This window comes from Acinetobacter sp. GW821-FHT01E09 (assembly GCF_059422385.1).
On record NZ_JBWKWU010000001.1, the window covers coordinates 980,415 to 1,095,757 of the forward strand.

The window sequence follows — 115,343 nt, forward strand, 5'->3', positions numbered from 1 at the left end:
CTTACAGAATTTAAAATTAAGGTAGCACAAATTGAATGCTTAAATCAGCTGTCAGGCCTTAATCACTTAATATGATCTGTATTTTTTATAAAAATTCTTAAAAATTTTTCACTATCTTTTAATTTCAACTGTTTCATGCAGCAGAATATAGACAGTTTTTTTCTCAAACATTCATTTAGATTTTTAATCAATCAAGCTTATTTTGCATTGGGATCAACTTGGACTAATCCAAAGGTATTATGATCTGCATCTAAAAAATAACCTTGCCAACATTTATTGGGAATAGCAAATTTCTCCATTGCTACTTGCCCACCCAAAGCTAAAATCTTTTCAGCAGTTGTATCAAAATCTTCAACTTCAAAGGAACAGGTAAAAGCATTGGTTCCGCAATGGGTGGGTGGTGTTTGAGCTGGACGCTCCAATAAGCCACCATGTATGTTGGCTGTTTCAATTTGAAAATATTGAATGGGTAGACCTTCAACTTTACTAAATTTCCAACCGAAAACTTCATGATAAAATTTAACTTCACGTTCAGGGTTTGAAGACTGAATTTCAAAGTAGCTTAGTGCGTTCATTGTTATTGTCCAATTTTAAATGTTTTGATTAAGATAATAGAATTTGCAAAGTTGTGATGTATAAATATTGAAAATAAAAGAATGAGGCAATTAAAAGTGGTGTGTTATGGATAAAGAAAAATTGCATGAATTACGCACAAAAATTACCATTTCAATCGCAGATGCTTGTGCTTTATTAAAACAATATGATGCAATAGAACATTGCATACAAGTTTATCATCAGCAGAATATTGAAAAAATTTGTGCAGCAACAGATTGTGAGGCAGAGCTTGCTCAAGAGTATTATGATGATCCGAGATATCATCACAATCTTGAAAAAATCATTCAAAAAATTAATGAATTTAATCAACGCACAATCAAATTGAGCATAGATGAAAATCTAAAATATGTTGATAAAGTGGGTTTCTTTATTTGGGCAGAAGATGAAAACTTAGAGAGGATACAAAATAAAGGCAATAGAACTTATTTTATTCCGCAAGATGATTTTGCTTATGTCATTAAAATATTTAGATCTTTATTTCCGTTGTTTAGCCCACTGAGAAATGAATTTGAGTGTAGTTTTGATCCTTGTTCAGATAACTATTTTGATCAAAATGCCATACAAGACATTATCTTAAAAATTAAAGATCTGCATTTTAACGAGAGCAAAGTGATGAGTTTTTTAGAAAAACTGGTTTGTTGTTTAGAGGAAAAAATAAAAATAGGAACTTATGTCGTTATTTTTGGAAATCAATAAATGAAATTGAAACGGCAGTTAGAAGTCGATGTGAAGTGATTTAGTGATGTCGATAAGTTAAGACAAAGCTTTTAAGCTTATTTAAAATTTTATAACCAATAAAATCGTTAAAATTTGGATATTTAATTCGATAATACTCATTCCAATAGCTGACAATTCTACTTTGAGTCGTTTGGTCATATTTTGGATTTTGCAGCATAAATGCTGCAAAAAGTCCTTGATTATTTGTATCTAGAATCGGTTCAATGGCCTCTAAAATTTCTTGAACATATTCACCCAATAACTGAAAAATGAAAGGGATCATAAAACTTGTAAGGTCAGTTTTAAGGAGTCTTTCGAGCGCTCTTTGCCGAACAAAACCATTGTGATGGCGAGTAAGAATACACCATAGAATTTGACGTTGTGTTAAAGAAAAATTATGAAACTCAATACATTGTAACTGAGTTATATAGATCCTTGATGGTACAACGATATGTTCGTGATGAATCAACACTTCGCATTGAGAGCTTTCATGAATTTTTATTTTTTTACTTTCTAAGTATTTTGATATTACTAAAACATCATCTAATAGAGCTTTAGGAAAAGCTCGGATTAACTTTAGATGATTGCTCACGGATTTGCTGCTCTCAGTTATTTTAAAGTCGGTGCAAAATGAAAATCATAACTTTCAGAAATAGGAATAATTTTTTTATCCACTTGTTCGATATCCTTACCTTCTTTGGTAAATAACATGGGCATAAAACTAAAGACTTGGTTGCCATTGAGACTTTGAAGATCTGTCTGCCAGTTTTGCCAACGGAATACTTGATAAAACTGAGCAATATCTCCATTGAATGCCCAAGTCAAAAATTCTGAATAGCTCACATCAAGATTTTCCCATACCAATGTATCTGGGGCAAAATAGTAAATCTTTCCAATTGCTTCACCTAATTTTCCATTATTGATAGCAAAGTAACCCCCTAAAACATCATCAGCAATCAGTAGATAGGTTAGCTCCTGATCAGATTGATGAAACGTTTTATGATGATTCCATTCAGTAATACCACGATCTAATTTTGGATGTCCTGAAGCTAAAATTCTCAACCATCCATGATCAATCAGTATTCCACCTGTTTCATAAATAATTGAACCCATAGGTGAACGTGTTGTGACTTGAATGTTCAGTAACTCTTGTTCAGCTCTTAATTTGTTCTTGGGTAAAACTTCAATATGGTTGGTGGCTTGAGTCATCCATTCTTGTACCAATATCCAGCCTGAATCTTCAATATTGATTAATTGTTCTAAAGTTTTCATTGTTTGCTGTTATCCAAATAATACAAAGGGCTTAAGTGGTTTCCCTCGGGTACTCTAAAATTCGAGGAAAATGGAAATCATAACTTTCTAGCGCAAACTTATACAATTGAGCAGGACGTTTGCCCGCAATTTTAGTTTGGTTTGTTTCCTCAACTGCGCCAGCTTCAATCATACGCCGTCTAAATGACTTCTTTTCTAAGCTTTGTCCCAAAATAATTTCATAAATCTGCTGTAACTCAGTCAAAGTAAACAGTTTAGGCATCAAACTGACCGGTAAGGCTGTATAACGTGCTTTACTACTTAAACGGTCAACAGCTATATCTAAAAGCTGTAAATGATCAAAAGCCAAGTCTAATTTTTTTGCCTCAGCAATTGAAACCCACTCGCTATATTCATTTTGTTCAGAGGCAATCTGTTGAAACGCTTTGAAATCAATCAGGGCAAAATATAAAGCTGTTACAGCCCACCCACGAGGATCACGTGTTGCATTGCCAACCGTCGCAACTTGTTCCAAATGCGGTGATTGAAGTCCAGTTTTTTCAACCAATTTACGATGTGCAGTTGCCATCAAATCTTGATCTTTAGACAAATTGACAAAACCACCTGGGAGTGCCCATTTATCTTTTTGTGGGAAATTAGAACGTTTAATCAATAAAACCTGTAGTTGACCCGCATCAACAGAAAAAATCGCCATATCCACTGTAAGTAATGGGGATTCATAGTCCTTTTTATTATAGTTAGAGAGAAATTCCTGTTCAGAGTTAAAGGTCACTGTAAGGCTCACTTGCTTTTATGAAGTCAAAGGTAAATAGAATTATTGCAGGGTGGAAGAGATTCGCCAAGTAGAAAATATGTTTAGTAAAAATGAGATGGATAATGGCGTACTCTAAGCGTAGAAACCTTGCTATAAAAGCAAGGTTTCTACAAATAGCTGTTATAACTGATTTGCCAAGCGTTCCCGAATTTCATTCAAACGACACGCTCGAATCAATTGCCCATTTTCAAACACCGTTTTTAACTCACCTTGTTGCTCTTGTTCCATGGTTTGCTGATCAAATAACACAAATCCATCTTCAGTTTTTTCTACACGAAGTAAACCTTTGGCAGATTTCTTTATACCAGAATCAGTGATCGGATCTTTAAATAATTCACGTGGAACACCGTTGACTTGTCCCCAAGTGGCTTTAACTGCAAAACCAAATGTGTCACGCGTTAAATAGTTATAAGTATAACTACCGATGCCAAAGACCAGATTATTTGAAGCAAAGCCCTTCGCTTCCAGCCCTTGAACAATATTTAAAGCGCGTTCCAAAGTAATCGAGTCACCATAAATCAAACCAACACGCTCATTTAAAACTTTATAGCCTTGATCTGTTTCGGTTCCACCAAAGATTTCCCATAAACATTGCACAGCGCCTTTATAAGCTGGACTGCCCATTTCAGCCTCTGGGTCACCGCAAATGATTTTTACAGGATCACCAGAGTCAGGACGGAAAACCAATTTAGCCAAACCTAAGGCATTTGGCTGGCGAGCTAGAATTTCGTCTTTTAACTCCACAGTAAATTCTGTAATCACTCGCCAAAAATCCCAAGTATCCGATACGATACTGACCACACCTGATGGATAAAGCTCAGTGATTAAACGTCTAAAAGTTTCAATTTCGTTGTCTTCACTGCCCATACACATCACACTATGTTCAGTTGCTGGAACCGAAACACCTACAATGCCGTCTGCATCGTAATATTCTTCTGCATAATCAATCGCTGAAACCGCGTCTGTACCGATAAAGCTGGTTAAATGTCCTACACCATTTTGTGTGGCATCATAAATCCCACTCATGCCGCGACTACTAAAATCATGGCCTTGTACAGCAACGAAGTCTAAAGGTGCACCTGTTTTAATCGCATATGCTGTCAGTAAGCGTTTGTATTCAAATGCAATCGTTGCTGTCGTACAACTTTTCCATAATTCAGCACTGAGTACTGTTTCTAAGTAGTTGGTTAACCAAAAGAACTCAGGCAGGGTATTTACAATCGTGAGTACAGGTACTTTTATATTGACACGGCTGCCTTCTTCTAGCGCCTTGATTCGGATTGGTAAATAGCCTAAGTCATATAAAGCTTCGATATGATCGACTGGTACTGCACCGTCACCCAATGCGTTATCCATTCTACGTTTATATCTAGCAATGACTTTTGCCTTATCTTGTTGGAAAAAACCTTCATTCCAAGTCTCAATCAAAAAGTGTTTGATAAAGCCTTGTAAGCCAAAGAACACGATTTTATCGTCGAAGTCAGGCAACATTTTTGCTAAACGAGAAGAACGTGGCGTGAAATTGGCATAAACATATTCTGTGCCAACAGGGTACTGGCGTCTGTGATCTGCTTTATAAAAGTCAATTGCATTCAGTGGATTGATTTTTAAGCTCATTCTTATTCTCCAAAATAATTAAAATGAATTGAAACGACTAAATGAAATGACGTTTAGATTTGGGTGTTCAGTTTGTGGAAAGCTCGTCGTGGTAAAAATTTGGTCAACCAAGCCTTCAAATACGTGCATACCTTTACTAAAGATCCCGTGAGTCACATACAAAATCACATGTTGGCAATTTAATTTTTTTAACTCTTGTGCAATACCAATAAAAGTTGCACCACCATCACAAATATCGTCCGTGATCACAGCTGTTTTGCCCGTTAAATCAGTTGCATTGACTTGAGCATTCTGAATTTTTCCTGTGATGGCATCACGTTTTTTTTCACAGTAGACCATTTCGATTTCGTGATCTCTTAAGCTATTGATGACTTTGGCAATCGTTTTGGTCCGTTGTTTTGCACCTGCATCTGGACAGATTAAAACGGTGTCTTGAGCAATTAAAATGTCTTGTAACTTTGAATTTTGCAGAATGATTTCACTTGGTTGAACATTCTCAATCTCAAAAAAATGGGTGTTTTCATTTAAAAGTTTTTCAGTAACACAACTATGTGCATCCCAAACTTTGATTGATTTACGTTGTTGTGGAAATTGCTCAGTATTGATATTTAATAATTTTGTCATCAGTTCTAATGAGAATGCCTGTCCCATCGCACAGATTCGATCTTGGCGTGCGTATGGAAAATAGGGGATTTCTAAATCAATTTCTAAACCTTGATTGAGTAATACATTTTCAATTAACAAGTAATCCATCAAATTTTGCGTGTTACTGATTTTGGCTTGAATCTGAATTTGCCCTTTCAACGTTTTTAACGTATCTGCTGAAATTTGAACATGTCGTTCACCACCCGCAAACTGGATATTTTGAATAGGGATAATATTGTTGTTTGAATCTTTGACTTGGATAGACATGTTGCTTATACCTATAAAGGTGGCTTATTGCCAATACATATATAGTGTCATAAAGCCTATTTAATTATCAATATTACTTTACAAAAGATTACAAACCTGAGTCTTAGATGTTTTTTGATTGGGTTTTTATTTAAGTTATTGTTTTATTTTGTAATATTTAGTGCGTGAGAGCGTGCTGATTTTTTAATGCTGTCTATTATTCGAGATTTAACAGTTTTAATCCCTAGACATTTATTATGTAAGAAACAGCAGGGGATCGCTAAAAGACGATAGCTATATAAAGACAGCTACGATAAAAAGCCCTTACTATAAGAAAACATGCACTTTAACAAGGCAGGGGGGATGATTCATTCGTTGAAATATTCATGTTCAACTGATACAGAACAATAGATCTTTTAAAAATCAAAAAATGCTCCTGTGGATTAAATCATATTGGTATTGAAAGTTCCTTCTCCACCTTTCGAGAAGGTTAGAATGAGGAACTTTTATGTTGAACTCAGTTTTAAAAAGGGCTTTTGAAAGAAGCCGAATAAAAATATTTTAAAATGACTTAAATTATTGAAGGCAGTTAAATAAAGTCGTTCTAATCCAAGAACACGGTAAAGCTTTCAACAGGTTCACGCGGGGTAATAAATGTATTTACAATATGATCTGGATCGGCATAGCCCAATACAACCGCACAGACTAACTCCTCATCATCAGGCGCATTGAGTACCTCTAAGACAATACGATGAAAATGATTCCATGCAGCTTGAGGACAACTGTCTATACCTCGTGCTTTGGCTGCAATCATGACGTTTTGCACCATCATGGAAATGTCCATTTTAGCGCCAGTTCCCATGATTTTATTTACAGTAAAATACAGCACAACAGGTGCATCAAAAAGCTGATAATTTCTTAAATGTTGTGCCGCCATTTTTTCTTTTTCGCTTTTTTGAATCGCCAAAAGTCCATACAGCCCCCAACCATTTTCACGACGACGATCAATAAATGGAGAAATCCAAGTGGTTGGGTAGTATGAAAAGCTCGCAGTATGCTGTTCGGCAAGTTCTGGTCGGGTAAATAATTCGATTTGAGCAGCACATACACGGTCAATCATTTCTTGCCGTTTGTTACCAGTGACGACATATACTTTCCACGGCTGGGTATTTGCTCCTGATGGCGCACGACAGGCAACTTTTAAAATATCTTTAATAATAGATAAATCGATAGGTTTATCCAAAAATGCACGTACTGAATGACGGCTTGTAATTGCTTGATCTATCACTTGAACCTGTTCTAAAAACATAAAAGTCCTTTATTGGTCTAATTTTTCATCAAATAGACTATATACGATAGTCGTAGAGGCGTAATATTCATTTTTTGAAACTTTAGCTAAGCCCTAGATTATATAATGATTATAGAAATACTAATCTGAAAAAAGAATTGAAATTAAAGTATTATTCGATAAAACTGATTTAATAAAGGGGTTGAGTTACGCTAGATTACAAAGGTGTAAGAATTATACACAAATTGTTACTTTTGGGTTTTAACTTAGTTTCAACGCTTTCATAATTTAATAGCAAGCATATATGTGCAAAGTTTTTTTTATGTGGTGTTTGAGAAACTACTGAAGAAAACAAGAAAAATTGATTTTTTAGCAAAGTATTGGGGTTAAAAGATCAAATTGTACGGATGCACATCATAAATAAGGCTAGGAGTATTTCATGAGTCTATTCACAAATCGTAAGTCATTGATCGTCAAAAGTTTAGCGTTAACAGTAACAGCTTTGATGGTAAATACAGCTCAAGCTGCTACTGACAGTCAAGAGATTCAACAATTACGCAATGAAGTTCAAGAATTAAAAGCACTTCTTCAACAGCAACAGCAGCAAGTAAGATTAGTTGAATCTAAAGTTCAAGCAGCGCCATCTTCTTCTTCAGTTGGCTTAAAGTCTAAGTCTGGTGCAGATATCAATATTTATGGTTTTGTTCGTGGTGATGCGAACTATATCATTGAAGGCGGTGATGACGACTTCAACAAAATCAGTTCAACCAATGGCGAAGCGAAAGATAAACTCCGTGCTACAGCAAAAACAACACGTATCGGTTTAGATTTTAATACACCAGTAGGCGATGCTAAAGTTGGTGGTAAAGTTGAAGTTGACTTTGCTGGTAATGGTGTAAATGAAAACCTTCGTATTCGTCATGCTTATTTAACCTATAACAACTGGTTATTTGGTCAAACAACATCTAACTTCCTATCTAGCCATGCGCCAGAAATGATTGACTTTGCAACTAACGCAGGTGGCGGTACTACACGTATTCCACAAGTACGTTATGCATACAATTTGGCACCGACTACAAAATTATTAGTTGCTGCTGAAGAGGGTAATAGTACTGGAGTTACAGGTACAGCAGTTAAATATAGTCTTCCTGTGTTAACAGGTAAAATTACACAATCATATGCTGATGGCAACGGTAATGCATCTGCACGTGTTTTAGTGGAAAACTATAAAGATAACAATGTTGGCAAAGATAAGACTGGTTGGGGTGTTGCAGTTGGTACAGACTTTAAAGTTGCTGATCCTTTAAAACTTTTTGCTGATGCATCTTATGTGGTTGGTAATAGCAACTACTTATACGGAAGTAACAATGCATATTCTGTGGTAAATGGTGATATTGAACAGAATGAATTCACTGCGCTTCAAGTGGGTGGGACATATAAAATCTTACCTAACTTACGTTCAACTTTAGCGTATGGTGCATTGTTTGCTGACAACGGTACAGATTTTGCCAAAGCAAACCAAACTGCAAATGAAAAAATTCAACAAGCTTGGTTAAACGTGATCTATTCTCCAGCGAAACCGATTGATTTAGGTATCGAGTATATCAACGGTAAGCGTGAAACTTTCGCGGGTCAATCTTATAAAGATAACCGTGTAGGTTTAATGGCGAAATACAATTTCTAATTCCAACTTAGAAATTTATTGATCCAAAAGGCCGAGGAATGATCCTCGGTTTTTTAATGCTTGAGTATTCATGTCAAAAATAATCATCAAATCAATATCATTTCAAATAATGAATAATATTGTAAAAACATAAGACATTTGCTTAAAAAAATGCATAATTAACCCACTTTTTTTCTATGTTCATATTATCGTATAGATAAATGACCTGTTTTGGCCTGTTCTTGTAAAGCGAATGACTTATGAGGACTGTATTTCTCATTGTTTGATGAAATGATCTTTTATCAATAATAGGAGTAACATCATGACCATTTTCTTTTCTAAATTTTTGCAGCATTGCAATTCTGTTTATATCTAATCGCTAATGTATTTATCGCGATAAGCCTTTTTGATTTTCAATGTTGAAAATCTGCGTTTTATTTTAATTTTTTGTTGTATATATCAGGCAATTAGGTAATCACTAAATCTGAGTGATTTTAAGTCTGCTACTATGGAATAGCATTTCTATATCTATACAACAAAAAATCTAGCCAAAGAATGGACAATTACTTATGGAATTTTCTTTTAATGCCTTCTATACGTTGATTGCAGCGGTCATCGTATTGTTATTGGGTCGTTTCCTGGTCAATAAGATTGATTTTCTCCGTAAATATAATATTCCAGAACCTGTTGCTGGGGGACTTGTTGCCGCAATTTTATCTTTACTCATTCATAATTTCTGGGGCTATAGCATTACCACAAGTAGTGAATTGCAAACCAGTTTCATGTTGGTATTTTTCGCTTCGATTGGTTTAAGTGCAAACTTTGCAAAATTAAAAGAAGGCGGTTTTGGTTTAGTCGTTTTTTTAATTTGTGTTGCCTCATTTATTGTCGTACAAGACTTTGTTGGGATTGGGTTGGCAACGGCCATGGGTCTAGACCCGCTGATTGGTTTGATTGCGGGTTCAATTACCCTCACAGGTGGACATGGTACAGCAGGTGCTTGGGGTGAGATTTTAGAAACCCAGCATGGTATTCAAGGTGCATTAGCATTGGGTATGGCAAGTGCAACCTTTGGTTTAATTATTGGTGGAATCATCGGTGGTCCATTGGCCAAGCTACTGATTAACCGTTATCAGTTATCTAATCCAAAGACACAAAAAGAAGTGGATGAGACCAATCAGCAAGCCGTTTCTGATCTTGGTGAATATGTTCCCTTTGAATATCCACATCAAGTCCGTTTGATTACTGCAGATAATGCGATTACTACATTGGGACTTTTTGCAGCATGTTTGGCTTTTGCTGAATTTATGACAGGTTACAGTAAAGGACAATGGTTTGAGCTGCCAACATTTGTTTGGGCGCTCGCTGGCGGTGTTATTCTTCGAAATGTGCTTGAAGGCATTTTAAGAGTTAAAATGTTTGATCGTGCGATCGATGTGTTTGGTAATGCAGCACTGTCACTTTATCTAGCGATGGCTTTACTTTCATTAAAACTTTGGCAGTTAGCAGATTTAGCAGGGCCATTGGTGATTATTCTGAGTGCACAAACATTAACGATGGCTTTATATGCTGCTTTCGTGACATTCCGTGTAATGGGGAAAAATTACGATGCAGCGGTATTGGCTGCAGGGCATTGTGGTTTTGGTATGGGTGCAACACCAACAGCTGTTGCAAATATGCAGGCCATTACCAATATGTACGGTCCTTCACATAAAGCATTTTTGATTGTTCCGCTTTGTGGTGCTTTTTTTGTCGACTTAATTAATGCAACAGTGATTCAATTAATTCTAAAATTTATCGCTTAATCTTTAGATTTAAAAAGCCAGTGATATCACTGGCTTTTTAAATGAAATTCAGCAAAGCATAATGAATAAATAAAAGACTAGGAATACTGATAAAAATTGAAATTTTAAGTTTTAAACTCAATAGCATTAAACAGGCTGTGAGGATATCTAATGGACTGCCCATGGTTTTTTGTAGCATGGGGACGATCACAGACAGGATAAATCCAACAACTGCGGCATTGATGAGCATTACAGAATTTTCAATATAACGGTTTTCAAGTTGCTTAGACCAGTAAGGCAAAGCTAAAAAAACAAAGAAAAAAGAAGGTAGAAAGATCAACAGTGTTGTTATGGCCGCATTAACAATGGGAAAAGCTGTAAGGGGCAAATATGCACCAAGATAACTGGCAAAGCTAAACAGTGGTCCTGGCATAAATTGCGCAAGTGTGTAGCCTAATTCAAAATCTTGTTTACTGATTAGCCCTGTATTGACAAGGTCTTGGTGCAGCATAGGAAGAACCACATGGCCACCACCAAAGACCAAAGCGCCTGTTTTATAAAAACTAAAACTGGCTTGAAAGAACAGCTTGTTGGAAAAAAGCATTGCCAAGCACAAGGCGAAAAAGATTAAAATAAAGCCAATCAACCAGATTGAGTGAAGACGATGAGCGGTTGGTAATGTATTAAAATTTATATGTTGTTTTTCGATAGCAAGATTATTTGAATCCTTTTGAATATATGCAAATCGCGTCATTAAAACGGCTAAACAACCAGTACCGAGAATAATCACAAGTTGTATCCAAGCATTGGAAAACAGCAGGAGCAACCCAGTACTAACAAGCATTAAGGCAAAATGTAGTTTGGTTTTACAATAGTTTTTAAACATCTGTAAAAAAGCAAAGACAATAATTGCCAAGATGATCGAGTGGATTGTTGAAAATAAGGCTAAATTAAAAGCTGAATGCTGCTGAATGAATCGTGCTAAGCCAAACATTAGCAATGCTGAAGGAAGGGTAAACCCAATCCAAGCCATAATTGCACCTAAATGTCGATGTTGTAAATAGCCGATAGCCATACCCATTTGACTACTACTTGGGCCTGGGAGTAGTTGGGTAAGTGCAAGCAGTTGAGCATATTGCTGCTCATTTAACCAATGCTTTTTCTCTACAAAAGCCTGTTTAAAGTACACTAAATGTGCGGCTGGACCACCAAAGCTGCTACAGCCTAATTTTAAAAAAATCCAAAAAATTTCAAAAAGTGTGGGCATATTTTTAGGATTATTTTAGATACTGATTTTTATAATCTAATCGAAAATCATGACAGAATAAATAAATACAACAGCAAATCATTGCAAATTATGCTTAGATACATGCGAATTTAGATTGTGCCATGATCTGAGAGTATATGTCATTGTTAAATAAAACCTTAGCTGCTTTGTTTTGTGGTTTATTGCTAACTGCATGCGCACATTCACCCGAAAAAAAATCTCAAGCCAGTAGCTTAGCAACCCAACAGGTTTTAGAAGCTACTTCACGATTGGACAATACTTTTTATCAATACAAACAATTGTCAAAGAAAAAGCCTGTGATTGCTTTGGTTTTAGGCAGTGGGGGCGCGCGTGGTTATGCCCACATTGGTGTAATCGAAGTGCTGGAACAACATGGTATTAAGCCTGATTTTATTGTTGGAACAAGTGCGGGAAGTATCGTTGGTTCAATTTATGCCAGTGGGAAATCGCCTGAACAATTACGTCAAATTGCACTCAATATGAAAGTGGGTGATGTACGCGATTTTAAAATTGGGATGAAAGGTTTTTTTGACGGGCAAAAAGTTGAGGATTATGTCAATAAGCAAATCGATCAAATGCCTTTGGAAAAGATGAAGATCCCGATGTATGTGGTTGCTACAGAATTACAAAATGGTGAAAAAACAATTTTTAATTATGGCAATACTGGGCAAGCTGTAAGAGCTTCTGTATCTATTCCAAGTATGTTTATTCCCACAAAAATTAAAGGTAAGGAATATGTTGACGGTGGCTTGGTTAGCCCCGTACCCGTGAATATCGCCAAAGAATTAGGTGCAGATATCGTGATTGCAGTGGATATATTGGCACAACCTGTTAATACTGAAACCACGAATGTCTGGGGGCTGTTTAACCAAAATATCAATATCATGCAAAATCGATTAGCAGCAGAAGAATTAAAAAATGCAGATATTGTGATTCAGCCAGATTTACGCGAAAAAGCGCATATTTTTGATGTAAAAGGCCGTCAGGATACCATGCAAGCTGGAATTGATGCAGCCAATCAACGTATGCATGATCTAGATGTGGTTATTGCCAGTAAGAAAAGTCTTGAAACTGCTCAGCAGCAATATCAAGTTCAAAACTAAGATCAATCGTAATAGATCCATTTAAAAATATTATACTTTTATCACTGTATGATTATTTGAATAAGCATGATGTGCTATAGCGGTCATCTGTTTATTTAAATCTATGATGATTAAATTTGTTATGGGTAAAAAGTAAGAATTGTGACACTATCCCATACTATTCTTGAAATCATCCATATAAACGGTGATCATTGTTATCAAATTCAACACCAATTATCGGATCGGCAAAGACTTAGATATGGCAAGATTGCAGCGCGAATATTGTAAAAAATAGAAAATGATTGATAAACCAATAAGATATACCTCAAATAAATGACTATAGTCATAATCATAAATTGAGAGAATGGTCAATTGCCGAATTAAACATGTTTTTTAGCTGAAAAGATATATAATAATAGACTTAAATCTCCTGCCAAAATAGAGTCTAGAATACGATGTCTCCATTAGATCAAATGATCCCAGCTACAGATGACCAGTCAGAATTAACCATGTCCGTTTTGATGACCCCAGATATGGCAAACTTTTCAGGTAATGTACACGGTGGAACCATCCTTAAGTTGCTTGATCAAGTCGCTTATGCATGTGCAAGTCGTTATTCAGGTAGCTATGTTGTGACACTTTCAGTCGATAAAGTGAATTTCAAAGAACCAATTCATGTGGGTGAAATGGTCAGCTTCCTTGCCAGTGTCAACCATGTTGGTCGTACCTCCATGGAAATCGGGATTCGTGTTGAAGCACAAAATATCCAAAAACGTACAGTACGCCATACCAACAGTTGCTATTTCACCATGGTGGCCGTAGATGAAAATGGTAAGCCACAGCAAATTCCAGCTTTAAATCTGGATAATGATTGGAAACGCTGTCGTTTTGAAGCGGCTGAGCAACGTAAAGTGGCACGTTTACAAGAAAATCATCATCCTTCTTGCAGTATTTATAAAAAAGCTTCAAATGGTTAATTAATTGCATTGCCCCCTCGTTACCAATGAGGGGGAGTTTTAGATATTAATATTAGATAGTCTCAAAATTTAAATGAAATGTGGTTAGCGTGATACGACCTTTTTGACAGCACTAAGCTTAAGGTATAGACGCTTAAACATAAATTCAAACGATAAAAATTTGATAAAGACAGAGCAGTACTTTTAATTGACTTTGTTAAGAACACGTCCATCTACAGTCATGCTCCATGTCCCATTGGCAGTTTGTTGCGGTGCTTGAGAAACTTTAAACTCAGTTGAAAGTGGTCCAATGCCAGCACTAAAGCTATTGCCTTCAAATTTAGAAATTGGGGCAGATACAGATGAACTTGAATTAGGTTGTTTATTGCTATATTCAACGCGGCCTTCAGGTGTAATCATCAAATTTACACTGCCATCCTCACTTTGCCACGTGCCTGAGTAGTTTTGCTTATCTGTCGGTAACGGTTTGCTACATGCAACAAGTAGGGTGCTGATGACGCCTAAACCGATCAGTTTTTTTAACATTTTAAATTCCTCGTTAGTCTTGATATGTCAGGTTTTAATTATAAATTTATCAATTTTACAAACTGATTTAAGTGCAAAATAGTATAGCTGAATTATTCAATAATTCGAATTAGAAAAGCATTCAGGGGGCATAATGGGTGTATGTACGAGTTATCTTAAAGATTAAAGATCAGAAAAATGAAGTTATTGGGTGACTTTAAATTTTTTTAAAAGTGCAATTTATATAAAAAATATTCTAAATTATTGGTTTGGATCAATCGCGATACTGTGGGTAAACTACATTTAATCTTTTCTGTAGTTTAGAGCCTTTATGAAAGGATGGAATTTATTTTTTTAGAAAGGAAGTACTTTGCTTTTGCATATAAATTAATCAAACTTAGCGATATTTTGATTATACTCAAAGCACGATAAAAATGGATTTAAAAACAATGAAACTTTATACCAATGCTCATTCTCGTGGAAATACCATTTTACCTTTATTAAAAGAATTAGATATCGAAGATCAAGTCGAAATTATTCAAGTGGATTATAAAGACTTGAATCAGCCTGAATATTTGGTACTGAATCCGATGGCTAAGATTCCTTTTTTAGTGGATCAAGGTTCTGTCATTTCTGAGACGCCTGCAATCTTTGCGTATTTAGCAGACAAATATATTGAGAAAGGTTTCGCACCCGCATTGAATGATCCTAAGCGTGGAGAATATTTAAAATGGTTATTCTTTTGCCACGGACCTTTGACTGAGTTTATGGATATTAAAAGCTTAGGTATTTCAACAGAACAAATTCAGGAACGGAGAAGAAGTCTAGGCTTTGGTACAGAAGAAGCAATTTATAACTTTATTAAAGTTGGGCTAAAGCAAGCAAATCCTTATTTGCTGGGGCATCAAATCTCTGCGGCAGATTTGTTTTTAGCATATTGGCTGATCTTCGCCATCTCTTTTAAAATTGTGCCATATCTAGACGAATTTAAGCCGTTTATTCAGTTGATTCAACAGCGTGATGCCGTAAAAGGTGTCGCTTGGATTCAGGCAGTTTAGCGGAGTTTGTTCAAGGATGAATATGGTTTAAAAAATGGATTTTAAATTTATCTGGATGATTCCGAATAGTGACAATTTAAATATTATTGGTTGCTTTACAGATAAAGTAGCTGCTGAAAAATACATTTATGATCATCAGCTTAAGTGCATAACATCAGAAAAATAAAAAGACTAAATCGCAGCATGATCTAGTCTTTTTATTCAGATCGTCTTTTCAGACAACCCAATTGCTAACTCGGGAGGAGTATTAAATCTTATTGACCTGCTTGAGGAGCAGAAGTCGCTGGAGCTTCAGCAGCGCTTTCAGTCGCAGGTTGAGCTGTAGGTTGACCAGCAGCTTGAGTATCTTCAGCTGCAGCTGGTTGTTCTTGAGTTGATACAACAACTTGTTCAGCTTCAGTTGCAGCTGTATCAGTAGCAGCAAAAGTTGAGAAAGCAGTGAAAGCAAGTGTAGTAGCTAAAAGTGTTTTAACGAGTTTCATTTTTTGGCATCCTTAATTCATTGAATTGATCGTATAACGACCTGTGAGAGCGTCAGTTGTTAAATGCGTTGCTGATCACAGGGAGTAGTGTCATGCTAAGTGCAGATGAAAAAATGGGCAACCTAAGCAACAAAGCGTAACAGACAGGTTTACATGTTTAAAACAAATCATTGTATTATGTTGCTTTTTTGTGACTCATTGACTTTTACCAATAGGTAAAAATGTATGTAAATATGAAAAGTTGATTAAAAAATACACTACACTGTTACTTACAATTAACATTCACGATGCAATCTTTATGAATGGTGTATTGGAGTTTTGGATTGTTTTTGTAATTTTAATTTAAAAAATAGATTTAAAACCTGAAATTATTGGCACATTTTCAGTAATAATAAGAAGCGTTGCGATAACCATCAATTTCTTTCATTTAATCTGCTGAGTCGATCCTTTGAAGATTTTAAGCCAAAAAACAGTCAAAACTCATATTATTTCTGGTTTTTTAGGGGCTGGAAAGACCACCTTATTACAGCATTTGCTTCAACAGAAGCCAGAAAATGAAACGTGGGCGGTTCTGATGAATGAGTTTGGACAGATTGGTGTAGATCAGCAATTGTTACCACAAGATTCAGGCTATGAAGTAAAAGAATTACTCGGTGGCTGTTTATGTTGCGCAGGACAATTGCCTATGCAAATTGCCTTGTCTCGATTGATTTATGATAAACAACCCGATCGACTATTTATAGAACCCACAGGCTTAGGTCATCCCGCTCAACTTTTGACACAATTGACTGAACCTCAATGGCGAGCGCAAATTGATATGCGTGCATTGGTGACAGTAATTGATGGGAGTCGCTTACATGATTCTGAATGGGTGAATCAAGAGCTTTATCAAGATCAGTTAAAAGCTGCACAAATTGTTGTGGTTTCACATGCAGATACTATGTCTGCGTCTGATCATGAGGTATTAAACCAGTTTAAAAATGATTACTTTGCTTATATTCAAACTTGGGTATTGGCAGAGCAGGGTAATCTTGATATTCAACAGCTGGATCTATCCCATCAAGGGGTTGAGAGAAAAGTTGTACCGCTGATCCAAGTGCAAAAGCAATTTAACCCCGATGAAGTACTGCCTGTGGTTAAACAATTGCCTTATCACTATGTTGAAACGGCTAATGGATATACTGTGGCAGGTTGGAAATTTTCAAAGCGTTGGCTATTCGATTTTTATGACTTGTTAGATGTCTTGTGTGAGCAAAAAGACTGGTTGCGGATCAAAGGGATATTCAATACCAATCAAGGTTGGATGACATTTAATTTTAATCCCGAAAATTTGAATTATAAATCGGGTGAAGAAAGCTTGGATAATCGGATTGAACTCATTAGCCAGCACAATCGTGATTGGGAAAGTTTAGAAACGGCTTTGTTGAATTGTCGAATTGATCAGGCGGAAAAAACGCAGTAATCCTTTTGAAAATCTTATAGACTGTGCGCCATATTTAAGAACTTTTTGGAACTTTCATGGCATTAAAAGCAACAATTTATAAGGCTGATCTCAATATTGCCAATATGGATGTGCATCAATATGGTGATTATCAATTCACGATGGCATTACATCCGTCTGAAACGATTGAACGCTTAATGGTGCGTGTATTGGCATATGCTCGTTTTGCAGATGAACGTTTGGAATTTACCAAAGATTTATTTGAAACTGATGAACCTGCTTTATGGGAAAAGGATTTAACCGGACAGTTGATTAAATGGATTGAAGTTGGTTTGCCTGACGAAGACAAAGTTAAAAAAGCGGCAGCGCGTTGTAAAGAAGTGGCTGTCATCGCCTATGGTTCAGCCGTTGCAGAATGGTATAAAAGAAGTTCTAAACTCAAAACCTTGTCAAATGTTCAGGTATGGCAATTGTCTGAGGCGACGACAACTGCAATTCAAGCTTTATGTCAACGCACCATGCAATTGCAATTAAATGTTATGGATGGTGAGTGGACCTTGATTGGTGATGATGCTCAAGCTGTGATTGAATGGACTCAGTTACAGTAATCATTGTTGCTCAATAAAAATTGACAAGAAAAGCAAGCGAATCGCTTGCTTTTTTTTGCTCAAATTTCGTATACCTAGAGTGATAAAAATAGTTATGTAGAAAATCAATGAATAATGACATCTACCATTTACTGATGGCTTTGGCGATTGGTGCGATTATTGGTGCAGAGCGTGAGTATCGCAGTAAGTCCGCAGGGTTACGTACCATGATTATGGTAAGTTTAGCATCCTGCTTATTCACCATACTTTCAATTAAAATTGGGGTACAAAATCCTGATCGTTTGGCAGCAAATATTCTGACGGGTTTGGGGTTTTTAGGTGCTGGGGTTATTTTTAAAGATGATAACCGAATTTCAGGGATTACCACTGCAACAACAATTTGGATGGTGGCTGCATTAGGTATGGCCGCTGGTGCAGGTTATGAATATTTAGCATTTGTTGGAACGCTACTGGTACTGGTTGTTTTAGTATTTCTCGTCTATTTTCAAGAAAAAATTGAAGCGATTCATCAAGCGCGTAATTACAGGATTTTATGTGATTATCAGCAAGAGACCTTAGATAAATATGAAGAATTGTTTAAGCAATACAATATGAAAATTTTACGTGGTGTACAAAATAAAACTGAAAAACAGATTGTTGGGCGCTGGGTGTTAATTGGATCTGCACAAAATCATAAAAAACTCACAAACTATTTGCTTTTAGATCAAGAGATTAAAGAGTTAAGTTTCTAAAACAAGAAAAAAGTGTGGTTGATTTATTCAATCTTTTATTCATCAAATTTTCAGCTTAGCGATTTAATCTAAGCAATTGTATAAAGTATTGGAGTAAACCGATGCGAGATCCTTATGAACGTGTTATCCATTTTAATCAGTCGCGAGATGAGCGATTTCTAGCAATTAAATATAAATTAATGGCGAGTAGTGCTTTCCGTTTTTTCCGTGGTTCATGTCATTTATATTATGAAGATTTGGCAAGCCAGCAAACATGGAAAGATCAAACCATCACTTGGATTTGTGGTGATTTGCATGTCGAAAATTTTGGCAGTTATCGTAGTCGACATCAGGTGGTTTATTTTGATTTAAATGATTTTGACGAGGCGATTTTGGCCCATCCAACGTGGGATGTGTCGCGTTTTATTTGTAGTATATTTTTAGCTGGTAAAGAGCTGAATATCGGCGACGATGATTTAAAAACGATTGCAGCACAACTGCTAGATGAGTATTTAAATGCACTTCGTATAGGGAAAGCTTATGCAGTAGAAAAAGAAACCGTCGATGGTATTTTAAAGAAATATATTGCAACCGTTTCTGAACGTGATCCTGTGGCATTTATTGAAGCGCGTTGTTCTTTAGATAAAACAAGTGATCGACGCTATTTGGTGATTGATCAGAAAAAATATTTTAAAATAGAATCAAAAAGCTTATATACGGGGCTGATAAAAACATTTTCTGAGAATTTACAAAAACTCAATACGAAAAATCAATCAAATTTTCAAGTATTAGATGTCGCAGTACGCATTGCGGGAACAGGAAGTATCGGTTTAAATCGCTATGTATTTTTAGTTTATGATCGTGAAAATAAAACCTATACGTTATTCGATATGAAACAGGCCCAAGCTTGCTCTCTAAGCTTGTCTCCATTTCTAAAAATAGAGCAACCAGAATGGGATGATCAAGCGCAACGCATTCAATTCATCCAAACACTCATGCAGTACCAAATCCCGGCTCAGTTATCACGGCTAGACTTTCAAGGACAAGCGTATATTGTCAAAGCATTACAACCCGAACAAGATAAAATTGATTTTAAACAGTGTGTAGATAAACCTAAAAAATTTACCGATGCCTGCTATAACATGGCCCGATTAATTGCTTATGCTCAATTGCGTTCGGCAGGGCGTAAAGGTTCTTCAACAGCAGATGAATTAATCAATTTTGCAGAACAAGCAGAACTTTGGAAAACGCAATTGTTGAAATACACGTATAATTACGCCCAACAAGTTGAGCAAGATTATCAAAGTTTTTGTAAAAGTTATGCTGAATATCGTACTGAACAAAAGACAGTGATGAGTAAAGCTTTGCACAAACCCGAATGATGAATAGGAATAATGTATGTCAAATGAATTAGAAATTATCGACTTAAAAGTTGGTGAAGGTAAAGAAGCGGTAAAAGGTGCTTTGATTACAACTCATTATACTGGCTGGTTGGAAGACGGAACCAAATTCGATTCTTCAATTGATCGTGGCAATTACTTTGAAACAGTGATTGGAACAGGGCGTGTAATCAAGGGCTGGGATCAAGGCATTATGGGGATGAAGGTGGGCGGTAAACGTAAATTGATCGTTCCTGCACACTTGGCGTATGGCGAGCGTAAAATGGGCAAAATTATTCCAGCAAATTCTAATCTGATTTTTGAAATTGAACTTTTTGATGTCAAAACCCGTGATTAAATCTGCGAAATGTCTGAGCTAATTTAGCCCTCAACATGGACGCAAAAATAGAGATCAATTGATCTCTATTTTTTATGTCTAATGAAGCATCTATTGACTACACTGTCTTGTGTTAGTGATGTTGAGAGAGTCTTCTTGATTTCTGTATATATTACTCAGATAAAAGTATCATTCGAATCCGACTTTATGCGCTTATTATTTAGCTAATAGTGTGATTTTAAACACAATCGTTTTATTTTTTTGTTTATTATTTGCTCAATACTTAACAATCATCTACAATACTTTTGTCTTAAAAGTGTTTAAATGTCATAAATAAATAATTCTGCTCAGAGTTATTTTTTAAGGTTCGTTTCAGTTTTATTCTTTTAAATCATCGTTGTAAAACCTCTGGCTCAATTCGTCTTGAAAAAGGATTTTAGTATTTCAATATTGATGTACTACGGACGGATTCAGATTTAAAACAATGATGATCGAGTATTTAAATATATGCTAAGCCGTTACTTTTCTCCTTCAGCGATGATATGCGTAACACTATTGTTTTCGTCCTTTTATAATAGTGCAATGGCAGAAGTAGACCAAGTTGCTACTGAAACTCCAATCGAGCATGAATTACCTAAAATTGATTTAAATACGCTGACGATTATTGGTTATCATGAAATTACGCCGAACCATGATGCAGTGATTCCAGACTATGCTGTGACCACGAAACAGTTTGAGCTGCATTTAGATTGGCTACAAAAAAATGGCTATAATTTTGTCAATGTAGACCAGATTATTAAAGCCAACGAAGGTAAATATAAACTACCCACCAAACCTGTATTGTTGACTGTAGATGATGGTTATCAATCTTTTTATCAATATGCATATCCGGTCATTAAACAACGTAAAATTCCTGTTGTACTCGCTGTCGTTGGCTCATGGTTAGAACCTAAAGCCAACGAAATGGTCCAATTTGGAGATGAAAAATTAGCACGTAAAAAACTTTTGACTTGGGATGAACTTAAAACCATGCAAAAGAGTGGCTATGTAGAAATTGGTAGCCACAGTTATAATTTACATCGTGGTATTTTAGGCAATCCTCAGGGCAACTCTGAGCCTGCCGCTGTCACACGCGAATACGATCCAAAAAGTAAAACCTATGAATCTGACAAAGTCTATGCAGATCGTATTTTTAGTGATTTGAAAAAAAATAATAAATTATTGCAATCGCATGGTTTGAAAGCACCACGTGTGATGGTGTGGCCATATGGTCGTTATAATATGGAAGCAGTTGCTTTGGCTAAAAAAGTCGGTATGCCGATTACCATTAGCTTAGATGATGGTCCAGACCATATTGAAAAATCCTTAGGTCATTTGAACCGTATTCTTGTCGAAGGCAATATGACCACGGATTCATTGGCACAAGAAATTCAAAGCCGTCAGATGAACTTTACTGACAATAACCGCCCACAAAAAGTCATGCATGTGGATTTAGACTATATCTATGATCCAGATGAAGCACAGCAAGAGAAAAACTTAGGTCATCTGTTAGACCGTATTCGTGAAATGAATGTCACCACGGTATTCTTACAGGCGTTCGCTGATCCTGATGCCAATGGTTCTGCTGATATGGTGTATTTCCCAAATCGTTATCTGCCAATGCGTGCAGATTTGTTTAACCGTGTTGCATGGCAGATTCAAACGCGTACTCATGTGAGTCGTTTATATGCGTGGATGCCTTTGTTGGCTTGGGACTTACCTGCTTCAAATCCTGCGTCTAAAGATGTGGTGGTGACCCAGCAAGCCAAAGACAGCGATCATTTAAATATGGGATATCATCGTTTAAGCCCATATTCACCAGAAGCACGTAAAGTAATTGAAGGCCTATATCAGGATTTAGCAAAATCGACGACGTTTGATGGTATCTTGTTCCATGATGATGCAACACTTTCAGATTATGAAGATGCTAGTCCAGAAGCGATTAAAGCCTATCAAAAAATTGGTTTACCAGCCGATTTAGAAGAAATTCGTAATGATGATGCAAAATTGCAAAAATGGACTGATTTTAAAACCAAGACCATTGATAATTTTGCAATGGATTTGGCGCAAAAAGCACGTTATTACCAACCATTCTTACTGACTGCACGTAACTTATATGCTCAAGTTGCACTTTCAGCATATTCGGAAAACTGGTATGCCCAGTCTTTAGAACAATCGATTAAAAATTATGACTTTACTGCAATTATGGCAATGCCGTATATGGAACAGGCGCCAGATGCAACTAAGTTTTATAAAGATTTAGTACAAAACGTGAAGAAACAACCCAATGGGATTAAAAAGACGATTTTTGAGTTACAAGCAGTGAACTGGCGTAATAATCAAAAGATTCCAACCTCGGAAATTGCTCAAACAATTCAGTCTTTGTATCAACAAGGTGTGATGCATGTGGGTTACTACCCAGATGATCCAATAGAAGATCATCCAAATACTGCTGAAATGCGTAAAGTATTTGATTCTAAACCACAACGATTGGTTCCTTAAGGTCTGATATGAGTGCATTTCAACACCTGTGGCAATCCGTATTAAACTTTATCTTCTATTATCCATTATTTATGTCGTATCTATGGATGATAGGCGCTTTAATTTTCTATTGGAAAGAACGTAAAGAGCCGCCATATACTCAACCGCCAACATTGGAAGAATATCCTTTAGTTGCTGTGCTTGTGCCGTGTTTTAACGAACAAGACAATGCGGATGAGACCATTAGTCATGCATTGAAGTTGAATTATCCAAACTTTGAAGTCATTGCGATTAATGATGGGAGTTCTGACAATACTGCAGAAATCTTAAATGCGTTGGCATTGAAGTATGACAAGCTTCGCGTTGTACATTTGGCTGAAAACCAAGGTAAAGCCATGGCTTTACAAGCGGGTAGTTTGCTTACCGATGCTGAGTTTTTAATTGGTATTGACGGTGATGCGTTACTTGATCCATATGCTGCACAGTGGATGATTCGTCATTTTCTCAATAATCCTACCGTTGCAGCTGTGACAGGAAATCCACGTATTCGTACTCGTTCGACTTTGCTTGGACGGATTCAAGTTGGCGAATTTTCTTCAATTGTCGGTATGATTAAACGTGCACAACGTACTTTTGGTCGTTTATTTACAGTTTCTGGTGTGATCACTGCATTTCGTAAAAGTGCTGTACATGAGGTGGGCTATTGGTCACCAAACATGTTGACAGAAGATATCGATATTACTTGGAAATTGCATCGCGCGGGTTGGGAAGTAAAGTTTGAACCGAATGCCTTGGTTTGGATTTTAATGCCTGAAACCTTTGATGGTCTATGGAAACAACGCTTACGTTGGGCTATGGGTGGCGCTCAAGTTTTAATTAAGAATTTTGATGTATTATTTAAACCGAAGCTGAATTTTCTATGGCCTTTGATTATTGAGCTGATCCTCACCTTAGTCTGGTCATATTTAATGCTGATTATGGTGATTTTCTGGATTTTGCATTTGCTGCTACCGTATGCAGGATTCCCTGCAATGAGTTCTCCATTATTACCGATGGGAACAGGTATTTTACTCGGTACAACTTGTTTACTGCAGTTCGCAATCAGTAAGTGGATGGATAGTCGTTACGAATCGAGTTTAGTGAAAAACTACTATTGGATGATTTGGTATCCCTTTGTATTTTGGTTGATTACAGTAACGGCAAGTATTGTTGCATTTCCAAAAGTTCTTTTACGTGGAGAAAGTAAAAGAGCACGTTGGGTTAGCCCAGATCGTGGTATGCGACATGATGACTAACATTTTAGTCAGAATAAGTTTTGAGATACGAATATGAAAACAAACTCTTTAATTATTGATGTACGTAAGCAGTTACCGTGGCATCGTCGTTATTTCTCCACGACAATGACGGCTATGCTGTGGGCATTTTGGTTACTGCTTTGGAGACCTATTGTCATCTTAGTGGGATATCTTTCACTTGAGAAACCGCAACTGGTACATTATTTCTTTAATGCTTTTGCAAAAGCCTTAGAAAGCGGATTATTTGCGTTGATTGCTTGTGCGATTTCTTTGTGGTTATGGAGTAACTTTGTTCCAGCGAAGACCAAAAAGGAAGCAGAAGCTAAATCTACACAAGAATATGCCGAGCATTTCAACCTGAATGTGGATGATCTTATACATTCTCGTCAGCAAAAAATTGCTACAGTTCATCATGATGCTGATGGTCGCATCACATATATTGACTAATGGCTTAGTCAGCAAAAGTCCCACAGGTTGGGGCTTTTGTTTTCACAGGGAAACATAGATGTCCGCAAAAATAAACTCGGCAGAAAGTATTCGAGGTTTAGCTTGTTTAGCTGTCGTATTTTCTCATCTTGCAATGAGTTTTTTTCCATTTTTACATCATTTTGATCCTAATGAGAAAACAGATTTGGCTTGGGTGTATGCCATACATCATTTGCCTTTTGGTTTTCTCTACTCAGGTGATGCTGCTGTTTTTGTATTTTTTGTTTTAAGTGGCTTTGTGCTCAGTTATGCGATCTTAAAAAGCCCTCAACAATTTCATGCAAAAATTAACAATATGATGATTAAACGCTATCCGCGTTTAATGATTCCAGCGCTGACTTCATGTGTCATCATTTGGTTGGTCCTTAAAGTCATCCATATTGATAGTAGTCATGTGGGGGCTTGGTTACATGCATTTGCGATACAAGATTTTAGTTTTAAACATGCAGTATATGAAGGAACTATAGGCGCATTTTTATTCTCAGAAAGTGATATAAACTGGGTGTTATGGACGATGACGATTGAGCTTATGGGCTCATTTGCATTATTTTTTCTACTCTATTTGTATCATTATAAACATATTGCTTTTTGGCTAGGCTCACTTTTAATTCCTTGTCTTGCATTTCTTTGGCGAGGGCAAGGCTTTAGTTTTGGGATTTCCAGTTTTATTATTGGTATCTATATTTATCTGTATGCTAAACCACTTTCAAATGTGGTAGCTATTCCTATGCTATTGATTGGCCTATATTTGGCGGGTGCACATAATACCAGTGCAGCCTATAGCTGGGTTCATCATATTTTAGGGGAGAATACTTATGATTATAGTAATTTCATCGCTGGGATTTTAATTGTTTATAGTGTGTTGATGAGTCCATTACTGTCTAAAGGCTTAGATCACCCGATTTTAGTCTGGTTAGGAAAGTTATCTTTTTCTATTTATCTATTACATCTAATGATGCTGTATTTAATCTGTATTCCACTATTTAACTTATTTTTAAGTTGGCATTGGAGTTATTCTCTTGCGGTAATCTGCTCAGGGTTAACTGCGATTGCAGTCACTTTGATTGCTGCAAATTTTTATAGTGATTATGTCGATCAGTTGGCTATTAAGGTCAGTAATAAAATTGCCGACAAGGTTTTAAATTAGTCCTTCAAAGACTAGGGTCTGCTGACATTTCATAAAAAGCTTGCGTTGTTGGCTAAAATTGAGCATGAGATGTATATCTCATAAAGCATGAATAAGAATAGAGATATTATTTTTGAGTTTTATAATACAGACTTAGATAATTTTAGCCACAACCCTTGGGGACTTGAGTATTTTTTGTTGCTACGTCGTTACGAACTACTCATTTAGAATGACTAAATTTCGTATTTCGTGCCTAGTATCACCTAAAAATACTCGTCGTCGCAACCATAGACGAATTATCAGCAGACCCGAATACAATTTGCAAATATTATTTACAATTTAAGATGTATTGAGTTGTTTTTTAGACATTAAAAAATTGATAAATATCGTGATTTAATCAAGTATGGGCGACTCATTTTTAGCATGGATCGCTTATATGCATCTGTTCAAATCCATTGTTATTTCATTGATCACAATGAGCTTTCAATTTACTCAAGCAGCCCCATTAAATGCTCAGCAAGCATTGACTGATGCACCGCCAATGAGTTTGTTTGAATCGTGGAATACACCCATTGAGCCCTTTAAAATTTTTAATCATGTCTATTATGTCGGTACTGAAAATTTATCTTCGGTACTGTTTGATACGGGTGATGGTTTGGTTTTAATTGATAGTGGGATTGATCAGTCGGCAGTGCAGATTAAAGCCAATATTGAAAAATTGGGGTTTAAAATCACAGATGTAAAATACCTACTTAATAGTCATGCGCGTCTAGATCAAGCTGGTGGTTTTGCCAAATTAAAACAATGGAGTGGTGCTCAATTGGTCGCAAGTGCTGCCAATGCCGAAATGCTAGAAAATGGCGGCGTGACTGATTTCGCTTTAGGTAAGCAATTGCCTTTTCCATCTGTAGCTGTAGATATCATCATCAAAGATGGGCAACAGTTAAAGCTCGGTCGTCAAATTTTTACAGCACATGCGACGCCAGGCCATTTACCAGGTGCAACCTCTTGGACAACAGATATCCGTTATCACTTTAAAAATTATAAAGTTATCTATGCCGACAGTTTATTTACGGGCGGTTATTATTTGTTAAACAATAACAATTATCCAAATCTAGTTTCAGACATACGTCACACATTTAAAACTTTGGATGCAATCCATGCAGATATTTTTCTTGCCAATAAAGCGGATCGTTTCCATATGAAGCAGAAATTAGCCAAATTGAATGCAGGTGATAAAAAAGCATTTATTGATCAGACGGGTTTACAAAATTATGTAGCGAAGGGGAGAGTTGAATTTGAACAACAATTACAGCAGCAACAACGCTTAGCGCAGTTTAAAACATTGCAATAATAAATTTAAAATAAAACATGCTATATGCGTTATATAGCGTGTTTTATTTTATATATTGCTATAATTCAGATAAAACTGATCATTTATTTTTAAATGATATATAACAGATAACGGCTTATCCTAAAATATAGAAAATTGAAATGAAAATACAATATATCAAACAGTTATTATTCATTTGTAGTGTCGTGATCACGTCATCTATATATGCACAAGAATTTCAACAACTCAATATTCAAACGCAGCTTGCAAAACAATGCCATCAAGATGATGAAGACATATTTTCACCTCAAACTTATCAATTGCGCTCGACAAAAGTCGTATTAAAAACTTATTCCTGTACCAGTAAAAAGCAAGATCGAGAACAATATTATTCGGCCTATGGGATACAATTGAGCGCTAAAAAATCATTATATTTAGTCGATCAACAGGTGGATGCAAGTGGTTATGTTGGTGTTAAATCTGAGCAAGTGGATGCAGATACCATTGTATTTGACAGTATGTATGAACGTGGCGGTGATTTAGTGATTGTGTGGATGCCAGATTTACAACAAATCTATCATGTGAAAGTTCATTATATGGCTTCAGATGAAGGTGGGGTAAAGCTGTATCGTAAAAATGATCAGATTTTTATTCAGAAAATTGCTTTAAAAGCGCTTAAAGATGATCAACCGATATATATAAATATAGGAAAACCCGTAATACTCAAAAAGGTGCTAGGCAAAGGGATCGTATTTGCTTCAGGTGATCTAAAAGCATTACAAAATTAAAATAAGAGATCTGGTTGATCTATATAAAGAAAACAATTGTTACGTTTAAGCTGGGTATCTCTAGTGAGATAGTTATACAATTTACTGGGTAAACTATTAAAAAAACAATCAAAATACTCAGCTTTAAACTTAGCTCATGAGTCTGAACTGGGGCGTATTATATGCTTGAGATTACGCTATGTTGAAATTTATTCTGGTGCTATTATTTTTGATCACGCTATATGTGCTATGGCGATGGGTTGCTAAACAAAAAATTAATGCAGCTTTTGAAGAACAACGACAAGCATTATCTCAATTGGTTCAAAATCCTCAAGAAGAGCATGAACTGCCCGAAAAAACTAAGCTGATTAAACAGATGATTGCAGAAGAGCGACAAAAGGCGGGTTCAGCCCCAGTAAAAGAGGCAATAAGCACTACAGTTCAAGTAGAGCAGCCGACCGTACTTGAGGAGCAACATAGCCCCGCCAAGCCGGTCACTGATGAAGACCAACGTTTATTTGATGCAGCGGCGCAACTGTTTTTTGAACAAGCTTTACAGATCAAAGATTTTTCTCAAGCAGGGCATATTCAACATGATGTACTTAGTAAAATGCCAATGAATACCCAAAGTCAGATCGGTTCTTTTGATTTTGGCGAATGGTCTATTTTTTGGAGCTATCATGAACAATCACTTGAATACTATGTCGGACGTTATGGGGTGTTCTATGCGCATGTTGATCATCAAGGCATAGAACATAAAGCCGAATTTAAAGATCGTTATTGATTTTCAATTAGACTGCTTAACTCTTTTAGTCGAAATGTTGTGGAATTGATTTCACAATCTAAATGTGCAAATCCTGATGCCAATCCCAAAGCACCATAAGTAAGACTTCCCATGAGTTCATTACATTGAGCATCACGATAATTAAGCCAAGCTTTTTGTGATTTTTCTAGTAATAACTTGTTGTTATCATCGTATTGCAGATAAATGCGTTGATATAGCTTATTCATTTTCGCTTTATCTGTTTTTAATTGCTGTTGCATACATTGATAAGCTTGTCGTTGATCTTGTTGATTGCATTGTGCATAAGCGGTATTGAATAGACTCACAAAAAGCAAAGCTAAAAAACTATATTTGATCTTTTTTATCATTTAATGTTCACCAAGAAATTGCAAATCAGTCAAGTATTATAGGGCGAGTTGTTGAGAAATTCGCGCTTTGACTTGATTTAAATAGAACAGGTCATTATTCAGTCGATACATTAAAATCGCACCCTCATAATCGGCCACACTTATTTTTGCCAAAATTTGTGCATCGGCTTGATCCATTTTTTGTTGAAATAATTGATACAAGGCATTTTGCCAATCTTGGAAAATTTCACGGATTTTTTCCAAGACTTCTAAAGAAATATGGCTTGCCTCTAAGGACAGTATCCCAACTAAACAGCCTTTTATTTCATAACTAAAAAAATGAACAGCTTTATCATGGATGATTTGAAATTGTTGACTTGCATCCAAGACAGCAAAATCTTCGAGTTTAAACAAGGATTGATTTAAATAAAGATGAGTGTGCGCTAAGATCTGCATAAGTAAGGCTTGTTTGTTGGGATAATAATAATAAAACGATGCTTTACTGAGTCCACATGCTTTTGCCAACATCTCCATACTTGTCCCTGCATAACCATGTGCTTTAAATTGCAAAGCGCAGGTATTTAACATATGTTCAGGCGTAAGTTTTTGTGGGCGCATAGATGACCTTGCTGCTTATGGAGTTAAAATTAATCGTGGATGAATGTCTCGAAAGTATTTAACATTTTATCCCAAATTGGCTCCGAACCTTGACGAAAATAGCCCATATGTCCAATCTGTTTTAAACCAAATTCGTCGGCAGATATGTTGATAAAGTGCATGGGCGCATTTTTATAATGTTGCATAAAAGCATAACGAGAATTTGGCAATGCCCAATCATCATCTAAAGCGGCCACTGCATAAATCGGCGTTTTAATCTGGGCATATTGTTCATGCAAATTTTGTTGCTCAGGATCTGCAAAAAAGTAAGTGGGATTTTTACACCATCTACGCCATTGCTGGTAGACCCCTTTAGGTAAATCTGCACCCATATTGAGTTTACTCCAAGGTAAGTAACCTGTAATCGCTACCATAGGTGGAAAGATAATGTTCCAAATTACCTGAACTTTAATTTTTTCTTTCAATGGCATATAGCCATGCCAGCCAGCACCTGTGCCAAAACAATACATTGCACTTACCTTGTCGTGATTCGGTGTCAACCCTAAAGCTTGTCCGCCGTAAGAATGTCCAACTAAAAATAGGGGCATATCTTGTTTAAAACTGTAGTCAATTGCACCTGCTAAATCTAATCTTCCCCAATCCAGATATGACATTTTAAAACCTTTTAATTGCCGTGGCGCAGATTTGGCCACGCCACGATAATCAAAAGTGAGTACTTGATAACCCAATTGTGCGGCATATTCAGAGAAGCGGCGATAAAATGCTTGTGGGACACCTGTTGCACTGGAGACAACTATAGTTGCTTTGATTGTATTGACTGGCGTGTAAAGTACGCCAGCCAATACATAACCATCCAGTGCCTTAAAGCTGATGGCTTGGCTGGTAAAACTTTTGCCATTCAAGTGTTGGACTTCAGTTGAGTACTTTAAATTTTGCATGATTGTTCCCACAGTTATTAGATTATCGCCGTATATCGCTATGATTGGTTTATTTGCCTTTAAACTGTGGTGCTCGACGTTCAATCATTGCTCTTACACCTTCTTGTGCATCTTCTGAGGCAAGTAAAGGGCTAAGTAGATTTTGTAGATTTGCAAATGCGACTTCAGGACTTTGTAAAAAGGCTTGATGTGCCGAATGCAGTGCCGCTTGGACGGCAAGTGGTGCAGCATTGGCAATACGTTCAGCCAGCTCTATGGCACGTGCTAACTGTTGGTTATCCTCAACAACCTCAGTGACTAAGTTCATTTCATAGGCTGTTTGTGCATAAAATAAATCACCAGTTAACACATATTTCATGGCTTTTGCCCAGCCAGCGGCTTGGACGAAACGTACTGTTGCACCACCAAACGGTAAGATGCCGCGCTGTACTTCAATTTGGGTAAATTGAGTATTTTCATTGGCGACAACGATGTCAGAATTCAACATCAATTCAATACCAGCGGTATAACAATAGCCTTGTACTGCGGTTACCAATGGTTTAGTTCTTTGACGTCCAACAGTTCCCCAAGGATTCACAATATCATCGCTAAAATTAAAAACACCATCGGCTAATTTTGGTTGTAACTCAACCAAGTCCAATCCTGCGGTAAAATGATCGCCATGTGCAAAGACCACCGCACAGCGTAGTTCTGGATTATTTTCATATTCAGTTAAAGCCAGTGATAGGTCGTGAATCATATGACTATCAAAAGCATTGCGTTTATCTGCACGATCTAAGCCAATTAAAAAAATATGACCACGAATTTCACGACTGACTTTTCCTTGTAGATTTGACATTTGTTGTTCTCTCATTGGTTGTTTTATAAGTTTTTAAACGATCGTTAGAAAACTGTCAATCATTTTAGAATGACTGAACCGTTTACATTGGTATAGCATATTTAAGGCATTAAAGGATCGCTGCATTGTGTATGTTATTTGGCGCCATGGGGGAACGCTTATGCTTTTTATTATGAATTTAATAAGATTTAAAAATGTGCTCGTACACTTAAATGCCCAGCTAAATTTATCACTGGGCATTTAATTTAAAGGGATTTAAACCTGAAGAATTACTTTTTAAACTTGGTTAAAAGCTTTTGCATCGGTAATTTATCACTGGCATATCCATAAATTGCAGCAAAAGGTAAGGCTGTGCGAGCAAGATAGGCGACACGCCATAAACCACCATGATTAGCGCCTTCCATCATTAATTCTAATGGATGACCCATCTCAGTTTCTGGATTTGCAACAGACTTCGGATTTCTTAAGTCATGAATCCAAAGCGCTGCCATAATTGAATTGGTGGTTTCAGGGCGGAATGCTTCTACATCAAACAAACTTGCACCGTTAAACGCAGCTTTAAGCAACGGATTCTTGATGACCGAATGTGTCGTCGTGGATGGTGCAATATTGATACTGACATGTTGCCCTTGATGTCGTGCTAAAGTTGCACGCCACTGTTGGATACGTTTTGCCAAGGCATAATTAGGGCCTTGTTCAACCACCAGACAATCAGCAATCCCATAGAATTTACCATTGTCAGAGCGAATCAATTGTTGATCATGGTGCTTAAAGAATTGCTTTAAGGAAAGGGTTGCAATCCCTTTGCTGAGTACAGTTTCAAATTTTGATCTATGTTTGAACTTTTTGTTTGAACCTTCAATCACTTCTTCAGGTACTGCATAAACATCTGTAGGCGTACACATATACATCAGTGATGAATCATTCTTGTGTTCACTGACATGGCTCATAATCGTGTCCATTGCCATCGACACACGCACATGTTTTTCACCATCCAAATAAGCAATTGAGGCCAAATCTAACTTGTGTGGATTATCACAAAGCCATTGTGTAATTTCTGGAATTTGGGTCAGTAAATTTGCACCAAGTTTGCTTTTTAATTCGTCAATATCATGGATGTTGAGGATTTTTTGAAAACTAGGTGCATACAGTGTGGCATTGCCATTTTCAATGATTTTAAGAATTCTCTCCCAAACGCGTTCATTGGGTAGATCAACAGCAACAATATTGGCTTTCCATTTCGATAACCATGTTAATGGGCCTGCCTCTGAAGCTGCGCCAAATAAAACTAAGGTACGATCCGATAAATCAAACCATTCGGGATGAGCAATCACTTCTCTGAGCGCATCTGCATGGCTGGCTTCAATAATGCCAGTATCTTGCCACTTTTGAATTTGCTGATATAGCGCTTCGCCTTGTAGTTTTTGCCCGTGATAGGGTACAAACCATTCAACGTCATCATTTGAATGACCTTTAAAACTAACACTTTGAATCTTGTCTAGTACTGGAACTGTACCAATATCTTTTAAAGAATAGCGTTGCCCATCTCTAAAGAAATCAAAGCTGTGTTGGGCTTTGTGCAAGCCTTGTTTGGCAATAGTGATGGCGTTATGACTTGAACGAATCCCATGTTCGACCAATGCCTTAAAATAAACTGGATAGTTTTTACGCCAGTTTTTTTCATCTAAAGCTTGCTCTGCGCTGAGATGATCAACCAAGGAAAGTGCTTCCGCAATGATTTCTTTACCGACTTGCGAGTTGCTACTTTTTTGAGTCTTTGGATGAACTGGAAACTGTAAACCGTCAATTGAACTGGACATGCAAAATATCTCGTTTTATTTCATCATTAATATACAGATGTATACATTATCCATGCCATATTCAATATTTGGGTGGCATTTTCTGACAAAATTTAGATAAATTGGTCGTATAAATTGAATAAATCAGTGCTAAAAATGTCTTAAATTATGCTTAGTATTTCATTTATAAAAAGTTTCATTGGTATCATTTTGTGGGTTTTAAAGCGCGATTTGTTGATAAGCTAAAATGCAGTAAATATCAATTTGTGTATGATTTATATTCATTTATTACGCGAATATTTTATGTTGAAATTTGCGTAGATTATATTTTTTACATCTTTTTAAGTTAATTCCGACAATTTTAGTTGATTTTCACTCATTCAGCCTCATCTTCAGTTAAAATACCGACTTCAGCTTGAGGATAGAGTTATGTCGACTGAGAACACCAATACTGCGGTTGCAGAAGAAATTCCAAATTTATTGATTACTCCCAATGCGCAAGAGTATTTAAAAGATCTTTTGGAGAAGCAAAATACTCCAGGAATTGGCGTTCGTGTATTTGTTGAAAATCCAGGTACTCCACGTGCTGAATGTTGTATGGCATACAGCGCACCTGATGAAATTGCTCCAACAGATTACAAACAAGATTATCCTGATTTTCCAGCATTTATTGATACACCGTCGATTCCATATTTGAAAGATGCGGTAATTGATTACAACAAAGACCGTTTTGGTGGACAGCTTACTTTCCGTGCACCTAACTCGAAAGTACCACGTGTTGGTCCAGATGCGTCTATGGAAGAACGAATTACTTATATTCTTCAGGCAGAGATCAATCCTGGATTAGCAGGGCATGGCGGAAACTGTGCACTGGTAGAAGTGGTCGAAGATGAAGAACATGGTTTAACTGCGGTATTAAAATTCGGTGGTGGCTGTCAAGGCTGTTCTGCAATTGATGTAACGTTAAAACAAGGTGTAGAAACTACACTTAAAGAGCATATTCCTGAACTCGGACGTGTGGTCGATCAGACTGACCATAGTCAAGCAGAAGGTGCTTACTTCAAATAATCTGTATATCAATGTAGATATTTGACTGTTCTTTAAAACCTCCGAATTTCGGAGGTTTTTTTATGGATATCGTATAACTAAACGTAAATTTATATTTTAAATCTTAATAAGCTTAAATTAAGCTTAAAAAATAGAATAAAAACTTAAAGATAGGCCTAAAAATGACTAAATATTAAACGAATGGTTAATAAAAATGAGAATAATTCTTAATATTGTTTATAATGCTGTGGTGTTTTTATTACACATTGTATCTAAATCTTCATTGTCTATTCATTCTTAGCCTCTTTGGAATACCTTATGTCAACTAACCGTATCATCCAATCTGCGTTATCTCTCTCCATTATCACCGTTATGATGGGAACTGCCTATGCCGCAGAATCACCAGAAAACTCGAATAAAACCAATCCACAGTCTACAGAGTCAACCAAATTAGAGACGATTGTTGTCACTGCAAGTGGCTTTGAGCAAGAGGTGAAACAAGCAGCAGCATCTATTTCAGTTTTAACGCAAGAAGACATTAATAAAAAAGCATATAGAGATATAACGGATGCACTTAAAGATGTTCCTGGGGTCGTCGTCACAGGTGGTGGAAGTTCAAGTGATATTAGTATCCGTGGTATGGGAAGTGCTTATACAGTTTTTTTGATTGATGGCAAGAAGGTGAATACACGTTCAGTTCGACCAAATAGTGATAACTCGGGTATTGAGCAAGGTTGGATGCCAAGTATTGAAAGTATTGAACGTATCGAAGTGATTCGTGGTCCAATGTCTGGTTTATATGGTTCAGATGCCATGGGCGGTGTGATTAATATTATTACCAAAAAAGTCGCAGATACTTGGACAAGCTCGGTTAAATTGGATACGACACTACAAGAAAATAGAGATTCTGGGGATATCCATCAAGCAAACTTATATGTTTCTGGTCCTTTAATCCGTAATTTACTTGGCTTAAAGGCGAATGGAACATTCTCACAACGCAATGAAGATGACATTATTGGTGGCTATAATAAGCAACGTATACGTGCAGGTGGCGCAACACTGAGCTTGACGCCAAGTTCTGAACATACCATTGATTTAGAATATCAGCGATCTATTCAAAACCGTGATCAAACGGTAGGTAAAACAATCGCCAATGTACCAGGGCGAAATGGTAAGCTCCCAACAGACTCATATACAGATTATTATCGTACCGAATATAGTTTGACTCATCGTGGTGAAATTGGCGATTTAAAGACACATTCTTATATTCAACGTGAGGAAAATGAAAATCCATCCCGTAGTATGGAAGCAATCAATACAACGTTTAATACTTTAAACCAAATCAATCTGGGTTCTCATGCTTTGAGCTTCGGCGGAAGTTATTTAAAAGAAGAGCTTGAGGATTTTGGCAATCAGTTAGTTATTGGTGGATCAAAATTAACCAACTTAGATCGCTATAGCTGGGCATTATTTGCTGAGGATGCGTGGAATATTGTAGAGCCATTCACGGTAACGGCTTCATTACGCTATGATAAAGATGAAAAATTTGGTGACCATTTTAGCCCGAAAGTCTATGGTGTTTGGACCTTGAATGATAACTGGATTGTTAAAGGTGGGGTATCAACAGGTTATAAAACTCCGGCATTACGTGCCACTGTTGCAGGGTGGGGACAGGCAACAGGTGGTGGTCAGTCGAGTGGTATGATTGTGGGTAATCCAGATTTAAAACCAGAAACAAGTATCAATTATGAAGCATCGATTAACTGGGATAATAATGACAATTTAGATGCAGGTTTTACCGTATTTAATAGTGAGTTTAAAGATAAAATTACTGAAATTCGCACCTGTCAAGGAGACTCTGGAACTATGGGATGTCCTTGGTTAGGTCAACAATTCGATTTTGTCAGTCAACGTATCAATGTCGATAAAGCAAATATGCGTGGTATAGAGGCGACTCTGGGTTGGGCAATCACGCCAGATGTTCGTTGGGCAACAAATTATACATTTACGGATACTGAACAAAAGAGTGGAGCATTTAAAGGTAAGCCATTGAATGAAATGCCGAAACATATGTTTAATACTACTTTAGATTGGCAAACAAATGATCAAGTTGGAATGTGGAGCCGCTTAAATGTAAGAAGTAAAACTTCTGACTATTTAAGCCGTACATCGATGGGGGAAGGTAGACCAGCGTATGCAATGATTGATGTTGGTCTAAACTATAAACCTTCCAATGTGTTGCAGTTCAATGCTGGTATTTATAACTTATTTGATAAAAGCATAGATACTGCGACTTATAATTATGTACTGGATGGCCGCCGTTACAATTTGGGTTTAATTTATAAGTTTTAAAGCTCAATTAAATTGCATTAGATCTGTTTAGTCATGAAAAAGGCGCTTTATGCGCCTTTTTCAATATTGAGAATCTTTAAAGTGTCATCTGAATAATAAAATTTTTCCAGATAAATCCGTGCACGGTTTTTTAAGTGTTGAGAAGCAATCATCTGTTGAATAACAGGTTCAAGTAACTGTTGTAATTCATTTTGAATCAATGCTTCATCAATATTGATATCACTTAAAATTAAATCAAAAGGGCGTTCTTCATTACGCACATACCAAGTCAGTACACCATCATGCACTTGTTTCTTTAAATAATCTGTTTGGCGAATATGTTCCCATATTTCATGACCCATAGCTACAGTTTTAGGTAGGTCGTTAATTTCAACATAATTACGCAACACAGCAATCGGTATTTTTTTAATTTTATGCCATAAATTGGCTTGAAAATGATAAAGCTTATTGTCATCAAACTGTTGGTTAATGACTTGTTCACTCAATTGACTAATTTTAATAATATTTTTTTGCAGATAATGCTTAACTGTATCGTCTAAATTCGTATCGGTAACCGATTCTAAAACTGATTTTCCCATCTTCATAAAACGTCCCACACCGGGGACTTTTTTATTCATGACCGAATTATCAATATAGTCTTGAATCGAGTGATGGATCAATTGGGTTAACATGCTTGAAAAGGCAGGATTATTGACAACACGTTTGATCAAAGCTTGGCGATGCCCCGATTTACTTGCGACATATTGGGCGATTTTATCAATCGTGGTAACTGGAATAATATCTTCAATTAACGTTTCATCATTACTTGGGTGAATTAAAGCAAAACGAATATGTTCAGCGATTTGCTCAATGAGAAAGTTGTATGCAGGTGTTGCTAAAATTTGCTTTGACAATAAATCATGAATTTGTGCAAAAGACCAAATTTGTTTTAACGGCTGTTTTCTAAACCAGTGATAAAATTCAGTAAACTCAATTTTAATCGTATCAGCCTGTGAAAATTCTTGATCTAAAAAGCCAAGTTGGGCTTCGATCAATTGTTCAATAAGTTGATTTTTCATTTTTTGAACTCAATTTGTCCATGTGTTTGATCAGACAGTGGGTTTTGCAAAGGTTGTACTTTGTTTAAAAAGCTTAAATAGTAATCCGCAACTCGTTCAGGTGCTTCAAGTAATGGCATATGCCCAACACGTTGTAGAATAATCGGTGTTTCAGGGCGTTTTAATACCGATTTTAATTCATTTGCAACATCCGCATTTACAATCTGATCTTGTTCTCCCCAAAGGATCAGGGTGGGTGCTTCAATGTTTTTTAACATCGTGGTAAAAGTTGAAGGGGTATAGAGTCGATTGAGTGCATCAATTTGATTGATGATTTTGGCTGTGTCTTGAGATTTAGCAATGAATAATTTTTCTTGTTCATCTTTAATCACACGAGCAGTAAAAGGCGGATTAAACATCACCTTTTTCATAACAAAATCTAAATCACCTTTTTGTGTGATTAATAATTGTTTGAGATAGATCGGATTTCTTAAATAATTGGTATTTGTTGATTTAAAAATACCCCCAGTGCTCATTAGAAATAAGCTTTTCGTATCAAATGGATATTGTGAGGCATAAAACATTGCGATGGTTCCACCCAATGAATGCCCTGCAATATTTAAATTATCTTGGATATGTGCAGCTTCAATAAAGCGTCTAAGTTGTTCAGTTACATTGGGTACAGATAAATCAAAATTGGCTGGAACCTGAGTACTTCCTGCTGAAGGCAAGTCTGGAATAATCACATGGTAATATGGGGTCAATGACTGCGCGATATCATTCCATGTATCACGGCTGCTGGCTAAACCATGAATCAGTAAAACAGTTGGCTTATCTTTAGAACCGCCTTCACTATAAGACCAAATAACATCACCCACACGCAATGTTTTAGACGTTAATCCTGCCCAAGCACGTTCTTCTTGTACAATTTTTAAATAATCCACATATTCTGGTGTGGCAGCAGTTGCATTGTTGTGACTACCTAAAAATAATACACCGATCGCAGTCAAACTTAACAATATGCTGTTTAAAAAATGAAGAATTTTTTTATGGGCCAGTTCAGACATGCATAGGGTTCCGAGTAAAAGACTAGGCATTATATAAAGTAAAAATATTATTCATGATCATAATTTTTTCAACATTTGCCGATAAAGTCTTATTTGTAAGTTTTTTGCCATAGTTTCAGTGTTCAACTCAACTAATATAGAGATTATTTTGTATTTTAGTTAAACAATTTTAATTAAACTGTGAATTATATCTATGTATTTTTAAAAATTAGGCCCTTAACCGCTCCATAACAAAAATTGTAACAGAGTTTATTTTTAGTCAGTGACTTTCACATTTTGCGGCATTAAAATAATCACACTCTCCACACAATGGAACAAAGGACATGCTAACTGCTCAAGAAGCTTTAGAACGATTAAAACAGGGTAATGAACGTTTTGCACATGGTGAAACCAATCTGACTAAATTTTTGACGCATCAGCAACGATCTGAAATGATGGACAGCCAAGAGCCATTTGCAATTATTTTAGGTTGTTCAGACTCTCGTGTTCCAGCAGAAATGGTTTTTGACCAAGGTTTCGGTGATTTATTTGTGATTCGTGTTGCAGGTAATATTGTTGCGCCGTCGCAAGTGGGCAGTGTGGAATTTGCCGCAGATAGTTTTGGCTGTCCCTTGGTTGTCGTTTTAGGGCATAGCCATTGTGGTGCGATTCATTCAACGATTGAAGCGTTGAAGAACCCGAATACACCACCTTCTGCAAATCTTATGTCAATTGTAAACCGTGTTCGTCCTTCAGTTGAAATTTTAATGCAAACTGAGTTGAAAGATGACTTAGAAAAGCTATCAATGCATGCAGTAAAATCAAATGTTTTTGCTTCAGTTAATCAATTACGCCATGGTTCAGCCGTATTAGAAAACTTAATTGCCAAAGGTAAATTAAAAGTTGTTGGTGCTGAATATTCTTTGGAAACGGGCGAAGTTTCTTTTTATGATTTTTAATGTTTGAAATTGTCATCATAAAAAAATCCCACTTTAAGTGGGATTTTTTTATCGGTATAGACTCTTAGAATCTATAACCAATTTTTAAACCATAAGCGATTGCATTGTTATCTTTAAACTCTGCAACATAAGTATCGCCACCTGATTGAGCACCTGTTTGTGCTTTTGCATCACCTAACCAGAAGTATTTAACACCACCAGCGATGAACGTTGCAGGCGTAGGGCTATATTGAACACCTAAGCCCACATTCCAATAACCTTCTGTAGGGCCTAAAGTTGAAACAGGATTACCCGCGCCAGAGTCCCAGCCTACTGCAACAGTTCCTGACCATAGGTCATTGATTTTACGACCAACACCCGCCGTCACTGTATATTGATCATCAGAATATTCAACTAAGTTAAAACCATTTGGACGGTTAACTAGACCACCGATTGCTTGAGAAACTTTACCAAATTTTAACGGTTGGATTGAGAAGTCTTTCCAATTTACCCAACGTAGGTTTGCAAAAGCAATGGTATTTGCCATGATCCCTGTTTGTAAATCGATGTTAACAGACTGTGGTGTGGTAATTGTCGTTTTACCGTTGGCAGCAGCAATTGCTTTTGCCGCAGCAGTACCAGTATCACCAAGTAATGCTAATGCACCAAGTGTAGGAATCGATTCATTGATATTTACATCATGATCAATTTCAGAACGATAAGTTACCGATGCTTTTAATGCAATATCTGGAATCTGATACGCAGCACCCGCTAACCAACCCACACCGCCAGTTTCTTTAATATTTGCATCATAGCCATTATATAAGCTATATGCTTGACCACGCAGACTAACATTCCCTTTAATGGTTTGGTAAACACCACCACCATAGAAGTTTAAGTTAGCAATGGGTTGAAAACCAAAAATCATTGAAATATTTTGGGTATCGACTTTAACTTTGGTGTTGCCCTTACCGAGTGTACTATTCGCTCCTGCAATGCCTTGATCAATTCTACCTGTAACAACATTTTTTACTGCAGCATCAACACCCGCTTTATATGTAGCGTCAGTACCATATCTAGTCAATGAGTCTCGAAGTGCCTGTTGACCATTTGCCGTGGTTAAGTCAACACCTTGACCTTGTAGGAATCCACCAACACGTTGTTGTGCAGTCATTGCATTAAATGTGGAGTCAATCGTACTGTTGCGCAGTGCAGTTAACCGATCTTGAGGTAATACAGTATCGTGATCAGATGAAACGAAAGCATTTTCACCAGAATAGGCAGCATCTGCACCAAATGGTTTGTCATATAAAAGACCAAATGAAACTTGATCTGTTAGTTGTAATTTAATCGCTGCTGATGGAAAGTAATAATCATCTCCCATATCATTGATTTCACGATATGGTTTAGGCGTATCTCCCGCTTCTCGACCTTCAACAGTTGGGTCTAAAACTGAAATACCAGCTTCAAAATAATTATTAGGTTGAAGGAATGCCGAAATAGATTGGCCTGAGCGATCCATTGCTGCGGCAAAAACACCAGTCATTGGCAAACTTGCAGCAATTATCGCGATTGATAAATGTTTTAATTTCATTTTAATTTTTCCCTAATATAATAAAATGAATACTTTGAAGTACTTAAGTTTTGAATGAGAAATAATTTTGATACTTAAATATACAACTCAAAGTTACTTCTATTTACAAAATAACATATAAAAAATAAGAGTAAATACTCTAGGGTGTGAATTAGTGAAAAAAAAATGAACTATGTAGTTTAGTTTGCAGAGAGGGAATATAGAAAAAAATATAAAGATGAGATTATTTATAGAGATATTGAAAAAAATTAAACTGAAAATAATAAAATATAGATATTTTGGGACTTGATGGGCTGCGTAAAATATAACCAGATGGTCAAAATAAAGCTGATTTTATTCGGCAATATAAAGTGGTCAAGATTAAATCTTTGTAAAGATAAAAACTCACTTTTTATTCTTGTTCAATTGTGCGCCCTGTGTGATTTGAATTATTGATTTATATATTTGAAAAATAATAAAAATATTTGTATTTCAAATTGATTTTAGTGCAAATTAAATCTTAAAAATAAAAGTACTGTTTTTATAATAGGATATTGATTTGATAGCGAGTATTGCGTCCACCACCGTCCAATTTGATTATACATCCTTTTTCTAACAGGTCGGATAAATGTCGAGTAGCTGTTGCTTTACTGACTTTAGCAACTTTTTGATATTGCGAGGCACTGATACCATGTTCAAAGCCATTTTCACCACCATCTAATAAGCGATTCAATATCTTGCGTTGTCCTTCATGAAGATCTAAATTTGAATATTTATACCAAAACTGACGCTTAAATACCGTTCGATTGATTTGCTTTAATGTTGTTTCAAGGCTGTCATTTAAGGTATCTAAAAACCAAACAAGCCAATCTGTGATATTGGAATCATTTTTTTGGCTTTGTTCTAAGATTTCATAGTAACTTTTGCGTTTGTTTAAAATAGCAGGGGACATCGCATACAAGCGAATACTCTGCTTATCCATTTGTGCTAGGGCCAGGTCTGTTAGTGTACGGGTAATACGCCCGTTACCATCATCAAAAGGATGCAGTGTGATAAACCATAAGTGAGCAATACCCGCACGGAGTAGGGGATCAAGCAAAGTATTGGCTAAGCTATGATTAAACCAAGTTATAAAGGCGTCTAAACGTTCTTCTAGTCCATCTCTAGGTGGTGCTTCAAAATGAACTGTTGGATAATCCAATCGACCAGAAACAACCTGCATCGGTTCTGAACCTCTGAGTTGACCAATGCGTAAGCGCTGCATCGTCCAATCAGGCTCATTAAAAAGCCATTGGTGCCATTGCATAAGGCGTTCAACAGTAAGTGGTTGCTCCACATTGTTTAGTGCATCTAGCATGATATTGGCCAAACCTTCAGATCTGTCTGAACTTGGATAAGGTTGGTCAAGCGTAACGCCCAAACGACGTGCAAGTGAGGAACGTAATGAGTACACATTTAAGGTCTCATTTTCGATTGCTGAGGATGCAATAAGATTGGCAAGTAGAGTGTCTAATGTGAATTGTTGTTTGGCTAAATCATGTTGACTTTGCCCAAGTAGAATTCCAATTTTTTGATGAATCTGTCTGGTTTTGGGTAAGATGATTTCATCATCCCATGTGAAGTTTGTCCAGTTGTTGGTTTGCCAAATCCACTCTTGCATCTTAAACCTCCACTTAGAATTTTTCTAAGATGAGCTAAATATAGCATATATTCGGCTCACTGTATGAGTTGAATAAGCTGTTTAATTAGCTCCTTTATATCGATTTAGATCCATAACTATAATTTTGTATACTTGGTTTTTTCTAATACATGAGTGCAAGTAATCTAATCTTTAGCTTTTATCATCAGTATTAGACATGATTAAAATTACCGTTCGAAAACTTTTAAAATTTTGTAAGACTTACTTTTATTGTTTTAATTTTGGTAAAGAGAAATTCATTTTTTATTCTTGTTCAATTGTGCGCCCTGCGGGACTTGAACCCACGTCTGTCGCTTAGGAGGCAACTGCTCTATCCAGTTAAGCTAAGGGCACAATAAGCAAATAATTTACCGTATATGCATATGAAAAAAAAGCTATTATCGAAATAATAGCTTTGTGTTAGATTTATTTGTCTTCAGTCTTTATTTCATTTGGATTTAAAATATCAAACAGGACTAACATCAGGGTAATCCATACAGGAATCATCAATACGGACTCTTTAAATCCTTGATCCCACATGATATATAAAACGATACCAATAAAAATAATCACCACAAAATTACTAACAGGTGCCCAAAGTGCAGGGTATTTACTGGTTTGATTGGTCAAACGTAGAGCACGCTTAAACTTCAAATGCGTGAGTGTAATCATTAACCAGTTTAAAACTAAAGCACCAACCACCACATACATCAAATGACTTAAGGCATCTTCTGGTAAATAATAATTTAAAGGTACACAACCCAAAATTAAAAATGCAGAAAGTAATACGGATGGAATTGGTACACCATGCTTATTGGTTTTGGTAAAAATTTTAGGTGCATTGCCCTGTTTTGCTAAACCATAAAGCATACGGCTATTGGCATACATTCCACTGTTATAAACAGATAATGCAGCAGTTAAGATAATAAAGTTAACCAGATGAGCTGCCCATGCAATCCCAATCATACTAAAGACCATAACGAATGGACTTTTATCTAAACCACCAAAATTTAACTGGTTCCAAGGCACCAAAGATAACAGAATAATCATCGAACCTACGTAAAAGATAAGGATACGTGGCACAACTTGATTAATCGCTTTAGGAATAGTTTTTTCTGGGTCTTTGGCTTCGGCCGCAGCCATACCAACTAATTCAATACCGCCAAAACCAAACATAAGGAAAGCCAGCATATAGAATAAGCCGTCAAATCCATTTGGAAAAAAGCCACCATGAGACCATAAGTTTGAAAAAGCGATCCCTGAACTTACATCTGCGGTCAGAACCAAATAAATACCAAATACAATCATTGCAACAATAGCAGTGACTTTAATGATGGATAACCAAAATTCGGATTCACCGTAAAACTTCACATTTCCTAAGTTGACCAGTGTAATCACAACGAAGAAAAACAGTACAGACACCCAGTTTGGAATTTCAGGCCACCAATAATTGATGTATTTACCGACCGCAGTTAATTCTGTCATTGCAACTAGGATGTACAGCATCCAATAGTTCCAACCAGTTAAAAAACCAGGAAATTTACCCCAATATTTATTGGCAAAATGGCTAAAAGAACCAGCAACGGGTTCATGTACTATCATTTCCCCAAGCTGACGCATAATTAAAAAAACGATCAAACCACCAATGGCATAACCCAAAATAATGGATGGCCCAGCTTTTTCGATCACATGTGCTGAACCTAAGAATAATCCTGTACCAATTGCACCGCCCATGGCAATCAATTGGATATGACGATTCTTAAGTCCACGCTGTAATTGTGTAGACTCGTTGCTCAATGTGTACAACTCTATTTATGCGAATTTAATTATTGTAATAGATTGGTTACTTTTAGCCTAGTATGCGATAGATGTATGGAAAGGAACTGTGAAGTCAAAAAATAATATATTGAATTTTTTTATTCATTTTCAATGAAATAAGATTAATTGTAAATTTTCAAAGCAAACTAAATCTGTTTAATATTTAAGCTTTATGCCAAGATTTATTTAAGACTTAAGTCAATCTGTCAGTATTTTACTCAAAAAAAGGGTAGTATAAAACTGAATGAAGATTCATTATTTGAGACAACAAAGAGAATTGAAAGGAATACGATAAAATGAGCGCTGCACCACAAATCAAAATCCCAGCAACCTATATGCGTGGTGGTACCAGTAAAGGTGTCTTCTTTAAACTCGATGATTTGCCTGAACGTGCACAAATAGCGGGGCAATCCCGTGATCAGTTATTACTCCGTGTGATTGGTAGTCCAGATCCATATGGAAAACAGATTGATGGGATGGGCGGGGCGACTTCAAGTACCAGTAAAACAGTTATTTTAGCCAAGAGTTCACAAGCAAATCATGATGTTGATTATCTGTTTGGGCAAGTGTCTATTGATAAAGCATTTGTAGATTGGAGTGGCAACTGCGGTAATTTAACCGCTGCTGTCGGTTCATTTGCCATCAGTAATGGTTTGGTTGCAGCTGATCGAATTCCAGAAAATGGTATTTGTACAGTTCGTATTTGGCAAGCCAATATTCATAAAACAATTATTGCCCATGTGCCTATTACTCAGGGACAAGTTCAAGAAACGGGTGATTTTGAATTGGATGGTGTCACTTTTCCAGCGGCAGAAGTCCAAATTGAATTTTTAGATCCTGCTGATGACGGGGAAGATGGTGGAGCAATGTTCCCTACGGGAAATGTTGTAGACAGCTTAGAGGTTCCTGAAATTGGTACATTTCAAGCAACTTTGATCAATGCAGGTATTCCTACAATTTTCTTAAATGCCGAAGAGCTTGGATACAAAGGAACTGAATTACAAGACGATATTAACAGTGATGTAGCAGCATTAGCGCGCTTTGAAAAAATCCGTGCTTATGGTGCGGTAAAAATGGGTTTAATCCAAGACATCAGTGAAGCGGTTAATCGTCAACATACTCCGAAAGTGGCATTTGTATCGCAACCTAAAAGCTATACCGCGTCTAGTGGTAAACAGGTGAGTGAAACCGATACAGATTTATTGGTGCGTGCATTATCGATGGGTAAATTACATCATGCCATGATGGGAACGGCTGCGGTCGCGATTGGAACAGCTGCAGCAATTCCAAATACCTTGGTGAATTTGGCTGCCGGAGGCGGTGAACGGGAAGCAGTACGCTTTGGACATCCTTCTGGAACACTTCGCGTGGGTGCTCAAGCTCTAAATGAAAAAGGGCAATGGGTTGTTAAGAAAGCCATCATGAGTCGTAGTGCACGCGTATTGATGGAGGGTTGGGTTCGAGTGCCAGTAGATAGTTTTTAATCTTTTTGATGTGCTTTCAAATAGCATTTAAGTGATTTGATCGTTGAAATTTTTAGAACCTTGCATCTGCAAGGTTTATTTTTTGTGATTTACATCAATAAAAGTACTAATTTTGTATTGTGTGTGGCAAAATAGTTGCAGTATTTTATCATACTTACTTTATGTGATAGCAATTCTGATGATTTGCTGTTGTAAAAAATTAATACATTAAATGCTGATTTCAATAGATTAAAAATTTATTGGCTTCGAGGTGGCGTATGGAACAAGAGTCTAAAAAACTACGAGATAGCCTTGAAGACATCAAAGTTTTTGAATATTTACAAGATATTGATAAATTGCATCTGGTTTCTTTTATTTCACAAATTCCTTTACCCATCGCTTTATTTGATCAGGAAGCGCGGTTTTTAGGGGTAAATCAAAAATTTGCTGATATTTATGAAAGTGACGCGTTGTACTTGTTTGATAAGTTACTCAATACATTTTCGACCGTTGTTTATGCACATTTTAATGAGGCAATGCGTTATTTCTCAAAAAATAAAAATTATTTTGAACAAGAATTCTACGTCAAAGGAAAATTTTATCTTTCTTATTTTAAAGCAATACGTAACCAATATGATGAGATTGAAACAGTGGTAGTCGTATGTTCGGATATAACGCGTTTGAAGCGCCGTGAAAATGTACTGTTGCAAAATAATAAAAAATTGCACGATCATCTCTATTTAGATTTTGTCACAGGCTTACAGAATGCTTTTGCTTTTGAGCATTATTTAAATAAAGTCTGGCAAAAAAGTCGTGACTCGCATTTGTCTTTTCTTAAAATTGATTTGGATAATTTTAAACGATTTAATCAACTCAATAGTTATACTGCAGGTGATGAGGTTCTAATACAGCTCGGTTCTGTATTAAATGAAGCGATTGCTCAAACTGAAGAAGCAGAAATTTTTCGCTTAAATTCAGCAAGCTTTGTTGTTGTGATTGAACATCTGACCGAGTGGGCAGTGGTGACGCTTGCGGAACGGCTTAAATTTGCAGTCACCAATGAAAAGATATTGTTTGGTAGTAATAATGAATATCTTACTGCATCTATCGGAATCTATCATTTAGATCCACACAATCAGCCAACTGAGGTGGATGTCTTACAAAAATTAGAGTTTGCAGTACGTTCTGCCAAAGAAAAAGGCCGAAACTCACTGTTTTTATTAAAAAATGAAATATAGATGCCTTGCACTTATTCAAATGATTGCGTTGGAATTAAAGGATGAGAATTATAGTGACTCATAGTAGAATGTGCTGACTCACCCAATTTACCAATGTATCTAAAACTACTGATTTTAGTTTTAGCGATTCGTACAAACCGAGGCAGATGTGACTTCTATTCCCAATGTTAATGCAGAAATTTTAAAACGAGCGCAAGTGCAAATTCAGCAAGATTTACAAGCTGCTTTAGATGCTTTTTCATTGCCAGAGCCATTAAAATCTGCAGTGCATCATACGGTGATGTTAGGTGGAAAACGAGTTAGACCTGCTTTAAGTTATGCAACTGCACAATTAAAACAAAATAATCCGAATTTTGCAGCCGTGCGTAGAGCTGCGGTTGCGATTGAGTTTATTCATTGCTATTCATTGGCACATGATGACTTACCATGTATGGATAATGACTTGTTACGTCGCGGACAGCCAACCTGTCATGTGGCTTTTGGTGAAGATACAGCGCTATTAGCTGGTGATATTTTGCAATCGATGGCATTTGAGGTATTAGGAAGCCGTCTATTCGATCAAGGTCAAGCTGTTGAACAGGGTATTATTCTTAAACAAATGCAAATCTTAGCCACAGCAAGTTCAAAAATGGTATGTGGTCAAGTTTTAGATTTACAGGCTGAAGGCAAACATGTTGATCAAGCACAGTTAGAAAATATCCATCGCAATAAAACAGGGGCTTTAATCCAAGCTGCAATTATGCTGTCTGCCGTGACAGTTTTTTCAGGTACAGATCAAGCCATTCCACAATTGCGTCAATATGGTCAAGCGATTGGTTTAGCATTTCAAGTACAAGATGATATTTTAGATGTGGTGTCTGACACTGAATCTTTGGGCAAAACTGCGGGCAAAGATCAACAAGTAGATAAGTCGACCTATCCTGCCTTAATGGGCTTAGAAAATGCCAAAATTTATGCGCAACAATTACATGACCAGGCATTTAAAGCTTTAGCGTATTTTGGTGAGGATGCACAGGAATTGAACCAAATTTCGCAATTTTTGTTGGCAAGAAAAAGCTAATTTAATTGAGATCAAATATTTTTTTCATGATGGATGTCACTGAGTCAATTTCTGTCTCGGGAATATAAATTTCAACATCACTGGAATTATTCCATCTGAACGAATTAACCAACAGCTTTAGGGTTAATCGTCCGTTTTCAAATGAATATTCGATGTCTCTGGTTTTAAATCCATATATTTGATCAGTATACTCAATATAAATACTGCTTGGACATTCTAATTCATCCCGACATAGGGTTATATATCTTGGTGAGTCATCCTCGAACCAAAAGGTAATAGAGCAAAGTCCATCATCTTCAAACTCTTCATCTTTCTGTATTTTATATAATTTCATTTTAATATCGATCTTTAAATCTCGAATGCAGATGCAAAGAGAGGATTTTTAGTAGCGTGAAATTTAACTATAGATGACGGAAAAAAGGATCAATTGTTCAATCTTAAAACTTAAGCGGCATTTTTAAAAATAAAAAATAGGCAACCCATCGGCTGCCTATTTTTGAACGTTTTTAAAATTGCTAAATTAGTTTCTACCCATCACACCGCGAATAGTATTCATAATATCTGCTGGGAGCACAACAGTTTTGGCATTATTTGATTTGGCCATGTCTTGCATTGCTTTGACATATTGCTCACCGAGTAAGTAGGCAACAGGGATTTCTTTATCACCCACAGCAGAGGTCACCATTTCAATGGCACGCTGTGAAGATTCAGCCAATACAACCTGAGCTTCCGCATCACGGCGAGAGGCTTCTAAACGCCCATCCGCTTCTAAAATAGCGGCCTGTTTTTCACCATCTGCTTTGGTCACAGTTGCACGACGTTGACGTTCCGCAGCAGCTTGGGCTTCCATCGCTGATTGCATGGTGTGTGATGGTTGAATATCTTGAATTTCCACGGTTTTTAGTGTGATACCCCAGTCTGAGATATCATCAGAAATCGCCGCTTTTAATTTCGCTTTGATATGATCACGTGATGACAATGCATCATCTAGATCCATTTCACCGACGATTGAACGGAGTGAAGTTTGTACCAAATTTTGAATTGCCCAAGTGTAGTTTTCAATACCATACACCGCTTTTTCTGGTGTGGTTAAATTGATATAAGCCACAGCATTCATCACCAATACCGCGTTATCACGGGTGATGACTTCTTGTGATGGGATATCTAAAACAATATCTTTAGTGGTGACTTTATAAGCCACTTCATCCACATACGGAATGACAAAGTTTAAACCTGGACTTAGTGTGGTGTGATATTTACCTAAACGTTGTACGATCCATTTATAACCCTGAGGAACAATACGCACGCCTTTGAAAATGGTCACAGCCACAAACAGAAATAAGACTAAAACAACAATAGAACCAAAACCCATTTAATTTTCCTCTTTATTCTTCATTATTAAGATGATGAATGTAGTTGTACCACTAAATCATTACCTAAAATATCAGTCACACGTACACGGTCACCTACTTGTACAGGCGATAAAGTACGGCAATTCCATTCATCAGAACCCAAAACAGGCATTGGAAAACGAACACGAATTTGATCATGGCTAAGCCCAATTTGAATGACCATACCCGTTTGACCAATGGTTGCTTCACGAGAAAGCCCAGCTTTGGTTTTATCTACAGATAGAGGTTTAATGAATTTAAACCACGCCACAGTACAAATGATGGATAAGATAATCCAGCATACGACTTGCAGGGTGAAACTCATACTTGGAAATAACCACAACAAAATACTGACCACAACTGCAGCGATACCAAACCATAAAGCAGCAAACGCTGGTAACACCAGTTCAGATAGAATCAGCAATATGCCAAGTACAAACCAATGCCACGGTTCAAAAATAAAGTTCATACATCTACTCTAGTGATTATCATTGATATAGATGACGGATCATCTATATCAATGTAGCAGATCATTTAAGTGATGCATATAAAAACGTGATTATTCTCGTTTTCAATCATGCTTGATGATATGAACCCTTTTGCGCTATTAAAATTTTGCTCGCGGTGCAGGTTTTAATGCAGCAGGTGTTTTCTTAAAGTTATTGATTGCCGTTTGAATGGCGATGATTTTGCCTTGGGCTGCTTTTTCACCTTCTAAAATCGCTTGGTTACTGGACTTAAGATCGAGTGTGCCTAAGTGGCCAACTTTAGGTTGAATCACGATATTGGCCTGAGCCAACTCATTGTTAATACTTTGTTGTCCCATGATATTAATGGTTTGATCCAATAAGCCCCACATATTCATCGGTTGGCTACCACTTGGACGTGCAGAAATATCGACCGCAATCACGATATCTGCCCCCATATCACGTGCAGTTTGGACCGGAATTGGACTAACTAAACCGCCATCAACATATTTGGTATTGCCAATGGTTGCGGGAACAAAAACATTGGGAATACTGCAAGAAGCACGAACTGCTTGGCCTGCATTCCCTTTAATAAATTCTGCTTTTTTGCCATTGTCTAAGCGTGTAGCAACTGCTGCAAAACGGATTGGAAATTGTTCAATCGGTTTATTGGCAACATTACGATTGACATAATCTTGTAGTTTTTGACCAAGAACAATACCTTGGCTATTTAAGGTTAAATCACGCAAATCAGATTCTTTCAATTGCTGTGCAATTTGCTGCATTTGATAGGGTGTTTTACCGCTGGCATAGATACTGCCGACAAAACTTCCAGCACTGGTTCCAGTCACAATTTTAGGTTTGATCCCATGAGATTCTAAAACCTTGAGCACACCAATATGAGCGAAACCTTTTGCACCGCCGCCACCTAAAGCAATCGCAATAACAGGCTCACGTGCTTTAATTGCCGTGGTCTGAGTTGGTGTTTTGGTGGTTTTGTCACAGCCAACAAGGGCTAGACCCAATAAGCCTATAAAACCGAGTTGTTTAAAACGCATGGGGGTATTACTTTTGATCAAAATATATGTTGCACATCTGAACAGATTGTCTCTGTTTTTTCTAGCCATTTTTCAATAGTTTTTGTAAAGGAATCGATAATAATTTAGGTCTTTTAGGTGAAAAGTTACCTTTAAAACGTGATAAAATTTCTGCTAAATCTTGCTCATAATCTCCAGTAGGTTGCAATGTACCCAAACAGTGAATTCGCTTTTTCTCGTAATCGAGCGAAAAAATTGCAATCGGTATATTGGCGCCCATTGCAATATGATAAAAACCACTTTTAATTTTTTCCGCTTTTTTCCGGGTACCTTCAGGTGCGATTGCAATCCAAATTTTATCTTGTTGTTGTATAACCTTAACAATCTGTTGAGTGAGCCCATGCGGTGAATCTCGATGCACAGGAATCACGCCAATCCATTCAAAAAGTGCTTTGAGTGGTGGTTTAAACAAGCTATCTTTGCCAAAAATTGTGACTTTAACACCAATACCTAACATGGCGAGGAAAGCATATAAACCATCGTAATTTGAAGTGTGTGGTGCAATAAATACCACTGCTTTGAGTAAGTTGGGAAATTCACCTTCAATTCCCCAGCCTTGAACTAAGTAAAGGTTTTTAAAGATGTTACGACTGGTGCTTGTACCACGTTGGGGTACTTGATCTGGTATGATCGGAAAGTTTTGTGACATTGTGTTTTTATATGACTGCTCTTGTATTGATTTTAGTTTTTTGCTTAATAGTAACTATCTGCAAAATGCAAATATTACAAAATTCGTAGATTAAAGCAATACATACAAGATCTAATTAGGCCCATTTATATTGACATCGTTCGAGCTTAGATTACATGCGAAACACCTATTTGTTGTTATTTTCACTGTATTGGGCGCAAGGTTTACCTGTAGGTTTTATGACCCATGCTTTACCAGTGATTTTACGTTCACAAGGGGTGTCTTTGGCACATATCGGTGGCTTTGGATTACTCATGGCGCCTTGGGCAATTAAAATTTTATGGGCGCCTTTTGTGGATAGCTTTGGACATCGTTCCAAAGGGCATTATCGAAGTTGGATTATTCCAACCCAAGTTTTAACCATTGCTATCCTGAGCATTTTATCTTTTTTACCGATTCAATCCCTGAATGAACCGATTTATTTATTATTGTTTTTTATGGCATTGCTCTGTATGAACAGTATTGGTGCAACCCAAGATATCGCGACGGATGGTTTAGCGGTGAGTATTTTAAAAGGGGATCAGCAACATATCGGGAATATGTTTCAAGTCATTGGTTCTCGTTTAGGATTTATTGTTGGGGGCGGGGCAATTTTATGGGCAATGGACTGGCTAAGTTGGCAAAATACATTTTTGATTTTGGCTGGCATTGTGGCTTTAAATACAATTCCTATCTGGTTTTATCAAGAACCAGAACACTTGAAAAAGGCTGCTTCACCACATTTACAGAATCAAGCTGCAAAGCACTTTATTGAAAAATTTAAAACCTACTTAAGCTACTTCTTTGCCAATAAAAAATTAAGAACGTGGTTCTTTGTGCTTTGTACCATCAAAATAACCGATGGCTTTACCGGTCCAATTACCAAGCCTTTGTTAGTTGATCTTAACTTAAGTCTTTCTCAAATCGGCATTTATATCACAATGCTGGGAGCATTTTCTGCATTATTCGGTGCAGGTTTGGCCAGTTTATTGCTAAAAAAACTAAAGCGTCACCAAGCCCTAATCTTATTTTCTATTTTGAAATTGATCAGTTTAGCGGGATTCGTATGGTTAGCAGCTCAATATGAACAATCGCACTTTGTAGCGCCGTGGTTAATTTATTTGATCAACGCTTTAGAAGATATGTGTGCTGCAACGCTTCTAGTCGTGATCTTAACTTTAGTGATGCAATATAGTCGTCATGAACATGCAGGTACAGATTTCACTTTTCAGGTCTCTGTTATGGCAACAATCAGTGGGTTACTGTATACATTAAGTGGCGTGATTGGCGATCAATTGGGATATTTAAATTTTTTAAGTTTGATTTTAGTGATTGGTGTTTTCTGCCTAATCCCGATTATGTATTGGATTAAAAATATACAATATACATAATATTGTGAGCTAGGGTTTGATAATGAGTATAATTACTATTGAGTATGTGGTGCGATGATTAGGAGTTTTTTGATTGAATGAAATAGATTAAATAATTTTCATTAAGGATAGTTAAGATTATAATATATTGTCATGATGTAAAATAAATTGTTTGATTAGTGCGGCTTGACTTAATACATAAATCTCTTTGATTTAATGTGATTTTACCTTTATTTTTTAATAAAAGTTTGACGTGTTTTACATTGATTGGAAAATAAAAAATTACTTTTTCGTCATTTTTTACGTATAGAAAGCAATTCGTGTATTATTCTTTTGTTGGATTTAGAATAACTTTAGCTCCAAATTATTAACTTTAAATGAATTATTTTGAATGGAATAAGCAGTATTATAATCTACGGGCTATAAAATAATACTCATTTTTTTTGTGGATGCTTTATTTGATTTTAATTTTCTCAGATTATGAGAAATAGAAAGGCGATTACAATTAAGATCAGTGGTGCAATATGCTTGGGAAAGTGCTTTTTAAGTTCAGTTTAAGCTTCATTTTTTAACTTAACACCATTGAAAAGAGTATCACCACAGTAATGTCTAACTTAATACAGCGTATAAAACGACGTGAAGTCTCCATTTCCCTGACTGCTTTTAATTTTATTGTCGCAGTGTGGTTAGGCTTGTGCCTAAATTTTAGTTTTTTAAATAAAGTTCAGTCTCTAACGCCTTATCAGGGAGTTAAAGCACAACTTTTTCTGATTGCGACAGCTTTTGTACTGGTTGCTTTATATAATCTGTTATTGCAAATTTTAGATTGGAAATGGACAGCAAAATTTTTTGCAATTGTCTTGGTCTTCATCGGTGGCTTTAGTGCTTATTTTGTTAACTCATTGGGTGTCGTGATTTCGCCTGATCAAATTCAGAATATGGTACAAACAGATCCTGGTGAAGTAACAGACTTACTTTCTTTGCAATTTTTTATTTGGACACTGGGTTTTGTTATTTTACCCATCATCTTGATTCTATGGATAAAAATTAAACCAGAGAAAATTGGCAAAGTACTGTTATTTAAAAGCCTAAATATTGCGGGCTCTTTCGCTGTTATAGCAGCATTATTATTTGTTTTCTATGTGGATTATGCTGCTATATTTCGTGAGCATCGTGACTTAAAAGGCATGATCTCTCCACAAAATACAGTGGCTTCAACACTGTCTTATTTCCATAAAAAAGCACCGAAAAAGAATCTACCTTTGATTCGTTATGGTGAAGATGCACATTTAGTCAACGATGCGACTTTACAACATAAACCTAAACTGATGGTTTTGGTGGTTGGTGAAACCGCACGAGCAGAGAGTTTTTCTTTAAATGGTTATGCAAAGAATACCAATCCTGAATTGTCAAAGCAGGCTGATCTAATTAATTTTTCTCAAGTCAGCTCTTGTGGTACCGCAACCGCAGTTTCAGTACCTTGTATGTTCTCCGGCATGCCGCGTAAAGATTATGATGAGCAACTTGCCAGTCACCGAGAAGGTTTGCTGGATATTGCACAACGTGCAGGCTATAAGGTGACATGGATTGATAATAACTCAGGTTGTAAAGGAACATGTGATCGTGTTGAGAAATTTGTTATCCCTCAAGATTTAGAGAAAAAATGGTGTCAAGGGGGCGAATGCCAAGATGGTATTTTGGTAGACAGCTTAAACCTATATTTAAGTCAATTACCAAAAGATGATAAGCAACCACATTTGATCGTATTGCATCAAATGGGAAGTCATGGGCCTGCATATTATAAACGCGCACCTGAACAATTTAAAAAATTCAAACCGACCTGTGAAACCAATGCGATACAAGGCTGTTCATCGACTGAATTGATTAATACCTATGATAATTCGATTGTCTATACAGACCATATTTTGAATCAATTGATTGAAACTTTAAAACAGCAAGAAAACTATCGTGCAGGGTTCTGGTATTTATCTGACCATGGTGAGTCTACTGGTGAACGTGGTATGTATTTACATGGTGCGCCTTATGCGATTGCACCTACTCAACAGACCCATGTACCTATGCTGATGTGGTTTTCAGATGCATGGAAATCTGCAGCTGCAAAACAAATCAATTGTTTAAATCAACAAAAAGGGGCAACATTGAGTCAAGATAATTTATTTCCAAGTCTTTTGAGTTTGCTAAATGTCCAGACTCAAGTCATAGATCAAAAAAATAATATGTTGCAGCAATGTGCTGTACAAAGCTGATTGAAAGGATATAAACCATGACCAAAATTTTGATGATAGAAGATGATTTTATGATTGCAGAATCATCTAAAACATTGTTGAAATATCAAGGCTTTGATGTGGAATGGGTGAATAATGGTTTAGATGGCCTAAAGCTTATTTCGGAGAAACAATTTGATTTGGTCTTACTTGATTTAGGCTTGCCTATGATGGATGGGATGCAGGTCTTAAAACAAATTCGCCAGCGTTCGAGTTTGCCTGTTCTGATTATTTCAGCACGTGATCAATTGCAAAATCGTGTTGAAGGCTTAAATCAAGGCGCAGATGATTATTTGATTAAGCCCTATGAGTTTGATGAACTGGTGGCTCGTATCCATGCATTATTACGTCGCACAGGCGATACAGCGAAAGAAGTAACAGGAAGTGCTTCAAATCTGTTAAAAAATGGTGAAATTGTTTTAGATGTAGAACAGCATATTGCCACAATTAGAGGCGAAACGGTGGAGTTATCAAACCGTGAATGGGCGATTCTCATTCCGTTAATGACCCATCCCAATAAAATATTTTCTAAATCTAATTTAGAAGATAAATTGTATGCTTTTGATAGCGAAATCAACAGCAATACAATTGAAGTCTATGTGCACCATATCCGATCGAAATTGGGTAAAGATATTATTCGTACAATTCGTGGGTTAGGTTATCGTTTGGGGCAACCACAAAAAGCGGAATGATATGGAAACTGCATTTTCCTTAAGAAAACGTTTAATTCGTTATACGTCTATTTTTAGTATCTTACTTGGTTGTGTGTTGGTTTTTTCAGCATATAAAATTTCTTTAGAAGAGATCAATGAAATTTTAGATGCTCAGATGGTCTATCTTGCAGAGCGGGTGGAGTTAAATCCACGCCCCATTGAAAGTCATTTTGATATCCACAAACGCTATCATGAAGAAGATTTATTCATAGATGTTTGGGCGTATGCTGAACCTAAACAAACCCAAAATACGCCGCATCATGTCATTGTTGAACCTAAGCAAAAAGCGGGTTTCTATAGTCAAGAAACAGCGCACGGCATATGGATTACCTACATCCTACCGACTGCAAATTATCAGATTCAAATCAGCCAGCAGGAAAAAGTCAGAGAACATTTGGCTTTAGAGCTTGCAGGCAGTATGTTTCTTCCATATTTACTGATCATTCCATTTGCTTTGTTGGGCTTGGTTTATATTATACGTCGCAGTTTAAAGCCACTTGAGGACTTTAAATCTGAACTGGCAAAACGTGATTCAAACTCCTTGATCGCAATTCAAAATGCCCACTATCCAGAAGAATTGCTGCCGACGATCCATGAAATGAATCATTTGTTTGAGCGAATTTCTGTTGCTCAACAAGAACAGCGACAATTTGTGGCAGATGCTGCACATGAGTTACGCACCCCCATCACTGCATTGAATCTGCAAACTAAAATTTTGATGAGTCAGTTTCCTGAAGAGGAAAATCTACAAAATTTAAGCAAAGGTTTGGCACGGATGCAGCATTTGGTTACGCAACTGCTTGCCTTAGCAAAGCAAGATTCTTCATTAAGTCATGAAGTTCAAGTGACTCAATTTAAGTTGAATGATGTGGCACTCAATTGTGTTGAACAGTTGATGAATCTTGCGATGGAAAAAGATATCGATCTTGGCTTTGTGCGTAATGAAACAGTGATTTTAAAAAGTGTAGAACATAGTCTTCATTCAATCATTTTTAATTTAATTGATAACGCAATAAAATATACCCCTGTTTCAGGCATGATAAATATATCAGTCTTTGAAGATGTTCATGATTTTGCTTATGTTTTGATTGAAGACAGTGGTTTAGGAATTGACCCAGAGATGTACGATAAAGTCTTAAAACGCTTTTATCGCGTACACCATCACTTAGAAGTGGGTAGTGGTTTGGGATTGTCGATCGTGGATAAAGCCATTCAACATTTAGGTGGTGAACTGTCTTTATCCCGTAGTGAAGAATTGGGCGGACTCAGTGTCTTGGTCAAAATCCCAATTCAGTGTGATATCAAAACAGAGAAGTGAGATGCTTGGAAAATGAATGATTCCATTTCTACATTAATGGAAGTGGTTCATTTTTCTTCATATACTGAAAAAATTCTAAACATTTTTGCATTCTACGACCATCACTGCCAAGTTTACCCAAATTAAAATTTGCGACCCAATTAAGTTTATTGCCTATACGGCAAATTTCGTTGTATTTTGATTTACTTGGATAAATTTCTCCAATAAAAATATCGCAAGCTTGAGCAAGCTCATCATCATTAAAACGGAATGCTGTTGAGAAAATAAAACATAACCAATCTCGAATTTGGCAGGTTTCTAAGTCCAGCACTTCACCGGGATCTGTTTCAAAATCAATAAAAGTAAATGTTTTGTCCTTATTGACTAAAATATTTCGTGCAAATGCTTCGCTTAAATAACTGTCTTTGTGATGTACAGCTTGAATGGCAAAGATTGCTTCACGATAAAATTCGAGTTTTTTAGCTGTATTTCCTTCCATTTGTGCCAATGCCTGATCAAGTTGCATGACATCTTCACCCTGATCAGCAGCATCTTCAATCAATAGACCTTGTGAACAATTGGCTAAAATTTGTGGTGTTGGAATACCTAATGAATTTAATTCTGTCAGACGATGAACTTCACAATAAATCGATTTACTACCACCATAATTTGGAATAGGGGTGAGTGCTTCAATATTGAGTATACGTGCAACCCATTTTAATGGGACATAAATCCAAGCTGAGTGGCGTTCAGAGGCTTTCTTAAGCCACACTTTGCCACCACCCAACTGATAAGACTGAATGTTTTGGTCTTGAATTTTAAGCGAATTGCGGAGAAATTTAGAAAAATTACTCATATTTTGCACGTATAAGATTACTAAATTAACTCAAGTATAAACAAAATATAAAAAATTGTAAAAATTAAGATTGCTTTAATAATTTAATATTTAAATTCTGACAAAAATGTAATGCTTTGAATGACGCATATAGCGATACATCACTTGATTTCGCGTTTTAGATTGGAATAAAAAGTAGATCAGCGCTTAAATAAGCGACAATGACGAGTGATTTATTTTTAAATGTCTAATACATGATTGCTTTTGTAAAAGTAAGCTTTGGAATGATTTTTAAATGTGGCGAAGCTCTATCAAGCATGAAACTTTTACCATGACATCGAAATTAACTGTATGAAGATCAAGTTTGCAATGTCACGTTTTACGTTTAAAGTTTTAATCACTTTGTGTAGGCGATGCTTCACGCTAGAAACACCACCTTTGTTTCATCGATATTTAAAACGATGTCAGTATTGAATGCTCATTTTGATGCATACAAGAAGCTTATTTTTAGAATCGCATTTTTAATAAAGATAATAGTATATGGCTGAATATTTTGGATCGTTAGGTTGTAAATTTTTTATAAAAAATACGATAAATAATTAAATTAAAAGTGAAAATAATCCAGCCTGTCCAAAGGTTATGGCTAAGAAAATGCGCACCACGCATCATTTGCCCCCAACCCGTAATCAAACCAAGCACCAGACCTAAGACTAAGAAAAAATAAGCAATTTTAGAATTTGACTGTCTAAATACAAAAAAGCCAGTGAGCAGTGAAAAACCTGTACTGGCATGGCCACCCGGAAAACAATGCCCATTGCTTGCAGAAAAATCCCAAACATAGCCTAAAGCAGTTGGTTCTGTCATGGACCAAGGACAGGCATGTACGGAGTGGGATTTGAAAATACCAATCAGTGCAGTGGATAAAACACTAATAAAAAATAAATAGCCCAATTGCCATTGATAGGTTTTTAATTTTGCAACTTTAAAAGACGTAATCCATGAAATTAGGACTGCAATATAAAAGGCAATAACAATATGTTTAAGTAGCTTGTGATTAATTTCAATAAGAAACCAATTGTTCTTGAGTGGGAAATGACCAGTGCTATCTATCCACGGCTGAATAAAATACATATCGATTGCGCCGCCAACAGGAAAGACAAAGAACAATATTAAAAATAATATTCCTAACAATAAACTGTTATTTATGAAAAATTTATTTGTATCGGAATAGGGCATGAGGCGAGTTACTCAATATAATCATTTTAATCTGCGCTTATTAGAAAAAAACAACCTTAAATTAGACTTAATTGTTGAATAATGAGCAGTCTTATTATTGAGCGGTGATACAGAAGAAAATATCTATGCGTATTCTAAGATACATATTTTAAATCATTTTCTTTAAGGTAGAGTGATTCTAGTTTAAAATTTTATCGTGAAAATTATTTTATTGTCATTTCCAGGCTATAAAAAAAGCGGCTTTTCAGCCGCAAAATGTATAAAATTAAAACCAGACTTTGTAAAGGCTTAAAACATTGCATCTTCAGAGTTTGCAGAAATCTTGTGAATCGATAAATCTGCACCACGAAACTCTTCTTCTTGTGTTAAACGAATCCCCATCGTGGCTTTAAGCATACCATATACGGCAAATCCACCTGCTAAAGCCAGTAAAATGGCAAGTAGCGTACCTATCAGCTGAGACATCAAAGATACTCCGCCGATTCCTCCCAACCACTGCTGACCAAATAGACCCACAGCAATACCACCAAATGCACCACAAACGCCATGTAATGGCCAAACCCCGAGTACATCATCAATCTTGAGTTTATTTTGTGTATAGGTAAACAGTTTAACAAACAGAAAACCTGCACAGATACCAATAAATAAAGCGCCAATGGGATGAACCACATCAGAACCTGCACAAATTGCCACTAAACCTGCTAAGGGACCATTATGTAAAAAACCAGGGTCTTCTTTTCCAAAGAAATTTGCAGAGAGTGTGCCACCTACCATTGCCATAAGTGAGTTCATGGCAACTAAACCTGAGATTGCATCTAAGCGTTGGGCACTCATGACATTAAAGCCAAACCAGCCCACAATTAAGATCCAAGAACCGAGCGCTAAAAAAGGAATAGACGAGGGTGGATGCGCACTTACGCGACCATCTTTTTTATAGCGGCCATTACGCGCACCGAGTAGTAATACTGCCGCAAGCGCAATCCAGCCGCCCATTGCATGGACTACAACAGAGCCAGCAAAATCATGGAAGCTTGCACCAAACGTATCCGCTAACCATTTTTGCAGGCCGAGATTGCCATTCCACGCGATCCCTTCAAAAAATGGATAAACCAGCGCTACAATAAATAGGGTTGCAATGGCTTGAGAACGCATTTTGGCACGTTCTGCAATGCCACCAGAAACAATGGCAGGAATTGCTGCAGCAAAGGTCAAAAGGAAAAAACAACGCATCAAATTGTAGCCATGCTCAGTTGAAAGCGTAGCACCTGTATGGAAAAAATGTTGGCCATAGGCAATGTAATAACCGACAAAGAAGTAGGCGATTGCTGAGATTGAAAAATCAGTAATGATTTTACTGAGTGCATTGACTTGATTTTTATGGCGAACTGTTCCCAGCTCTAAAAAAGCAAAGCCTGCATGCATAGCGAGTACAAGCACTGCGCCAAGCAAGAGAAAGAGTAGATCAACGTTTTGCATATACGATTCTTTTTGGTGCTATTTGTCACAAATTGGTTCAAGTATAACCAACGATTTGAATCCGTGAAGTGTTTGGCTGTATGAAAAAATAGATCAACAATTTCAAAATATTATTAAGACTCGATATAAAGCAAAAGTATGCACTAAATTGGAATTTGTGCACTAACTTGATGCAACAAGATATTCTGACTTATTTTTAAGATACTGATAATTATTGATTTTTATTTATTGTATTTCATCTTAAACCTAGGCTGTCAAATTTTAATCTAAAAATAAACCGATAAAATGATTGAGTTAAAATTAAAAAATAACTTAATGATCAATTTTTGGAAACACTCAGACTGCAAGCTTGATTTTTGTATTCGAAACGGTTTCTTTGAAATTTTTGACCGTTCCATTTATACACAGCAAAGCATTTACTTGAGTCATTGATGGCAATATCTGGCCAACCATGCTTTCCTAAAGTTGATAGAAACTCAGGCGTTCCATGACTGTTAAATATTCTCACCCATTGTTTATTGGTCTGTTGGGTCACAATATAAAATCCAATTCCTGTGTTTGCATAGCAGCCGACACCACCATCGACTACAACAGCATCAGGGCGACCATCTTTATTAAGGTCACCATAATAGGAGATATTGCCAAGACTACAGCGGCTTTCCCAGCCAAGATTGGTTTTTTGAAACTTTGCGCTTTTAAAAATTTGTGTTGCCGTTTCCTCAGGGACTTGCGGAGCCGCAGCATAATTAAGCGAGGCCAAAAATAGTGATAGAACACCACTGCTGAATATTATTATATTTTTCATCATTATATCGATTATTTTGTGATTGAATTAACATTATTTTAAAAATATGTATTTTTATCAAGCTTTTGTTGTCATGCTATTGTATTCATCTTCTGGTTTAACCAGCAGCTTAGGGATATTTAACTTATATCATTATAAATTTCAAATGCTTGGTGTATTGCTGTGTATTTTAATGAGTTGTAAATAAATGTTTAATATAAAATCAATTTGCGATTAAACGATCAATGAAGTGTATAAAAATGATGGCGTCTAAAACCTATTCCAATTTTTTAGTCTATTTGGTGGCGTTCTTTGGTTTCTGTCTTTTTGCTGAATCAGTGAGTGCGCAACCCAGCCAATATAAAATCTATAAATCTAAACTGTTACAGTGTGGAGAAGCAACTTTTCAAGTTATTTCACAATGCGATGATGCTAATGATGGTGCAGAGTCAGGTAGTGCGGGTCCTTTTCGAGCATCATGTTTATCCAGTCAATTAGCGGTAAACTGGAAAGGTCAGCAAAAGATACTGAATTTTCCAATGGCAACAGCACAGCAGAAGAAAATATTAGCAAGTAAAGGCTATGCTTTAACACCTGTGATGAAAGCAGGGGATTGGTCACCACAGAGTTTAGCTTGTGGGCAAGCGACTGGTATTGCGGGGCATTTTGTGGTGATTAATCAGGCAACCACCAACGATATTAATCACGAATATCACGGCAAAGGTTCATTGAGTGATGAACCCGTTTTACTGAATTTAAACGGGACTTTTACCAGTGAAACACTTAAAGCAAAAATCTATGCTTTATTAAAGCAAGACCAAGTGAAGATTTCTAAAGTGATTGGGGCAAATGCGATTTTTGCGGATGAAAAATAGATTTAACAGAGATAAATCCGTTTAATTTTGTCATCTGTTAAGAAGAAAGCAGATGCAGCACAGGTTTCCTCGAGGACATTGACTGAAACACCATCACCTTTAAACTTTAAATAATGTTTAGGGTCTATCTGTTCGTTAGCAAGAATATCGCCATTTTCACCAAAGCGATATTCTTCATCGACATAGATATTTGTTTTAGGTGCGACTTCGAACTTAGCAAAAATATCTAAATCATCACCTTCTTCATTATTTTGATAGTAATAAACTTTATCACTGTCCGAAATACGGAATTCAAACAGATTTTTCATGCCTTTTTTATTGGGATTTTTTAAAACTTGGAAGGCATCTCGTTTTCCATCTCCATCAAAATCGATGAGTAATGGCTTTTTGAGATATGTCGTATCGACTGAATAACCTTGAGGGAGTGGTGTTGGATTATTGACGAGGTGGTCTGGCTCTGGCTGAGCAGCAATTACAATAGATTCTGCTTTTGTTTGAGTTGGTTGGGAGGTTTCTTGTTTGGCTGGCTTACTTTCAGTTGAAGTGCTGGGTTTCTCATGACATCCCATGAGAAAAATAAGGGGGATGCATAATAAAAATTTGTTTTTCATAGAATTTGAATCATTCAATGATTTTGAATGTTGAAGATTCTATCTTAAAAATTGATTTTTTGATGCTCAATGTCCTAAATTGGAGATATAGTCATGTGTTTTATTACGTGCCAGTTTGCTGTCTTATACTGATTTATCACCAACCATAATGGGGAATATTTTGAACGCATCAAATTCTAATCAAGCTTTATCTGTCGTGATTACGGGGGGTACACGTGGAATTGGTTTTGCTTTGGCAGAAGCTTTTTTAAAGTTAGGTTGGTCTGTGATGATTTCGGCACGAAATGCAGCGCAGTTAAATCAAGTTGTTGCAGACTTTGCGCAACGCTATGCACCAAATCGAATTTATGGGGTGACCTGTGATGTGGCTCAATATGAAGATTTACACAATTTATGGAAAGAAACAGTTTTAAGGTTTGGTCAGGTCAATGTTTGGATTAACAATGCAGGTACCTGTAATGCAGCAAGAGCATTTACCGAGATTGCCAGCTCAGATATGGAAAGTGTAATCAAAACCAATGTACTTGGAACAATGTTGGGTTCGCAAGTGGCTTTAAAAGGAATGATGCAGCAAGGTTTTGGGCAAATTTTTAATATGGAAGGTTGGGGCAGTCGTGGCGAGTGGAGTGCAGGGATGACACCTTATGCAACCAGTAAACGAGCAGTTGCTTATCTGAATCATGCTTTAAATAAAGAAACCAAGAATAGTAATATTTTGATTGGGACACTCAGCCCCGGAATGGTGGCAACAGATTTATTGATTTCTTCTTGGCAACAAGGTGAAGTTAAAAATTGGCATAAAATGAAATGGTTGTTTATGTTTGTGATTGACCCACCTGAGCAAGTGTGTGGTTATTTAGCGCAACGTATCAGTAAGAATAAGAAGAGCAATGCGCGTATTGTCTGGATGACACCATGGCGTTTGTTGCTTCGATTTTTCCAACCTTATTATTGGAAAAGAAATCCTGTACAGGGGACGGCTTTGGATCAGCTTAAGGAATAGTGTTTTGGATTTAAATATGGAGTTTGATTAGAAAAATAACAATGAAAAAGCTGAATTCAGTATGACGCACTTATAAAATACAGAGTAGTGCATGCATCTGTTTTAGGAAAAAATAAAGGGCTTGAACTTGGATAAGTATATTTCTTATAATCTAATAAGATTTGGTAGAAAATCTTAATAAAAATTTTACCAACATCACATCATGCTCTTCAGTTCAACAGCCTTTCATATAACCAGTAACTAGAGCATTTATAAATAGAGCATTCAGTGCTGAAAATATTTGAATAATTAAGAGGCTCTTATGTTTATTAAATACGGTTTAACAATAATTAGTCTATGCGCTACAACAATACTTTGGGCAGGATCAGATTGGGATTATCAAAACCCTAAAGATTGGGCAAGTGCAAATCAACAATACCAAGCGTGTGCAGGAATAAATCAATCTCCAATTGATATTCGAGATACGGTGACTGCGAATTTACCACCATTGGAATTTAATTATCACACTACAGCAAAGTCTGTGCAAAATATTGGTCATACGATGCAGATTGAGTTTAATCAAGGAGCAAGTTTAGTTTTAGATGGACAGACATTTTTACTGGAACAATTTCATGTACATAGTCCAAGTGAAAACAATATTAATGGCCAAAGCTATCCCATGGAATTACATTTAGTGCATGCTTCCGATAAAGGTGAATTGGCAGTTGTCGCATTAATGTTTCAACATGGATTGGAGAATGAAAAACTAAAACATATCTGGAATTCTTTGCCAAAAAAAGTGGGTGAAAGTAATCAGCTATATTCAAAAAATAAAGCAGACAGCTATTTACCCAATAACTTAGAGTATTACCGTTTTAATGGGTCTTTAACAACACCGCCGTGTTCAGAAGGAGTACGATGGGTGGTGTTTAAGGAAATTCAGCAGGCATCTAGTGAGCAAATTGAGTCGTTTATGGAGTTAATGGGACATCCAAATAATCGCCCGATACAACCGATTGGTGCGCGGTTGATTTTGGAGTAATTCAGGGTAAAAGTAGATCAGAGGATCTACTTTTTTTTAATTCTTTTTGTGGCATTTACTCAGGAAAAGTCTTTTATTTTCTATGCATTAACGTTATTCGTTATTGGAATGATGATGTGTTAAATCAGACTGAGGCGGTGTTGGATGGTTTACGGAATATCTGTATTGAATTGAAAGACACCTCTCCCTAACCCTCTCCTGAAATTGCATTAGAGTCTCTACAAAAAGATGTGTAGATACCAATGCCCTATGGGAGAGGGCTGGGGTGAGGCTGATTAATATTTTTAAAAAACAAATATTTATTTTTAATAATTTAAATTATAATTTTGCGATAATTTAAATTTTTTAATAAAAAGTGAGTACTATGATTTTAAATTTGTTGATAATTTTGGCTTTGTTGATTTTTATCACTCTTGTTGTCATCGTAATAAAAAATAATAAAAGTTCAAAAGATACGTCTTATCCTCATCAAAAAGAAATGAATGATTCGCAATCAACATATTGGACTGAAAGTTTCAAAGTCCAATCAGATGAAAAGCGTAAAGACATGATTGATGCTGAAAAAATTGGCTTTTTAAAACTGAGTTTAAAAGACGATGGTTTGATTGATTTAAAGCATCAACTTAATCTTTCAAATATACAAATGGATGTATTGATTCAAGAAGCTCCTAAGTCGCTTAATCGATTGATTATAGATTTTGGGTGTGTCTATGATCATGATGGTGACGAAGATGTCCGCTATGTACCTGTAGAGCTTTCTACAGAGAGTGTTACGTTAAATTTTGATCAGGCTTTTTTTTGTTGTTTTTACTTGGCGGATCGAGAGATTTATTCATACAATATTTCTGATCGCTGGAGTGATGAAAATGCAACTTTGGAACAAGCCTATAAGCAATTTACTCAAAAGTTAGCAATCTTACTTAAACAGGGATGGAAAAATTATTATTTACCACATGATGCTAGATATGCAGTTTCATGCGAAGAACGTTTATTAAAAGAGCAACAGCATACAATTTTACCTAATCAATCCATTTTATCTTTTGAACAATTTTGTAATTGTTTAGAGGGTGATCTTCATGCAATTGATCTTAATCTATATTTAGATGGGATCTATATGAGTGTTTTTTATGATAATGCATTTTCGGTTTCGTTCGAAATAAATAAGGCAAATAATTTATTATCTTATAAAAGTTATTGTCCAGAAGGTCTTGATGATGTGAATGAAATTGAAGATTACAAAGTAAAGGCGAAACTACTTCGCCACAAAGCAGAGCAAGAAGCGAGACAAAATGGTTTTGAAATTGATGAAAGTTATACTGACCCGATATAAATCAAGAAATTATTCAATTACGTTTTTTAGAATCATGAATGATGATCACAATCATTTGTGATCATCATTGAGATAAACTCTTCAAAACTATTACAAACTTTATTATGCGTATTACAGATTTCATAAATGCCGAATTCATTACCATATTCATCTAGTTTTACTGCATATGCAGTCATCCAGAGTAAGAATTCTGAAATGACAAAACAATTTGCATGAGGAAAGTCTTCAGTCCCATTTAAATCTTTTACAGGTCTAAATTCAGCTAAAGAAAAGAAAGAATAGCCCTCATCACCAAAATTGGCTTCACCTGTACCATTGAAGAAAATAAAATATTCTTTAAAAATTTGTGGAAGTTTAACTCCGTATTTTTGTTCAAATTCTAAAGTTTCTAACAATGTAGTCGGTTGATTGATACGTACATTTTGATTGATGAAATGTTGTTTTAATTTTTGAATAACCATAATTATTTTACTCAAAAAAGAAGGAAGCTTAATTAAGCTTCCTTCTTTAGAGGCAAAATTGCAAGCTTCGCTTAAAGCGCCGCAATTTGTTCCATATTGGCTTTAATCTTGGCTAACTGATCTACAAACTCAGCAAGTTTAACTTTTTCACCTTCAACAACAGCAGCAGGTGCTTTAGCCACAAAGCCCTCATTTGCAAGTTTAGAGGCAATTTGGTCATGCTGTTTTTGAACCTTGTCTAAGTCTTTTTGCAAACGAGCAAGTTCTGCTTTTGGATCAATCAAGCCTTTCATTGGTACAAATACAGACACATGACCAACAACAGAAGATGAAGACAACGGTGGTTGCTCAGCATCAGTTAAGAAGGTAATGCTTTCAACTTTAGCCAAAGCTTTAAACAATGGTTCAATACGTGCAATTTGTGCTTTTTCAGCATCAGTCGCGTTTTGAAGCAATACAGGCAATAAACGTGCATTACCTAAGCCCATTTCGCCACGAATATTACGTACAGCACCAATCAAGCCTTGTAGCCCAAGCATATCTGCTTCTGCCTGTTCATTGATGCGTTCAGGGTTCGGAACAGGGTATGGCGCAAGCATGATGGTTTCACCACTAATACCAATCATTGGTGCAAGGGTTTGCCAAATTTCTTCAGTTAAGAATGGCATGATTGGATGTGCAAGACGTAAAGACGCTTCCATTACAGAAAGAAGTACACGACGAACTTCTGCTTTACGCTCAGTTGATACGTTTTCATCATTCAGTACTGGTTTGGTCAGTTCAACATACCAGTCACAGTATTCATTCCAGATGAACTCATAAATCGCTTGAGCAGCCAAATCTAAACGGTAGGTTGCAAACGCTTGTTGAACGGCAGCTTCCGCTTTTTGTAAACGACTGACAATCCATTGTTCAGGAAGTTCCCAAAGATCTTGACGGATTTCCTGACCAATTGGCTGTTGTTCACAGTTCATCATCACGAAACGGGTTGCGTTCCAGATTTTGTTGGCAAAGTTACGATAGCCTTCAACACGTTTCATATCGAACTTAATGTCACGACCAGTATTGGCAAGTGCGCAGAAAGTAAAACGAACCGCATCTGTACCGTAAGCTTGAATACCTTCAGGGAATTCTTTACGTGTAGATTTCTCAATTTTTGGTGCATCTTTAGGGTTCATTAAACCCGTCGTACGTTTTTGTACTAAGGTTTCAAGATCTACACCATCAATTAAATCTAGTGGGTCAAGTACGTTGCCTTTAGATTTAGACATTTTTTGACCTTCACCGTCACGAACCAAACCATGTACATACACGGTTTTAAATGGAACTTGAGGTGTACCATCTTCATTTTTCATGAAGTGCATAGTCATCATGATCATTCGGGCAACCCAGAAGAAAATGATGTCAAAACCTGTAACCAATACATCCGTTGGGTGGAATGTATTTAAGAAATAGTTTTCTTTATCTTTTGCTTCGTCACCGGTCCAACCCAGTGTAGAGAATGTCCAAAGACCTGAAGAGAACCATGTATCTAGTACATCTTCATCTTGGTTTAATTCAATATCAGCAGCGATATTGTTTTTCGCACGAACTTCTTCTTCAGAACGACCAACATAAATGTTGCCTTCTGCATCGTACCAAGCTGGGATACGGTGACCCCACCACAATTGACGAGAAATACACCAGTCTTGAATGTTGTTCATCCAAGCCATATACATATTGCTGTATTGTTCAGGCACGAACTTAATATCGCCGTCTTTTACTGCTTTGATTGCAGGCTCTGCAAGAGGCGCTATTTTAACATACCATTGGTCGGTCAATAATGGTTCAATGATCACACCTGAACGGTCACCGCGTGGTGGTTTCAGCGTGTAGGGCTGAATTTGGTCTAACCAACCTTCAGCTTCAGCTTGTGCAACCAATTTTTTACGTGCAGCAAAACGTTCTAAACCGATATAGTCAGCTGGTGCTGGGATAGTTTTAGAAATCGCTTCGCCAGCTTTTGCGATAAACTCAAAATCAGCTAAAACTTCGGCATTTTTGTTGAAAATGTTGATGATTGCGAGTTCACAACGTTTGCCCACTTCATAGTCATTGAAGTCATGTGCAGGGGTAATTTTTACACAGCCTGTACCGAATTCTTTATCAACATATTCATCTTTAACAATCGCAACCGCACGACCTGTAATCGGCAGGATAATATTTTTACCGACAAGGTGTGCATAACGTTCGTCATCTGGAGCAACTGCAACAGCAGTATCCCCCAGTAATGTTTCTGGACGGGTGGTTGCAACCACTAAATAATCGTGGCCGTCTTGAGTACGTAGTGACTTATCCTCAAAGAAGTATTTGAAGTGCCACAATGAACCTTGTTCTTCTTTATCTGATTCAACTTCTAAGTCAGAAAGTGCAGTTTGTAGTTTAGGGTCCCAGTTTACCAAGCGTTTGCCACGGTAAATCAAACCTTGTTCATGCAGTTTTACAAAGACTTCTTTAACAGCATTTGAAAGGCCATCATCCATGGTGAAACGTTCACGTGACCAATCTACGGACGAGCCAAGACGACGAATTTGACGGGTAATTGTACCGCCAGATTGTTCTTTCCATTCCCAAATTTTATCGATGAATTTTTCACGACCTAAGTCATGACGACTAATGTCTTGAGCTGCCAATTGACGCTCAACTACCATTTGCGTTGCAATACCCGCATGGTCAGTACCTGGTTGCCATAAAGTATTTTTACCAGACATACGATTGTAACGTGTCAAGGCATCCATAATGGCATTGTTAAAACCATGACCCATGTGCAAGCTACCCGTGACGTTCGGTGGCGGAATCATGATACAGAATGAATCGCCTTTACGAGACGGTTGGAAATAACCTTTCTCTTCCCAAGTCTTGTACCATTTTTTCTCGATCTCGGTAGGATCGTAGGTTGTAGCAATATTTTGCGCTGAATCAGTCATAGTAAAAACAGATCAAAAGTAAGTAAAAAATTGCATTCATTGTAGCAAATATTCATTAGGAATGTTGATTCCTGTTATGGCATATTTACCTTGAATTAAATGCAGCAAGCAAATCACGAAAATACAAGATGCATTTGTTGCTCTTATTGATCTTAAATATGACAAATGTTGGATATTGTGAGGTTTTAACTGAGTCATATTTACAAATGCGTGTTTTAGATATTTGATTTATTAAGAGTATTTGTTGTTTATATTCAACAAATAGCAGCAGTTAAAGACAATGCAAGATATTTCAAGTTTTGCTAAGATCAATACTGAATAGGACAAAACAACAAAAGGACAGATAACAATGCAGTATAAAATCGATTTATTGATTAAACAGCAGACGTACCAAGAGTTAAAAAGCATTACTCAAAGTTTGAATCATGGAGAAAAAAAAGATCTGGCAAAACAATTAGGCAATGTCTTTACTGAAATGTCATGCCAAGTTTTAGATCAGGTATTTGGAACCTTACTTGATGAACAACGTAAAAATGACGCACTAGATGTGACAGGCAAGAAAAAGCTTAAAGAAGCTGAACAGATTTTTGATCAGATTGAAGGGGCATTAAAAAAATATATGCCGTGGTCGATTTCTTTTTTTAGTAATGATCGTCTAAAACCTGTGGCAAACCATATTCTTAAAAAATTTGAAGATTCAGATGCAACTGAAGTGGTGATGTATTACCAATTAGACCGTAGCCTAGGGGAAGAAGCGACCAGCAATATTCAAAAAGTCATTCAAGGAGATACCAGCGCTTTGCCAGTGACACTGAAAAACTTGGTTAAAATTATTGACCTCGGTGTCTCAGAGTTTATCCGTGATCCTAAGACTTTATTAAAATTTAACTTTGTGGTCGATAAAACTTTAAATGGTGTGATCAATATGATCACCAGTACAGGCTATAAGCGCTTAGAAAAAGTTGGCGATGAATACAATCCCCGCAATGTAGAAAAGGCGCAACATTATGCAGTGCACTTTAAAAAGTTTTTAGTTGAGGCTTAATCTCTAAAAACGGAGGTTTGATTGATTTGGTGCGTCACGTGGTCTAATATTTATTCACCATATTCAAGAGCATAATAAAATGGAAAGCTTAGAAGGAAAGGTGGTTTGGATTACAGGCGCATCTTCAGGGATTGGTAAAGCCTTGGCTGCTGAATGTGCTTTGCAAGGTGCACAAGTGGTTTTAAGCGCAAGACGTTTAGAAGAACTTGAAAAAGTTCGTATAAGTCTTCTTAACCCAGATCATCATATTTCCGTGGCAATGGATATTACTGATGAAGCGCAAGTACGCCATGCCTATGAACAAGTCTTAGATGAAAAAGGGCGTATTGATTGGTTGATCAACAATGCGGGCTTAAGCCAAAGAGCGTTGATTGCAGATACCAGTATGCAAACTGAACGTGCAATTATGGAAATTGATTACTTTTCTCAAGTGTTTTTGACCAAATTGGTTTTACCAACCTTTTTAGCTCAAAAATCTGGGCGAATTGCATATATCTCTAGCGTTGCAGGTTTGTTGGGGACGCAATATCGTGCATCTTACTCTGCAGCAAAAGCAGCGATTCATATGTGGGCAAACAGTTTACGCGCAGAAGTGGCACAAGATGGTGTTAATGTTTCTGTTATTTTCCCTGGTTTTGTGAAAACCAACGTATCTTTCAATGCTTTAAATGGTGTTGGGAAAGCACAAGCGCATCAGGATGAAGCCATTGAAAATGGTTTAGAAGCTGATGATTTTGCGCAGAAAACGGTTTCTGCTTTATTAAAAGGCCAAGAATATATTGTCGTGGGTGGGCGCAAAGAAAAACTGGGTGTGTTGGTTTCTCGTCTATCGCCATCGACACTTTATAAAATGATTCGTAAGATGAAAGTAAAGTGATTAAAAATTAACAACTTTTGTATGTATTGATAAGGCGTTTATAAAATTTATAAGCGCTTTTTCTTAATATGTTCCGTCTCTATCTATAAGCACAAAAAACCATGTTAAATCTAATGAAAATAATTTTTAAAATCATCAGTCTACAATTCCTATTGATCAGTGCTGTTTATGCAAATATTTGTGATGATACTCAAGTTGTCGCGCAAATATTGAAGCAGGCTAAAATTGTAAAGCATGAACAGTCTTTAATCGACTGTAAACTCGATCCGGTCGATAATTCAAATATGATCATGGCCTATGCCCAATGGATTCCTGTAAAAGGACATCCAGAAGAAAGGGATTATGCTTTAGACTTATTTAAGTTTAATCCAAAAAATTTAAAGGTGATTTATCACTATGCTGTTGCAGAACGCATGGTTTCGGATGCAATTAGCTTAAATTCAATCCAGCTCGATACAGCAAATTATAAAGTCACTGATTCAAATCGAGCTTTGGGTTTAAGATTAAATTACTCAGGTCACTCACAACCCTTTCCTTTTTCTATGCAAGTGTTAAATTTATATGACTTAAAAAATAAAAAGCAAATCTTAGATAGCCTGATAGTTGAACGTGATCGGGCAGAAACAGATATGCAGTGTAATGCAGATATTGAAGAACGCGCTTCAACCTTAGTCATGCAGTCAACCCAAACCAAGAAATATACGGATATTTTGGTCAATAGCAAAATTAAACGCTACCAGATGCAAGTGATAAACGAAGATTGCCAAGAAGTTAATCATCACTCATCGCAACAACGGTTTGTTTTAAAATTTGATGGGAAAAAATATCAATTTCCTAAAAGCTTTAAAGATGAATATCAGTACCGATAGGCAATATAAGCAGTTGGATAGTAATGTTGATTATTGAACATTCATCTTCTCGTTCGCGAGTAAAAATAGCAGTGAGCTAAAAGATGAATGCTTTTAAAATAATAGGATATTTGAAAGGGTAAAAATCGAATGCTTAATGTATTCTATTGAAGTAGTTTAATAACAATTCAGCATTTTTGCCCCTTAATTGCCATGACATACAGCGTACTCCACCGCCCATATGGCACACTTGTGCAGAGTGAATTGGAATGACAGTTCGTTTGGTTAGACGACGAATTTGCTGTAATGCCAGTGCATCTTGTTTAATACCAAATTGCGGAAAATAAATACGTTCAGGCGTAACCAGCATATTGGTATATAAACCACAAGCAGAACCAAATTTTTCATCATAAATTTCACTGCCATCATAAGGTGTGGTGATTTCATGAATTTTGATATTTGGAATACCGCGTTTTAAATCAGTTTTTAACTGTTTGGCGTAGTCGGGGTCTTCAGGATAGGTGTTAATCACTAAAGTATTCTGATCTATAAAGCTTACGACACCATCCGCATGTTCTAAACCACCTTGTTCATCCGCTTCAATAAATGCAATATGTTTCGCACCTGTCAAACGGATCAGCTGTGCTCTAGCTTGTGTTTCGGTTAAATGATTGTCAGCTAAGAACTTGGTGCTTAACACCACATTGCCATAACCATCTTCAACCCAATTACCACCATCATTGAGCAGTTGGGTCTGGGTAAATTTTAAACCAGCCTTTTGGCTATAGGCTTTAAAGTCTGATTGAACATCATCAGAGATGGTTTGGGCTTTTTTGGTTCCGCCTTGTCCTGCCGCAGTATAACGAAAAAGAACTGGCTGATTGGGATTGGCACTACTGAAATCACGCATCCAAATATCTTGCATAGGTGCGATGGTGACATGCTGTTTACCCAATGCTTTGACATAATCAGGGTAAAGTTGTTGATCGGTTAAGATCATCACATTGTCACCATTTTGAATAATTTTCTTTGCATAATCGACGTGGAAATCAAAAATATCATCGATTTTTTCTGCATAATACTTATCCTGACTTTGTGGCGAAGCCAATACAATCAATTCTGCATTTATCGTGAATGGAAGCATAGACAGTAATCCGATACTTATTTTAAGTGCTAAAGCTTTCATGATGTCTAACCTGTTCATGAAGTTAAAATTCTTTGATTTTTGTTGTGGTCAATACATTATATGATCTTTAAATCCCCAGAATACAAAATCAAACAGTCCAACAGCGATTGTGTATCCTGACGATAAAACCACATTGATTATTTTCACCAAAGGGGAGTGCGGTTAAGTTGCTGTTCCGTAGGCAAACACTTCAACCATCCCGCCTTGCATACCGAGTTCTGTGGTACTTAAGCGTAAGCCCATGATATGCGTTGCTCCAATATTTTCAGCTTCCTGTTTTAATCTGACAATCGCTTCTCGACGTGCACGTTCTACGACACTTTCATAGGTGGTTAAACGACCACCAAAGAAGTTCTGAATTTGCGCGATAATATATTTAAAATAATCATGCGAAATCACCACATTACTACTGATCAGTTGTCCATGATTTTCAGAGACTTGGAACTTATTGGTGTCAATTCGAATATGAGCAAGCCGTTGTTCATTGTCTGCCAATTGTTTTAAATGTTTTTGTTCGATAAAACGTCCAAAACCCCAGCCAATAAAAAACAGAACCAGTGTGAGCCCAATTTTAAAAATTAAACCATCCATCTGTTTCGCCTATTTTGAAAATGGGTCAGGAAGTTGTGTTGTGGTCGGTTCAACAATGACCGCCGTACCATAGACAAAAAGTTCTGATGCACCTTGCGCAATATTAGAGGTGGAAAAACGAATACCAACAATTGCATTGGCACCTAAACCATGTGCTTTTTCAATCATACGATTCATGGCTTCTTGGCGCGACTCTTCTAATAACTCGGTATAGCCTTTGAGTTCACCACCGACAATATTTTTTAGACCAGCCATAAAGTCACGTCCGACATGTTTGCTACGGACAGTACTTCCATAAACGACATCGAGTTGTTGCTTTATGACATGTGCTGGAACAGTTTCTAAATTACTGAGTTTCATTTTAAATATTCATTGATGATGTCTTGCTTCAAACATAGGAAATTATCCATCAAAAAGCAATAAAAAAAGCCCACCGAAGTGAGCTTTGATCATCAAACTGAGATTAACTGACTTTTTTATCTTTTGAATGATATTTCAATTCAGATGAAGAGGCCGGTTGTGCAATTTGATCCGCAGTGTTGGCTTTTAGACCACCACCAAGGGTTTTATAAACTTCTACCTGATTGTTTAAGTTCGCTTGCTCTAATAGCAATAAACCTTGTTCAGCAGAGTAAGAAGTACGTTGAGCATCTAAAACAGTTAAGTAACTATCAATACCAGCACGGAAGCGGGCATTTGAAAGTTTATAGGTTGTATTAGTTGCATCAACTAAACGCTTTTGAGCAGAAAGGCGATCACCAATATTTTGGCGAGTCGCTAATGCATCGTTGACTTCACGGAAAGCAGATTGGATTGATTTTTCATAGTCAGATAACGCAATTTGTTGATCTGTTTCTGAAATCTTAATGTTCGCTTTACGTGTGCCCCAATCCCATAACGGAATATCAAGACTAGGACCTAAAGACCAAACGAAAGCACCTGATTTAAATAAATCACTTAAATCAGTAGATGCATAACCTGCAGTACCCGTCAAACTGATGGTTGGGAATAAGCGCGCTTTCGCAGCACCGATATTCGCACCAGCAGCAGAAAGTTGGTATTCAGCCGCTTTGACGTCTGGACGGTTGTTCAGCAAGTCACTTGGTAAACCTGATGCGAACGCAGCATTTGAAGTAATACGCGTTACACGTTGTGTTGGCAATAAGTTGTCTGGAACTGATTGTCCAACAAGTAGATTGAGCAAGTTCTGAGCTTGTGCAATTTGAGTCTTATAATTGGCAACATCATTACGTGCAGTTTCAACAGAAATCTGAGCCTGACGAACAGGCACTTCACTGTCAATACCGACATCAAAACGTTTTTTGTTGAGGTTATAAGAGTCAAGCTGCGCTTTTAATGTTTGGTCAGCAAGCTTAAGTTGTGCGCTGGCAAATGAATAATTTAACCAAGCTTGTGCAACTTGGCTAATTAAGCTGATTTGCGTTGCATCACGAGCACTTGCAGTCGATAAATAAGTATCAAGCGCATTGTCTTTTAAACTTTTTACCCGACCCCAGAAGTCTAACTCATAAGCAGTTACACCAAGACCCACATTATAACGTGTTTGAGCACCTACACCTTGATCCTGACGTAACAGACCACCACTTGCACCAATCGTTGGTAACTGATTGTTTTCAGTGATTTGATAGGCTTGTTGAGCACGTTGAATGTTCAATGTTGCTGTACGTAAATCACGGTTATTGGCTAAAGCAAGATCAAGCACTTGAAGTAAGCGTTGATCTGCAAAAAACTCTTTATAACCTTGTTCAGCAATAGATGTACCACCGTTATTTTGAATATAACCAGTTGGTATGTTCGCCTGAGCTACGGGTTCTGGGCCACGCATGCTTTGACACGCTGTCAAAGCAAGCGCAAGTGCAGATACCGCAATGCTACGACCTGAAATAGACCATACTTTTTGCATCACGATTTATGCTCCTGAATATTTTGATTTTTAGGTTTGTACTTAAAGATACTACGAATCCATACGAAGAACACAGGAATAAAGAAGATACCTAAAAGTGTTGAGCTAATTACACCACCCAATACACCATAACCGACTGAGTGTTGGCTACCAGCACCAGCACCGCTTGATAAAGCAAGTGGCAATACACCGAAACCGAACGCTAAGGTTGTCATGATAATTGGACGTAAACGCATTTTTGCAGCATGCAATGTCGCTTCAAACAATTCTTCGCCTTGTTCTTGCAACTCTTTTGCAAACTCTACAATCAAAATCGCATTTTTTGCAGACAAACCGATGACTGCAACGATCGCGACTTGGAAGTAGATGTTAAATGATAAGTTAGGATCACCTTTGATGACCATGCCCAACCAAGTTAACGTAAATGCACCAATAACACCTAATGGTACGACCAGCAATACTGAAACTGGAATTGACCAACTTTCATATAAAGCTGAAAGGCAAAGGAACACGATAAGCAATGAAAGAATTAAAAGCGGAACAGTTTGACTGCCAGATTCACGTTCTTCTAAAGACAGACCCGTCCATTCATAGTCGAAACCTGTTAAGCCCATAGATGGTAACTTACCAATAATTTCTTCCATAGCAAGCATCGCATCTCCCGAACTTACGCCCGGTGCTGGTGTACCTTGAATGTTCGCAGAAGCTACACCGTTATAACGCTCGAGACGAGGTGAACCATAAGTCCATTGGCCTGTTGCAAATGCAGAGAATGGAACCATAGTGCCGCTATTGTTACGTACATACCACTTGTTTAAGTCTTCAGGCATCATACGAGCGTTTGATTCACCTTGAACATAAACTTTTTTCACACGACCACGGTCAACGAAGTCATTGATATAAGAACCACCCCAAGCCATGCTCATGGTCGAATTAATATCTGCAATACTAACCCCCATTGCACCAGCTTGCGCTTGGTCAACGTTGATTTGATATTGAGGTGTATCTTCTTGACCATTTGGACGAACACCAGCAAGACGTTTGTCTTGAGAAGCCATACCTAAAACAGCATTACGTGCAGCAACCAATTTCTCATGGCCTTGACCACTTGCATCTTTTAATTGGATGTCAAAACCTGATGAAACACCTAATTCTGGCATTGCTGGTAATTGCAATGGCATGATGTAAGATGCATCTTTGACAATCATATTCAGTGCCATACCACGTTGGATAATGGCGCCAATTTGTGATTCAGGTGTGGTACGTTCACTCCAGTCTTTCAACTTCATAAACGCTAAACCAGCATTTTGTCCAACCCCAGTAAACGAGAAACCAGAAACTGTAAATATAGTATCTACGTTTGCTTTTTCCTTGTTTAAGAAGTAATCGGTCATGGTTGTGATGACTTTATCTGTCCGTTCAAGGCTGGCACTTGGTGGTAACTGAACCAATGTCATAACCATCCCTTGGTCTTCTTCTGGTAGGAAAGAAGAGGGGAGCATTTTATACAGTCCGACTAAGGCAACAATTACCGCAACGTAGATCACACCAGAGAAGATCTTATGATGGGTCATACGATTGACACCACCTTGGTATTTCTCAGCTACTTTATCAAAGCTACGGTTAAACCAACGGAAGAAACGCGCAAAAATGTTATTACTTGGTTCTTGATTTGGATCATGTTGTTTTAACAATGTCGCACAAAGCGCAGGGGTAAAAGTTAAAGCAACGATTAATGATAAAACCATTGCTGTAACGAGCGTGATCGAGAACTGACGGTAAATAACCCCCGTAGTACCCCCGAAGAATGCCATAGGCACAAATACGGCAGTCAATACGCTGGTAATACCCACCAAAGCACCTGAAATTTGTTTCATCGACTTTTCAGTGGCTTCAACTGGACCCGTATGCTCTTCTTGCATCACCCGTTCGACGTTCTCAACCACAACGATGGCATCATCGACTAATAGACCAATTGCCAGTACCATGGCGAACATGGTTAAGGTATTGATTGAGAATCCGAAAATATTAATAACTGCAAAGGTCCCCAGTACAACCACAGGAACTGCCATTGTTGGGATAATCGTTGCGCGCCAGTTCTGTAAGAACAAGAACATCACAAAGAATACAAGAACGATTGCTTCAATTAACGTATGTACCACACTTTCAATTGAAAGTTTGATAAATGGTGTGGTGTCATAAGCAAGCTTATCTTTGAGACCATCTGGGTAGTTTTTACGTAGTTCAGTGAGGCGTTTTTCTACAGCAGCGGCTGTATCAAGTGCATTTGCACCTGTTGCCAATTTAATTGCTACACCGCCAGCAGGCTTACCATTAAATTTAGAATCGAATTGGTAGTTATCTGAGCCGAGTTCTACACGTGCAACATCACTTAAACGAACCTGAGCACCCGAAGCGGTATTTTTTAGGAAAATGTTTTTAAACTGTTCAGGTGTCGTCAACATGCTTTGTGCATTGACAGTCGCATTGAGGACTTGACCTTGTACCGCTGGAGCACCACCCAATTGACCTACAGCCACTTGTGAGTTTTGCGCACGAATGGCAGCAGCAATGTCACTTGGTGTAACTTGCAAACTGGTCATTTTAGCTGGGTCTAGCCAGATACGCATTGCATATTGACCACCAAAGACTTGAATTTCACCTACACCTGCAACACGACTGAGTGGTTCAGAAATATTTGAGTTTACATAGTCTTTAATGTCAGCCCCTGACAGGCTGCCATCTGGTGAATAAAATGCAAGTACTTGCATAAAACTCGCGCCAGATTTGGTCACTTTTATCCCTTGACGTTGTACATCTTCAGGTAATAGTGCAGTCGCTGATTGTAATTTGTTCTGTACTTGAACCTGTGCAATGTCTGGATCAATACCTTGTTCAAAATTCAGGTTGATTGATGCTTGACCATTACCCGCACTGTTCGATGAGATATAACGTAAACCATCTAGACCATTCATTTGTTGTTCAATGATCTGAGTTACCGTGTTCTCAACAGTTTGTGCAGAAGCGCCAGGATAAGTTGCAGAAATTGTCACCACAGGCGGAGCAATTGTTGGATACTGAGCAACAGGCATTTTTGTCAGCGTCAGAATACCCGCCAACATAATTACCAGTGCAATCACCCACGCAAAAATGGGGCGATGAATAAAAAATTGAGCCATATTCGTCTACCCCTTATGCATTTGAAGTAGCTTTTTGTTCACTAGATTTATTTTGTTGAACAGGTTGTGCTGCTGTACCTGGTTTAGCACCTGCTTGGGGTGCAGCCGCTTGAGGCTGATACGGTTTAGCAACCACAGCTTGTTCTGGTTTTACTTTGGCAATACCATCAACAATCACTTTATCGCCAGTATTTAGGCCTTGAGTGACAATCCAATCTTTACCTTGAACACCTACAGTTGTTACAGGACGGCTTTCTACTACACCTTTAGCATTTACAATCATCGCGATTGCTTGGCCAGTTGGGGTACGTGTAATTGCTGCTTGTGGAACTAAGTAAGCATTTGGAATTACGCCTTGTACGATCTGCGCATTGGCAAACATACCTGGCAATAATAAATGATTAGGATTTGAGAAGACTGCACGTAAAGTTACAGAACCTGTGCTTGGGTCTACACTTGCATCAGAGAATGCAAGGTTTCCTTCTACGCCGTAGAAGCTACCATCTTCAAGCTTTAAACGAACTTTGGTATTGTTGCTACGATCAATACTACCTTGACTTAACTGCTGACGTAGACGTAATAACTCAGCACTTGATTGGCTGATGTCTACATAAATTGGGTCAAGTTGCTGAATTGTAACCAAAGCATTGGCTTGGTTTGCAGTCACCAAAGCACCGGCAGTGACTGAAGAACGACCAGATTGACCTGAAATAGGTGAACGAACAGTCGAATAACCTAGGTCAATTTGTGCATTTTTAACAGAAGCATTTGACGCTGCAATATCTGCTTCAGCAAGTTTGATTTGTGCAAGTAAATCATCAAATTCTTGCTTAGAAACAGCATTGATGCCGACAAGTTGACGATAACGATTTGCTTTAACCTGCAAGGCATTTAAGTTTGCTTGCTGACGTACTAAAGCTGCTTTTGCACTGTCTAAGTTTGCACGATTGATGCTCGAGTCAATCTCATAAAGAGGTTGACCTTCACGAACAAAACTACCTTCCGTAAACAAACGTTTTAAAATCACACCATTTGTTTGTGGGCGAACATCAGAGATTTGATACGCTGAAGTACGACCCGAAAGTTCAACAGTTTGTTCTACGCTTTGTGGCTGAGCAACAATGACACCAACTTCAGTCGGCGGCATTTTTTGGGCAGCACCACCAGCTTGTTGTGCTGATTTAGGATCTTTGCTGCAGCCTACAAGTGCAATACTTGTTGCGAGAGCACAAGCAGTAAGGGCAGGAGCCCAAAGCTTTGCCGACATCATTATTCCACCTCGTTTAGATTCTTATCTAAAAATAATTTGTTCTGTCTTAACGTTTCTCGTGACAGTATGAGCCATAAAACTGCAGCCCATATGACACCTATACTCCATCCAGTGAGTACATCAGTTGGGAAATGTGCCCCTAGATAAATTCTAGAGCCCCCCATGCTTAGAAACCATAAAAAGCCCCCCAAGCTAATCCATTTAACTTGGCGATGCTTTTGAAATATAAACATAATCGAACAGCATACAATCGCTGCATAAATGCTGTGAGCACTAGGAAATGAAGCACCATAGGTTTGCACCATTTGGTAGATTTCATCGGGTCTAGGACGATTGACCAGATATTTGAGTATCCAACCAATTGCCGCAGCACCGAGCAGTCCAATACTGATCATCAGCACATTTGCATATTGTTTTAGGCGTATGAAATATAAATTACATAGCCCTGCAATCACGATCATTGACGGTAAGCCGCCCAGATAGGATAGGGTGAGTGCTAGACCATTTAAGACCTCTAAACGGTGTGAACTCATCCATACAACGCTTGAAAAATCAAACTGTTGTACCTGGTTAATGTTTAAACCAACACTCCCAATAAGTAAACCTATACAGCCAATAAGGAGCAATACGTAAGGCATAAGTTAACCTAGAGTATATAATTGCGTACGTTAAGTTTATTTAATCAACCGAAGTGTACTAGCCAGTACACTTTTTTTCAAGTGAGTAAATTTAGGTAATTTATACTAATTTCTTTTTGTGAAATATTTAACAATTTGCACAAAAAATAACAAAAATCCTAGTGATTTAGTTTGCTTTGTGAGTTTGCCTCATCTTCAAGTTGTAAGGGTTGTTTTGGCGGCCAGAAGAAATCTAGAGGGCGGGTCGAAAAATGGGTAAATATAAGTTTTGCCAAAGGTTTCCATTGCGAAAAACGAACTTGTCTTGCTCTGAGTGCCACAATAATGGTGAGCGTGAAGCTGACAAACAAGTTTGTCAAACCAATACACAATACGCCAAGGAAAGACACAATGATAAGGCCAATATCAGGTGAACCATTGATGGTCATTAAGCCTTGAATAAAGTTGGCAGCAGCAAACGCAATATGGCGGATATCTAAAGGTAAACCCAAGATAAAACCAATGGTTCCCATACTTCCAAGCATGATCCCAAAGATAAAATTACCCGCTAAAGCGCCTAAGTTTCGCTCGATATAGTCTGCAAACTTGTCCAGTCTGGCTTGTCCCATCATTTTTTTCAATTTTATGTGAGCTTTTAAACGGGGACCGACTTTTCGATAGACTGACATATTGTCAAAATATCCCGCAATTAATCCCGATAAAAATAAACAAACACCCGCAATTGCAGCATGTGGAATTGCCAATGAGGTAAATGGATTTAGACTGGCGAGTAAAGTTGTGGCTTTAGCATGCGTCAAAAGTGGTTCATGCATTGACAGCTGCCACAGATAAGTGATTAAGGCTGCAGTTGGAATCGCAATCGAAATGTTTCCCAGAATTGCAATAAACTGGGTTCGAATAATATTAATAATTAGTCCAGCAAGTTCAGCAATTTGCGCTGTTTTTGAACCTTTTTGGTGTTGAACTGTTGATGCAAGTGCAGCTGCTGTCATAGCTGGCTGTTTGGTTGCTACAGTAAAGTGCAAAACATGGATCAAGATAAAACCCAATGAATAATTCATACTGTAGAGAAAAGCATGCAAAAAAGGCGCAAGGACTAAACGTGCAGTCAGTATTTTCAGGGTTGCCATGGTTGCAATAATCGCACCTGCGCCTGCAGCTGCTTTATACATGCCAAAGAAACCTTTCTTATCGGTACTTACATAATGTTCGCCTGTCTTACTGGCATTTTCAGTGACTTGGAGTGCAATCAACTCACTATTGGTCTTGAGTAAATCGCGAACACTGGTTTCACTATAGTGTGCATTGACTAAGTCAGTGAGCAATTCACCACAGAGCTGATAACGAATTTGATCATCTTCTACAAGAAGATTGAGTAAGAGTTCGATTCGATCAATACATTGTTCTAGTAACGAGAGTAGATAAGTCAGACTTAAGCTCACCCCAATCCGTTTGATTGCTCGACGAATTTTTTGTACTACATCACGACATTGTTCAATCATGACCAATGCTTGGTCTGCATCGGGAGGAATACCCACAGCAAACTCATCTTCATCGCGATGCTGCTTTTTATACGATTCTATAAACTCAACAATTTCACGGTTTTGAACTAAAAAAGGCGATTCATATTCTTGAAGTTCGGGGTAGGCATTGATAAATTCAGGATATAAGCCAATACCACTGATTCGATAGGAAAGCACAGTAATGGCTTTGACAATATCGCGTTTAATTCCCAATTTATCGTTTTTATAACGATGACCTTGATTGAGTAATCGGAACAATTGTTCCCATTTCTTTTCACTGATATTTTCCAGCCAATATTTATCACTACGTTGGTGAAACACTTTGCCAACCAAATCTTTGAGATCTGATTCGTCTGTCAATAAAGGTAGAAAATGTGCGCCAATACGTTGCCCAAGCTGATTCCAAAAGCCGTCTAAAGATAAAATCCCACTATCTGCATACAATCCTGCTTGTTTATAGTGATTGACCAGCTTGAGTAAATAACCTTGAAATGCGGAAGATGCATTGGGTGTAGTGAGCAGTGCTTGAATTAAAGCATCAAATTTATTTTGACTTTCTTCTAAATTGTGGCTGTCACTGGGTCTGATACGATTGATTAACTCAATTAATATATCAGGATTGGGAACAACTTTTATGCCGTCGAGTTGTTCCTGCATAAGGAGGAAAAGATCATTAAATTGTATATGCATAAGCCTTGTTAAATTTTATTGAATTCGATGTAAGGCAAGTTGCGCTAAATTATACAATGCCTGGCGATACTCAGATTCAGGCAAATGATTCAAAGCTTGAATCGCAGCTTGAGTTTCTTCTGTGGCACGACGACTACAATAATCTAAAGCACCTGAGGTCTGAACAATTTCAATCACACGATCTAAATCGCTTGTTCCACCAGTTGCGATACTTTTACGGATAATCTCGTGTTGTTCACCCTGGGTATTTGCTAAGGCAGAGATTAAAGGTAAAGTGGGTTTACCTTCCATTAAATCATCACCAATATTTTTACCTAATGTTTCAGCATCAGAGGTATAGTCTAAAATATCATCAATAATTTGAAAGGCATTGCCAAAATGACCTGCAAATAAACGTAATGGTTCACGATACTCAGGTTTCCCTGCAATGATTGCAGCACCTTCAGTTGCAAGCTCAAATAAACGAGAAGTCTTACCGTGAATAATATCTAAATAAGTTTGTTCAGTCGTTTCGGGTTGATGCTGTGCTTGAAGTTGTAACACTTCGCCTTCGGCAATTTCACAAGTGCCCGTCGAAAAGTCTTTGAGCAAGATCATGTTGTCGAGATCAACCAGAAGATCAAAAGCTCGAGAAATCAGAAAATCACCCACCAACACAGCAGTTTGGTTGTTCCAAGTTGCGTTCGCAGTTGGACGACCACGACGTAAACCAGATTCATCTACAACATCATCATGTACCAAGGTTGCGGTATGCAGCATTTCAATGATTGCTGCCAGTTTACGATAAGGGTCCATCTGTAGATCTGTTGCACCACATGCTTTTGCTGCAAGTAAGCACATGATTGGACGCATGCGTTTACCGCCAGCTTCAACAACATGTTTACTGACGGCCATCACTAAAGCAACTTTTGAGGTAATCCCTTCATTAATAAACTTGTCCATTGCAGCAAAGTCGGTTGCAACTGGAGCGAGAATATCTTGCTTAAAGTCGATGGTCATCGGGTGGGAGCCTCATGCAAATGCGTTATAAGTTGCTAGTGTAACAATTAACATGTCTGAATGTTGCTTTTGAAAGCAGACATCGTGCCTGAATCTTAATGATTTGTTCTTTCTTTGTCCAAAGATGAATAAAGCATTGAACATTCAAACGATCATTCTTTTGAGCTACATAGTAGCGGATTTGTTTTAAAAATCTATTTCAATTTTAGCTGTATCTTAAAAAAAAATTCATATTATCAAAGGGGAAATCTTAAAAAAACCATTATGTGTAGATTATTTTCTATACAATGATAATATTTGCTGGAAATGACTTGTTGTTTAATTCATTATCACTTAAAATCTTTGCCCTTGAATAACCCCCAGTGGCGTTCGTCTTAAGATCGATATATTCCTTTATCGGCACGACGACACGGGTAAGTTGGAGTACATTATGTACGCAGTAATCCAAAGCGGTGGTAAACAGCACCGTGTTGTTGAGGGTGAAACCCTTAAAGTAGAATTGTTGAAAGCTGAAACTGGCGCGACTATTACATTTGATGATGTATTAATGGTTGTGAATGGCGAAAGCATTCAAATCGGTGCTCCAGTTGTAGCTGGCGCAAAAGTAACTGCAGAAGTGGTTGGTCACGGTCGTCATGACAAAATTCGTATTGTTAAAATGCGTCGTCGTAAGCACTACCGTAAACAACAAGGTCACCGTCAATGGTTTACCGAGTTGAAAATTACTACGATCGCAGGTTAATCACTAGGAGTATATAGACATGGCAACTAAAAAAGCCGGTGGTTCGACCAAAAACGGTCGTGATTCGAATCCTAAAATGTTAGGTGTTAAAATGTACGGTGGTCAAGCTGTGACTGCTGGTAACATTATCGTTCGTCAACGTGGTACAGAATTCCACGCGGGTACAAATGTTGGTATGGGTCGTGATCATACTTTATTTGCTACTGCTGACGGCGTAATCAAATTTGAAGTGAAAGGTCAATTTGGCCGTCGCTATGTATCTGTTGAAGCGTAAGCTTTAAGAGTGCAAAAAAGCCCGCTTTATTGCGGGTTTTTTTATCACTTTTTTTTATTATTAAAGAAAAACCCATCTTCATCATGATGAATAATTTTCAACATATTGCACCAATAACAATACAAAACTTCTTATTTTCTCAATTATTACTGACTCAATTTGGTTTAAGATAAGCAATCTAATAAATTACATTCTGTGCCAAAGATTATTTGAATATTTTAATTGAGGTGCAGACATAGAAAAGGTGAACATATGAATATGCTTCGTAAAACGATGGGTGCAGTGGCTATAAGTGCAGCGCTGTTTGCACCTGTAATGAGCACAACAGTTTTTGCAGCAACTGCTGCTTCGGAGCAACAAGCAACCGCAAATCTGGTTAAACAACTCAGTGGTGTAAAAAGCTTTACTGCAAATTTTGAGCAAACCACAAAAGCGACTCAAACAGGTAAAGTAGCACAGAAAAAGGGTTTGACCGCTCAGCATATGAATCAAACCTTTAAAGGTACAATGAAGGTTGAACGTCCTGGTAAATTCTATTGGGAAACCACGACACCCGCAAAACAGACTATTGTGACCGCAGGTCGTACAGTGTGGATTTATGATCCTGACTTACAGCAGGCTGTACGCCAAAGTTTAGATGAGCAGGTTGCCAATACACCAGCATTACTACTCAGTGGTAATACTGAGCAAATTCAAAAGGCTTATCGTATTACTCAGCCTAATGCAGGTAAAACTTACTATACCTTGTATCCAAAACAAAAAGATGGTGCTTTCCAAAGCTTGACGATTAGTTTTGGGGCGAAAAATGCACCGACTTTAATGATCTTGCAAGATTCTTTAGGTCAAACAACCACTGTGCGTTTTAACAATGTACAGGTTAATGCCGCTATTCCTGCATCTACCTTTAATTTTGTGCCGCCTAAAGGCACAGACATTATTGATCAATAAACGATTTTGATTGAATAGAAGAGCAACCGTAAGGTTGCTTTTTTTATGCCGATTAAACAGAACACAGCAATAGACTTAGCCATGTTGATCAGGCGAAGGATGAATGTCTTTCAAGGAATACGGTAGCTTTCAATACAAGATTATTCTATGCTCAAACAAGGGTTTGAATATAAAAACTGAGATGCTGTATGTATCGCAAAACACAATTGAAACTCAAACATTACCCAAAGATGACTGCGCAAAAGTCATTTTTGAATGTTTTGAGGCAAAAGTTAATCTGCATGATTGGGCGATTTTTAAGACGACATCGTCGTGAGAAGGAAGTGAATCTTTATCACAAAAAGCTTTACCAGCCAGTTGACGAAATTTTTACAACCACCTTAAAAATATCAGGAATTATCCCATCGCATTTAAATGGTGTATTGTTAAGAATTGGCTCAAATCCGATTGATGTCGCAAAGCCTTCATTATTTGAATGGTATCTTGGTCATGGAATGATTCACGCGCTTAAATTACAAGCGGGTAAAGCAATCTGCTTTAAAAGCAGTATGCTGGCCACAGATACGGTGCAGCAATATAAACAACAACCAGCAATAGGCGGCTTTCGCCGTGGTGCACATGATGTTGTAAATACCAACATTTTTAAACATGCGGGAAAGCTTTGGGCGGTGATTGAAGCTGGCGCGTTTCCGATCTGCCTAGATGATGAGTTAAATGCAGAACGTTATCAGTTGTTTAATAGTGATGCTGATTTACCGTTTACCGCACATCCTCGTAAAGATATTAAAACAGGGCATTTACATGCGATTAGTTATGATGCCTTAGATCGTAAAAATGCCTATTACCAAGTGATTGATCAACATGGTGATTTAATTCATGTGACGCAAATTTTATTACAACATGGTCCCATGATTCATGATTGTCTCATTACACAACATGAAGTTTTGGTTTTTGATTTTCCGCTTACTTTTTCAATGACTCGATTATTGCATGGCGCAAGTGTTCCCTATCAATGGAATAAACAACATCAAGCACGTATCGGAATATTGCCTAAATATGCAAATGCTGAACAGATTCAGTGGATTGAGCTTGAACCGTGTTTTGTTTTTCATGCAGCAAATGCTTTTCGTGATCATGAAAATGGAATTATTTTAGATGTTTTGGTACATCAGGACGATTTTGAACATTCCCAACACGCAGCTTATGAATTGCAACATGCACAGTTAGAACGTTGGCGCATTGATTTAAGCTTACAAACGCTACATAGAACTGTACTCGACTCCCGAATTCAAGAATTTCCGAAAATTGATGCGCGTTTTACTGGGGTTGCATATCGCTATTTATACACTTTGGGTTTTGCTGAAACTGCATTGTTCAATTGTTTATATATTCATGATTTAGAAATGCAAACATCTGTGAGTTATGATTTTGGTATACAGTGGGCAATTGGTGAAGTCACTTTTGTGGCTGAGCATGAACACAGTGCAGAAGGGCATGGATATTTGATGGCCTATTTGCATCATGTAGAGGGAGAAGCAGCCAAAGCTGTTATTTTAAAAGTAAATGGATTGGAAATTCAGCCACAAGCTGAAATTGATTTGGGCGTACATATACCACTGGGGTTTCATTGTAATTGGGTAGATTTGGCAGTGGTTAATAGTAATGCGTAATATTTAGCACTCCTTCAAATATTAAAATACAGAAATTAATGATTATTTAAATGCTGGTTTATACTCTTATTTAATTCAAGCCTATGTTTTTTTATATAATTTTTACTCTGTTGAGCTGTCTTGAATACATAAATTTCTAATTTAAATGAATATAGATTGAAGCAAACAAGCATTTCACTTGTTTACTTTTTATGATGATGAATTAACGGGTTTATGTCTTAAGCTGCAAATAAGGAACCAAGTAACTGTTTCAAAGTGACTTTTACTTTACGATCAGGAATATTTACACCCGAAGTTTTTAGGTCGGCTACCAGTTCACTTCTTAAGTCATTGTAATCGACTTCGGCTGCATGGCGTTGACCACCTTCGAAAGGATGATGTGGATGATCCATTTCATATTGAACGGCTTTTCTCATATCTTTTGGACGTTTGTAGTTGCCCATAATCTCCTGACAAGCAACAGCCGCTTGATAGTCAGATAAAGGCCAAATACAACCAAGTGGTTGGAATAATCCGATAAAGTATAGGTTTTCATGCTCTGCATGCATCATCTTACGATAAAGCGGAATTTTTGCTGCATGCTGGAAGTCAATAAAGTCTTTGTCAAAGAATGGGAATACAGTCCAGAATCCAGTACAACAACAGATAATGTCAAATTCAGCTTTAGTACCATCACTAAACTCTACTTCACGTCCATTTAGGTGTTTGATACTGGGCTTGGGTTTGATTTTGCCATGACGGACATAGTCAATAAAATCTGAATTTGCAGTCGGGTGTTGTGAAAGTATTGGTTTATTATTTACAGGTAACCCAAAGTCTGCATAGTTTCCAGTGAAAGCTTTGACCATTTTTGTTAGTATTTTTTGACGCATTCTTGGTGAAAATTTTGCAAGAGCCTTAACTAAAATATCTGCAGGATGTCCAAGCATAAACTTAGGTACAAACCATTGTGGGCTACGCATAGAGATATAAACATCTTTGGTGACTCGAGTAGATTCAACAGCAACATCACAACCTGAATTTCCAGCACCAACTACCAAAATTTTCTTTTCACGCCAATCATCTGTGACACGTTTAAAGTCGTGCGAGTGCATCCATTTCCCTGTAAATTCACCATCATAAGTCGGATATTTAGGGAACCAATGGTGTCCATTACAGACCATGAGGTAGTCATAGATTTTATTGTTCTTATTGCCTTCGGCATCAGTATAGTCTACCGACCATAAGCCTCGATCATTTTTTTTAATATGGTCAATAGTATGATGAAACTTGATTTGATCGTATACTTCAAAATGTTTGGAATAATCTTCAAAATACTTTTGTAATTGATCATGTCGAGGGTAGTCTGGATAGTCATCTGGCATTGGGAAATCTTCAAACTCAGACATGGTTTTTGAACTGATAATATGTGTGTTTTCATAAACCGATGAGTGTTCTGTTGCCGAGTTAAACACCCAGTTGCCACCAACTTTGTCATTCTTTTCATACAAGTCAAAAGCAATGTCATTTTGTTTACAGTTTTTTGCTGCGGAAATTCCTGATGGTCCTGCACCTATGATACATACTGTTTTCATAATACTATCCTTGGAAATTATTTTTATAAAATCCAACTACAGTTGGTTTTATTTAAATATAATAGATTTATTTTTAACCATCAAGTATGTGGGACGATAAAAATGTTACTGGATGAGATCAAACTCCCTGTACAAAAAAGAAGTCAACAACGGCTCGAAAAAGTAATTGAAACGGCGATTTCAATTTTAGAGCGTCAGGGATTTCATGTATGTACGATTCCAGAGGTATCGGTACAATCTGATGTCCCAAAAGCTCACATTTATCAATATTTTCCAACAGTAAATCATCTTTTTATTTTGATTATTAAGCAATATTTAGACAGTTTGCAGAAATTTATCAATATTCGGAACAATCGTTATCAGAATTGGAATACTAAGGAAATTACCCAAGATTTGATACTACAAGCCTCTTTGTTTTATAACAGCAATAAAGCGGCCAGTATTTTAATTCTTGGTGGTCCAGTTAATGTGGATGGCTTTAATATGCTTGAAATTGTCATTGAGAAAATTGCCTACGATATTATTGAATTACTTAAGAATAAAACCGAGCCTTTATTGTTTGCAAAACCTGAAGAAATGGTATATCTAACCGAAATGATTTTTTCTTTAATGAAGCATAGTTTTTATAAATATCAATATATTACAACTGATATTCAGAAAGAGGTGGTGGATCTTTGTCATATGTATTTAAAAAGTAAAGGTCATAAAATTGATTGATTTGATGATTTTTCTGATTATAGACTTTTCAGAAAAGTTGTATGTATCACTAAAATACGATTTTTATAAGGTTCGTGAAATAACTCAAAATGACCACAATTTTCTTCATGATATTGTCTATTTTGAATTTTTTGAGCAAGCTTTCGTGTTGATTTTATTGGAATAAGTGAATCATTCTCTGCACCAATCACCAATGTTGGAGATTTTATTTTATGAGCAACAGTTGTTGGGCGGTAAAATCCAATTGTAGCAACAATGCGTGCTGGTACTGCATTTTCCCAAGTTACATCATTTGGAATAATTGAATGATAGCCATCATGACAGTCTTCACCAGCTAATATTGCAAAGCGATTTTCAGAAACGACAGGCATGGTTTTGACTTTACCAAAGGGAATATAAATCAAGTCTTGTATTGCTTTCAATAAAGCTAAAAGTAAATACTTTTTTGGATAAAGCGTCAAACTTGCTAAACCATCTACATGTGGGAAATTAGCAATAATGCCTTTATAGGTTGCTGTACTACCAAGTGTAAGGACATGCGCACCACTAAATGAATAGCCCCATAAGATTAACTGATCATCTTTTAAATTGTAGTGGGTCTTAAAAAAATCGATAACAGCTTTCCAGTCCTGTAATTGACTATTCTTATCGACTAAGTTTTTAATTTTTCCTGTGCTTTGTCCAAAACCGCGATGGTCAAAAACACAAACTTGAAAGCCAAGTTTATGATAATGCTCAGCAAAATTAGCTAATCCACAAAGTTTTTCTCCACCAAGCCCATGTGCCATGACGATAGTTGCGGTATTGGGATGGTCATTCACATATAGGTCAGCTTGAATTTGATCGTGTTGTATTGGAATGTTGTGTGAAATAGCTTGCATGGCCTCATCCTTGATTGGTTTCATTATTGTAAGTTGATATTTTATAATAAGCTAAAATTTGTACATAAATCCAACTTTTATAGGTTTTATTTTTCATGGGGGTATAAACTTTCTTAAAAATTAAAATATTGCATGGTGAAATATTGAGTACAATTTTTAAGCTAAATATTAAGGAAAGTAATGCAACGGCTAAAACCCAATGTTTTAGATTGATTTCGTTTTTTGTTTGTTAAAGAAATTGGTATGATTAAATAAAAGAATAAGGAAAGTAAAAATTTGAATTAACAATTCATAATGTTTATTTTGACTGACAAGATTTATGATAGCTTTATCGTAATAATTGTTTGAAAGACATGATCATGCATGTGAATTTAAAATCAAGCTTATTAGCATCTGGACTATTTTTAACCGTCTTGATAATGTCTGGTTGTCAAGAGAAACCCGAGTCACAAATAGAACAAGCAAATGTATCATCGACTAAAACTGCACAAATACCACTGATTCAAGCCAAAGTTGAACGCGTCAATGTAGTAAAAAAACAGTTTTGTGATGAAGATGGTTGTACCCAATATGATTTGCAGACTGTTAAAAGTAATGTGCCTTGGCTAGATGAGTATTTTCTAAATCGCATTAAAAAAGATGTACCTGGGGCATTTGAGAAAGATCAAAATCATGCCCAAGCTGAAAGTGAAGCACAATCTTCACCTAAAGGTTTAAATCAAAATTCAATCTATGTTCGTTTTATTTCACAACAAAATAATTTAGCCACTTTTGTGATCCAGACTTATACCTATGCAGCAGGTGCAGCGCATGGGATGTATCACAATGAATATGTGACATTCGATCTAAGCACGCAAAAGCGCCTCGCCTTAACTGATATTCTTAAACCAAACGTGGAGGCAAAAGTTGCTGAACAGCTTTATGATGCCAATGCGAATTGGTTGATTCAAAAAGATATTACGCGTGATAAATTACAGTTAAGCGATAATTATTATTATGGTGTAAATGGTCTGGTTTTTGTTTATCCATTATATGAACTTACTTCTTATGCAGAAGGTATGCCTGAGTTAAAGCTGCCGTATCAAGTGGCAAAAGATTTGATTAAAGCTGAGTATTTACCAAGTCTACCTCAAGTCGAAGCGACTGTAGAAAAACCTGTTACACCTTAATTGTCTTCAAATCATACAATTCATGTATGTCTAATGCTCTGTCACTGTATTTTTTACAGTGAAGAGCTTACACTATAGTCAGTTTTTTTCTTACCCTTTAGATTGACTATGATCGACCCGAAATTAATCAGAAATAATATCGAGGCTGTAAACTTAGCCTTAGCCAAACGTGGTGTACAACTCAACGTTGAAGAATGGGCATCACTAGAAGCTCGCCGTAAAGAAATTCAGTCTAGAACTGAAAACTTACAGGCAGAGCGTAATTCGGGTGCGAAACAAGTTGGTCAAATCAAAAAATCTGGTGGTGATGCTTCAGAAATCATGGCACGTATGGGTGCGATTGGTGATGAAATTAAAGCTGCTGAAGTTGAATTGAATGAACTTCAAGCTGAATTAGAAGCAAAACTACTCTCTATCCCAAACATGCCACATGAGTCTGTACCAGAAGGGAAAGATGAAAGTGATAATGTTGAAGTATTAAAATGGGGCACACCGCGCCAATTTGATTTCGAAATCAAAGACCATACTGACCTTGGCGAAATGATGGGTGGTTTGGAGTTTGAAACTGCAACCAAGTTAACGGGCACGCGTTTCAGCGTATTGAAAGGCCCATTGGCGCGTTTACAACGTGCATTGACCCAATTCATGCTGGATACCCATACCTTGAAAAATGGTTATACCGAAGCATATGTCCCTTATCTTGTCAATGCAGACTCATTGCGTGGTACAGGTCAACTGCCTAAATTTGAAGAAGATTTGTTTAAATTACAAGGCGAAAAAGAATACTATTTGATTCCAACTGCAGAAGTTCCAGTGACGAACTTTGTCCGTAATGAAATCATCGATGCTGACCGTTTACCGTTGAAATATGCTGCGCATACGCCATGTTTCCGTAGTGAGGCAGGTTCTTATGGTCGCGACACTCGTGGTTTAATCCGTCAACACCAATTCGACAAAGTTGAAATGGTTCAAATCGTAAAGCCTGAAGATTCAATGGATGCTTTGGAAGCATTGACAGGTCATGCGGAAGGGATCTTACAAGCTTTGGGTTTACCATATCGTAAAATCGTTTTATGTGGTGGCGATATGGGCTTTGGTGCGTGTAAAACTTATGATTTAGAAGTTTGGGTACCAAGCCAAGATACATATCGTGAGATTTCTTCTTGTTCAAATATGGGCGATTTCCAAGCACGCCGTATGATGGCGCGTTATCGTGCAGACCAAAAGAAAACTGAGCTGGTACATACCTTGAATGGTTCTGGCTTGGCTGTAGGTCGTACTTTATTGGCTGTGATGGAAAACTACCAACGTGCCGATGGCTCTATTGAAGTGCCAGAAGTGTTACGCCCGTACATGGCTGGTGCAACATTTATCGATTAAATGTCGAAAACTCGATATTTAGTTCAGTTTTGTGCATAAATATTGCTTAGTACAATCAGATTTGAACTTTTGAGGAACACTGTGGAAATTTTCCCAATTTCATTAAAACTACAAGGGCAACCTTGTCTGATTGTGGGTGGTGGGCATATTGCTTATCGCAAAGCAGTATTACTTGCAAAAGCAGGTGCTGTAATTCATGTGGTTGCACCAGATATAGAGCAAAACCTTTTAGATATTGTCCATTCAACTCATGGGCAATATCATGCCGATAAATTTGATCCTCAAATGAGCTTAAGTAGCTATCGTTTGGTGATTGCTGCAACCAATGATAAAGCTGTCAATCAAGCTGTTTTTGAAGCTTGTGAAGATTTAAATGTGTTGGTCAACAGTGTTGATGATCCTCCACATTGTCGCTTTATGGTGCCGGCGATCATTGATCGTTCACCAATGGTGGTTTCAATTGCCACCAATGGTGCTTCTCCTGTTTTATCTCGCCAGATTCGTACCCAGCTTGAAGCGTCTATTCCACATGGAATGGGTAAACTTGCTGATTTTTCTGGGAAATGGCGTAAAGCAGTTAAAGAACAGATTACTAATCCTGATGAACGTCGAATATTTTGGGAAGATTTATATGCCAGCCCTTTAAAAGAGCAGGTGTTTAATGACAATCTCATAGAGGCGGATCGTCTAATTGAACAAGCTTTAACAAAATGGCAAAAACCAAAAGGTGAAGTTTATTTGGTGGGTGCAGGGCCAGGTGATCCAGAACTGTTAACCTTAAAAGCACTTAGATTGATGCAGCAAGCGGATGTGGTGATTTATGATCGCTTAGTGTCCCCCGCGATTTTAGAATTGTGTCGTCGTGATGCTGAAAAAATCTATGTGGGTAAAGCACGTTCAAATCATTCTGTGCCACAAGATGGGATTAATGCATTACTGGTCAAATATGCCACTGAAGGCAAACGTGTCTGCCGTCTAAAAGGTGGTGATCCATTTATTTTTGGTCGCGGTGGTGAAGAAATTCAAGAGCTTTTTGCAGCCAATATTACGTTCCAAGTTGTTCCGGGCATTACCGCCGCATCAGGGTGTTCAGCTTATGCTGGGATTCCGCTTACACATCGTGATTATGCACAAAGCGTTCGTTTTTTGACGGGACATTTAAAAGAAGGTTCACCTGAGTTACCTTGGAATGAGTTGGTTTATGAAAATCAGACATTGGTTTTATATATGGGCTTGGTGGGACTAGAAAAAATTTGTGAAAACCTAATATCACATGGTCAACGTCCAAATATGCCAGTGGCTTTGATCTCCAAAGGGACAACCCCGGATCAAAAGGTGGTGGTTGGAACTTTGGCAGATATTGCATCAAAAGTTGAAGAAAACCATATTCAAGCGCCTACTTTGACCATTATTGGTGAAGTGGTGAGTTTACGCGAACAGTTACAGTGGCAATAATATCTGCCTAAATTTTCCTTTAAAAAAAAACAGACATGGTCTTTTTTAAAGGACTTAGGTTGTATTCTGATAAGTAGAGATCTCCCGTGATTCATGTTGTTTTATACGAGCCTGAAATTCCTGCAAATACAGGGAATATCATTCGTTTATGTGCCAATACAGGTGCACAATTACATTTAGTCAAACCTTTAGGTTTTGAACTGGATGATAAGAAGTTGCGCCGTGCAGGATTGGATTATCATGAATGGGCACATATGAAAGTTTGGGAAAACTTTGCTGAATGTTTGGCACATTTAAAGGTGCAGGGGATTGATCTTGATGCGATTTATCCTTTAACCACCAAAGGTAATGAAACACCACATACCTCAAATTTAAATCGACCTGTAGCTTTATTGATGGGGCCAGAAACACGTGGTTTACCAGAAGATGTTCGTATGATGTTCCCTCAGGCGCATTGGATTCGTTTACCTATGGCACCGAATTCACGTAGTCTAAATTTATCGAATGCCACTGCAGTGATTCTATATGAAGCATGGCGTCAGCAAGGGTTTAAAGAATTAAAATAAAAATCACAACCCATTGTATAGATGGGTTTTTATTCATATTCATTTATGATTGCCTTTTTGGACGGATCAAGGAAATTTGACTTGAATAAACGATTTCATCCGATTGGGATTTGCCTTTAAAATCCCTAATCCGAATATTTATTTTAATTTTTTGTCCTTTCTTCGCTGTGTAGCGAATGTCTGAGATGATCTTATCTTCTAACACCGTTCCTAAATAGTGTTGACAGCCTGTATCAGCCCGATGAGAAACCTGTGCTTTTTTTACAAGGTCTTTAAAGGAAATAAGATGGACATGACTCCTGTGTGGGAGTCCATCGCTTCTAGCAACAGCTAAGGTCTCTATAGTCGTATTCTCTAAAAGCTTGACCACCAAATCACAAGAGTTTTCATAAGAAGCAAACGCACGATGGCTGCATAGTGTCAGGATAAAGAGGAATAGTATTTTCATTATTTTTCCCATTTAACATGTTTTATTTATAAGATGTTAAGTGTAATGCACTAGGTAAAATTTTTAGTTGAGTGCACATTGTACTTATAGCATTGGAATTGATGATTCATGCAAAGGTAATGACTCTTTACTGCTTAAATTGTATCAAAGTGTCTTTGTGCAAAAGATCACAGCATGTATTGGACTGATTTCATAGCAGAGCTGATTAATTATTTATCTGGTCCTAAATAGGTCACTTTTTCAGATTTCGGTATACCTTTATAATCTGTGATTAAGATATTCAGTTTAATTTTTTGTCCTTTTTTAAATTCAGAGCGATTCGGAAAATCGCTTAAATTTTCTTCTAAGACTTTGCCGATATAGTGTTGACAACCACTATCTGCTCGGGCAGCAGCTTGCGCTTTTTTTACAATACCTTTTATGTTGAGTGTTGTTTCCTCAATTTCACCTAAGCCATCTTTATTGATATATAGCGTACGTGTAGAGGTGTTTTCTAAAAGTTTAACCTCTAAATCACAAGAGTTTTCATAGGACGCAAACGCACTATGGCTGGATATTGTCAGCAGAAAGAGCAGTGTAATTTTCATTATTTTGTCCTCTTTGCTATGTTTTTATTCAAATGACGCTGAGTTGATATCATGCTTACAACATAGCGAGCTGAGTATAAGTCATATTTAGAGTGTTGAGGTTTAGGCTTCCTGCAACAGTGCTGGCTCATTTTTTGCTTGAATGGCATCAAATTGTTTTTGAGCACGAATGACATGTTGCACATTGCCTTCAGCCCAGAGCTTAAATGATAAAGCAGTTTGAGCAAACTCAAAGCCTAGAGAGGTTAATGCATATTCAACACGAATCACATTGTTTTCATGAATTGTACGGGTGATAAATCCATCTCTTTCCAGAATTTTTAATTTCTGAGAAAGCACTTTAGGTGAGATCCCTGTTAAGTTTTTTTTCAGTTCATTGAAGTGCTGAGAATCTTGATGAAGTCGATAAATAATCATCAAAACCCACTTATCTGCAAATTTTTCAAAAAAAGATCGTGCCGGGCAATTTGGATGAAAAATATTAAAATTGAATGTATTAGTCATCAATCTTTACCTCAATTTGGAAAGTTATAAACAAGAAATGACCAGTTACTATGTAGTAACTAATTGATACTAGATTTCAAAAGTATATCATAAATTAATCAGGTCAATACAACTTCTGCTGATTGATAGCGTTGATCGACCGTTTTATATTTATGAGCGTGGTTTTAATGAAAATAACAGATGCGGTCGTTTTTATTACGGGTGCAAATCGTGGTCTAGGTTTAGCGCTTGCCCAGCAAGCGATACAACGTGGCGCCAAGAAAGTTTATGCAGGAATGCGTAATCTTCAAGATTTTAATCAACAGGGTATTATTCCGATTGTTGTAGATGTTACAGATCCCGTATCTATTCAAAAAGCTGTTGCAGAATGTGGTGATGTCAATCTATTAATCAACAATGCAGGTATTGCACGCTTAAATGAAAGTCCTGTAGACGCAAATATTGCAGCAGTGACACGGACGGTTTTAGACACCAATCTTTATGGTGTGATCAATACGACTCAGCAATTCTCTCCAATTTTAGCAAGCCATGCGGAAAGTTATATCGTCAATATTTTATCGGATGTGTCTTGGGAACCCAGTACGATGCTAGCCAGTTATGCGATTTCTAAAGCGGCAGCATGGTCATTTACCAATTCAACTCGGCAATGGTTAGCTAAAGCCAATGTTCATGTGATGGGGGTACATGTCGGTTTTATCGACACAGATTTAACCCAGTCACTCGATATTGCCAAAATTTCACCACATACAGTGGCGCAACACGTATTTGATGGAATTCAACAAAATGCCTTTGAAGTGTTGGTTGGGGAATCTACCCAACAACTCAAACAAGGTCTAACTGCAACCCCTCCAAGTTATATCAAACATTAATATACCTATCATCTAGATCAGAGGACTTATCATGTCAAAAATCGCTGTTGTTTATCATTCAGGTTATGGCCATACCAAAGTCATTGCAGAAACTTTTGCCAATGAAATTCAGGCAACGCTCATCGAAGTGGATCAAGAGGGCAATATTCAAGATCAGGATTGGGACACTTTAGATGCCGCAGATGCAATCGTATTTGGTGCGCCAACTTATATGGGCGGTGTACCTTGGCAATTTAAAAAATTTGCGGATGCATCTTCTAAGCGTTGGTTTACTCGTGCATGGGCAGATAAAGTTTTCGGTGGTTTTACCAACAGCGCAAGTTTAAATGGCGATAAGCAGGTGACATTAATTTCTTTACATACCTTGGCTTCACAACATGGTGGTATTTGGGTCAGTCTTGGTTTGGCACCATCAAACACTAAAAGCGCTACACGTCAGGATGTGAACAGCTTAGGCGGTTCTGTCGGCTTATTGGTTCAATCACCTGCTGATGCCAGTACAGATGAGATTCCAAGCGGTGATTTAGAGACTGCAAAACAATATGCAAAACGAATCAAAGCGATTACAGAAAAATTTATTGCAGCATAATTGCAGTTGATATGACTAAAATAAGAAAGGCGCATAAAGCGCCTTTCTTATTTGATTACATATGCAATAATCTATTATTCATGTTCATTATGTTGTGGTGCAGGGTAGCGGAAACCACGAGTTTTATAGGCTAAATAGGCAACACCTAATACAGCCCATGCAAGCCCGAGTTTTAATGCCATTTCATCAATTTCTAACCACATCAAGAATACGCTGGCAAAACCAAGAGACGGAATCACCACATAATTGATGATTTCTTTCAGTGATTTTGTTCTGCCATCACGTAAGGCGTAACGTGAAATCACGGAGAAATTCACAAAACTAAAGGCAGTTAAAGCACCAAAGCTAATTAAGTTGACAATATGTTCAAGGTCAAGAAAACCCGCTGATAACGCAACAACACCGACAATCAAAATATTATAAGTCGGGGTGTGTAATTTTGGACTGATGTGACCAAAAATCTTTTTGTTAATGACGCCATCACGACCCATTACATACATCAAACGGGATACCCCAGCGTGTGCAGAAATACCAGAAGCCAGTACAGCAATGACCGCAAAATACAACACTAACTTTTTAAATGCGATGCCTGTAATTGCCGTTAGAATGGTTGCATTGCCAAGTGCTTCAAGCATCACAGGTTGAGATTCATCCAGCGGATTAAAGTAAAGATTGGCATTACTTGGGAAAAATAGCTGAATAAAATAGGTACTAAAAATAAAGATAATACCCGCGATCAACGCTGTAGAGAAAATTGCTTTTGGTAAGGTTTTTTCAGCATCTTTGGTTTCTTCTGCAAGGGATGATAACGCATCAAACCCTGTGAAAGAGAAACAAAGAATCGTTGCACCACCGATTAACGCACCAATTGCAGTCATTTCACTCCAGAATGGAGCAAGTGACCATAATTCAGCTTTATCTGGGTTTAAGGTGCCATCTGCGTAAATACCCTGAGTTAACAGTAAGTAAACTTCATAAACAAAATAGAAGATGATCGCAAGTTGCACCACAACAATGGTACTGTTAAATCGAGCAACAAAACGTGAACCAAACAAGTTGATCACAGTCATAATTGCCGTCAGTGCAATGACCCAGATCCAGTTATTCACATCTGGGAATAAGGCTCTTAAGTAAATATCAGCCAAAATAATGTTGACGAGTGGAGATAATAAATAATCTAACCAAGAAGACCAGCCAACCATAAAGCCGACATTTGGGTGAATCGATTTTTGCGCATAGGTATAAGCAGACCCTGACGAAGGGTAGCGCTTGATCATATGACCATAACTGATAGAGGTCAGAAGAATGGCAACAAGCGCAAAAATATAAGAAGTTGGAACATGTCCATGGCTTCCGTCTGACACTAAACCAAAGGTATCAAATAAGGTAAGTGGCTGAATATACGCTAGACCAATAATGATAATATGCCACAGCACAAGATTTTTTTTCAGTTTTGCTGTGGATTGAGTCCCAGAGATATCTGTCAACGGCGTTATCCTCTTAATCGTTGATCAAGGATCAGTCATATTTATAAGGATCGTTTGAGACGAACGATCCCCCCTAAGAATAAAACAAAAGTGCGCCAATCTACTCTAAAAGGTCACATTTGTCAGTAACTTTGTTGGCTTTTTTAGCAGAAAACGTGCCATCTTGATCAAAAAATAAGTGACTGCCCATTCTGCAAGATAAAAGCCCGATGTTTAGATAAACATCAGGCTATTTACTATCGGGGGCTGTCAACATTTCATCTGTAGACTACATCACTGCAAACATAGACTTAGTGCCAATAGCTCCCTCTATATTGTCGCAATTTTAGACAATTACCAAGCTTTTTCTAAGATTGACTTTAAATCTTTAAAGGTTGCTTCTTTCGGATTGAAAATGATTGAGCCGTCATTGAGCGCTTTTTCGGCAACTTCATCCAGCTGTGCTTGAGTAACTTTACCTGTTTCACTCAAGGTACGTGGAAGCTTAGTCAAATGATAGACACGATCACGCATGGTATTTAACGTCTCTATGGCCTTATCCGCACGCTGGTTTGCAGGGGTCTGTGCATAAATATCAGCACCAGCAAGTGGCAATAATAGATCGGCAATCTTGTCACCATTCACTTCCTTGTTGTATTCCAAAACATAAGGAAGAAAGAGATTCATACATAAGCCATGAGGCAAATGCGCTACTGCACCTAAAGCATGACCAAGAGAATGTACAATACCAACCATCGAGTTAGAAAATGCAATACCAGCCATTGTTGAGGCTTGAGCAAGTTCTAAGCGACCTGTTGCATCACTAGGATGGTCCAGTACATCAAATAAACTTGTACTGATCTTTTTGATGGCAGCAGTTGCATACGCATCGGAAATTGGATTTGCTGCGATACAGGTATAGGCTTCTACAGCATGTGTCATCGCATCCATCGCTGTCATTGCTGTCAGATGTGGTGGCAATGTTTGGGTCATACGCGGATCGAGAATCGCCGCATGTGGCATTAGGTAATTTGAGGCAAATGCCATTTTCACATTTTTTTGATTGTCTGATACGACCGCAGCCAAGGTCACTTCTGAGCCTGTACCAGACGTGGTAGGAATCACAAAAAATGGTTTAAGTGGGCGAGGGAGGTTGTGTGCACCTGAATACTTAAGTAAATCATCGCCACCCTCAGAGACTAAAATATTGGCTGTTTTAGAGGTATCAATAACTGAGCCACCACCCACAGCAATAATCGCATCACAGTTATTTTCACGATAGGCTTGTGCTGCAGCACGAACTGTTTCAAGGCTTGAATCAGGTGGAACATCATCGAAAATAATGCCAATTTCAATATCAGTAGATTCAAATGCAGCTTCAATAGGTGCTAAAAGGTGATTGGCACGCACACCTTTATCGGTGATGATCATTGGGCGTTTAGCGCCTAATGATGCAAGTTCGAAAGGAATATGTTCGAGTGCAGCATGACCAGCGATCACTTTTACAGGACAGAAAAATTCGTAATATGGTTTAGCCATGTGTTAAGCACTCCCTTTTAAATATGATTGGGCAACTTTAAGGTAGATATTTGCAGCGCCCGCTAATTTTTCTTTTAAGCTTAATTCTGATGGATATTCTTTTACCGCGAGTTCAGCAACCAGTTTAGGTAAAATTAATGCTTCCATTTTATTCAGACAACGCACTAAACGGATGGCGTGTGCCACATCTCCATCTGCGATCATACGGTCATTTGCAAAAGCTTGAGCTGTACTTTCCTGAAATGAAAAGACTAAAAAAGCATGATGAACATGTTTGAAAATAATCGATAGATCAGGCTTAGCGTCTAAAGATTTAACCAGTTCAAGCTGCTTGTTCTGATTGACTCTGGCAATAAATGAAGCGCCGTTTGGAAAAACTTTCATCGATAATGTAAAACCAACAGGGAGTACAGATACTTCATGTTTAATTTCATCATCAACTTGACTCGCCATGACCAAACCTCTGCCAATCACATCCATCATGAGTTTGACATAGGCTTGTTCTAAAGCGGGTTTGATAGATTTACTTGAAATCACTCGTTAGTCCCTTATATAAAATTGTACTTTTGTTTTAGAGTAATTACTCTAATTTGTTTTCAGATAAAAATAAAGCGATTTATTTGTGAATGACTTCATGGTCATTTGATTTTTTGTCGATGACTTCAATATCACTAAAGTAACCACTCTGTTGAAAATACTCAATCACATCTTTTGATAGTTGCTTGTAATCAGGATAATTTTTAATCAAATCACAGACACGGACCATTTCTAAACCTGCATAACCACATGGGTTAATGGTATGGAAGCCATCTAAGTTACAATCAACATTTAATGCTAAACCGTGATAACTACGACCTCTGCGAATTTTAAAGCCCAGTGAACCAATTTTACGTTCGTTGACATAAACACCTGGTGCATCAGCTTTGGCATAGGCATCGACATCATATTTCTTGAGCAGATTGATCATTAAGTTCTCTGCATAAGTGACCAATGTACGCACATTCCATTTCAAGCGATTTAAATCAAACATGAAATAAATCACCATTTGACCAGGACCATGCCAGGTAACTTGTCCACCACGATCTGATTGAACAACAGGGATATCACTGTGCATTAAAATATGTTCAGGTTTGCCGGCTTGCCCCTGAGTTAGTACGTCAGGATGTTGCAAGATCCAAAGTTGATCTGGAGAATTTTCATCACGTTGTTCAGTAAAAGATTTCATTTCCTGAAAACGCTCGGCATAAGGCGTTAAGTCTTGATATTGACGAATAATCAGATGTGGTTTTAGAACAGCATCGTTCACAGACAAGTGCCCTTAAAATATAGAAATCGCTTTAATTATAAAGAAATTTAGTTTGGAAAAGTGAAAGCAATTGCTGATCATTTGCAAATAAGCCAGCAGGGCATATTCCCCGATAAAATCAGGGTGCAAAAAAACACGCCATTGTGGCGTGTTTTTAATTCATTTCAGCATTACAAGGCAGTACGAATATGTTCGCAAGCAGCAAGGTCAGCATACAAGGCATGCACTTGCTCAAGCTCTTCAAAACGTAATTGAGCCGTAATCGAATGATATTTACCAGTACGTGATGGTTGTACAACAAGTGTCGCTTCATTAAATTCAGGGAAATGTTTTACCAAAATTTCAACTACAGCACCACGTAATTCTTCACCCGCATTACCAATCAATTTAATTGGGTAATCCATTGGAAAAACCCAAAGATCTTCTTGTAATTCGCGAGATGGAGTGCGGTCTAACATTTTTTCACCTCTAATTTATCAACAATGCCTGCATAAGTGCAGGCATTGTATTTCTCTTAAATACTTAATGGGGTTACTCGATTGATTTTCAAGTCCCGAAAGTATTCATAGATTGAACAAATTCAACTTAGTCATTTTCAAGGAACGAACGTAAATGTTCTGAACGAGAAGGATGACGAAGTTTACGTAAAGCTTTGGCTTCAATCTGACGAATACGTTCACGGGTTACATCAAACTGTTTACCTACTTCTTCCAAAGTGTGGTCAGTCGGCATGTCGATACCAAAACGCATTTTTAAGACTTTCGCTTCACGTTCAGTTAAGTTTTCAAGTACTTCACGTGTTGCTTCTTTTAAGCCTTCTGAAGTCGCAGCATCTACTGGAGAAGTGATGTTGCTATCTTCAATGAAATCACCAAGATGAGAATCTTCATCATCACCGATTGGCGTTTCCATAGAAATTGGCTCTTTAGCAATCTTAAGCACCTTACGCACTTTAACTTCGTCCATTTCTAGACGTTCACCTAATTCTTCAGGAGTCGGTTCACGACCCATTTCTTGAAGTAATTGGCGAGATACACGGTTGATCTTGTTAATCGTTTCGATCATATGTACAGGGATACGAATCGTACGTGCTTGGTCCGCGATTGAACGCGTAATCGCCTGACGAATCCACCATGTTGCATAGGTCGAGAACTTATAACCACGACGGTATTCAAACTTGTCTACCGCTTTCATCAAACCAATGTTACCTTCTTGAATTAAATCCAAGAATTGTAAACCACGGTTTGTGTATTTTTTCGCAATTGAAATTACCAAACGTAAGTTGGCTTCAACCATTTCTTTCTTGGCACGACGAGCTTTGGCTTCACCAATCGCCATACGTTTAGAAATGTCTTTAATTTCTTTTACGTTTAGATCTAGGTCTTTTTCAATATCAGCAATCTTTTGTTGGAATGCCAATACATCTGGACGAACTTTTTCTAAATAGCCTTTTAGTTCAGCAGGTGCTTTTGCAATTTGTTCATCTAACCAAGCAGGATTTGATTCTTGACCTGGGAATGATGTACGGAATTGTGTACGATCCATACGACCACGACGAACTGCATAACGCATCACTTCACGTTCAGAGGTACGAATTTGTTCGTGCGTGCCACGAATCATTTCTGAAATGATGTCAAATAAACGCGGTGTAAATTTAAACATCATAAACACAGTTGCCAGTGCTTCCATTGCCTCAGTACCTTGAGTACTGTTACGGCCATGTTGCGCAATTGCGACTTTTGCACTGTTCCAAACTGCTTCTAGCTCTTCAAAACGCGCTTTCGCAATTTCAGGATCTGGACCAGATTCACCTTCAGAATCGTCATCACTTTCAGACTCTTCTTCTTCGTCTTCATCATCCAACTTCACTTCTTTAGTCGGTTTTGCAGAAGTATCTTCTTCTTCAACGATAACTTCAGCTTCGTCTTCTAAAACTTCTGGAATCACTTCGTCAGATTCAGGATCTAAATAGCCTGATAAAATATCGGCAAGGCGACGTTCGCCAGTTTCATAATCTTTATATTCTTGTAAAACAACTTCTACAGCATTTGGCCAGTAAGCAATTGAATGTAAAACGTCACGAATACCTTCTTCAATACGTTTGGCAATACTAATTTCGCCTTCACGTGTTAAAAGTTCAACGGTACCCATTTCACGCATATACATACGTACTGGGTCAGTGGTACGACCTGGCTCATTTTCTACAGAGGCAAGTACTGCAGCAGCTTCTTCTTCTGCAACTTCATCGCCAGCTTCGCTATTCCCTTCGAACATTGCATCGTCAGTTTCAGGTGCACGTTCATGAACTGGAATACCAACGTCTTGAAGCATTTGGATAATGTCTTCAATCTGTTCGCTTTCGGTGATCGAGTCTGGGAGATGATCGTTAACCTCAGCGTAGGTTAAGTAACCTTGTTCTTTGCCTCGGCTAATAAGAGCCGCTACTTGGGAAGTAGGGGAATGCATTTCGCTCATCTTTACTCTCTTCTCGTTGAATCTGTGGCAATGAAAAACCGTGCGTAATCGCACAATCTGTTAAAATATATCTTTGAATAGCTCGCATATTCCATCGGAAGAAATCAGCATAAAACTGTCCGATAAAATATTCAGAATTTAAATTCAATCAAATAGGTGGGGGTGAAATTGTTATTTTCAAGATCATCCCGTGCGATTTCTATTCAGAAAATGTCATAAAATAGTAAGACGCAGGGTGGATTATATCATTACATAAAATAGGGCTCGAAAAAAGCCCAAATTCGCATTTAAATGTAAAAAAAACGGAAAAAACTTGACAAGTTTTCTGAAGACAGATAAATAGCGCCTAGACCCATTCACTTTTTTTCATTATGAGGTAGTTTTAGTGTCTTCTACAGATTTTGAACTAGATGATAACTACGGTGATGATGATGTTAGTTTCGATGAGTCATCAAGCAAAATTAGCGCCAAAGAATCTTTAGAAAAGCGACGTTTGATCGATGATTTACTTGCTCAACGTCGTTTAGAAAAAGATTTAAAAGATTTTGATTATGACATTGATGATGACGATGATTTTGATGACGAAGATTAAAAATTCATTGGGCATGGCGTGGGAAAATGCTATGCTTAAATCTGATACAAATTTACTGGAAACAAAATGAGTGCTTTAGATTTAGACCTACTGAGTGATTATCTAGATGGTGACCAAAATGAATTTGGTCTAGATTTCGCAGCGACTCATGGTTTCTTATGCGCAATTGCGGTTGGTCCTACTTTTGATAAATGGCTTGATGAGCTATTTGATAATAATCAAAAGAAAGTTCCAGCAGAAATCATTGTACAAATCAAAGCATGGCTTGAAGCGATTCGTCAAAACTTAGCCAATGAAGAAGGAATTACATTTCCTTTTGAAATTGAAGAAGCTGATGTTGAATCAAGCTTAGGCGACTGGAGTGTTGGCTTTGTCGATGCAATGTTCCTGAATGAAGAAGCTTGGTTTGCACCAGAATATGAAGATCAAGTTGTTGATCTCACACTACCAATGATGGTGTTCAGTGGTATTGATGATGAAGATCCTCAAATGGAATCTTTCCGCCGCAACGGCCAGTTAATGGACGAGATTGCTGAAGAAATTCCTGAAAATCTAAATGAAATTTATTTGATGTACCACACACCAAATTAATTTGCGCGTATAAAAAAAGCATGCTCACTGAAAAGTGGCATGCTTTTTTTTGTTGGTGATTTACGCCAATAGTTAAAACCGTGCAAATAATAGGCTACAACCTAAAATAAACAGTAAAAGGCCAATCACACGATTGATCACCACTTGGCGATCTAAAATTTTATTTCGTATGCGGGGATGTGCACAAAATAAGGCAATCAAGCCAAACCAAACAAAATGACTCAACGAAATAAACGCACCATAAGCAAAAAGCTGAATGGTCGAATTTCCTGTAGAAGTCATCAACTGAGCGAATAAACTGATTACAAATAAAGTTGTTTTGGGATTTAGGCTATTGGTTAAAAAACCATGTTTAAACGCTTGCCAACTACTGATACCAACACCAATTTCATCCAGTTTTATTTTTGCCTGCGTGAATGTTTTATAGCCAAGATAAATTAAATAAGCAGCGCCAATATATTGAATTGTTTGTAAAAGATAGGGCATATGATTTTTTAAAAAACCCAGGCCAAGTAGGCTATAACCCACATGTACCCAAACACCACAGGCAATACCTAAAGCAGTGCTTAATCCAATATTTCGACCATATAAATAACTGTTTCGTGTCACGATAGCAAAATCAGCGCCAGGACTTATTACTGCCAAGCAGGTGATTAAAATCACAGCAATCATTTCATTCACTCATGTATCCTTTTTTACACCGTTTTAATTATTTTTATATTTTTCATATATTTGTATTGGTTTAAAGCGATAATATTTTGATGAAATGCATGATTTTTTGGAATGTATGGTGCTTGCCGTTGAATTCACTCAAATTTCTCAATCGCTCGGAAGTTTTGGTCACATCGAATGTGTGGTGAATTTTTACGATCGCTGTGGTGTATTGATTACGATTGACTGTTTTTTATACAGTGATGCTATTTATATATGGTGATCGTGTTTCAATTGGTCGGCATTGGTGAAACGGGGAGTATAAGAAAATATAAACAATAGGCTTTTTTATAAATCCTATTAAAACCCATAAATCAACATATAGCCGCTCTCGTCTTAGTCTTTTCCAAAGGGAGAAGGAACTTTTAATAGCAATATGATTCATTCCGCATGATTATTTTGATTTATGAAAGCTCTAATGTCTTTGTGGTTATTCTTGGAATTCGTTGATTATTTGTCAGACAGCTAATCTTAAGGGCTAATGTTAAGAACACAGAGCTCGGCCAAGCAAACACAAATTTGTCTGCTCGACTCAATGCACACAAATAGTGTGTTTTAACTGAATACTGGGTGCACAATAATTTTTAGCGTGCTTTTGATTTTTTATAGAAAAAATAAGCAACTAAAATTAATACAATGACAATGATCACATAGCCCACACGACTAAAAATTTGTTGCATGAGTTCTATATTGTTTCCAAAATAATAACCGACACATGCAAGAAAAGTGGTCCAGATGATTGTCCCTACGCTGCTATAGAGCATAAATTTCCAAAAGGGCATATGACTCATGCCTGCAGGGATACTAATCAAAGAACGAACTGCGGGAACCATTCGCCCAAAGAAAACCACGCGATGTCCATATTTTTCAAACCAATCTAAAGCTTTTTTGACATCTTCAGATTTGATAAAAAGGTATTTACCGTAGCGGTCAACCCAATTAAAAATGCTTTGATTTGGGATTTTTCGACCCACCCAATACAACAACGCGGCAGCAAGCAGTGAACCGAAGCTTCCTGCGATAATTACACCCGATAATAATAATTGACCTTTAGATGCAGCAAACCCAGCTGATGGCATAATCACTTCTGAGGGAATCGGCGGGAAAACATTGTCTAAAAACATCAAAAGAGCAATACCGAAGTAACCAAGTTGCTCCATGATCGAAATAATCCAATCAGTCATTTTATATATAAAAATAGGGCGTTATGAACATGGTATGGTTTTCATTTATCAAAATATAGTGAGAATTTGTTGTGTTGTTAAAATATCTAAATAAAAACCGCAGTCAATAAGCTGCGGTTGAGTGAAGCATTTTAAAATTGATAAAGGTTAGGGTCTGTTGACAATTCGTCTATGTTTGCGACTACACGTGTTTTTTAGGCGATACTAGGCACGAAATATGAAATTTAGTCATTCTAAATGATGAGAAACATCGTTTCGCAAGGTAACGACGAAGCGACAAAAAACACGCTAGTCCCCCGCTGCGCCTTGCGCTGCAAACAAAGCAGTGCTTTGTTCTTGCTCAGGGTTGTGGTTAAAATTATCTCAGCCTTCGTTATGAAACTCGAAAATAGTCTCGCTATTCTCCATTCATGCTTTACGACGTATACGTCTCATGCTCAATTTTAACCTACAACGTAAGCCATTTATGAAATGCTAACAGCCCCTAAAGACGTTTGCGTTTTGCAGCAGTAATTTGTGATTGACGCATACGGAAACCTTCTTTTTGTTTCTCAGATGTTTTATCAATACAATATTTGCAAGAAACACCATGTTCATAACTTGGTAAATCAGCTTCTTCGGGAACAAGTGGCCAACCACATGCATGACATTTAATATTTTCGCCTTCTTCCATACCATGCGTCACCGCAGTACGACCATCAAATACGAAACATTCACCTTCCCACATACTTTCATCAGCAGGGGTTTCTTCAAGGTATTTTAAAATACCGCCTTTAAGGTGATACACCTCGTTAAAACCTTCTTGAAGCAGTAGCGATGTTGATTTTTCACAACGAATACCGCCTGTACAGAACATCGCAATTTTCTTATCTTTATGCTGTTCAAGTTCTTTTTTTACGTATTCTGGAAATTCACGAAAGGTTTCTGTTTTAGGATCAATCGCGCCTTTAAAAGTACCCGCTTTATATTCATAATCATTACGTGTATCAATCAAAATCACGTCATCACGCGCAATCAGTTCGTTCCATTGTTTTGGATCAAGATAATGTCCAACAAGATCACGAGGTTTCACCTCTACACCTAAAGTTACGATTTCGTTCTTTAGCTTAATCTTCATTTTACGGAATGGCTTTTCATCACTATGTGATTCTTTATATTCCATGCTATTAAAGCCTTGATTCAATAAGAATTGATGAATGACATCAATCGCTTGACGATCGCCAGCAACAGTTCCGTTAATTCCTTCACCTGCAATAATAAGAGTACCGCAAAGGTTGATGGTTTTTACCAAGTCTAAAAGACGTTGTTGAAGATCAGCAGGATCTTGAACTTCTTTGAATTGATAAAGTGCTGCAACAACCCAACCAGAGGTCGCTTGCTGTTCTACAGGTGCAAGCTGTTCTACAGTAGCGTTCATGGAGTACTCCAAATATTTAAGATAGAATAAAATTTAAGGCGCATATTTTAGCGTGATTTACATGAATATGCGAGAAAACCCTAGTCTTTGTAGTGTTTTTTTATTCCCTGAAAAAAATATGGGTTTTTATACTAAATATAGTGCTTTAAAATATTTTATATACCATATATAGTATTGCGAAATGATTATTTCGTGCCAAAAAAGTGTGTCACATCGTTGATGTAAGGAGTAAATTTTGAGTAACGAACGTCGGATACCCACCTTAACGCCATGCGCTGGTCGTTGTTCAACGGTATTTGGTGATTCTGTTTGTCGTGGTTGCCGTCGTTTTAATCATGAAGTGATCCAATGGAATACATATGATTCAGCGCAACGTTTAGCCGTTTGGAAGAGGCTGGATGCACAGCTCGATCAAATTTTAATTCCGATGCTACCTTTTGCCGATTTAAGACATATTGAAGGTTTTATTTTGGGTAAACGTATACGAGTGATGGATTCTGCTTCTAAAGGGCGCAAGTTGTATCATGCATTAAAAATTTGTGAAAAAAATAAACATCTCGCAGAAGAGAGTGGTTTGGGAATTCAAGCGAAACAGGTAAAACCGCTTTGGGATGAGTTTGAACGTCGTGTATTGGCATTGGCCAATGCAAGTTATGATTTTGCATGGTTACGTGCAGACGGTATTCGTCAAAGTATTTTACATTTGGAAGATGTTTAAACTTATTTCTTCAATGATTTATTATTCATCAGCTTGATATTTTGGCTATTTAATTTTAATCAGTGCCACTTATAAAAAATTAAAACAAAAACTGGCGCTGTTATTTCATCGCACTTTAACCAAGAATACCTAATCAATATTAAAAAGCCAGTCCAAAGATTTGAACTGGCTTTTTTACTCTGTCTAAATGTGATGACTTAAAATATTTTCTTAGACATTGTGTTTTAAACGATACTGAACCAATTCTTCAATAGTAATAAGCGTTAAATGATGCGTTTGTGCATATGCTAAAACTTGAATGCCTGAAGCCATTGTTCCATCAGGATTGGTCACTTCGCATAATACACCAGCGGGTTTTAAACCAGCTAAACGTGCCAAATCAATAGAACCTTCTGTATGTCCACGACGGGTTAATACACCACCATTACGACCACGCAATGGAAAGACATGACCGGGGCGATTCAGATCGCTTGCGACAGCACCTGTTTTAATTGCAGCATGAATAGTAGTGGTACGGTCTTTTGCAGAAACGCCTGTTGTTACACCTTGTGCTGCTTCAATGGTGATGGTAAAAGCCGTTTTAAATTGACTTGAATTGTCCTGAACCATCGGTGGGAGTTCAAGGTGATCTGCTAAATCATCGGTAATGGTTAAGCAGACTATACCAGAACCATCACGAATCATACGTGCCATGGTTTCAATATTGAGGGTTTCAGCTGCAACAATTAAATCTGCTTCATTTTCACGATCAAAATCGTCCATGACCAAAACAGGTTTGCCTTGGCGCATATCTTCGATTGCTTGTTCGATACGTTGGTCTGCAGGGGATAGTGCAGAAAAGAAAATTTCGGGTTGAATTAAACTAGACATTGAAACGCTCTCGTAAAGTTAAAATACGGTTGAACATTTCAGGACATTTGAAATAGTGGCGTTACAAAACCTTTTCCAATAGCGAATATTGAAATTTTTAAGCTGTGACGTCGTCTTCTTTCATCCGGACTATACCGTCGGCTTTGGCATTTCACCAAATCTGCGAATCACGATTAAGCGTGATAAGCTCGTGGGCTGTTGGCTCAGGATTGAAAATCCGTCCAATTTACCACCGGTGGGGAATTACACCCCGCCCTGAAGCGATGTGCATTTATTATAGACACTTTTTTACTAAATGGATGCTTTTTTTTAGAATGATCAGTACTATAGATAGAACAATAGTTGCTATAGAAAATAATTAAACTTATACATTTAAAAGAATATTTGTGGTCATAGTGATCAACAAATAGCAAAGCATAAAATAAGGAGACTCAGCTTGATCACGATTCAGCAAGATGTCTATTCATGGCGTAATGATGACTTTGTTAAACACTTACAGGTTTTGGGATTTGCTCTAATTGCAGTCAGTATTTTATATCTGACCGCTGCAAATTGGTTTATGTTGCCTCAGTTTTTTCAATTAGCAATTCCACAACTCTTCTTGTTACTCAGTGCTGTAACAAGTATTTTTTTAGTTCAGCATGATTATTTAGTACAGTGTTTGCATACAATAAGTGGCTTGATGATTGGTTTAAGTTTGGCTGTCATTGGTCAAATTTATCAAACAGGGGCAGATAGTTATTTACTATTTTTAATCTGGTCTATTTTATTACTGCCGTGGTTGTATCGTCCAAATATTGGTGTTTTTACATTGCTCTGTATTGTCAGCCAACTCACCTTATTTTTGTTTTTTAAACAAACATTTTGGGCTGATGAATATCCTGTCACATTTTTATTTAGCTTAAATCTCCTTTCACTATTTCAGTTTTATTTTTGTCTTCGTTGTTATCAAAAGCTGCGTTATCTCTTTGTCTTATGGTTTGGCATTCTTTCAATTTGGCATATGGGGCTATTTTTATATGGTGACAGTAATTTAGCATTAGCCACAGCCATGGTTTTTACATGGATAAACCTTAAGATCGCTTATTTAATTTCTTCATTTTTTCTACTTTCGATTGCACTACTTTATTTTTATCGAAAAAGAGATCAATTATGCAGTGTGCTTTCAGCAGTAGGTTTAGGGATTACATTTACGCTGGTGATTTTCAAATGGATGAATAGTCTGTTTCGTGAATCCGAAGTGCTCGGATTATTTTCAATTGCACTGGTGGTTTTCGCTTGGTTTGCATTGATTACTTTTTTATTGATTAAGTTTATCCCACAAAACAAATTTAATAATATTCCTATCGCAGTGGGGGCATGGATTGCAGGTGTTTTATTGGCATCATTGATGCTGACATTTTGGGGCAATTTTTCCTTGATCATGGGGGCAGTTTTTGTGGTATTGGCTGCCTTTATTTTAAGAAGCAAACAAGCTTTATTTTTAAGGCAGTTTGCTTATTGTATATGGGTCGCAGGGCAAAATGCTGTGATTTTCCACACGGTTGAATTAACTGACCAATTCTTTCCAATTTTCTTTATTCAATTTGCCATGCTGTGTCTTAGTTATTTTATTCGCAGCCATTGGTTCTTTATTTTTATCCAACTATTTGCCTTATATTTATCTGGTATTGCGTTGATTTGGGATTTAAACGTTCTGCTTGGATTTCATCGTTTTGTTGAAAATTTTGCATTTTTGATCTTGCTAAGTTATGGGTTTTATCTCGTAATGATTTGGGTGCATCGTATTCAACCCAGTCAATATCAACGCAGTTTAGCATTGGCTAATTTATTGATTATTCTTTCATCCTTGGGTTTCTATACACTATTTGGACAATATGAATTAGAGAAAATTAGATACCTTCCTATTCTCAACTTGGGGCTGCCTATTTTGTGGTTGGCTTTGTTTATGGTGTTGAGGATTCGCAATCAATTTAGCTTGATTGCTCAATTGATTTTATTGGCTTTTGCTGCAGTACTGATATTTTATGGCTATTTTGAAATTTTTATTTGTATCGCCATACTTTCATGGGCATTGTCACAGCACGATAAGATTGTCTATGGTTTCGCTTTAGTGACTTTGGCGTTAACCTTATGTTTTATTTACTACGCGTTGAATGTTAGCTTCCTCGTTAAAAGTCTAAGTATTTTTAGCTCAGGATTAATTTTGTTGATACTGACTTGGGTGCTACATAAATTCCAATCAAAAGAGGGAGTAAATACATGAAAAAATTCACTCCTCTTTGTCTTGCTTTAATCTGTATTGTTCTTTTTCTAGGCATCATTTTTAAGAATGAACAGCATCTGAAGAATAGTCAGAGTATATATGTCCACTTACAACCTGTTGATCCACGTTCGTTAATACAAGGTGATTATATGGTGCTGAGTTATCAACTTTACTTTGCACCGCAAAAGCTAAATCAGGGTGATCAGAACAATGTAGATCCAAGTGATAGTGATGAAAATCATATCTTTTCGGGGCATTATTTTGATCAAGTGATTGAAAATAAGCCTTCGGTTACGGCTTATGTTGAATTGGATCAACAGAAAAAGGTGGCACATACTTATTTTGAAAAACCTAAAGATGCGCAAACTGTAAAATTGATTTTGAAAAACCCTGATAATCGGCATAGATCACTTTATCCTGCATCCAATAGCTTTTTATTTGCAGAAGGTTTAGCTGAATGTTATCAGCAAGCAAAATATGCTGAGTTTAAGGTGGATCAGCAGGGCAATGCGATTCTTGCATCTTTACGAGGAGAGCATTTACAAGATCTGG

106 protein-coding genes, 1 tRNA gene and 1 riboswitch (1 of these 108 only partly in view) are annotated in these 115,343 nt (G+C 37.3%); of the genes, 51 read left to right on the top strand and 56 right to left on the bottom strand.

The window, feature by feature from the left end:
* Positions 1-197: 197 nt before the first annotated feature.
* Positions 198-575, bottom strand: a complete 378-nt coding sequence (locus tag AC07U8_RS04475; protein WP_004722716.1) for a VOC family protein — start codon at positions 573-575, stop codon at positions 198-200.
* Positions 576-681: 106 nt separating this feature from the next.
* Here AC07U8_RS04475 and AC07U8_RS04480 point away from each other — a divergent pair, with 106 nt between their 5' ends.
* Positions 682-1,311, top strand: a complete 630-nt coding sequence (locus AC07U8_RS04480; protein WP_494737398.1) for a hypothetical protein — start codon at positions 682-684, stop codon at positions 1,309-1,311.
* A 40-nt stretch (positions 1,312-1,351) separates the two neighbouring features.
* On the opposite strand, the gene AC07U8_RS04485 is transcribed toward AC07U8_RS04480, so the two are convergent.
* The 6 genes from AC07U8_RS04485 to AC07U8_RS04510 form a co-directional block, all read right to left on the bottom strand.
* Complete coding sequence (locus AC07U8_RS04485) at positions 1,352-1,924, bottom strand: hypothetical protein (RefSeq protein WP_419312462.1); 573 nt, start codon at positions 1,922-1,924, stop codon at positions 1,352-1,354.
* Positions 1,925-1,941: 17 nt separating this feature from the next.
* Complete coding sequence (locus AC07U8_RS04490; RefSeq protein WP_419263260.1) at positions 1,942-2,604, bottom strand: DUF2625 domain-containing protein; 663 nt, start codon at positions 2,602-2,604, stop codon at positions 1,942-1,944.
* A gap of 31 nt (positions 2,605-2,635) precedes the next feature.
* Positions 2,636-3,376: an ADPR responsive transcriptional repressor NtrR gene (gene ntrR, locus AC07U8_RS04495; protein WP_419312459.1), complete on the bottom strand. Its 741-nt coding sequence runs from the start codon at positions 3,374-3,376 to the stop codon at positions 2,636-2,638.
* A gap of 162 nt (positions 3,377-3,538) precedes the next feature.
* Positions 3,539-5,035 carry a nicotinate phosphoribosyltransferase gene (locus tag AC07U8_RS04500; protein ID WP_244015228.1) on the bottom strand — a complete coding sequence of 499 codons (1,497 nt, stop codon included), beginning with the start codon at positions 5,033-5,035 and terminating at the stop codon, positions 3,539-3,541.
* An 18-nt stretch (positions 5,036-5,053) separates the two neighbouring features.
* Entirely contained in the window at positions 5,054-5,947 is an 894-nt protein-coding gene (locus AC07U8_RS04505; protein ID WP_494737399.1) for a phosphoribosyltransferase family protein, read from the bottom strand.
* A 583-nt stretch (positions 5,948-6,530) separates the two neighbouring features.
* Entirely contained in the window at positions 6,531-7,235 is a 705-nt protein-coding gene (locus AC07U8_RS04510; RefSeq protein ID WP_004819434.1) for a nitroreductase, read from the bottom strand.
* Positions 7,236-7,653: 418 nt separating this feature from the next.
* Between AC07U8_RS04510 and AC07U8_RS04515 the strand changes: the two genes are divergently transcribed.
* Positions 7,654-8,898, top strand: a complete 1,245-nt coding sequence (locus AC07U8_RS04515) for a DcaP family trimeric outer membrane transporter (protein WP_034610928.1) — start codon at positions 7,654-7,656, stop codon at positions 8,896-8,898.
* A 548-nt stretch (positions 8,899-9,446) separates the two neighbouring features.
* A complete protein-coding gene (gene gltS, locus AC07U8_RS04520; protein WP_004819437.1) occupies positions 9,447-10,682 on the top strand; it encodes a sodium/glutamate symporter in 1,236 nt (411 codons plus the stop codon).
* 37 nt (positions 10,683-10,719) lie between these two features.
* Here gltS and chrA read toward each other — a convergent pair whose 3' ends face one another.
* Positions 10,720-11,928 carry a chromate efflux transporter gene (gene chrA / locus AC07U8_RS04525; protein WP_494737400.1) on the bottom strand — a complete coding sequence of 403 codons (1,209 nt, stop codon included), beginning with the start codon at positions 11,926-11,928 and terminating at the stop codon, positions 10,720-10,722.
* A gap of 137 nt (positions 11,929-12,065) precedes the next feature.
* On the opposite strand from chrA, the gene AC07U8_RS04530 reads away from it, so the two are divergent.
* Both AC07U8_RS04530 and AC07U8_RS04535 read left to right on the top strand, forming a co-directional pair.
* Positions 12,066-13,052 carry a patatin-like phospholipase family protein gene (locus AC07U8_RS04530; RefSeq protein WP_004819441.1) on the top strand — a complete coding sequence of 329 codons (987 nt, stop codon included), beginning with the start codon at positions 12,066-12,068 and terminating at the stop codon, positions 13,050-13,052.
* Between the two features lie 434 nt (positions 13,053-13,486).
* A complete protein-coding gene (locus tag AC07U8_RS04535) occupies positions 13,487-14,008 on the top strand; it encodes an acyl-CoA thioesterase (protein ID WP_004722691.1) in 522 nt (173 codons plus the stop codon).
* 183 nt (positions 14,009-14,191) lie between these two features.
* On the opposite strand, the gene AC07U8_RS04540 is transcribed toward AC07U8_RS04535, so the two are convergent.
* The gene (locus AC07U8_RS04540) at positions 14,192-14,533 is read right to left on the bottom strand and encodes a hypothetical protein (RefSeq protein ID WP_034610921.1); all 342 of its coding nucleotides are present in this window, start codon (positions 14,531-14,533) and stop codon (positions 14,192-14,194) included.
* Positions 14,534-14,961: 428 nt separating this feature from the next.
* Between AC07U8_RS04540 and AC07U8_RS04545 the strand changes: the two genes are divergently transcribed.
* Positions 14,962-15,570, top strand: a complete 609-nt coding sequence (locus AC07U8_RS04545) for a glutathione S-transferase family protein (protein ID WP_494737401.1) — start codon at positions 14,962-14,964, stop codon at positions 15,568-15,570.
* 254 nt (positions 15,571-15,824) lie between these two features.
* Here AC07U8_RS04545 and AC07U8_RS04550 read toward each other — a convergent pair whose 3' ends face one another.
* Positions 15,825-16,052, bottom strand: coding sequence for a hypothetical protein (locus tag AC07U8_RS04550; RefSeq protein WP_004722685.1), 228 nt, complete (start codon positions 16,050-16,052; stop codon positions 15,825-15,827).
* Positions 16,053-16,500: 448 nt separating this feature from the next.
* On the opposite strand from AC07U8_RS04550, the gene AC07U8_RS04555 reads away from it, so the two are divergent.
* From AC07U8_RS04555 to AC07U8_RS04610, 12 genes are all read left to right on the top strand, one after another.
* Entirely contained in the window at positions 16,501-17,514 is a 1,014-nt protein-coding gene (locus tag AC07U8_RS04555; protein WP_494737402.1) for a CobW family GTP-binding protein, read from the top strand.
* Positions 17,515-17,570: 56 nt separating this feature from the next.
* Positions 17,571-18,101 carry a YaeQ family protein gene (locus tag AC07U8_RS04560; RefSeq protein ID WP_004722682.1) on the top strand — a complete coding sequence of 177 codons (531 nt, stop codon included), beginning with the start codon at positions 17,571-17,573 and terminating at the stop codon, positions 18,099-18,101.
* Between the two features lie 107 nt (positions 18,102-18,208).
* Positions 18,209-18,832 (top strand): MgtC/SapB family protein, encoded by a 624-nt coding sequence (locus AC07U8_RS04565; protein ID WP_004819450.1) that lies wholly within the window; start codon positions 18,209-18,211, stop codon positions 18,830-18,832.
* A gap of 101 nt (positions 18,833-18,933) precedes the next feature.
* The gene (locus AC07U8_RS04570) at positions 18,934-20,193 is read left to right on the top strand and encodes a DUF2252 domain-containing protein (protein ID WP_034610912.1); all 1,260 of its coding nucleotides are present in this window, start codon (positions 18,934-18,936) and stop codon (positions 20,191-20,193) included.
* 16 nt (positions 20,194-20,209) lie between these two features.
* Positions 20,210-20,548 (top strand): FKBP-type peptidyl-prolyl cis-trans isomerase, encoded by a 339-nt coding sequence (locus tag AC07U8_RS04575; RefSeq protein WP_004722677.1) that lies wholly within the window; start codon positions 20,210-20,212, stop codon positions 20,546-20,548.
* A 486-nt stretch (positions 20,549-21,034) separates the two neighbouring features.
* Entirely contained in the window at positions 21,035-23,068 is a 2,034-nt protein-coding gene (pgaB, locus tag AC07U8_RS04580; protein WP_004819455.1) for a poly-beta-1,6-N-acetyl-D-glucosamine N-deacetylase PgaB, read from the top strand.
* 8 nt (positions 23,069-23,076) lie between these two features.
* The gene (pgaC, locus tag AC07U8_RS04585) at positions 23,077-24,342 is read left to right on the top strand and encodes a poly-beta-1,6-N-acetyl-D-glucosamine synthase (RefSeq protein WP_004819456.1); all 1,266 of its coding nucleotides are present in this window, start codon (positions 23,077-23,079) and stop codon (positions 24,340-24,342) included.
* A gap of 33 nt (positions 24,343-24,375) precedes the next feature.
* Positions 24,376-24,789 (top strand): poly-beta-1,6-N-acetyl-D-glucosamine biosynthesis protein PgaD, encoded by a 414-nt coding sequence (gene pgaD, locus AC07U8_RS04590; protein WP_004819458.1) that lies wholly within the window; start codon positions 24,376-24,378, stop codon positions 24,787-24,789.
* Positions 24,790-24,847: 58 nt separating this feature from the next.
* Positions 24,848-25,975 (top strand): acyltransferase family protein, encoded by a 1,128-nt coding sequence (locus AC07U8_RS04595; RefSeq protein WP_004819460.1) that lies wholly within the window; start codon positions 24,848-24,850, stop codon positions 25,973-25,975.
* Positions 25,976-26,390: 415 nt separating this feature from the next.
* Positions 26,391-27,308, top strand: a complete 918-nt coding sequence (locus tag AC07U8_RS04600; RefSeq protein WP_303577107.1) for an HARLDQ motif MBL-fold protein — start codon at positions 26,391-26,393, stop codon at positions 27,306-27,308.
* A gap of 140 nt (positions 27,309-27,448) precedes the next feature.
* Positions 27,449-28,075, top strand: coding sequence for a hypothetical protein (locus AC07U8_RS04605; protein WP_303577108.1), 627 nt, complete (start codon positions 27,449-27,451; stop codon positions 28,073-28,075).
* A 178-nt stretch (positions 28,076-28,253) separates the two neighbouring features.
* Positions 28,254-28,838, top strand: a complete 585-nt coding sequence (locus AC07U8_RS04610; protein ID WP_494737403.1) for a hypothetical protein — start codon at positions 28,254-28,256, stop codon at positions 28,836-28,838.
* On the opposite strand, the gene AC07U8_RS04615 is transcribed toward AC07U8_RS04610, so the two are convergent.
* The 5 genes from AC07U8_RS04615 to AC07U8_RS04635 all read right to left on the bottom strand — a co-directional run bounded on the left by AC07U8_RS04615 (position 28,832) and on the right by AC07U8_RS04635 (position 33,399).
* Entirely contained in the window at positions 28,832-29,206 is a 375-nt protein-coding gene (locus AC07U8_RS04615) for a lysozyme inhibitor LprI family protein (protein ID WP_270382711.1), read from the bottom strand. The two genes, AC07U8_RS04610 and AC07U8_RS04615, sit on opposite strands and share 7 nt — an antisense overlap.
* Positions 29,207-29,242: 36 nt before the next feature.
* Positions 29,243-29,803 carry a TetR/AcrR family transcriptional regulator gene (locus AC07U8_RS04620; protein ID WP_270382712.1) on the bottom strand — a complete coding sequence of 187 codons (561 nt, stop codon included), beginning with the start codon at positions 29,801-29,803 and terminating at the stop codon, positions 29,243-29,245.
* 29 nt (positions 29,804-29,832) lie between these two features.
* Positions 29,833-30,741: an alpha/beta hydrolase family protein gene (locus tag AC07U8_RS04625; protein ID WP_494737404.1), complete on the bottom strand. Its 909-nt coding sequence runs from the start codon at positions 30,739-30,741 to the stop codon at positions 29,833-29,835.
* 49 nt (positions 30,742-30,790) lie between these two features.
* Entirely contained in the window at positions 30,791-31,579 is a 789-nt protein-coding gene (locus tag AC07U8_RS04630; RefSeq protein ID WP_494737405.1) for a crotonase/enoyl-CoA hydratase family protein, read from the bottom strand.
* A gap of 269 nt (positions 31,580-31,848) precedes the next feature.
* Positions 31,849-33,399, bottom strand: coding sequence for a hypothetical protein (locus tag AC07U8_RS04635; RefSeq protein WP_494737406.1), 1,551 nt, complete (start codon positions 33,397-33,399; stop codon positions 31,849-31,851).
* A gap of 408 nt (positions 33,400-33,807) precedes the next feature.
* On the opposite strand from AC07U8_RS04635, the gene nfuA reads away from it, so the two are divergent.
* Positions 33,808-34,446, top strand: a complete 639-nt coding sequence (gene nfuA, locus AC07U8_RS04640; RefSeq protein ID WP_004819478.1) for a Fe-S biogenesis protein NfuA — start codon at positions 33,808-33,810, stop codon at positions 34,444-34,446.
* 297 nt (positions 34,447-34,743) lie between these two features.
* Positions 34,744-36,777 carry a ligand-gated channel protein gene (locus AC07U8_RS04645; RefSeq protein ID WP_270382716.1) on the top strand — a complete coding sequence of 678 codons (2,034 nt, stop codon included), beginning with the start codon at positions 34,744-34,746 and terminating at the stop codon, positions 36,775-36,777.
* A 47-nt stretch (positions 36,778-36,824) separates the two neighbouring features.
* Here AC07U8_RS04645 and AC07U8_RS04650 read toward each other — a convergent pair whose 3' ends face one another.
* Both AC07U8_RS04650 and AC07U8_RS04655 read right to left on the bottom strand, forming a co-directional pair.
* Positions 36,825-37,835, bottom strand: coding sequence for a hypothetical protein (locus AC07U8_RS04650; RefSeq protein ID WP_494737407.1), 1,011 nt, complete (start codon positions 37,833-37,835; stop codon positions 36,825-36,827).
* Positions 37,832-38,881 carry an alpha/beta fold hydrolase gene (locus tag AC07U8_RS04655; protein ID WP_096733379.1) on the bottom strand — a complete coding sequence of 350 codons (1,050 nt, stop codon included), beginning with the start codon at positions 38,879-38,881 and terminating at the stop codon, positions 37,832-37,834. Before AC07U8_RS04655 ends, AC07U8_RS04650 begins: the two co-directional genes overlap by 4 nt.
* A 323-nt stretch (positions 38,882-39,204) precedes the next feature.
* Here AC07U8_RS04655 and AC07U8_RS04660 point away from each other — a divergent pair, with 323 nt between their 5' ends.
* Positions 39,205-39,819, top strand: a complete 615-nt coding sequence (locus AC07U8_RS04660; protein WP_004722639.1) for a carbonic anhydrase — start codon at positions 39,205-39,207, stop codon at positions 39,817-39,819.
* A gap of 64 nt (positions 39,820-39,883) precedes the next feature.
* On the opposite strand, the gene AC07U8_RS04665 is transcribed toward AC07U8_RS04660, so the two are convergent.
* The 4 genes from AC07U8_RS04665 to AC07U8_RS04680 form a co-directional block, all read right to left on the bottom strand.
* Complete coding sequence (locus AC07U8_RS04665; protein WP_151801253.1) at positions 39,884-41,392, bottom strand: long-chain fatty acid transporter; 1,509 nt, start codon at positions 41,390-41,392, stop codon at positions 39,884-39,886.
* A gap of 520 nt (positions 41,393-41,912) precedes the next feature.
* Positions 41,913-43,031, bottom strand: coding sequence for a Fic family protein (locus AC07U8_RS04670; protein ID WP_494737408.1), 1,119 nt, complete (start codon positions 43,029-43,031; stop codon positions 41,913-41,915).
* Positions 43,032-43,330: 299 nt separating this feature from the next.
* Positions 43,331-43,403 (bottom strand) — tRNA-Arg (locus AC07U8_RS04675).
* A gap of 72 nt (positions 43,404-43,475) precedes the next feature.
* Positions 43,476-44,846, bottom strand: a complete 1,371-nt coding sequence (locus AC07U8_RS04680) for an amino acid permease (protein ID WP_004819489.1) — start codon at positions 44,844-44,846, stop codon at positions 43,476-43,478.
* Positions 44,847-45,163: 317 nt separating this feature from the next.
* Here AC07U8_RS04680 and prpF point away from each other — a divergent pair, with 317 nt between their 5' ends.
* The 3 genes from prpF (at position 45,164) to AC07U8_RS04695 (ending at position 48,628) form a co-directional block, all read left to right on the top strand.
* Positions 45,164-46,351, top strand: a complete 1,188-nt coding sequence (gene prpF / locus AC07U8_RS04685; protein ID WP_494737409.1) for a 2-methylaconitate cis-trans isomerase PrpF — start codon at positions 45,164-45,166, stop codon at positions 46,349-46,351.
* A 257-nt stretch (positions 46,352-46,608) separates the two neighbouring features.
* Positions 46,609-47,568 carry a sensor domain-containing diguanylate cyclase gene (locus AC07U8_RS04690; RefSeq protein WP_494737410.1) on the top strand — a complete coding sequence of 320 codons (960 nt, stop codon included), beginning with the start codon at positions 46,609-46,611 and terminating at the stop codon, positions 47,566-47,568.
* A 148-nt stretch (positions 47,569-47,716) separates the two neighbouring features.
* Positions 47,717-48,628: a polyprenyl synthetase family protein gene (locus AC07U8_RS04695; RefSeq protein ID WP_004819495.1), complete on the top strand. Its 912-nt coding sequence runs from the start codon at positions 47,717-47,719 to the stop codon at positions 48,626-48,628.
* Positions 48,629-49,148: 520 nt separating this feature from the next.
* Here the strand turns inward: AC07U8_RS04695 and AC07U8_RS04700 are convergent.
* The 4 genes from AC07U8_RS04700 to AC07U8_RS04715 form a co-directional block, all read right to left on the bottom strand.
* The gene (locus tag AC07U8_RS04700) at positions 49,149-50,000 is read right to left on the bottom strand and encodes an SPFH domain-containing protein (protein WP_004722624.1); all 852 of its coding nucleotides are present in this window, start codon (positions 49,998-50,000) and stop codon (positions 49,149-49,151) included.
* A 26-nt stretch (positions 50,001-50,026) separates the two neighbouring features.
* Positions 50,027-50,488: an NfeD family protein gene (locus tag AC07U8_RS04705; RefSeq protein ID WP_004819499.1), complete on the bottom strand. Its 462-nt coding sequence runs from the start codon at positions 50,486-50,488 to the stop codon at positions 50,027-50,029.
* Positions 50,489-50,626: 138 nt separating this feature from the next.
* Positions 50,627-51,544: a patatin-like phospholipase family protein gene (locus AC07U8_RS04710; protein WP_004819500.1), complete on the bottom strand. Its 918-nt coding sequence runs from the start codon at positions 51,542-51,544 to the stop codon at positions 50,627-50,629.
* 61 nt (positions 51,545-51,605) lie between these two features.
* Complete coding sequence (locus AC07U8_RS04715) at positions 51,606-52,232, bottom strand: 1-acyl-sn-glycerol-3-phosphate acyltransferase (protein ID WP_494737411.1); 627 nt, start codon at positions 52,230-52,232, stop codon at positions 51,606-51,608.
* Between the two features lie 155 nt (positions 52,233-52,387).
* Here AC07U8_RS04715 and AC07U8_RS04720 point away from each other — a divergent pair, with 155 nt between their 5' ends.
* From AC07U8_RS04720 to AC07U8_RS04735, 4 genes are all read left to right on the top strand, one after another.
* Complete coding sequence (locus tag AC07U8_RS04720) at positions 52,388-53,641, top strand: MFS transporter (protein ID WP_494737412.1); 1,254 nt, start codon at positions 52,388-52,390, stop codon at positions 53,639-53,641.
* A gap of 584 nt (positions 53,642-54,225) precedes the next feature.
* The gene (locus AC07U8_RS04725; protein WP_034616150.1) at positions 54,226-55,887 is read left to right on the top strand and encodes a phosphoethanolamine transferase; all 1,662 of its coding nucleotides are present in this window, start codon (positions 54,226-54,228) and stop codon (positions 55,885-55,887) included.
* Between the two features lie 17 nt (positions 55,888-55,904).
* Positions 55,905-56,597, top strand: coding sequence for a DNA-binding response regulator PmrA (locus tag AC07U8_RS04730; RefSeq protein ID WP_004819508.1), 693 nt, complete (start codon positions 55,905-55,907; stop codon positions 56,595-56,597).
* A gap of 1 nt (position 56,598) precedes the next feature.
* Complete coding sequence (locus tag AC07U8_RS04735; protein WP_004819510.1) at positions 56,599-57,936, top strand: ATP-binding protein; 1,338 nt, start codon at positions 56,599-56,601, stop codon at positions 57,934-57,936.
* 28 nt (positions 57,937-57,964) lie between these two features.
* Here AC07U8_RS04735 and AC07U8_RS04740 read toward each other — a convergent pair whose 3' ends face one another.
* From AC07U8_RS04740 to AC07U8_RS04755, 4 genes are all read right to left on the bottom strand, one after another.
* Complete coding sequence (locus tag AC07U8_RS04740; protein ID WP_004819512.1) at positions 57,965-58,771, bottom strand: BUD32 family EKC/KEOPS complex subunit; 807 nt, start codon at positions 58,769-58,771, stop codon at positions 57,965-57,967.
* A gap of 540 nt (positions 58,772-59,311) precedes the next feature.
* Positions 59,312-59,986, bottom strand: a complete 675-nt coding sequence (locus AC07U8_RS04745) for a phosphatase PAP2 family protein (protein ID WP_494737413.1) — start codon at positions 59,984-59,986, stop codon at positions 59,312-59,314.
* 288 nt (positions 59,987-60,274) lie between these two features.
* Complete coding sequence (locus AC07U8_RS04750) at positions 60,275-61,462, bottom strand: ammonium transporter (RefSeq protein WP_004819515.1); 1,188 nt, start codon at positions 61,460-61,462, stop codon at positions 60,275-60,277.
* A 319-nt stretch (positions 61,463-61,781) separates the two neighbouring features.
* A complete protein-coding gene (locus tag AC07U8_RS04755; RefSeq protein WP_035371114.1) occupies positions 61,782-62,267 on the bottom strand; it encodes a hypothetical protein in 486 nt (161 codons plus the stop codon).
* Positions 62,268-62,506: 239 nt separating this feature from the next.
* Between AC07U8_RS04755 and AC07U8_RS04760 the strand changes: the two genes are divergently transcribed.
* A complete protein-coding gene (locus tag AC07U8_RS04760; protein WP_494737414.1) occupies positions 62,507-63,121 on the top strand; it encodes a hypothetical protein in 615 nt (204 codons plus the stop codon).
* Positions 63,122-63,123: 2 nt separating this feature from the next.
* Here AC07U8_RS04760 and AC07U8_RS04765 read toward each other — a convergent pair whose 3' ends face one another.
* On the bottom strand, positions 63,124-63,732 hold the full coding sequence (locus AC07U8_RS04765; RefSeq protein ID WP_494737415.1) for a hypothetical protein: 609 nt from the start codon (positions 63,730-63,732) through the stop codon (positions 63,124-63,126).
* 148 nt (positions 63,733-63,880) lie between these two features.
* On the opposite strand from AC07U8_RS04765, the gene AC07U8_RS04770 reads away from it, so the two are divergent.
* The 3 genes from AC07U8_RS04770 to AC07U8_RS04780 all read left to right on the top strand — a co-directional run bounded on the left by AC07U8_RS04770 (position 63,881) and on the right by AC07U8_RS04780 (position 67,086).
* Positions 63,881-64,735 (top strand): SDR family NAD(P)-dependent oxidoreductase, encoded by an 855-nt coding sequence (locus AC07U8_RS04770; RefSeq protein WP_494737416.1) that lies wholly within the window; start codon positions 63,881-63,883, stop codon positions 64,733-64,735.
* A 301-nt stretch (positions 64,736-65,036) separates the two neighbouring features.
* Entirely contained in the window at positions 65,037-65,756 is a 720-nt protein-coding gene (locus tag AC07U8_RS04775) for a carbonic anhydrase (RefSeq protein WP_034616171.1), read from the top strand.
* A gap of 364 nt (positions 65,757-66,120) precedes the next feature.
* Positions 66,121-67,086, top strand: a complete 966-nt coding sequence (locus AC07U8_RS04780) for a hypothetical protein (protein ID WP_096733397.1) — start codon at positions 66,121-66,123, stop codon at positions 67,084-67,086.
* A 32-nt stretch (positions 67,087-67,118) separates the two neighbouring features.
* On the opposite strand, the gene AC07U8_RS04785 is transcribed toward AC07U8_RS04780, so the two are convergent.
* Both AC07U8_RS04785 and AC07U8_RS04790 read right to left on the bottom strand, forming a co-directional pair.
* Positions 67,119-67,547 (bottom strand): SMI1/KNR4 family protein, encoded by a 429-nt coding sequence (locus AC07U8_RS04785; RefSeq protein WP_209826697.1) that lies wholly within the window; start codon positions 67,545-67,547, stop codon positions 67,119-67,121.
* A 71-nt stretch (positions 67,548-67,618) separates the two neighbouring features.
* Positions 67,619-70,513: a valine--tRNA ligase gene (locus tag AC07U8_RS04790; RefSeq protein WP_209826696.1), complete on the bottom strand. Its 2,895-nt coding sequence runs from the start codon at positions 70,511-70,513 to the stop codon at positions 67,619-67,621.
* Positions 70,514-70,862: 349 nt separating this feature from the next.
* Here AC07U8_RS04790 and AC07U8_RS04795 point away from each other — a divergent pair, with 349 nt between their 5' ends.
* From AC07U8_RS04795 to AC07U8_RS04805, 3 genes are all read left to right on the top strand, one after another.
* A complete protein-coding gene (locus AC07U8_RS04795; protein WP_096733400.1) occupies positions 70,863-71,558 on the top strand; it encodes a hypothetical protein in 696 nt (231 codons plus the stop codon).
* A gap of 79 nt (positions 71,559-71,637) precedes the next feature.
* Positions 71,638-72,435 (top strand): SDR family NAD(P)-dependent oxidoreductase, encoded by a 798-nt coding sequence (locus AC07U8_RS04800; protein ID WP_494737417.1) that lies wholly within the window; start codon positions 71,638-71,640, stop codon positions 72,433-72,435.
* A 101-nt stretch (positions 72,436-72,536) separates the two neighbouring features.
* Positions 72,537-73,304: a PA3715 family protein gene (locus AC07U8_RS04805; protein ID WP_494737418.1), complete on the top strand. Its 768-nt coding sequence runs from the start codon at positions 72,537-72,539 to the stop codon at positions 73,302-73,304.
* Positions 73,305-73,437: 133 nt separating this feature from the next.
* On the opposite strand, the gene AC07U8_RS04810 is transcribed toward AC07U8_RS04805, so the two are convergent.
* From AC07U8_RS04810 to sdsA, 9 genes are all read right to left on the bottom strand, one after another.
* A complete protein-coding gene (locus AC07U8_RS04810; protein WP_494737419.1) occupies positions 73,438-74,469 on the bottom strand; it encodes an agmatine deiminase family protein in 1,032 nt (343 codons plus the stop codon).
* Between the two features lie 162 nt (positions 74,470-74,631).
* Positions 74,632-75,060, bottom strand: coding sequence for a YbjQ family protein (locus AC07U8_RS04815; protein WP_315074527.1), 429 nt, complete (start codon positions 75,058-75,060; stop codon positions 74,632-74,634).
* A 9-nt stretch (positions 75,061-75,069) separates the two neighbouring features.
* On the bottom strand, positions 75,070-75,420 hold the full coding sequence (locus tag AC07U8_RS04820; RefSeq protein ID WP_004819546.1) for a YbjQ family protein: 351 nt from the start codon (positions 75,418-75,420) through the stop codon (positions 75,070-75,072).
* Positions 75,421-75,523: 103 nt separating this feature from the next.
* The gene (gene adeK / locus AC07U8_RS04825) at positions 75,524-76,984 is read right to left on the bottom strand and encodes a multidrug efflux RND transporter AdeIJK outer membrane channel subunit AdeK (RefSeq protein ID WP_004722574.1); all 1,461 of its coding nucleotides are present in this window, start codon (positions 76,982-76,984) and stop codon (positions 75,524-75,526) included.
* On the bottom strand, positions 76,984-80,163 hold the full coding sequence (locus AC07U8_RS04830) for an efflux RND transporter permease subunit (RefSeq protein ID WP_096733404.1): 3,180 nt from the start codon (positions 80,161-80,163) through the stop codon (positions 76,984-76,986). Before AC07U8_RS04830 ends, adeK begins: the two co-directional genes overlap by 1 nt.
* 13 nt (positions 80,164-80,176) lie before the next feature.
* A complete protein-coding gene (locus AC07U8_RS04835; RefSeq protein ID WP_494737420.1) occupies positions 80,177-81,433 on the bottom strand; it encodes an efflux RND transporter periplasmic adaptor subunit in 1,257 nt (418 codons plus the stop codon).
* Entirely contained in the window at positions 81,433-82,071 is a 639-nt protein-coding gene (locus tag AC07U8_RS04840) for a phosphatase PAP2 family protein (RefSeq protein ID WP_419263291.1), read from the bottom strand. The genes AC07U8_RS04835 and AC07U8_RS04840 overlap by 1 nt, the downstream gene beginning before the upstream one ends.
* A 158-nt stretch (positions 82,072-82,229) precedes the next feature.
* Positions 82,230-84,284 carry a site-specific recombinase gene (locus AC07U8_RS04845; RefSeq protein ID WP_494737421.1) on the bottom strand — a complete coding sequence of 685 codons (2,055 nt, stop codon included), beginning with the start codon at positions 84,282-84,284 and terminating at the stop codon, positions 82,230-82,232.
* 15 nt (positions 84,285-84,299) lie between these two features.
* Positions 84,300-85,283 carry an All-trans-nonaprenyl-diphosphate synthase gene (sdsA, locus tag AC07U8_RS04850; protein ID WP_209826694.1) on the bottom strand — a complete coding sequence of 328 codons (984 nt, stop codon included), beginning with the start codon at positions 85,281-85,283 and terminating at the stop codon, positions 84,300-84,302.
* 430 nt (positions 85,284-85,713) lie between these two features.
* On the opposite strand from sdsA, the gene rplU reads away from it, so the two are divergent.
* The 4 genes from rplU (at position 85,714) to AC07U8_RS04870 (ending at position 88,917) form a co-directional block, all read left to right on the top strand.
* Positions 85,714-86,025: a 50S ribosomal protein L21 gene (rplU, locus tag AC07U8_RS04855; RefSeq protein ID WP_004722561.1), complete on the top strand. Its 312-nt coding sequence runs from the start codon at positions 85,714-85,716 to the stop codon at positions 86,023-86,025.
* A 19-nt stretch (positions 86,026-86,044) separates the two neighbouring features.
* Positions 86,045-86,299 (top strand): 50S ribosomal protein L27, encoded by a 255-nt coding sequence (gene rpmA / locus AC07U8_RS04860; protein WP_004722560.1) that lies wholly within the window; start codon positions 86,045-86,047, stop codon positions 86,297-86,299.
* A 252-nt stretch (positions 86,300-86,551) separates the two neighbouring features.
* A complete protein-coding gene (lolA, locus tag AC07U8_RS04865; RefSeq protein ID WP_004722558.1) occupies positions 86,552-87,247 on the top strand; it encodes an outer membrane lipoprotein periplasmic chaperone LolA in 696 nt (231 codons plus the stop codon).
* Positions 87,248-87,435: 188 nt separating this feature from the next.
* Entirely contained in the window at positions 87,436-88,917 is a 1,482-nt protein-coding gene (locus tag AC07U8_RS04870; protein WP_494737422.1) for a carotenoid oxygenase family protein, read from the top strand.
* 218 nt (positions 88,918-89,135) lie between these two features.
* Here AC07U8_RS04870 and AC07U8_RS04875 read toward each other — a convergent pair whose 3' ends face one another.
* Positions 89,136-90,491, bottom strand: a complete 1,356-nt coding sequence (locus tag AC07U8_RS04875) for a flavin-containing monooxygenase (protein WP_494737423.1) — start codon at positions 90,489-90,491, stop codon at positions 89,136-89,138.
* A 102-nt stretch (positions 90,492-90,593) separates the two neighbouring features.
* On the opposite strand from AC07U8_RS04875, the gene AC07U8_RS04880 reads away from it, so the two are divergent.
* On the top strand, positions 90,594-91,208 hold the full coding sequence (locus AC07U8_RS04880) for a TetR/AcrR family transcriptional regulator (RefSeq protein ID WP_096733411.1): 615 nt from the start codon (positions 90,594-90,596) through the stop codon (positions 91,206-91,208).
* A gap of 17 nt (positions 91,209-91,225) precedes the next feature.
* Here the strand turns inward: AC07U8_RS04880 and AC07U8_RS04885 are convergent, their stop codons facing one another.
* Positions 91,226-92,089, bottom strand: coding sequence for an alpha/beta hydrolase (locus tag AC07U8_RS04885; protein ID WP_171497818.1), 864 nt, complete (start codon positions 92,087-92,089; stop codon positions 91,226-91,228).
* A gap of 359 nt (positions 92,090-92,448) precedes the next feature.
* On the opposite strand from AC07U8_RS04885, the gene AC07U8_RS04890 reads away from it, so the two are divergent.
* The 4 genes from AC07U8_RS04890 (at position 92,449) to AC07U8_RS04905 (ending at position 96,659) form a co-directional block, all read left to right on the top strand.
* Entirely contained in the window at positions 92,449-93,258 is an 810-nt protein-coding gene (locus tag AC07U8_RS04890; protein WP_096733414.1) for an RsiV family protein, read from the top strand.
* A gap of 108 nt (positions 93,259-93,366) precedes the next feature.
* Positions 93,367-94,638 carry a serine--tRNA ligase gene (gene serS / locus AC07U8_RS04895; protein ID WP_004722550.1) on the top strand — a complete coding sequence of 424 codons (1,272 nt, stop codon included), beginning with the start codon at positions 93,367-93,369 and terminating at the stop codon, positions 94,636-94,638.
* 81 nt (positions 94,639-94,719) lie between these two features.
* Positions 94,720-96,093 (top strand): siroheme synthase CysG, encoded by a 1,374-nt coding sequence (cysG, locus tag AC07U8_RS04900; RefSeq protein ID WP_166783263.1) that lies wholly within the window; start codon positions 94,720-94,722, stop codon positions 96,091-96,093.
* Positions 96,094-96,179: 86 nt separating this feature from the next.
* The gene (locus tag AC07U8_RS04905; RefSeq protein WP_494737424.1) at positions 96,180-96,659 is read left to right on the top strand and encodes a tRNA (cytidine(34)-2'-O)-methyltransferase; all 480 of its coding nucleotides are present in this window, start codon (positions 96,180-96,182) and stop codon (positions 96,657-96,659) included.
* A gap of 43 nt (positions 96,660-96,702) precedes the next feature.
* Here AC07U8_RS04905 and AC07U8_RS04910 read toward each other — a convergent pair whose 3' ends face one another.
* From AC07U8_RS04910 to AC07U8_RS04920, 3 genes are all read right to left on the bottom strand, one after another.
* The gene (locus AC07U8_RS04910; RefSeq protein WP_494737425.1) at positions 96,703-97,107 is read right to left on the bottom strand and encodes a hypothetical protein; all 405 of its coding nucleotides are present in this window, start codon (positions 97,105-97,107) and stop codon (positions 96,703-96,705) included.
* A gap of 209 nt (positions 97,108-97,316) precedes the next feature.
* Positions 97,317-97,694 carry a hypothetical protein gene (locus AC07U8_RS04915; protein WP_494737426.1) on the bottom strand — a complete coding sequence of 126 codons (378 nt, stop codon included), beginning with the start codon at positions 97,692-97,694 and terminating at the stop codon, positions 97,317-97,319.
* Positions 97,695-97,796: 102 nt separating this feature from the next.
* Positions 97,797-98,198, bottom strand: coding sequence for a winged helix-turn-helix transcriptional regulator (locus AC07U8_RS04920; RefSeq protein ID WP_419355113.1), 402 nt, complete (start codon positions 98,196-98,198; stop codon positions 97,797-97,799).
* Positions 98,199-98,365: 167 nt separating this feature from the next.
* Between AC07U8_RS04920 and AC07U8_RS04925 the strand changes: the two genes are divergently transcribed.
* Positions 98,366-99,067: an SDR family NAD(P)-dependent oxidoreductase gene (locus AC07U8_RS04925; RefSeq protein WP_171527379.1), complete on the top strand. Its 702-nt coding sequence runs from the start codon at positions 98,366-98,368 to the stop codon at positions 99,065-99,067.
* Between the two features lie 31 nt (positions 99,068-99,098).
* A complete protein-coding gene (locus AC07U8_RS04930; RefSeq protein WP_034615631.1) occupies positions 99,099-99,656 on the top strand; it encodes a flavodoxin family protein in 558 nt (185 codons plus the stop codon).
* Between the two features lie 74 nt (positions 99,657-99,730).
* Here the strand turns inward: AC07U8_RS04930 and AC07U8_RS04935 are convergent, their stop codons facing one another.
* From AC07U8_RS04935 to rpoD, 6 genes are all read right to left on the bottom strand, one after another.
* Positions 99,731-101,143: an APC family permease gene (locus AC07U8_RS04935; RefSeq protein ID WP_004722537.1), complete on the bottom strand. Its 1,413-nt coding sequence runs from the start codon at positions 101,141-101,143 to the stop codon at positions 99,731-99,733.
* Positions 101,144-101,476: 333 nt separating this feature from the next.
* Entirely contained in the window at positions 101,477-102,661 is a 1,185-nt protein-coding gene (locus AC07U8_RS04940; protein WP_004722536.1) for an iron-containing alcohol dehydrogenase, read from the bottom strand.
* 3 nt (positions 102,662-102,664) lie between these two features.
* Positions 102,665-103,198, bottom strand: a complete 534-nt coding sequence (locus AC07U8_RS04945) for a hypothetical protein (RefSeq protein WP_004722534.1) — start codon at positions 103,196-103,198, stop codon at positions 102,665-102,667.
* A 79-nt stretch (positions 103,199-103,277) separates the two neighbouring features.
* Complete coding sequence (lipB, locus tag AC07U8_RS04950; RefSeq protein ID WP_004722532.1) at positions 103,278-103,967, bottom strand: lipoyl(octanoyl) transferase LipB; 690 nt, start codon at positions 103,965-103,967, stop codon at positions 103,278-103,280.
* 170 nt (positions 103,968-104,137) lie between these two features.
* Complete coding sequence (locus tag AC07U8_RS04955; RefSeq protein WP_004722529.1) at positions 104,138-104,425, bottom strand: YbeD family protein; 288 nt, start codon at positions 104,423-104,425, stop codon at positions 104,138-104,140.
* A gap of 127 nt (positions 104,426-104,552) precedes the next feature.
* Positions 104,553-106,496, bottom strand: coding sequence for an RNA polymerase sigma factor RpoD (gene rpoD / locus AC07U8_RS04960; RefSeq protein WP_259191535.1), 1,944 nt, complete (start codon positions 106,494-106,496; stop codon positions 104,553-104,555).
* Positions 106,497-106,827: 331 nt separating this feature from the next.
* Between rpoD and AC07U8_RS04965 the strand changes: the two genes are divergently transcribed.
* Both AC07U8_RS04965 and AC07U8_RS04970 read left to right on the top strand, forming a co-directional pair.
* Complete coding sequence (locus AC07U8_RS04965) at positions 106,828-107,034, top strand: PA3496 family putative envelope integrity protein (protein WP_004722524.1); 207 nt, start codon at positions 106,828-106,830, stop codon at positions 107,032-107,034.
* 66 nt (positions 107,035-107,100) lie between these two features.
* The gene (locus AC07U8_RS04970; RefSeq protein WP_004722523.1) at positions 107,101-107,625 is read left to right on the top strand and encodes a YecA/YgfB family protein; all 525 of its coding nucleotides are present in this window, start codon (positions 107,101-107,103) and stop codon (positions 107,623-107,625) included.
* A 72-nt stretch (positions 107,626-107,697) separates the two neighbouring features.
* On the opposite strand, the gene AC07U8_RS04975 is transcribed toward AC07U8_RS04970, so the two are convergent.
* The 3 genes from AC07U8_RS04975 to trhO all read right to left on the bottom strand — a co-directional run bounded on the left by AC07U8_RS04975 (position 107,698) and on the right by trhO (position 110,937).
* The gene (locus AC07U8_RS04975) at positions 107,698-108,306 is read right to left on the bottom strand and encodes a LysE family translocator (protein ID WP_488631930.1); all 609 of its coding nucleotides are present in this window, start codon (positions 108,304-108,306) and stop codon (positions 107,698-107,700) included.
* 614 nt (positions 108,307-108,920) lie between these two features.
* On the bottom strand, positions 108,921-109,496 hold the full coding sequence (locus AC07U8_RS04980; RefSeq protein WP_004722518.1) for a DedA family protein: 576 nt from the start codon (positions 109,494-109,496) through the stop codon (positions 108,921-108,923).
* Positions 109,497-110,004: 508 nt separating this feature from the next.
* Positions 110,005-110,937, bottom strand: a complete 933-nt coding sequence (gene trhO / locus AC07U8_RS04985; protein WP_105713102.1) for an oxygen-dependent tRNA uridine(34) hydroxylase TrhO — start codon at positions 110,935-110,937, stop codon at positions 110,005-110,007.
* Positions 110,938-111,172: 235 nt separating this feature from the next.
* Here trhO and AC07U8_RS04990 point away from each other — a divergent pair, with 235 nt between their 5' ends.
* Positions 111,173-111,655 (top strand): DUF1289 domain-containing protein, encoded by a 483-nt coding sequence (locus AC07U8_RS04990; RefSeq protein ID WP_004722515.1) that lies wholly within the window; start codon positions 111,173-111,175, stop codon positions 111,653-111,655.
* A gap of 210 nt (positions 111,656-111,865) precedes the next feature.
* On the opposite strand, the gene ribB is transcribed toward AC07U8_RS04990, so the two are convergent.
* Positions 111,866-112,525: a 3,4-dihydroxy-2-butanone-4-phosphate synthase gene (ribB, locus tag AC07U8_RS04995; protein ID WP_056514369.1), complete on the bottom strand. Its 660-nt coding sequence runs from the start codon at positions 112,523-112,525 to the stop codon at positions 111,866-111,868.
* A 108-nt stretch (positions 112,526-112,633) separates the two neighbouring features.
* Positions 112,634-112,791, bottom strand: a riboswitch (FMN riboswitch).
* 170 nt (positions 112,792-112,961) lie between these two features.
* Between ribB and AC07U8_RS05000 the strand changes: the two genes are divergently transcribed.
* A complete protein-coding gene (locus AC07U8_RS05000) occupies positions 112,962-114,791 on the top strand; it encodes a DUF2157 domain-containing protein (protein ID WP_494737427.1) in 1,830 nt (609 codons plus the stop codon).
* Positions 114,788-115,343: the 5' portion of a GDYXXLXY domain-containing protein gene (locus AC07U8_RS05005; RefSeq protein WP_494737428.1), read on the top strand. The gene runs 59 nt beyond the window's last position; only the first 556 of its 615 coding nucleotides appear in the window; it begins with the start codon at positions 114,788-114,790; the stop codon falls past the right edge of the window. Before AC07U8_RS05000 ends, AC07U8_RS05005 begins: the two co-directional genes overlap by 4 nt.

Coding starts and splice junctions, on each gene's coding strand:
- AC07U8_RS04475 (WP_004722716.1), bottom strand. CDS start 575: ATGAACGCACTAAGCTACTTTGAAATTCAGTCTTCAAACCCTGAACGT.
- AC07U8_RS04480 (WP_494737398.1), top strand. CDS start 682: ATGGATAAAGAAAAATTGCATGAATTACGCACAAAAATTACCATTTCA.
- AC07U8_RS04490 (WP_419263260.1), bottom strand. CDS start 2,604: ATGAAAACTTTAGAACAATTAATCAATATTGAAGATTCAGGCTGGATA.
- AC07U8_RS04500 (WP_244015228.1), bottom strand. CDS start 5,035: ATGAGCTTAAAAATCAATCCACTGAATGCAATTGACTTTTATAAAGCA.
- AC07U8_RS04505 (WP_494737399.1), bottom strand. CDS start 5,947: ATGTCTATCCAAGTCAAAGATTCAAACAACAATATTATCCCTATTCAA.
- AC07U8_RS04510 (WP_004819434.1), bottom strand. CDS start 7,235: ATGTTTTTAGAACAGGTTCAAGTGATAGATCAAGCAATTACAAGCCGT.
- AC07U8_RS04515 (WP_034610928.1), top strand. CDS start 7,654: ATGAGTCTATTCACAAATCGTAAGTCATTGATCGTCAAAAGTTTAGCG.
- gltS (WP_004819437.1), top strand. CDS start 9,447: ATGGAATTTTCTTTTAATGCCTTCTATACGTTGATTGCAGCGGTCATC.
- chrA (WP_494737400.1), bottom strand. CDS start 11,928: ATGCCCACACTTTTTGAAATTTTTTGGATTTTTTTAAAATTAGGCTGT.
- AC07U8_RS04530 (WP_004819441.1), top strand. CDS start 12,066: ATGTCATTGTTAAATAAAACCTTAGCTGCTTTGTTTTGTGGTTTATTG.
- AC07U8_RS04535 (WP_004722691.1), top strand. CDS start 13,487: ATGTCTCCATTAGATCAAATGATCCCAGCTACAGATGACCAGTCAGAA.
- AC07U8_RS04540 (WP_034610921.1), bottom strand. CDS start 14,533: ATGTTAAAAAAACTGATCGGTTTAGGCGTCATCAGCACCCTACTTGTT.
- AC07U8_RS04545 (WP_494737401.1), top strand. CDS start 14,962: ATGAAACTTTATACCAATGCTCATTCTCGTGGAAATACCATTTTACCT.
- AC07U8_RS04550 (WP_004722685.1), bottom strand. CDS start 16,052: ATGAAACTCGTTAAAACACTTTTAGCTACTACACTTGCTTTCACTGCT.
- AC07U8_RS04560 (WP_004722682.1), top strand. CDS start 17,571: ATGGCATTAAAAGCAACAATTTATAAGGCTGATCTCAATATTGCCAAT.
- AC07U8_RS04565 (WP_004819450.1), top strand. CDS start 18,209: ATGAATAATGACATCTACCATTTACTGATGGCTTTGGCGATTGGTGCG.
- AC07U8_RS04570 (WP_034610912.1), top strand. CDS start 18,934: ATGCGAGATCCTTATGAACGTGTTATCCATTTTAATCAGTCGCGAGAT.
- AC07U8_RS04575 (WP_004722677.1), top strand. CDS start 20,210: ATGTCAAATGAATTAGAAATTATCGACTTAAAAGTTGGTGAAGGTAAA.
- pgaB (WP_004819455.1), top strand. CDS start 21,035: ATGCTAAGCCGTTACTTTTCTCCTTCAGCGATGATATGCGTAACACTA.
- pgaC (WP_004819456.1), top strand. CDS start 23,077: ATGAGTGCATTTCAACACCTGTGGCAATCCGTATTAAACTTTATCTTC.
- pgaD (WP_004819458.1), top strand. CDS start 24,376: ATGAAAACAAACTCTTTAATTATTGATGTACGTAAGCAGTTACCGTGG.
- AC07U8_RS04595 (WP_004819460.1), top strand. CDS start 24,848: ATGTCCGCAAAAATAAACTCGGCAGAAAGTATTCGAGGTTTAGCTTGT.
- AC07U8_RS04600 (WP_303577107.1), top strand. CDS start 26,391: ATGCATCTGTTCAAATCCATTGTTATTTCATTGATCACAATGAGCTTT.
- AC07U8_RS04605 (WP_303577108.1), top strand. CDS start 27,449: ATGAAAATACAATATATCAAACAGTTATTATTCATTTGTAGTGTCGTG.
- AC07U8_RS04610 (WP_494737403.1), top strand. CDS start 28,254: ATGTTGAAATTTATTCTGGTGCTATTATTTTTGATCACGCTATATGTG.
- AC07U8_RS04615 (WP_270382711.1), bottom strand. CDS start 29,206: ATGATAAAAAAGATCAAATATAGTTTTTTAGCTTTGCTTTTTGTGAGT.
- AC07U8_RS04620 (WP_270382712.1), bottom strand. CDS start 29,803: ATGCGCCCACAAAAACTTACGCCTGAACATATGTTAAATACCTGCGCT.
- AC07U8_RS04625 (WP_494737404.1), bottom strand. CDS start 30,741: ATGCAAAATTTAAAGTACTCAACTGAAGTCCAACACTTGAATGGCAAA.
- AC07U8_RS04630 (WP_494737405.1), bottom strand. CDS start 31,579: ATGTCAAATCTACAAGGAAAAGTCAGTCGTGAAATTCGTGGTCATATT.
- AC07U8_RS04635 (WP_494737406.1), bottom strand. CDS start 33,399: ATGTCCAGTTCAATTGACGGTTTACAGTTTCCAGTTCATCCAAAGACT.
- nfuA (WP_004819478.1), top strand. CDS start 33,808: ATGTCGACTGAGAACACCAATACTGCGGTTGCAGAAGAAATTCCAAAT.
- AC07U8_RS04645 (WP_270382716.1), top strand. CDS start 34,744: ATGTCAACTAACCGTATCATCCAATCTGCGTTATCTCTCTCCATTATC.
- AC07U8_RS04650 (WP_494737407.1), bottom strand. CDS start 37,835: ATGAAAAATCAACTTATTGAACAATTGATCGAAGCCCAACTTGGCTTT.
- AC07U8_RS04655 (WP_096733379.1), bottom strand. CDS start 38,881: ATGTCTGAACTGGCCCATAAAAAAATTCTTCATTTTTTAAACAGCATA.
- AC07U8_RS04660 (WP_004722639.1), top strand. CDS start 39,205: ATGCTAACTGCTCAAGAAGCTTTAGAACGATTAAAACAGGGTAATGAA.
- AC07U8_RS04665 (WP_151801253.1), bottom strand. CDS start 41,392: ATGAAATTAAAACATTTATCAATCGCGATAATTGCTGCAAGTTTGCCA.
- AC07U8_RS04670 (WP_494737408.1), bottom strand. CDS start 43,031: ATGCAAGAGTGGATTTGGCAAACCAACAACTGGACAAACTTCACATGG.
- prpF (WP_494737409.1), top strand. CDS start 45,164: ATGAGCGCTGCACCACAAATCAAAATCCCAGCAACCTATATGCGTGGT.
- AC07U8_RS04690 (WP_494737410.1), top strand. CDS start 46,609: ATGGAACAAGAGTCTAAAAAACTACGAGATAGCCTTGAAGACATCAAA.
- AC07U8_RS04700 (WP_004722624.1), bottom strand. CDS start 50,000: ATGGGTTTTGGTTCTATTGTTGTTTTAGTCTTATTTCTGTTTGTGGCT.
- AC07U8_RS04705 (WP_004819499.1), bottom strand. CDS start 50,488: ATGAACTTTATTTTTGAACCGTGGCATTGGTTTGTACTTGGCATATTG.
- AC07U8_RS04710 (WP_004819500.1), bottom strand. CDS start 51,544: ATGCGTTTTAAACAACTCGGTTTTATAGGCTTATTGGGTCTAGCCCTT.
- AC07U8_RS04715 (WP_494737411.1), bottom strand. CDS start 52,232: ATGTCACAAAACTTTCCGATCATACCAGATCAAGTACCCCAACGTGGT.
- AC07U8_RS04720 (WP_494737412.1), top strand. CDS start 52,388: ATGCGAAACACCTATTTGTTGTTATTTTCACTGTATTGGGCGCAAGGT.
- AC07U8_RS04725 (WP_034616150.1), top strand. CDS start 54,226: ATGTCTAACTTAATACAGCGTATAAAACGACGTGAAGTCTCCATTTCC.
- AC07U8_RS04730 (WP_004819508.1), top strand. CDS start 55,905: ATGACCAAAATTTTGATGATAGAAGATGATTTTATGATTGCAGAATCA.
- AC07U8_RS04735 (WP_004819510.1), top strand. CDS start 56,599: ATGGAAACTGCATTTTCCTTAAGAAAACGTTTAATTCGTTATACGTCT.
- AC07U8_RS04740 (WP_004819512.1), bottom strand. CDS start 58,771: ATGAGTAATTTTTCTAAATTTCTCCGCAATTCGCTTAAAATTCAAGAC.
- AC07U8_RS04745 (WP_494737413.1), bottom strand. CDS start 59,986: ATGCCCTATTCCGATACAAATAAATTTTTCATAAATAACAGTTTATTG.
- AC07U8_RS04750 (WP_004819515.1), bottom strand. CDS start 61,462: ATGCAAAACGTTGATCTACTCTTTCTCTTGCTTGGCGCAGTGCTTGTA.
- AC07U8_RS04755 (WP_035371114.1), bottom strand. CDS start 62,267: ATGAAAAATATAATAATATTCAGCAGTGGTGTTCTATCACTATTTTTG.
- AC07U8_RS04760 (WP_494737414.1), top strand. CDS start 62,507: ATGATGGCGTCTAAAACCTATTCCAATTTTTTAGTCTATTTGGTGGCG.
- AC07U8_RS04765 (WP_494737415.1), bottom strand. CDS start 63,732: ATGAAAAACAAATTTTTATTATGCATCCCCCTTATTTTTCTCATGGGA.
- AC07U8_RS04770 (WP_494737416.1), top strand. CDS start 63,881: ATGGGGAATATTTTGAACGCATCAAATTCTAATCAAGCTTTATCTGTC.
- AC07U8_RS04775 (WP_034616171.1), top strand. CDS start 65,037: ATGTTTATTAAATACGGTTTAACAATAATTAGTCTATGCGCTACAACA.
- AC07U8_RS04780 (WP_096733397.1), top strand. CDS start 66,121: ATGATTTTAAATTTGTTGATAATTTTGGCTTTGTTGATTTTTATCACT.
- AC07U8_RS04785 (WP_209826697.1), bottom strand. CDS start 67,547: ATGGTTATTCAAAAATTAAAACAACATTTCATCAATCAAAATGTACGT.
- AC07U8_RS04790 (WP_209826696.1), bottom strand. CDS start 70,513: ATGACTGATTCAGCGCAAAATATTGCTACAACCTACGATCCTACCGAG.
- AC07U8_RS04795 (WP_096733400.1), top strand. CDS start 70,863: ATGCAGTATAAAATCGATTTATTGATTAAACAGCAGACGTACCAAGAG.
- AC07U8_RS04800 (WP_494737417.1), top strand. CDS start 71,638: ATGGAAAGCTTAGAAGGAAAGGTGGTTTGGATTACAGGCGCATCTTCA.
- AC07U8_RS04805 (WP_494737418.1), top strand. CDS start 72,537: ATGTTAAATCTAATGAAAATAATTTTTAAAATCATCAGTCTACAATTC.
- AC07U8_RS04810 (WP_494737419.1), bottom strand. CDS start 74,469: ATGAAAGCTTTAGCACTTAAAATAAGTATCGGATTACTGTCTATGCTT.
- AC07U8_RS04815 (WP_315074527.1), bottom strand. CDS start 75,060: ATGGATGGTTTAATTTTTAAAATTGGGCTCACACTGGTTCTGTTTTTT.
- AC07U8_RS04820 (WP_004819546.1), bottom strand. CDS start 75,420: ATGAAACTCAGTAATTTAGAAACTGTTCCAGCACATGTCATAAAGCAA.
- adeK (WP_004722574.1), bottom strand. CDS start 76,984: ATGCAAAAAGTATGGTCTATTTCAGGTCGTAGCATTGCGGTATCTGCA.
- AC07U8_RS04830 (WP_096733404.1), bottom strand. CDS start 80,163: ATGGCTCAATTTTTTATTCATCGCCCCATTTTTGCGTGGGTGATTGCA.
- AC07U8_RS04835 (WP_494737420.1), bottom strand. CDS start 81,433: ATGATGTCGGCAAAGCTTTGGGCTCCTGCCCTTACTGCTTGTGCTCTC.
- AC07U8_RS04840 (WP_419263291.1), bottom strand. CDS start 82,071: ATGCCTTACGTATTGCTCCTTATTGGCTGTATAGGTTTACTTATTGGG.
- AC07U8_RS04845 (WP_494737421.1), bottom strand. CDS start 84,284: ATGCATATACAATTTAATGATCTTTTCCTCCTTATGCAGGAACAACTC.
- sdsA (WP_209826694.1), bottom strand. CDS start 85,283: ATGACCATCGACTTTAAGCAAGATATTCTCGCTCCAGTTGCAACCGAC.
- rplU (WP_004722561.1), top strand. CDS start 85,714: ATGTACGCAGTAATCCAAAGCGGTGGTAAACAGCACCGTGTTGTTGAG.
- rpmA (WP_004722560.1), top strand. CDS start 86,045: ATGGCAACTAAAAAAGCCGGTGGTTCGACCAAAAACGGTCGTGATTCG.
- lolA (WP_004722558.1), top strand. CDS start 86,552: ATGAATATGCTTCGTAAAACGATGGGTGCAGTGGCTATAAGTGCAGCG.
- AC07U8_RS04870 (WP_494737422.1), top strand. CDS start 87,436: ATGTATCGCAAAACACAATTGAAACTCAAACATTACCCAAAGATGACT.
- AC07U8_RS04875 (WP_494737423.1), bottom strand. CDS start 90,491: ATGAAAACAGTATGTATCATAGGTGCAGGACCATCAGGAATTTCCGCA.
- AC07U8_RS04880 (WP_096733411.1), top strand. CDS start 90,594: ATGTTACTGGATGAGATCAAACTCCCTGTACAAAAAAGAAGTCAACAA.
- AC07U8_RS04885 (WP_171497818.1), bottom strand. CDS start 92,089: ATGCAAGCTATTTCACACAACATTCCAATACAACACGATCAAATTCAA.
- AC07U8_RS04890 (WP_096733414.1), top strand. CDS start 92,449: ATGCATGTGAATTTAAAATCAAGCTTATTAGCATCTGGACTATTTTTA.
- serS (WP_004722550.1), top strand. CDS start 93,367: ATGATCGACCCGAAATTAATCAGAAATAATATCGAGGCTGTAAACTTA.
- AC07U8_RS04910 (WP_494737425.1), bottom strand. CDS start 97,107: ATGAAAATACTATTCCTCTTTATCCTGACACTATGCAGCCATCGTGCG.
- AC07U8_RS04915 (WP_494737426.1), bottom strand. CDS start 97,694: ATGAAAATTACACTGCTCTTTCTGCTGACAATATCCAGCCATAGTGCG.
- AC07U8_RS04920 (WP_419355113.1), bottom strand. CDS start 98,198: ATGACTAATACATTCAATTTTAATATTTTTCATCCAAATTGCCCGGCA.
- AC07U8_RS04925 (WP_171527379.1), top strand. CDS start 98,366: ATGAAAATAACAGATGCGGTCGTTTTTATTACGGGTGCAAATCGTGGT.
- AC07U8_RS04930 (WP_034615631.1), top strand. CDS start 99,099: ATGTCAAAAATCGCTGTTGTTTATCATTCAGGTTATGGCCATACCAAA.
- AC07U8_RS04940 (WP_004722536.1), bottom strand. CDS start 102,661: ATGGCTAAACCATATTACGAATTTTTCTGTCCTGTAAAAGTGATCGCT.
- AC07U8_RS04955 (WP_004722529.1), bottom strand. CDS start 104,425: ATGTTAGACCGCACTCCATCTCGCGAATTACAAGAAGATCTTTGGGTT.
- AC07U8_RS04970 (WP_004722523.1), top strand. CDS start 107,101: ATGAGTGCTTTAGATTTAGACCTACTGAGTGATTATCTAGATGGTGAC.
- AC07U8_RS04980 (WP_004722518.1), bottom strand. CDS start 109,496: ATGGAGCAACTTGGTTACTTCGGTATTGCTCTTTTGATGTTTTTAGAC.
- trhO (WP_105713102.1), bottom strand. CDS start 110,937: ATGAACGCTACTGTAGAACAGCTTGCACCTGTAGAACAGCAAGCGACC.
- ribB (WP_056514369.1), bottom strand. CDS start 112,525: ATGTCTAGTTTAATTCAACCCGAAATTTTCTTTTCTGCACTATCCCCT.